Source organism: Alysiella sp. (assembly GCF_030525755.1).
Lineage (GTDB): Bacteria > Pseudomonadota > Gammaproteobacteria > Burkholderiales > Neisseriaceae > Simonsiella.
This window is the reverse complement of record NZ_JAUNEC010000002.1, coordinates 1-115,343: the sequence shown is the minus strand read 5'-3', so window position 1 is coordinate 115,343 and position 115,343 is coordinate 1. Positions and strand designations below refer to the sequence as shown.

Below are 115,343 nucleotides of genomic sequence, written 5' to 3'. Positions count from 1 at the left end.
CGTTGCTGGCTTTGGCTGGGTCATTGGCAATGGCTGCCGCTTGGGTGGCCGTCAATGGGGCTTTGGTGATGTTTTCAGGTGCAGCCGCTACGGTTGTGCCATCTGGGTTGGTGATGACTTTGGTGTTGTCGTTCACGCTGGGCAGATTGGCGGTCAGGTTGCTGATGGTGTTGGTTGGGTTACCTGAAGCGGTTGGCGTGCTGGTAATGGTGATGCCTTTGGCATTATCGCCAACAGTAAGATTACCCTTACCTGTACCGTCATTGACTTTGACGGTGTCAAAGGTTACGTCTTTAGCTGTGCCGACTTTGAAACCGTTGCCAATTTGTTCAATAACGATGTTGTCGCCTTGATTCAGATTGAAGGTTTCGCCGTTTGCCAAGCGTTTGTCCTCTGATGTCAAAGCGGCATCAATCACACCGTCTGTCATCAAACCAAAACCGACATTGGCTGCTGTTTGATTCATGGCTGCCTGAACATCGCCGATGTTGGCGGCGTTGTTCAAGTCTGTGCCTTTGGCTGCGGCAATCGCATCGGCAATTTTGGCTTTGTCGGCATCGCTGCGAGCGGTGGCGGTGGCTGGGTCGCCTGAACCATCTGCTACGCCTGATTTGCCGCGTACACCACTTGCTGCGTTGGTAATTTGCACTGGGCTGCCTGAAGCATCGCCGAACAGTTTGACGGTGTTGGTCGGGGTGCTGGTTTCTGCACCTGCGTTGTTCACATAATTGATTGGGGTATCAATTTTGATGGTGTTGCCTGTGCCTGTGCTGTTAATGATAACTTTTGCACCGCGTCCGTCTTGGAATGCCACGCTGTCGTATGCACGAACAAAGTCTTTATTGGTGGTCGTGCCTGCTGCATCGGTGTGCTGCAAGTTCCAGCCTGCGTTCAGTACATCGCCTACTGTGGCAGCGTTGTTGTTGATGGCAGCAACATTCGTTGGGGCTGCCTGAACGGTGGTTTTGGTCACACCTGTGCTGGCTGTGCCGTGAATGTCGTATTGCGTACCGTTGGAGTTGGTGGGCGCAAGATTGCCTGTCAGCTTGCTGATGGTATTGGTTGGGCTACCTGAAGTGGCTGGTGTGCTGGTTATTTGAATACCGTTTGTCGCATCGCCTACCGTTACTTTGTTGAAATTCACTTCGTCTTGTGTTGCCACTTCAAAACCATCGGCAATTTGTTTGATGCTGATGTTTCTGCCTTTGTTCAGGTTCAGGGTTTCGCCTGTTTTGAGCAAAGCATTTTCGCCTGTGATGCCGTTGGTGTTGTCATTGGTCAGCAGTTTGAAGCCTGAATTATTGATGGCTTCGGCTACGGTTTTGGCATCAACCAGTTTGGTCGCATCTGTGCCTGTCGGTACTTCAATTTTGCCTGTTGGGCTGCCTGAAGATTGTGCAGGGGTTAATGTGCCGTTGGCTACCACGTTTACGGTTACGGCATTGCCTGATACGGCAACGGTGGTGTTGGTGCCGTTTTTGAAGTTCAGCTTGTCGCCTGCATTAATCAATGCATCGCCTGCTGCACCTGTGTCATTGGCAACTACGGTGAAGCCTGCTTTGTTGATGGCGTCAATGGTGTCTGTGGCGGTCAGGAATTGGTCGCCTGTGCCTGTTGGTGCGCCAACTTTGCCGTCTGTACCAACGGTGGGTGCTGTGGCTTTGTTTACGTTAAATTGAACGGTTGCGCCATTTGCATCTGTGGTTACTTTGGCGGTGGTACCTGTGCCATCGACAAAGTTCACGCTGTCGCCTGCGTTAATCAGGTCGTTGGCTGGCGTGCTGCTGGCATTGCCGTTTTGTTTAACGGTAAAGCCTGTTTGGTTAAGTGCATTTGCCAAGTCGCCTGCCTGAACGTATTTGTTGGCAGCTGGTGTTGTGCCTGCTGGCGAACCTGCTGGTGCGGTGGTCTCTGGGGCAATCACTTTACCTGCTGGTGTGCCTGTTGTGCTGCTGTCGGCTACCTGAAGCGTGGTGTTTTCTATGGCAGCAGCTGGGTCAACGTGTACGGTAATGGTGTTCACGCCGCTGCTGTCGGTTGCACCGCTGACTTTGGCTACGCCTGTGCCAACGAATTTGACTTCGCCTGCGTTTTTCACTTGGTTGTTGAAGGGGGTGGCTGTTGGGCTGCCCACTGTTGTGCTTGTGGTCTTATCGGAAGAAACCACAAAGCCCATATTGCGTAAATCGCCTACTGTGGCTACGGTGTTGTCGGTTGGGCTACCTGAAGCGGGGTTCAGATTAACCAAGCCGTTTTTGTTGCCATCGCTTGCACCGTATGTGGGCAAGCCGCTGGTAACGCCTGTAATCACGGTGTCTTTGGTTGTAGGCGTGCCGCCACCTGCCGCTGGCGTGGTGGTCGCAAAGCTGATGCCGTTTGCTGTGGACACAACTTGGGTGCTTGGATTGCTGCCGTCTGTGATGCTGACGGTTTTAAAGGTAACGTCATCTTGAGTTGCCAACGTAACTTTGCCGTTGTTCTCTTGCTTCACGCTCAAGTTTTTGCCTGCAATGATTTCTACGGTGTCGGCAGGATTGATGAGTTCTTCATCAATGCCGCCCGCTTCTTCTGTGCCGCCTGTGCCAGCAGAGGCCGTCAATTTGAAGCCTGAATTGTTAATGGCATCGGCTACGGTTTTGGCATCAACCAGTTTGGTGTCGCTGCCTGCAGTCGCTGGTACGGCAACCGCACCCGTGTCTTTACCGCTGCCGTCTTTGGCTTTTTCAATTGTGCCGTTGGCTACCACGTTTACTTTGATGGTATTGCGCTCACCATCGGTATCGATTGCCACTTCGGTATTGCTGCCATTGGCAAAGTCTACGGTGTCATATGGACGCACAAAGTCTTTGGCTGTACCGTTTTGTTGCAAATTCCAGCCTGCGTTCAGTACATCGCCTACTGTGGCAGCGTTGTTGTTGATGGCAGCAACATTCGTTGGGGCTGCCTGAACGGTGGTTTTGGTCACACCTGTGCTGGCTGTGCCGTGAATGTCGTATTGCGTACCGTTGGAGTTGGTGGGCGCAAGATTGCCTGTCAGCTTGCTGATGGTATTGGTTGGGCTACCTGAAGTGGCTGGTGTGCTGGTTATTTGAATACCGTTTGTCGCATCGCCTACCGTTACTTTGTTGAAATTCACTTCGTCTTGTGTTGCCACTTCAAAACCATCGGCAATTTGTTTGATGCTGATGTTTCTGCCTTTGTTCAGGTTCAGGGTTTCGCCTGTTTTGAGCAAAGCATTTTCGCCTGTGATGCCGTTGGTGTTGTCATTGGTCAGCAGTTTGAAGCCTGAATTATTGATGGCTTCGGCTACGGTTTTGGCATCAACCAGTTTGGTCGCATCTGTGCCTGTCGGTACTTCAATTTTGCCTGTTGGGCTGCCTGAAGATTGTGCAGGGGTTAATGTGCCGTTGGCTACCACGTTTACGGTTACGGTGTTGCCTGATACGGCAACGGTGGTGTTGGTGCCGTTTTTGAAGTTCAGACTGTCGCCTGCGTTGACAACGCCATCTGCGGTTTCTGTACCGTTGGCAGATACTTTGAAGCCTGCGGCATTGATGGCTTCGGCTACGTTTTCAACGGTGGCAACTTTGTTTGCATCGCCTGATTTGGGCGCAACTTTGCCTGCATCTACAGTACTGGTATTTTTAGTATTGCTTGCATTGCCGTCATTGTATTGAATGCTGCCTGTTTCAGCGGCAGGTTTTGCGCTGACATAGGTGTTGCTGATGGTTTCATTGACAACTGTACCTTCTCCATTTGGCTTGGTGTACCATTTGCCATCGCTGTGTTGGTAAACGGTTTGATTTGTGCTGTCTTTGCCTGTGATGAAGGTGGTGCTGTTATCTACGGCTACGTTGTATTGGATTTTGCTTTCTGCGCCGTCTGTGCTGCTGGTTACGGAGGTGCCGTTACCATTGACGAAGTTTACGGTGTCGTATGGGCGCACGAAGTCCAAATCGCGTTTATCGGCGGTTTTCAAATTCCAGCCTGCGTTCAGGACATCGCCCACTGTGGCGGCGTTGTTGTTGATGGCTTTGGCATCAGCAGGTGTGATGCTGGCTGATTTGGTTGGATTGGTAACGGTGCTGGTTGTGCCGTCTTTGCCAATCAAAGTGGTGCTTGATGTGGTGGGCGTAAGATTGCTGCCCACGTTTTTCAATGCCATAGGCGTGGTGGTGCTGCCTGGCGTTACGCCCGAATTCATGCTGGCAATCACGTCTTTTGGCTCTACTGCTGTTGCACCTGTAACAGGCGCACCGTTTACAATATCTGATGGCTTGTAGTATTTGCCGTCGGTATGCTGCACCACTGGATTACCTGAAGCATCGGTGTAAACCACAGGCATGGCTTCACGCAAGCCTTTGGCAACCATGTAAAGTTGCGAACCGTTGATGGCATCGGTGGAAGTGTCGGTAATTTGACCTGCTGCCACGTTTTGGATTTGGCGTTCGCTGCCTACTGTGCCGACAGAAACCACGCGGCTTGGGGTTGCGCTTGTACCTGTGCCTTGTTGCACAGAATTGCCTGCAAAACCGCTGTATGTGATGCCGCCCACAGTGGCCGAATTGGTGCTGACACCTGCACGGGCTTCAGAATATGCACCCAATGCTACGGCGTTAGGTAAATTGGTTGCAACTTTGCTGCCTACACCCAATGCCAAAGCATTGTTTGATTCAACTACTGAATTATGACCCAATGCCACACCGCTGACTGATGTTGTGGCATTGGCATTTGTACCGATGGCAATGGCGTTATTGATGCCATTGCTGCCTGCTTTGGCATTTTGACCCATTGCGATGCTGCTGACACCAGCTGCGTTTGCGCTTGTGCCTGCAGCGATGGCGTGTGTATTGCTGGCTTTCGCTTCACTACCTAATGCCAAAGATTGAGAACCTGATGCATTGGAAGCGTAACCAATGGCAGAGGCACGATTGCCCGCAACAGTGCTTTTAATACCAACGGCAACACCATTGCTACCTGATGCAGTTGATTCGGCTGATTGACCGATTACAGTCGAAGAATTGCCTGCTGCTTTTGCGGTTGAACCAATGGCAGTAGCATAAGTACCTTTGGCTTCTGCGGCTGCACCCATTGCCATGCTGTGGTCGCCATGTGCTTTTGCAACATCGCCAAGTGCAATGGCTTTATCATCAAGTGCTTCAGAGCCTGCGCCAATGGCAATGGCTTTAATTTTGGCACCGCTACTCGTTGCATCCTCATTGCCAAGTGCCGTTTGTGATTTTGCATTCTCACCGATGGCAATACCGCCATTGTTATTGACAGTGGCGTTTGTACCAATCGCCACACCTGTTCTACCAGTAGAAGATGCATTAAAACCTGCTGTCAATGATTTCGCACCTGTCGCACTGCCCACACTTCCTACCGCAGCTTCATTGTTGCTACCTGTTGCATCAGCCTTCTCACCGCTGGGATTGACATGGAAATAGGTTTGACTTTGATTAAGTGCATAATACAACTGTGAGCCATTGATGGCATCGGTTGATGTAGCAGAGATTTCGCCAGCAGCCACATTCATAATGCGGCGTTCTGCGCCTGCCGCGCCTACCGTAACTGCACCTGCCGCCGTTGAGCCTGCAAATGTGCTGTATTTAGCTGGCGTTATTACAGCACCAGTAACAGGGTCTTTTCTCTCGTCAGCAATTTTTACTTTACCATATTCCAATCCGCCAACAGTGGCATTTTCCACTTGCCCTGTCGCGCCAGCAGTAGTAGTTGCGCCTTCAGCATAGCCACCTGTGGGTTGGGCTTCGTCTTTGTAGTTCTTGCCTGCATCAGCACGGGCGGTGCTGTCGTTGCCCAAGTAAACGGAGTTGGCTACAGTGTTGCCAATGGGTTTGCGTGCGCCGTTTTCAACAACGGTATTGATGCCATTACCCAATACCAGTGTGTTTTCGCTGTTGATGTAGTTGTTGCTGCCCACTGCTGCGGAATTGTTGGCAGATGCGGTGTTGGTTAAACCAGAGGCTACCTGAAGCTTGCCGCTGGCATCGTATGTGGCGGTTGCACCAAATTGGTTGTTGCTGCCATAGCCGAATACGTTGCTGGAATTGCTGCCTACGGCGTTGTCGTTACCATAGGTATATGATGCATTACCTTCAACCAATGATGGGTCGCCAATTGCGCCTGCATTGTTGCCTGTTACTTTATTGCCCACACCAATGGCAATGGATTGTTCGCCCGATACTTGGCTGCCTGAACCAATGGCAATGGATTGTTTATTGGTAACATTGGTGTTGGTACCAATGGCGATGGCGTCTTCGGTTTTGCCTTGCACTGCTTCCAATGCAGTTTTTATTCTCTCGCGCCATTGTTCGATACTTTCATCTGCTCTGCGCTCCACATCACTTTGGCGCACAGAATCACCCACACGCGCTTTCACACCCATAGCAATCGCGTTTTTGCCTTCGGTTCGGGTATGTGTTGTCACATCATATTTTTCATCAGAATTGGAATTACCCAAAGCAATGGCACCTTGCCCCAAAGCAGTAGCAGAATGTCCCATAGCAATTGAATAATTGCCCACAGAAGCCGACACCGCACCCAAAGCCAAGCCTGCATCGCCAATCATCGATGCTTGACGACCCATCACAATGCCATTGCGACCATAACCAAATGTGCTTGAACCCAATGCAACAGCACCCGCTTCACTGTATGCATTGGCACCAATCGCAACGCCCAAAGAACGTTCACGCGATGCACGTGCTATTGCTGCATCACCGATAGCAACTTCTCCGCCGCCGCCCGTTTGCGCTCTAGCACCAATAGCAACAGAAGAACTTTTAAGACCACCTTCTGTACCACTATCCCGGCTGACATCATGTAGTTTTTCTTCACCTATCAAAAAGACATGTCTACCCAATACACCATGACCGCCTTCCTTATTCAGACCCGCATTACCCAAACCATTAAAAAGATTGCCATAATGGATATGAAGAGCAGGAGAAGGCCCTCCCTCAAAAGTACCACCATGAATTACCGTACCTCGCGTGGTAACACCTACCTTACTATTATGACCAATAACCACATTGGAAGTTGCAGGCAAAGCGTTTCTATCAGTTTCATAGCCAACACTCGCACCTACCCCCAATAAAAGTGTACTACCTGCTCCATTATTAATGACCTTCCCTGCATGGTTTGCACCATGTCTTGTTACATCCACAGGATCACCTGTCGCCGCATAAGCATTGCCTACCGCCATTACACCCATTACAGCAATTACTGCTGCGGCTTTGGAAGACTGTGATTTTTTACCCCGCGCTTTGGCAATTTCGGCAACGGCTGTGTAGGTGTTGGTGGTTTCGTTGTAAACAACGCGATAGCTATGGTTCATTTTGGTTTTTTCCTGATGTTAAAAGCCCAGTAGACTTTATTTTAAAGTTAAAAATTAGTGAATTCAAAATACAAAAATAAAACGGAACATGTATGTATTGCAAGTCATGCCATTCAATTACTTATTCACGCCAAGCAATTTTTGTTCCAAAACAATAGAATAAATGTTCAATTTCCTTGCTTTTCTTGACTTAACACAAGAATAACAACATTTTCTTATTTTATCTGTATTTATTTGGTGATTTTTGTCTTTTTTTACACTTTCACTTAACAGAGAAATGCCATATGGCTGGGATAAATATTTTATAATCAACATGTTAAATAAATAAAAATTAATGTAAAAATACAACATTTTGCGATTTACGGTGGCTTGGAGCCAAAATATGGCTTTCACAATGCTGACTATTTTTGTTATGGTTGTTTGTGATGTTCAATGATGTGGATTGCAATGACCAATTGAAATCATGAGAAGTTGGGGGAATTTTACCAAGTGTTTTTGTGTTTTAGGTAAAAATGGACACGCTGCATCTTGGCGCAACAATTAAGAGGGGCTTATTGGTTTTGGTAGCATATGAAATTTGCCTACATTTTTGTCCATAGCAGGATTTTGCGTAAGTATGCAACAAACAAGGTATTCCAATAGTCATAGAATTGAAAAAGCACTACGGGGTTATCAACACCCTTATTTGCTCGGTGTACATGACCCTCCTTGTTGCCTTGTATTGATTTTTCACTTCTGCAACGATACAAATCCTAATTTTTAGATGTGAAGTAGGTGCTTGCAACATAACCATCTACACATTTCTTAACTAAATAATTTTACTAAAAAAGATGTATAGATAGTTATTTATGTTGCAAGTACACACTCTACGCCAGTCATTTGTTTTCATGATGTTTTCAACTCTTTATTCCAAACATGCTTTAAAAACCTTTCAGGCAGCCTGATATGTGCTTGATGCAGGTTAAATAGGGCATCATGACACCAACCCACACATTGCTCAACCATAAACCGTTATAATGCCGTTTTGTTTCGTGTGTGTATTGGTGATGTTCCACTTGCGCCCTGCTCTGCCCAATGATGCTTTTGCTTTGGTAGATTTAGATAAATTATGTAATCCTTCGGCATGGTCGCTTTCCCAGTTTCAGGCAGCCATTGACACGCCGCAAGATACGGTTTTGCTTTTGACACAGTCCGACCATTCAATAGCAGGTTTCATTGTGTGGCAACGCGTTTTAGACGAAATGGAATTGCATTTAATCGCCACCGCACCGCATTTGCGCCGCATGGGCTTGGCATCACAATTGATGCACGCGATGTTTCAGGCAGCCTATACGCATGATGTGGGACGGATTTTTTTGGAAGTACGCGTCAGCAATATTGCTGCACAAGGGCTTTATGTGCAACATGGTTTCCAACAAGTTGGCACACGCAAAAATTATTATGCCAATGGGGAAGATGCCTTGATTTTTCAACGTTTATTCAATCAGGAAACGCCATGTTAAACAGTCGCTATGTTCATTTGCACGAAGCATTGGGTTTAGGTGTGATGTGGTTACAACGCAATGCGCGTTTAATCAATGTGTCTGATGATGCAAATACCCAAAGGTTGCCTGAAAAAAATGCGACTGCACACAAGCTACAGCTTAATCCGCCTGAAATGCGTTCTGTGACCAAACAAATCGAGGCAACTTTACCTGCCCGTTTACAAGCCTTGCAACGCGTGGGCAGCAAGTCTGCCACCACAAATGCATCACAATCTGTACTGCTTTCCCAAACGACATCTTCTGAACCCATGCCCATACGAACTGCCCAAGATTGGCAAAACCAGCTTTCAGGCAGCATCAAACGTGCCAAAGTAATGGTGTTAAGCGTTTGCGCTTCGCCCGATGATGTGGCGGCGGGTAAACTGTTTAGCGGTGCAGATGGTGTGTTGCTGGACAAAATGCTCGCTGCCGTGAACTTGCATGAAAACGATGTTTTTCTGAATACTTGGCTTAAAGATTTGCCCGATTTCAATCCCAAACCGCCAAATAAGGTCGTTCAGGCAGCCTTGCCGCGTTTACAAGCCGAATTCGCGCTTGCGGGCAAACCTGTTTTATTGCTGCTGGGCGGTTTTTTTGAACGCGAAGATGTGAAACAAGCGGTGGCACAACTGGGGCAAAATGTGCCAACTTTTCACATTGCCCACCCTTTACGCATCATCAGCGACCCCACACTCAAACGTGACACATGGACAACTTTACAAGCAATGCAAGCTGTTCTTGAACAATAAACTTCCTGTGAAACAAGCCATTTCTTTTCAAACACAATAACCGTACATGATAATTGCCCACGCTCCTACTCCCTCCCAGACTTGGGCAAGTTCTTCGTAGCTTGGATACAGGTATCCAATTTAAGAACAACGATGTATTTTAATTTTGTAGGATAATGAAAGGCGACCTGAAAATGGCGGGGGCTTACACACAACCTACATCAATCATTTATGCTAAACCCAAACCGCCTGAAAACCACAATTCAAGGGGAAATACCTTGCTTTCTTTGCACAATATTCACAAAAAACTGGGACAGAAAACCGCAGCCCATGACATTTCTTTTTCGGCGGTTTCAGGCAGCATCACGGCAATATTGGGCGCAAGTGGCAGCGGTAAGTCCACTTTATTGAACATGATTGCGGGTTTGATAAAACCAGATAGAGGCAGCATCACACTCAATAGCAACATTTTGGATAATGTGCTGCCTGAAAAACGGCGCATTGCCATGATGTTTCAAGATTTTGCCTTGTTGCCGCATTTGAATGTGTGGCAAAACGTGGCTTTCGGTTTGAAATTGCGTGGCACACCGCATCAAGTGGCACGCGAAATCGCCGTAAATTTGTTGCGAGAAGTTGGGTTAGCAGGTATGGCGGAACGGCGGGTGCAAAATTTGTCAGGTGGCGAACAGCAACGCACGGCTTTGGCGCGTGCTTTGGCGGTATCGCCTGAATTGCTGTTATTGGACGAGCCTTTTTCGGGGATAGACTCGGCTTTGCGTGGGCAATTGCAAAATTTGGTGTTGCAAGTGGTGCAAAAACGCGATGTGCCTGCTTTAATGGTTACGCACGACCCTGCGGAAGCTTGTTTAATGGCAAATCAGATTGTATTGCTCTCTGCTGGCAAAGTGCTGCAATCGGGTACACCCGATGAATTGTTGCACCGTCCTGTTTCAGCCGAAGCAGCGCGTTTAATGGGCTGCCTGAATGTGTGCGAAACGCATTATGTGCCACAACACGCAATTCACATTCATCACAAACAAGGCGAAATGTGCCGTCTGATTTCGGTTTTCAGGCAGCCTTTGTTTGAACGCGTGGTATTTTGGCATTCGCAATATGGAGAATTGCTGTATCTCAATTCTGACCAAGATATGTCGTGGCATGAGTCATTTTGCGTATGGATTGACGAAACAGCAATCGTGCGGTTCAAAATACAGTAAATCAAATACAAAATGGAACACACCATATAGAATGGAAATTTTCCAAAAAAATTAATATTTTTAAAAAATAGTGTAACAAGTTGCACCCTACACTTGTCCTATTTTTAAATGGCTTAACCATACACTAAACCAAAATTAAGGCTGCCTGAAAGCCAATCAAATCTTTCAGGCAGCCTGTTTTGACATTGGGGCGATTATGCCGCGTTGTTCAACTCTTTTGCCAAATACAACCACGTTTCAATCACCGTATCGGGGTTGAGCGACACCGTTTCAATGCCCTCTTCCACCAACCACTTGGCAAAATCAGGGTGGTCGGAAGGACCTTGACCGCAAATGCCCACATATTTATTGTGTTTGCGGCAGGCTGAAATCGCCAAATGCAACATCACTTTCACAGCAGGATTGCGCTCGTCAAAGCTGCTGGCAATGCTGCCACCACTGTCTCTGTCCACGCCCAAAGTCAGTTGCGTCATGTCGTTGGAGCCGATGGAGAAACCATCAAAATATTTCAAGAATTGTTCCGCCAACAGCGCGTTGCTTGGCACTTCGCACATCATAATCAGGCGCAAACCGTTTTTGCCGCGTTCCAAACCATTGGCTTTCAGGGCGTGAATCACTTGTTCGGCTTCGTTCAAAGTCCGCACAAAAGGAATCATGATTTCCACATTGGTCAAGCCCATTTCATCGCGCACATATTTCAATGCTTGGCATTCCAAAGCAAAGGCTTCTTTAAATTCTTCCGAAACATAACGTGCCGCACCACGGAAACCCAACATCGGATTTTCTTCATGCGGTTCGTAAATGTTGCCGCCAACCAAACCCATGTATTCATTGGATTTAAAATCAGACATGCGCACAATCACTTTGCGTGGATACACAGACGCTGCCAAAGTTGCCACGCCTTCTGCGATTTTGTCCACATAAAATGCGGTGGGCGATGCGTAACCTGCGATGCGGTCTCGGATTTCGTCTTGCAAATCGCTGTCCAATTTATCAAAATCAATCAAGGCTTTGGGGTGAATGCCGATTTGACGGTTGATGATGAATTCCATACGCGCCAAGCCAATGCCTTCGCTCGGAATATTGGCAAAGCTGAACGCCAATTCGGGGTTGCCCACGTTCATCATGATTTTCACGGGCGATTGTGGCATTTTGTCCAAAGAAATTTCGTCCACGCTCACATTCAACAAACCGTTGTAAATCAAACCTGTATCGCCTTCCGCGCAAGATACGGTAACTTCTTGACCTTCCGCCAAAACTTCCGAAGCGTTGCCGCAACCCACCACAGCAGGAATGCCCAATTCACGCGCAATAATCGCCGCGTGGCAGGTGCGACCGCCACGATTGGTCACGATTGCCGCCGCGCGTTTCATCACGGGTTCCCAATCGGGGTCGGTCATGTCGGTAACGAGAATGTCGCCTGCCTGAACGCTGTCCATTTCGCTCGCATCTTTAACCAAACGCACTTTGCCTTGACCCACTTTTTGACCAATGGCACGACCTTCACACAAAACTTGGCGTTCGCCAGCAATATTGTAGCGGCGCAAGCTGTTGCCTTGTTCTTTTTCTTGTGATTTCACGGTTTCGGGGCGGGCTTGCAAGATGTACAATTTGCCGTCCACGCCATCGCGTCCCCATTCAATGTCCATGGGGCGACCGTAGTGTTCTTCAATGATGAGCGCGTATTTTGCCAATTCGGTAATTTCTTCATTTGAAATGGAAAATTGTTTGCGCTGTTCGGCTGGCACGTCCACCACTTGCACCGATTTGCCAGCCTGTGCTTGTTCGGTAAACGTCATTTTGATGAGTTTTGAACCCATGGTTTTGCGCAAAATGGCGGGTTTGCCTGCGCGTAAAGTGGGTTTATGCACATAAAATTCGTCTGGATTGACTGCGCCTTGCACCACGGTTTCACCCAAACCGTATGATGATGTGACGAAAACCACATCTTCAAAACCGCTTTCGGTGTCAATGGAGAACATCACGCCAGCCGCTCCTGTGTCGGAGCGCACCATGCGTTGCACACCAGCCGACAACGCCACCACATCGTGTGCAAAACCTTTGTGTACGCGATAGGAAATGGCACGGTCGTTGTACAAAGAGGCAAAAACGTGGTGCATGGCTTCTTTAACATTATCCAAGCCATTGATGTTTAAAAATGTTTCTTGCTGACCTGCAAAAGACGCATCGGGCAAATCTTCGGCTGTGGCAGATGAACGCACGGCTACGGAAATTTGGTCGGTGCCTGCATCGGCAACCATTTTGTTCCATGCGGTTTCAATATCGGCATTCAATTCGGCAGGGAAAGGCGTATCCAAAATCCATTGGCGGATTTCTTTGCCCACACGCGCCAGTTCGGTAACATCGTCCACATTTAAGGCAGCCAAAGCGTTGGAAATGCGTTCTGCCAAGCCTTCGTGCGCCAAAAATGCGCGATAGGCGGCGGCGGTGGTGGCAAAGCCACTGGGTACGCGCACGCCTTTTTCGGTGAGCTGGGAAATCATCTCACCCAAAGATGCGTTTTTGCCGCCCACGCTTTCCACATCGGTCATGCGCAAGTTTTCAAACCAGATAACATTTTGAGACATGTTTTGTGTCCTTTGATTAAGGTGGTTTTGGAAAATGTAAAGAAACAATAACGTTACTTTGCTATTCTAGCCAATACAAGCATAAATGTCATGTGCTTTTTGGCATCAAAATGGGAAAAGGCTGCCTGAAAATTAAGCTTAAAGTCGCAATCTTATTGATGTAACAATATGAAATGAAATGATGCGATTTGTCCAGAAAAAAGTTAAATTAAGTTAAGCTATTGGTCTGTTTGTGGCAAATGATGCCATTGAAAAAGAATTTTGATTGAAAATTGGTGGAAACAAGTACAGTTTCAGCCATTTTCTACTTTGATGTAATTCAATGTAATACCACAATTAAAATTAAACCTGAACACAGTTTCAGGCAACAAAACAGACTGAAATTGATGCACAATGATAAAAATACTCAAATTACCGTCATTCCCATGTAGATAGGAATGACAGGCGGTTTCACATAAGGTTTCTAACCCACAAAACGGACATAGGGTGGATATGAAATCCCCTTAACTGTGCATGACAAAAACTTTCAGGCAGCCTAACAACCTGCCTCGCCCACGCTAGCCCCTCGTTGGGGATGGGGCAAGTAGACAAATTGTTGGTAAAACGAAAATTATCGTGTGACAAAAGGCTGCCTGAAAAACATGACGCACCTTACCAGTCAGGGCAGATAATTATCGTATAATTGTAGCCACCTCAATTTCAACGGTTGGTTGCACAATATGAAACTCCATGCACTCAAAACCCCGATTGTGATTTTCATCTACGCCCTGCTGATGACCTGCAGCGAAATGGCGTACCGTGCCGCTTTTGCTTTCCCAAACTTGGAAAAATGGGGTGAAACCTTGGCGATGTATGCCTTGTTTTTGGCTTTATTTGTGTTTGCAAAAAAACGCACCATGCGTTGGTTGATTGGTGGTTTTGTGGCATGGTCTTTGTTGGCAAACAATGTACATTATGCCATTTACCACAGTTGGATAACGGGCATGAATTATTATTTGCTGTTTGCCGAAATCCGTGAAGTGATGACGGCAGGACAAGGTATGTTTGTGCAAATTGTGCCACATATCATTTGGTCAATTGCAGAAAGTATATTATTTTTCAGCATTTTGCATTTTAAAATTAACCACAAATCGCACCCAATTGCCGATTGGTTTTTCGTGTTGGCAATATTGTTTATCTGCGTACGTTCATTTGACACACCACACAAGCAAGGTATTTCGCCCGATAGTGGCTATGGGCGCGTTAAAGCACATTATTTCAGTTTTGGGTATTTTATTGGGAAAATTCTGCCCAACCAATGGTTTAATTTAAGTAAAGTACCACAATACATCAGCACCGAACCACAAATCATCAATCAGCCCAAAATCCGCAACATCATCTTAATCATGGGTGAAAGCGAAAGTGCCACACACATTCAACATTTTGGTTATCCGCGTGAAACATCTCCTTTTTTCAATGAATTGGCAAAAACACACCCTGAAAGCATCATCAAACCGATTTATTCAGCAGGCAAAATGACTTTTGTGTCTTTACCCATGTTTTTCAATATGATAGAACGACCAAATGGTTTGTTACAAATCCAAAAAGGCACAAGCAATTTATTCCGTTTGGCGCAACAACAAGGTTTTCAAACCGCTTTTCATTCCGCTCAACCTGAAACCGAAATGGAACTCATCAATTTGATTGGTGGCAAATGGTTACATTACAGCAGTTATCCCACAGAATTAGGCTATGCCAAAACGGTGGGCATGAATGATTTTTTGTTGTTGCCCTATTTGAAAAAATACCCTTTAAATCAAAAACAACATTTTATTGTGCTGCACCAACGCGGTTCACATGCGCCGTATGCCCATTACTTGTCTCCAGAGGAAATGTTCTTTAAAAACAACACGAACTTGGACAAATATGACAGTAGCATACGCCACACCAATTTATTCATAAAACAAGTATTTGAACATTTAAAACAACAAAAAGAACAAGATTGGTTGCTGATTTACACTTCCGACCACGGTCAATACGTTACCGAAACAATCGCCAATCAAGGCACAAATGAAGATGCACAATACCGTGTACCTTTGCTGATTTACAGTCCCAATGCCGATGTCCAATCACAGGCGCGTCAATTATTTGATGCTTGTGGACACCATTTCCATTATCAGCTAGCCCTTTTTATGGCGCATACAATGGGCTATGACACCAAGCTGCCTGAAAATTGCGTTTCAGGTGTGGTAACCAACAATGCACTATCGGGCGACATAGGTTGGTTGGAAATTGATGAACACAATCAAAAAAAAGAAGTTTTACCACAGTAATGACTGTGTTCAAGGCATAAATCAGGTTTCAGGCTGCCTGAAAGGACATGAATTGTCTTGTTTATATGAAGAGAAATATCATGGAATTAAGATTACTTTGCAAAAAATACTTGACGATTTTTGGAATATCCGTATAATTCACATTTTCTATAACGCGCTTGCGCGAAACGCACCCGTAGCTCAGTTGGATAGAGTATTTGGCTACGAACCAAAGGGTCGGGCGTTCGAATCGCTCCGGGTGCGCCAGAAAATTTATTCCGCGCCCATCGTCTAGCGGTTAGGACATCGCCCTTTCACGGCGGTAACCGGGGTTCGATTCCCCGTGGGCGTGCCAATTTTTAAAAACCTGCTGATTCATCAGCAGGTTTTTTGCTTTTCCGCTCAATCAGACTGCCTGAAAAGTGTTTCAGGCAGCTTTTTTGCGTTATCATGTGGCAAATTAAACCCAAATAGGAAAAATCATGAGTTACACACTCTCCCAAATTACCGCACAATTGGGCGGCGAAGTGCGTGGACAAAATATTGCCATTTCAGCGATTGCCCCAGCCGAACACGCCCAAGCACAGCACATTACTTTTCTTGCCAATCCCAAATATCGTCAAGAAGTACAAAACAGCAAAGCAGGTGCCATTATTGTCTCACCGAAAAATGCCGACCAATTTCCCGAGCGCAATTTGATTGTGGCAACTGACCCTTATCTTTACTTTGCCAAAGTGGCGCGGTTGTTTCACCCCATTCAGGCAGCACGCGCAGGCATACACCCTACTGCCGTAGTTGAAGCGTCAGCCAAAGTGCCTGTCAGTTGTGAAATCGGTGCGAATGTGTACATTGGTGCCAACACCGTTTTGGGTGAACATTGTCGCATTCTTGCCAATAGCGTAATTGAATACGATTGTGTCTTGGGCGACGGGGTGTTTTTGCACCCTAATGTAACCGTTTATCACGGTTGCACACTGGGTAAGCGCGTAGAAATCCATTCAGGCAGCATCATCGGGGCAGACGGTTTTGGTTTGGCATTTACGGGCGAAAGCTGGTTCAAAATTCCGCAAACAGGTGGCGTAACACTTGGCGATGATGTGGAAATCGGTGCCAACACCTGCGTGGACAGGGGGGCGATGAGTGATACCGTAATTGGGCAAGGCAGCAAAATTGACAACCTCATTCAAATTGCCCACAACTGTCAAATTGGCGCACACACCGTGATTGCAGCATGTACAGGTATTTCAGGCAGCGTCAAAATTGGCGATTACTGTGTTTTGGGAGGTGGTGTCGGTACAGTAGGACACATTGAAATTGCCAATCAAACCACCATTGGCGGTGGCACATCGGTTACTCAAAGCATTACCGAAAGCGGTACACATCAAGCAGGCATTTACCCTATGCAAACTTACAAAGAATGGACGCGCAATGCAGTCCATTTGCGCAATCTCAACGAAATGCACAAGCGCATCAAAACCCTAGAAACACAGTTAGCATTAAACAATAAAACAGAATAACGTTTTCAGGCAGCCCAGTATGCTGCCTGAAAACACACTTATCATAACAATTATGTGGCACATTATTTTTATCGGTTACATTTTTGTAACCCTCATGTTTTCCATTGCACAATACCCACAAGGCATTGTACGCGTTTTGATTTATTTGGTTTTTTGGACGATTCTGCCCACCCTGTTTGCATTTTGGGCATTGATGACACGCCGCCGTAATCAACGTTTGAAACGCGAAGCACAACAAATCCAACAAGATAAGCCGAACAATTTGCCAGAACAATGAGTTTGCAATATAATTTCGCGCTCCCCAAATGGGGCTTTCACTAAAACGCCAACAACGTGGCATTAAAGGGTGTTTTCAGGCAGCCTGTTTTTAAGGCTGTCATTTTATTGAAAATTCTGCCCATGTTGTAAGCACTCAATTAACCCTTTATTCAAGGAATAAACAATGTCTTCTCAAATCACCATGCGCCAAATGATTGAAGCTGGCGTACATTTCGGTCACCAAACCCGCTACTGGAACCCAAAAATGGCACAATACATTTTTGGCGCGCGCAACAAAATCCACATCATCAACTTGGAAAAAACCGTTCCCATGTTCCAAGAAGCACAAGAAGTGGTGCGCCGTTTGGTTGCCAACAAAGGCACGATTTTGTTTGTTGGCACAAAACGCCAAGCGCGTGAAATCATCAAAGAAGAAGCACAACGCGCAGGTATGCCTTACGTTGACCATCGCTGGTTGGGCGGCATGCTGACCAACTACAAAACCGTCAAACAATCCATCAAACGCTTGGAAGAAAAAGCCGCTTTGTTGGCAAACGCCGAATCAAGCGGTTACAACAAAAAAGAATTGTTGGACATGACCCGCGAAGTGGAAAAATTGGAACGCTCTTTGGGCGGCATCAAAGACATGAAAGGCTTGCCAGACGCGATTTTCGTGATTGACACAGGCTACCAACACGGTACTTTGGTGGAAGCCGAAAAATTGGGCATTCCCGTGATTGCCGTTGTGGACACCAACAACAGCCCTGACGGTGTGAAACACGTTATCCCTGGTAACGATGACTCTGCCAAAGCCATCCGTTTGTACTGCCGTGGCATCGCTGATGCTGTGCTGGAAGGCAAAAACCAAGCGGTTGCGGAAACCGTAGCTGCTGCACAACAAGCTGCTGAATAAGACTTTTGTCTTTTCAGGCTGCCTGAAAACGGTTTCAGGCAGCCTGTTTTGAATTTCATTTGAATTGATATTTTTGGAGAACAATATGGCAGAAATTACTGCAAAAATGGTTGCCGATTTGCGCGCCGCAACTGGCTTGGGCATGATGGAATGCAAAAAAGCATTGGTAGAAGCCGAAGGCAATTTTGAAAAAGCCGAAGAAATTTTGCGCATTAAATCAGGCGCAAAAGCAGGCAAATTGGCAGGTCGCACGGCTGCCGAAGGCGTGTTGGCTTACGCGATTGAAGGCAAAGTGGGCGCATTGGTTGAAGTAAACTGCGAAACCGACTTTGTGGCAAAAGACGCTGGTTTTGTTGAATTTGCCAATTTTGTTGCCAAAACTGCGGTGGCAAAAAAACCCGCTACCGTTGAAGAATTGGCGGCTTTGGTGGAAGACGAGCGCAAAGCCGTGATTGCCAAATTGGGCGAAAACATGTCTGTACGCCGTTTCCAAGTAATTGAAACTTCTGGCGAATTGGTGGCTTACATTCACGGTGCTTTGGCAACCGAAGGCGTGTTGGTGGAATACACAGGCAGCGAAGACGTGGCGCGTAAAATCGGCATGCACATCGTTGCGGCTAAACCACAATGCGTGCGCGAAGACCAAGTGGACGCGGAAACCGTTGAAAAAGAACGCCACATCTACACCCAACAAGCGATTGAATCTGGCAAACCTGCTGAAATCGCTGCGAAAATGGTTGAAGGTCGCATCAAAAAATTCTTGGCAGAAGTGTCTTTGAACGGTCAAGCGTTTGTGATGAACCCAGACCAAACTGTTGCCCAATACGCCAAAGAAAATGGCACAGAAATCTTGTCATTCGCACGCTACAAAGTGGGCGATGGCATTGAAAAAGCGGTTGTGGACTACGCTGCGGAAGTGGCTGCGGCTGCAAAAGTTTAATCAATTTTTTGATTAAAAAAATGAAAAAGGCTGCCTGAAAACCAAGAAATGGGTTTTCAGGCAGCCTAAAATTTTGTTCAATCCATTTATGGTCGTTTGAAAACTTTGTATCATTGTTTCAAATTATATAGTTAATTCATTTGTCCTATTTCTAAACGAATTGACCATAACACAAACAAGGCAACAACAAGAGCTGTTCAAGACATTGGCAACGCTGTACGATTTGTATTTGAAACAACCCTAAAACTTAGCTGGGACAAATATACCAATCCAAATCATGTGGAAATAAAAGTTGTTCCCGCAAACCGAACTAGGGACTATTAACAATTCATTTCGCAGTTGTTTTTATGCTAAATTTGCCCAATTCTGCATTACGCACCATATAGCATGCATACATTGGCTTGTATTTTTGCCTTGAATTAAACAAACTTGTCTACAAAACCAACTTCACACCCGAATTGTCAATAGCCCCAGGCAAAGGGTTCAGTCTTTCTGTAATTTTTGATTTAAAAGTCCAAATATTTCAATTATTCTTTATTTCGCCCATGCCAAAAATACCGCCACACAAAAGCAGGAAAGGCAAATACCAAAAACAAGCAAAGTACCACCGCATAAAATGCCCAACCTTGATTGTGTACCACTGCCGAGCGACTTTCTAATACATAAGCCATTGCGGCTGTTAAAAGCAAACCCAAAAGCCATTCAAATAAATGATGCCCAAAATGTTTGTGTTGCAAAGGGAACACACCCAAAAGTCGCGTAGTCAAAAAAGGTAAATTTGCCAACACCACAGCCAACAACAATAAAGTGTACATAGCGGCATTCATGACAATCCCCACAAATCAAAGCGCGTATTTTACCATTTTTGCGCTACAATACGCGGTTTTCCATTTCAGGCAGCCTGAAAATGTATCTTTGGCTCAAATTGTTTCACATTTTCTTCATTATTGCATGGTTTGCAGGGCTATTTTATTTACCACGCATTTTTGTAAATTTAGCAATGGTTGAGCAGCACCATGAACGTGAACGGCTGTTGTTAATGGCAGGTAAGCTCTACCGTTTCATGCACCCTTGGGCAATCGGTTCAGTTTTATGCGGTTTATCCATGCCATTGTTTCATATTGGATTTCATGGTTGGGTACACGCCAAAATACTGATTGCCGTATTATTGCTTGTGTACCACTTTTTTTGTGGCAAACTCTTACGCAATTTCCAAAATCAACAAAATACACGCAGCCATAAATGGTATCGAGTTTTTAATGAATTACCCGTTTTTGCGCTGCTTACCGCCTTGTTGATTGTGATTTTTAAACCTTTCTGATTTTTCAGGCAGCCTAAATATGTCCCACATTGAAATAGAACGCCGTTTTTTACTGAAAAACGATAATTGGCGTGCCATTGCCAGTACACCACAAATTCTGTATCAAGGCTATATCAGTGTAGAAAAAGAATGCACCATTCGTGTTCGCATTGTAGAGCAACGCGCTTATTTAACACTCAAAGGCTATCTTTCCGATATCAGCCGCAGCGAATTTGAATACGAAATTCCACTTGCCGATGCCAAAATGATGTTGCAAACATTGTGTCCGTTTCAGGTGGAAAAATACCGTTACCATGTTGAAATAGATGGGTTTATTTTTGAAATAGACGAATTTTCAGGCAGCAATGCCCCTTTGATTGTTGCTGAATTAGAATTACCCAATGAAAACGCAGATTTTCCCTATCCAGATTGGTTGGGTAAAGAAATTACCCACGATGGGCGTTTTACCAATGCTTATTTAAGCAAACACCCTTATGGAAGCTGGGAAAAATAAGCCAATACACATGCTGGCTGCCTGAAACAAATATGCCAATTAAAAAAACCTTTGCCCAACAAAGACAAACCTTGTATAATGTCTCGTTTTCGCAGGCAAATCCGTTTGCTGACAGGATATTTCAAAGGGCAATCCGCCTTGAAATTATGGTAAGTCATTGTAAGGATTGCCCCTTTATGTGCTGAATGAAATCCAAGCACATACCATTATCAACCATTTTAAAATTTTAAGTTTGGAGACCAATCATGGCAAAAGTTTGCAAAATTACTGGCAAACGCCCGATGTCTGGCAACAATGTATCCCATGCCAACAACAAAACCAAACGCCGTTTTTTGCCTAATCTGCAATCACGCCGTTTCTGGGTAGAGAGTGAAAACCGTTGGGTTCGCCTCCGTTTATCTAACGCTGCTTTGCGTACCATTGACAAAAATGGCATTGATGCTGTTTTGGCTGAATTGCGTGCGCGTGGCGAAGCCGTTTAATGAAAGGAAAACATCATGCGCGATAAAATCAAATTGGAATCATCTGCTGGTACAGGTCATTTTTATACCACAACCAAAAATAAACGCACCATGCCTGGCAAAATGGAAATCAAAAAATTTGACCCAGTTGCTCGTAAGCATGTAATTTACAAAGAAACCAAGTTGAAATAATGCGGTTTCAAAAAAGCCTTTGTTGTCGCAAAGGCTTTTTTCTTTTTCATATTGTCTTGAATTCATCATGTCTGTTACGCACACTTTACGCACCCAAATCGCCACATTATTGCCAGCCCACAACATCGTTAGTATTGGCGATGATACCCCTTTCTTATTGGACCAACGCCACCGCTATTACAGCAATAACAGCCTGGTGGTGATGCCAGAAAATACAGAACAAGTTCAATCACTTGTTCGTTTTTGTCAAGAACAACGCTTACCGATTGTACCACAAGGTGGCAACACAGGTTTGGTAGGTGGCAGTTACGCGCAAGATGCCATCATCATCAATTTAAGCAAACTCAATCGCATTCGTCAGTTTCATCATGCTGACCAAGCCATTACGGTAGAAGCAGGTTGTATTTTGCAGCACATTCAGGCAGCAGCCGAGCAAGTAGGTTTTTACTTTCCATTGAGTTTAGCCAGCGAAGGCAGTTGCCAAATTGGTGGCAATATTGCCTGTAATGCAGGTGGTTTAAATGTGGTACGTTATGGCACCATGCGTGATTTGGTATTGGGTTTAGAAGTGGTTTTACCTGATGGGCAACTGATTTCCCAGCTTACGCCTTTGCACAAAAACACCACAGGCTATGATTTGAAACACCTGTTTATCGGTAGCGAAGGCACTTTGGGCATCATTACTGCCGCAACATTGAAACTGTTTGCCCCAACACGCAGCAACGCAACCGCATGGATTGGCATAAGCAGCATTGATGAAGCCATGCGTTTGTTGTCTCTGGTGCGAAACCATTTTGCGGAACGACTCAGCAGTTTTGAACTCATCAGCCATTTTGCGCTGCATTTATCGGCTCAATTCAGCAAGCTGCCTGAGCCCGAAAATGCCGAATGGCATATTCTATTGGAATTAAGCGACAGTTTACCCCAACAACCTTTATCGGAATGCTTGGGCGATTTTTTATATGAACACGGATTTCATCACAGCATTTTGGCGCAATCGGAGCAAGAGCGGCAAAACCTATGGACTTTGCGTGAAAACATTTCTGCCGCACAACGACATTTGGGTGTCAGCATCAAACATGATATTGCCTTACCGATTGCCCAAACAGCCGCTTTTGTGAAGGCGTGTCAAAACGCCTTGATGCAACAGTTTGCAGATGTACAAACTGTGGTATTTGGTCATCTGGGTGATGGTTCCTTGCACTACAATGTTTTTTTGCCCGACACCAGCACCGATGTTTATCAACAAGAGAATGCCGTAAATGAAGTGGTTTATCGGCACGTTTTGGCTCATCATGGCACGATTGCTGCCGAACACGGCATAGGCTGCCTGAAAAATCATTGGCTGCCTGCTGTTCGCAGCAAATCTGAATTAAATCTGATGCGCGCAATTAAAAACCAATTTGACCCACTGAATTTATTCAATCCCAATAAATTGCTGCCTGAAAATGCGTGATTTAAATGTGATAAAGGCTGCCTGAAAGTTTTCAGGCAGCCCAAATGTCCCAGCCAAATTTGCCAATCAATACACACAGCAAAACCATAAAACCCACACGCAAAAAGCGTGTACCACCTTTGATTGCCAGTTGTGAACCGACAAATCCACCACAAAAATTAGCAATCGCCAAAGGTATCGCCCAAGCCCAAATAATGTGTCCATTTGGCACAAAAAAACTCAATGCTGCCAAATTGGTGGTTAAATTAATGACTTTTGCCGAAGCGGTGGCAGTTAAAAAATCGTAGGCAAAAAAGCGCACAAACACAAATGCCAACAAACTGCCTGTTCCGGGTCCAAAAATCCCATCATACAAACCAATTATCGCACCCGCTGCAATGCCTGTAACGTATTCACGCCGTGTTAAGTTGCTTTGACGCACGGATTGTCCCAAGTCTTTTTTCATGAATGTGTAAACACACATCACAATCATGATGAGCAACATCGCAGGTTTCATGTATTGCACAGGCACTTTTGCTGCCAACATCGCCCCAAAATACGATGCCACAAACGCACACAACGCCGCAGGCAGCAACATTTTCCAAGGCAAACGGATTTTGCGTGCAAATTGTGCGGCGGCATTGAGCGTGCCAAAAAATGAAGCGGTTTTATTGATGCCCAAAACCGATGCAATCGGTGTTTGTACAGGTAAAATGCCAAATAAAGCAGGAATTTGCAATAAGCCTCCGCCACCCACAGCCGCGTCCATCAAACCTGCAGCAAAACCTGTGAGCAGCAGCAAAAACAGAGAAAAAGTATCCATGATTTCGGTTATATTGAGGTCATCATCAAAGTGGTAGGCTGCCTGAAACCCGTTTTCAGGCAGCCTGTTGGGTAATCGGTTATTGGTGTTTTACAGTCGCAGAAGCGAAAAAGCAATGTAAGGCGACCATGAGCGTCCCGTACAAATCGTACATAAAGGCATAGACAGTGCCGTAGTACTTTTTCAATTTTGCGACTTTAATAATGTTCAGATTGAGAAATGTCCCATTTCCCTTATTTTATCGTTATGCTTTGCGGTACAATAGCACATTTTGTGTTTCAGGCTGCCTGAAAGACCGCATCATGATTTTGGACATCACGCGCTATCCCTTTTCTAATTTTCTAACAGAAGCCAAGCAGCTTTGGCGGTTGGCTTTGCCCATGATGCTCGCTTCCATTGCAGGCGTGGGCATAGGCGTGGTGGACGCCACAATGGCTGGTGGCGCAGGTAAAGACGATTTAACCGCTGTTGCTTTGGGCAGCGCCCTATTTGCCACCATTTACGTTACGTTTATTGGCATAATGACCGCACTCAATCCCCTTATCGCACAAATGTATGGCGCAGGCAAAACCACAGAAGTGGGCGAAATGGGGAGACAAGGTTTGTGGTTTGGTTTTTTGTTGGGCTTGGTGGGCATGTTGTTGATGCTGGCTGCGGTGTCGCCCTTGAAAAACTATGTGAATTTTACGCCCAAAATTGAAACCATGTTGGGCGATTACATTATTTATACCGCTTTAGCGATGCCTGCTGCCATGCTACACCGTGCGTTACACGCTTATGCGTCCAGTCTCAATCGCCCCAAGCCGATTATGTGGGTCAGTTGGGCAGCTTTGCTCTTGAATGTGCCACTTAATTATGTGTTTGTGTATGGCAAATTCGGACTGCCTGAAATGGGAGGAGCGGGTTGTGGTTTTGCCACTTTGCTGGTGTTTGTGTTTAACGCAGGCGCGTTGGCGGCTTATGTGTTGTCCCACAAAGATTTAAAACCATTTGGCTTGGGCATTCGTTGGTGTCTGCCTGATTGGCACACCCAAAAACAAATTTGGCAACTGGGTTGGCCCATTGGTTTATCGTATTTTCTGGAAGCCAGTTTATTCACGTCCATTGTTTGGCTGATTACACCATTTGGTACAGACACCGTTTCGGCACAACAAATCGTCATCAGTTTAAGCAGCGTGGTGTACATGATTCCGCAATCCTTGGGCGCAGCGGCAACTGTACGCATCGGTTTTTCTTTGGGACGCAGACAATTTGCCCGCGCCCGTTACATTTCAGGCACGGCGGTGGCATTGGGCTTATTGTTCGCTTTATTGACCGTGAGTGTTTTATTGCTGTTGCGCTATCCTTTGATTGGACTTTACACTTCCGACGCAGCGGTTATTGCTTTGGCATCATCGCTACTGTTTTTCTCGGCCGTATTCCAATTCTTTGATTTTACACAATGTATATCGTCTTATGCCCTACGCGGCTACAAAATCACGCGCATACCCATGTTGATTCATGCCATTGCCTTTTGGCTTTTGGGTTTACTACCAGGTTATGTTTTTGCCTTTTACTTGAACATGGGCATTTATGGTTTTTGGACTGCACTCGTTTTGTCCTTGGCTTGCGCCGCCACAGCCTTGCTTTGGTATTTGGAAAAATGCAGCAAATGGGTAGTACATCATCGCGGTTTATGATACAGGCTGCCTGAAAAGTGATGCACGCCCCACCCTACGCAAAACTTGGTGTTCATGGTATTTTCAATTTTCTCATTCTTGAACACACGTTCATACAGATGTTTTAACCATGCTTACTTTACACAAAAACGTTTCCCTCCAAGCCCATACCACTTTCGGCTTGCCCGCCAAAGCTGCTTTTTATGGCGAATTGACCGATGAAACACAGTTGTTTGACATCATCAAGCTGCCTGAATTTCAGCAACATAAAGTTTTGTGGTTGGGCGGTGGCAGCAATGTGGTTTTGTTACGCGATTATCCCCACTTGGTCATTCGTTTAAACAACAAAGGTATACGCGAAATCAGCCGTGCCAATGGCAAAGTTCTGTTGGAAGTACAGGCAGGCGAAGTGTGGCACGAATGGGTGTTGTACACTTTGGCAATTGGCGCGTATGGCTTGGAAAATTTAAGTTTGATTCCTGGCACAGTGGGTGCATCGCCCGTACAAAATATTGGTGCGTATGGTGTGGAAGTAAAAGAACGCATTGAATCTGTACGCTGTTTTGATTTGGAAACACAAGAATTTGTGGTATTTTCCAATGCCGATTGTCAATTCGCCTACCGCGATAGCCTATTTAAACAAACTGGCAAAGGGCGTTACGTCATCACGGCCGTGCGTTTCCTGCTGGACGAAGTGTTCACGCCCAATTTACGTTATGGTGATTTAGAAGCTGTAATTACCCAAATGTGTGGCAATCGCAAACCCACCGCACAAGATGTTTCGGCTGCCGTGTGCCAAATCCGCCGTGAAAAATTGCCCGACCCTGCAGTCCAAGGCAATGTGGGCAGTTTTTACAAAAACCCGATTGTTTCCGCCCAAACTGCAGCCGCATTATTGGCACAATACCCCAATGCACCACATTATCCCCAAGACAATGGCAACATAAAACTGGCAGCTGCTTGGCTGATTGAACAATGCTGCCTGAAAGGATACCGCATCGGCAATGCCGCCGTACACGATAAGCAAGCTTTGGTACTCATCAACTGTGGTGGTGCAACGGCAGATGATGTATTGGCATTGTCATCACACATTTGCCATGCGGTTCAACAACGTTTTGGCATACACTTATCACCTGAACCTGTATGGCTGCCTGAAAACCCATCGTTCATCGTCAAAACTTGATGCAAACAAGTTCTAAAGTCCACTTTTCAGGCAGCCTATTGTCGCTGAAATGAAAACCTAATGAGCATTTTGAAAGTAAAATCATGAATTTTCCCCCACGCCACGCGCCTGTAACCCGAATGCGCCGCATGCGCCGCGATGATTTTTCACGCCGACTGATGCGCGAAACCGTTTTGACCGCCAACGATTTGATTTACCCCGTGTTTGTGTTGGAAGGCAAAAATCAGGAACAAGAAATCGCGTCCATGCCCAAAATCAAACGTCAGAGCATTGATTTATTATTGAAAACGGCGGAACGCGCTTGCGAATTGGGCGTGCCGATGTTGGCATTGTTCCCCGTGGTAACGCAAAACAAAACCGCAGACGCACGTGAAGCCTACAATCCCGAAGGTTTGGTGCAAACTGCTGTCCGCGCCTTACGCAAAGAATTTCCCGAATTGGGGATTATGACCGATGTCGCGCTCGACCCCTACACTTTGAGCGGGCAGGACGGTTTAACAGACGAAACAGGCTATGTGTTGAACGATGAAACGATAGAAGTTTTGGTAAAACAAGCAATTAGCCATGCCGAAGCAGGCGCACAAGTGGTCGCGCCATCGGATATGATGGACGGGCGAATTGGCGCAATCCGCCAAGCCCTTGAAACAAATGGGCATATTCACACGCGCATTATGGCGTATTCGGCAAAATACGCATCTGCATTTTATGGACCTTTCCGCGATGCGGTGGGCAGCGCAGGGAATTTGGGCAAATCCACCAAAGACCAATACCAGCAAGACCCCGCCAACAGCAACGAAGCCCTGCACGAAGTCGCGCTGGACATTGCCGAAGGCGCAGACATGGTGATGGTCAAACCCGGTATGCCCTATTTGGACGTGGTGCGCCGCGTGAAAGATGAATTTGGCGTTCCCACTTTTGCCTATCAGGTGTCGGGCGAATATGCGATGTTGATGGCGGCAATCCAAAACGGCTGGCTGGACGAAAATAAGGTGATTTTGGAGAGTCTGCTGGCATTCAAACGCGCTGGCGCAGACGGCATTTTGACGTATTTTGCGATTCAGGCAGCCGAGCAGTTGCGTGTGCAAAAATAAGCTTTCAGACAGCCTGGAACCACAAAATACGTAAACATTGCTAAAACCAATTTAAAGAAATATTTCAATAGAGTATAATAATACTCAACATGGGCTTTCAACCTTGTATGACAAAGGACAGAACATGAAAACCAATCCATTGGTATCCATTGCTTTATTGGCTTGCTTGTTTTCAGGCAGCCTCAATGCGTACGCACAAGATGATGAAGCACCCAAACGCCAGCCGCGCAATCCCGAAGAGCAACGTGCGGTACGCATTGCCAAAACCGCTACAGGTGGCGGACAGGTGGTATCCACAGACCGCGACTGGAACAATTGGGACGTAGACATTTTGCGTGGTTGCCTACTGTTTGAAGTGGAAGTCGACCATGAAACCAATCAGGTAGTCAGCCGAACCCACGATGACAGCGCATGCCATGACAGAGCAAAATTGATTGAATTGCGCGAAAAAGCCCGCCGTTACTTATTGCGTTGATTTCCAGGCTGCCTGAAACCAAATTAAACACAAGATGAATGTGATACCCGATTATTTAAATACCCAAGCCTTACGTTTGAATGCCGATGAAACAGCGGTGGCATATGCTGCGGCACAAACCGTCATGCAGCAAGGTCAGGCACACATTGAGCGCGCCATTTTGTTTCCCGAATGGCTGCCTGAAACTTTGTTGGCACAGCCCGAAGCCGAAACACAAAGCAAACGCATTTTTATGGCGTTGGATTCGGTATACAGTCGTGAAAAAATGCAAAGTGCAGCTGTTTATGTTTTGCTGCCTGAAAACAATGTGCTGGTGTGTGTGGCGCAGCAAGGCTTACCTTTGGCGCATACTTTGTCCATTGATGACGAAAACGCACAACACCATTTGGCAGCACGCAGCGCGCAAACGGGTTGGGCAAATGTGGTTGATGACACCGCTAAATGGCTGAAAAATGGCGATTTATTTGGTGCAGAAAATGTGCATACAGTGGCACAAATGTCGCTACCTTTGTGTCATGGCGATGGTCGATTGTATGGTGTATTGCATGTGGAACACCATACCCCATTCAGTTTAGCACAACAAGCCGTTTGGGTTGGTTTGGCTTTAGCCTTAACCGAAGCGGTGCAACAATGGTTGCCGCGTCCCAATCCAGATGAACATTAAATTAGAGAACCTGTGTCTTCTAACTAACCGCTAAATACAGGTTTTGAATATGCTGATGAACAAGAAAACATGAACAACAATCCCATTACACACTTAACTTCTTGCCGTTTGCCTACTGAATACGGCGTATTTCGCATGCACGGTTTTGAAGACACACGCACAGGTCAAGAACACATCGCTTTATTAATGGGCGATGTTTCAGGCAGCGAACCCGTTTTGTCGCGTATTCATTCCGAATGTTTAACGGGCGATGCCTTGTTTTCACAAAAATGCGATTGTGGGCCACAGTTACAAGCCGCAATGAAAGCCGTGCAAAATGAAGGTCGTGGCGTAATTGTGTATTTACGCCAAGAAGGGCGCGGCATCGGTCTGATTAACAAAATCCGTGCCTACGCTTTACAAGACCAAGGTATGGACACGGTTGAGGCCAATTTGGCACTGGATTTACCGATTGATGCTCGAGATTTCAGCATTGCCAAATACATTTATGAACATTTGGGGGTAAAAAGTGTCAAACTTTTAACCAATAATCCTGAAAAAATCCAAACTTTGCGTGATTGCGGCATCAATGTGGCAGCGCGTTTGCCCTTACATGTGGGCAATAATCCTGAAAATCAGGCTTATTTGGATACAAAAGCAGAAAAATTGCATCACATGATGTCAGAATAAAGCAGTCAGTATGGATTAACTGTCGTTTCCAATAAATGCAATTGAGACAACAACAACCGCCATGTACACCCTAGTACATAAGGAAGCTCTCAACCGCTGTACTGGTTTAAATTGAATTCACTATAAATGATTTGCATAAATGGTGGGTGCAAGCACCCACCCTACGATACTCAAATCTGGGGTTTAGTAAAAATTACAGGCTGCCTGAAAGCCATTTTGTGTTTTCAGACAGCCTGTTCCACGCCAAAATCACGCATTCTCAGGCAGCAAATCCAATTTTGCCATCAACAAACGGTCGCCATCTTCGGCAGGATTAGGCGAAGTCAAAAGCGTATCACCGTAAAAAATTGAGTTTGCACCAGCCAAAAAACACATCGCTTGCACCGCTTCACTCATGCCTTTTCGCCCTGCACTCAAACGCACATAACTTTGTGGCATGGTAATCCGTGCCACCGCAATCGTTCGGACAAACTCCGTCCAATCCAAATCTTCAGCATTTTCCAATGGCGTGCCTTCAATTTTCACCAACTGATTAATTGGCACACTTTCAGGTTGTGGGTCAAGATTAGCAAGACTGGTAATTAAACCCGCACGTTCAGGGCGTGTTTCATTCATGCCCACAATGCCACCACAACAAATTTTCATGCCTGCTCTGCGCACTTTGCCCAACGTATCCATGCGGTCTTCATGACGGCGTGTGTGAATGATGTCGTTATAGCGGTCGGGGTCGGTGTCCAAATTGTGGTTGTAATAATCCAAACCTGCTTGTTGCAAATCTTCTGCCATGCCCTCTTCCAACAAGCCGAATGTGCCACAAGTTTCCAAACCTTCAGCTTTCACAGCGCGTATCATTTCTGCCACCACTTTGATGTCATTCGGCTTAGGACCACGCCAAGCAGCACCCATACAAAAACGCGATGCACCGCGTTCTTTGGCAATTTTCGCCATTTTGACCACTTCTTCCACTTCCAATAATGCAGACTTTTGTACGCCTGTTTGGTAATGCGCCGATTGTGGACAATATTCGCAATCCTCCGAACAACCGCCTGTTTTTACAGACAGTAAAGTAGAAAGCTGAATGCGTTGAGAGTCAAAATTTTCCCTGTGTACTTGGGCTGCCTGAAAAATCAGGTCAAGAAAAGGCAAATCAAACAGCTCTTCAACTTGGCATTTACGCCAATATTGGGCGGTGGGATGTGGCGCAGGTGTGATTTTGCGGCGCAATGCGATAGGACGTAGTGCAGCAGTAGTCATGTCAAATTCCTTATGTTTTTTGCAGCAACACATTGTTGCTGACAGCAGGGGCATTCCGCATAATGTGGAATGTTGCGAAAAAAGAAAACCAGAAAAATGATTTTCACTTTAATTGAATTGGCTTTCAGGCAGCCTTTAGTAAAGCAATATTTTAACCCATCTGTTTGTCTATTGCGTATTCCAGCAATAAACAAATTATGATACACAAAAATTGCAACTGCCCATAAAAGGCTGCCTGAAAACCAGAAATTACCATGAAATCAAAAATTCAAATATCCCCTTCCGCCTTATCCCCTTCGGCTTCCATCCACGCGCGGCGGCTTGCCGCTTCGCCCTTGCCCATCAGTTTCAGGAACACGGTTTCGGTGTGTGCCGTGTCTTGTGTGGGGATTTGCACTTGCAGCAGCCTGCGTGTGTCGGGGTGCAAAGTGGTGTCTTTCAGTTGGTCGGGATTCATCTCGCCCAAGCCTTTGAATCGGCTGATGGAAAAACCATTTTCGCGGATTTTTTCGCTGCTCAATCTTTCCAAGATGGCTTTCAATTCGTTTTCGTCCAGTGCGTACAATTTGCGAGCGGGTTTGTTTTTGCCTTGCGCGTTCACGTCCACGCGGAAAAGCGGTGGTTGTGCCACATAAATGTTGCCATTTGCCACCAATTTAGGAAAATGACGGTAAAAAAGCGTCAAAAGCAACACTTGAATGTGTGCGCCGTCCACGTCTGCATCGGACAAAATGGCGATTTTGCCGTAACGCAAACCGCTCAAATCCACATCGTCATCGGCACCGTGTGGGTCCACGCCAATGGCGACTGAAATGTCGTGGATTTCGGCATTGCCAAACAGTTGGTCTTTGTGAATTTCAAAGCTGTTCAACACTTTACCGCGCAAGGGCAAAACTGCCTGAAAACGCTTATCTCGCGCCAATTTGGCTGAACCGCCAGCCGAATCGCCTTCTACCAAAAACAATTCGTTTTCGCGTACGTCTTCGCTTTCGCAATCGGTCAATTTGCCTGGTAAAACCGCCACGCCAGAGCCTTTTTTCTTTTCCACTTTTTTCACAGAACGCATACGCGCTTGGGCTTGTTTGATGGCTAGCTCGGCGATTTTTTTGCCCATTTCCACGTTTTGATTGAGCCACAATTCCAATGGGTCGGCACACACGGTGGCAACCAGTTTGAGCGCGTCTCGGTTGGTGAGTTTGTCTTTGGTTTGCCCTTGGAATTGGGGGTCAAGCACGCGCGCGGACAGCACAAACGCCACGCGGCTGAACACGTCATCGCTTTGCAATTTGACGCCACGCGGTAACAGGTTGTGGTGATTGATGAAATTGTTTACGGCATTGAACGTGGCTTGTTTTAAACCTGCTTCGTGCGTGCCGCCCAATGGCGTGGGAATGAGATTGACGTAGCTTTCGTTGGCGCAACTGCCTTCTTCCAGCCATGTGAGGGCAAATGCCGCGCCTTCGCCTTCGCGGAAATCTTCGTGGCTGCCTGAAATGTGGTTTTCGCTGGCGAAAATGGGGGCGATTTCTTGTGCGTTTACCAATAAATCGGCAAGATAGCTGCGTAAACCTTGCGGATAATGCCATGTTTGGGTGTGGGCGGTATTTTCAGGCTGCCCTTTGATGTGGCGCGTTAGCGACACGCTCACGCCTTGTAATAACACGGCTTTGGCGCGGAGCAGGCGTTCTAATTCGGTCAAATTGTAGTTGGCTTGTTCAAAGTATTTGGGGTCGGGGTAAACGCGGATTTCGGTGCCTGTGTCTTTGGGGCTGCATTTGCCGATTTCGTGTAGCGGTTCAAGCACTTCGCCATGCGCGAACACGATGCGTGAGATTTTGCCTTCGCGTTTGACGCTGACTTCCAAGCGCGTGGACAGGGCGTTGGTTACGGACACGCCCACACCGTGCAAACCGCCTGAAAAGGCGTATGCGCCATTGCCGTCTTTTTTGTTGAATTTGCCGCCTGCGTGGAGCTGGGTAAATACCAGTTCAATAACGGGAATTTGCTCAATGGGGTGCAAACCTGTGGGAATGCCGCGCCCGTTGTCGCGCACGGTAATGGAATGGTCGGGGTGGATTTGTACGTCAATTTGTGTGGCGTGTCCGCCCAATGCTTCGTCTGCGGCATTGTCTATCACTTCTTGAATGATGTGGGTGGGCGAATCGGTGCGGGTGTACATACCAGGGCGTTCTTTGACAGGCTCTAAACCTTTGAGAACTTTAATGCTTTCTTCGGAATAAGATGGATTTTTTGCCATTGTGAATGTGGTTTCTGAAACAATTTTAGGGGTATATTGTAAAGGATTTGTGCTTTTCAGGCAGCCCAATAACGGTATAGTCGTGAAAGCAAAAAAGCAATACAAGGCGACCATAATTTCCGTCAACGTGGCTGCCTGAAAATCCTTTATAATTCGCGCATTTTAAATATTGTTGGAAATCCAAAGCATGGCACACATTCACATCATCGGCATAGGCGGCACATTCATGGGCGGACTGGCAGCCATCGCCCAACAAGCAGGTTTCAAAGTAACAGGTTGCGATGCCAAAATGTATCCACCCATGAGTACGCAACTGGAAAACTTGGGCATTGAAATCCACGAAGGCTTTGACGCGGCACAGTTGGACACCTTCCCAGCCGATGTGTATGTGGTCGGCAACGTTGCCAAACGCGGCATGGACGTGATTGAAGCCATTTTAAACAAAGGCTTGCCCTACACATCGGGCCCGCAATGGCTGGCGGAAAACGTGTTGCACAAAATGTGGGTGCTGGGCGTGGCAGGCACGCACGGCAAAACCACCACTGCCTCCATGCTCGCGTGGGTGTTGGAATACGCAGGATATGGCGCAGGCTTTTTGATTGGCGGTGTGCCGCAAAACTTTGATGTTTCAGCGCGTTTGCCACAAAATGGCTCATCGTTTTTCGTGATTGAAGCCGATGAATACGACACCGCATTCTTTGACAAACGCAGCAAATTCGTTCACTACCGCCCCCGCACCGCGATTTTGAACAATTTGGAATACGACCATGCCGACATTTTTCCCGATTTAAACGCCATTCAAACCCAATTTCATCATCTCGTCCGCACCGTGCCAAGCGAAGGCTTAATCGTGGCAAACGGACGCGAAAGCAGCCTGAAAAACGTCTTGGAACGCGGCTGCTGGACACCCACCCAATTTTTTGGCGAACAAAGCGACTGGCAAATCAGCAACTTGCAACAAGACGGCAGCTTTGACGTGCAATTTCACGGCGAAACGGTCGGACACATCGCGTGGGATTTGTTGGGCGAACACAATCGCCAAAACGCCCTTGCCGTGATTGCGGCTGCAAAACACGTTGGCGTGAACGTTCAGGCAGCCTGCGAAGCGTTGAGCCAATTCAAAAACGTAAAAAGACGCATGGAAATCAAAGGCGTGGTCAACAACATAACCGTTTACGATGATTTCGCCCATCACCCCACTGCTATCGCCACCACACTGGACGGTTTGCGCCAAAAAGTGGGCAAAGCGCGAATTGTTGCCGTGTTGGAGCCGCGTTCCAACACCATGAAACTCGGCACGATGAAAGCCGCGCTGCCTGAAAGTTTGCGTGGCGCGGACGCGGTGTTCTGCTATGCTGGCGGTGTGGATTGGGACGTTCAGACAGCCCTCAATCCTTTGGGCGACAAATTGCACATCGGACAAAATTTTGACGATTTTGTGAACGATTTGGCACAATTCGCGCAAAATGGCGACCATATTTTGATTATGTCCAATGGCGGATTTGGTGGCATTCACGATAAACTGTTGGCGAAATTGGGCAGATAAATTTCAGGCTGCCTGAAAACACCAATCACACTAAAATCTCTCCTTATTCAAATCAACATGAAAGACCAAAATGTCCAATCAAAACGAAACCTTATTTGAACGCGCCAAACAAATCATTCCTGCTGGCGTAAACTCGCCTGTTCGCGCTTTTGGCAGCGTGGGCGGCATTCCGCGTTTCATCAGCAAAGCGCAAGGCGCACACGTTTGGGACGCAAACGGCACACAATACATTGATTATGTTGGCTCTTGGGGAACGGCAATTGTCGGACACGCCCACCCCGAAGTGGTGGAGGCAGTTCAGGCTGCCGCGCTGGGCGGTTTGTCGTTTGGCGCACCCACCGAGGGCGAAATTGCCATTGCCGAAGAAATCGCTAAAATCGTGCCAAGCGTACAACGTTTGCGTTTGGTCAGCTCTGGCACGGAGGCGACCATGACGGCAATTCGTTTGGCGCGTGGCTACACGGGGCGCGACAAAATCGTCAAATTTGAAGGCTGCTATCATGGGCATTCCGACAGTTTGCTCGTGAAAGCAGGTTCGGGTTTGCTCACATTCGGCAACCCCAGTTCGGCTGGCGTGCCAAGCGATTTGACCCAACACACCATTGTGTTGCCCTACAACGATGTGTCAGCCTTAAAACAGGCGTTTGACGAATTGGGCGAGCAAATTGCAGGCGTGATTTTGGAGCCGATTGCGGGCAACATGAATTTGGTTCGCGCCACACCCGAGTTTGTCCAAACCCTGCGCCAAGTTACCGAACAAAACGGTGCGGTGCTGATTTACGATGAAGTGATGACGGGTTTTCGCGTGGCATTGGGTGGCGCACAATCCTTGCACGGCATCACGCCCGATTTGACCACCATGGGCAAAGTGATTGGTGGCGGTATGCCTTTGGCGGCATTTGGCGGCAAAAAAGAGATTATGGATTGCATTTCGCCTTTGGGTGGGGTGTATCAGGCAGGCACTTTGTCGGGCAACCCTGTGGCGGTGGCGGCTGGTTTGAAAACTTTGGAGATTATTCAACGCCCTGATTTTTATGAAAACCTGTCTGCCCGAACCCAACAACTGGCGCAAGGTTTAACATCGGCAGCACAAGCATCTGGCGTGGATTTTTGTGCCGATAGCGTGGGCGGTATGTTTGGTTTGTATTTCGCCCAACAATTCCCCCAAACTTATGCCGATATGATGGCGAGCAATGTTGATGGTTTCAAACAATTTTTCCATGCGATGTTGAACAAAAATGTGGCATTTGGACCTTCGGCTTATGAAGCGGGTTTTGTGTCTGCTGCACACACGCCTGAATTGATTGAGGAAACGATTGAGATTGCAAAACATGTGTTTGCACAAATGAAGTAAACAATCCAAACCTTTCAGGCAGCCTAACAGTACACGACAAGTTTTAAAAACACATTTTGCAGGGTGCGTACCACACACCAAAATATTAGGAAATTGTTTGAAATTGTGGCATGTGATACACACCCTACGCATTGAAAATGAATGATGTGAAATGGTGGGTGCCTGCCCCCACCCGATACCCCTCATTAGGTCATGCTCAAAATATAGTAAATCAAATACAAAATGAGACACCATATAGGGTGTAACTTATCCTATTTGTCAATGAATTAACCACATATTGATACACGGCTCTCGTTGTCGCCTAATACTGCTTTTGCACTTTTTCACGACCGTATCCGACATCAAACAGGCTGCCTGAAAACCTTTCAGGCAGCCTGTTTGCATCATCTGGCTGTCAATCAAGCACAAGCATAACGCGCCATACCCAAATCATCGGCTTGAATGTCGGTGGTTTTTCCACCCACACAATCCGCCGTTAATTTTCCCGAACCCAGCGACATCGTCCAACCCAGCGTACCATGTCCTGTATTGGTAAACAGATTATCAAAACGGGTTTTACCAATGATTGGCGTGCTATCAGGTGTCATCGGACGCAAACCGCTCCAATACTCGGCTTGTTCGGTGTATCCACCATGAGGAAACAATTCATTGACCACCATACTCAATGTTTCCTTATGGGTTTCAGGCAGCCTGATTTGATAGCCCGACAATTCCGCCATACCGCCCACGCGAATGCGATTATTAAAGCGCGTAAGTGCCACTTTATAGGTTTCGTCCAACACCGTAGATTGTGGAGCGCGATTTTCATCGGCAATTGGAATCGTCAGCGAATAACCTTTTACAGGATAAACAGGCAAATCCAAACCAATTTGTTGTAACACCGTACGACTGAAACTGCCCAATGCACACACAAAAGCATCAGCGGTAAACATTTGCCCACCTGCATGAACCCCTGTAATCAGGCTGCCTGAAACCTCAAAGCGACTGATTTCGCTATTGAACACAAATTGCACACCGCGTGTTTGCAACAACTGCGCCAATTTTTGCGTGAACAAGCGACAATCACCTGTGCTGTCGTTGGGCAAATGAAATGCACCTGCGATTTGGTGGCGAATATGAGCAAGAGCTGGCTCAAATTGCAACACACCATCAGCATCAAGTTGCTGATATGGCACATTAAAACTGTCTAATACACCCATACTTTGACAATGCTGCCTGAACAAAGTTGCATCACGGAACAAGTGCAAAGTACCTTGATGTCGCTGTTCAAAATCCAGTTTTTCTTCTGCTTCAAATTGGTGCAACAAAGCGCGACTGTATTCCGAAATCCGCATCATGCGCGATTGATTGCGCGAGTAAGCCACACTGTTGCAATTTGCAGTCATTTGCGCCAACCAACGCATTTGAAACAAGCTACCATCAGGGCGAATAATCAAAGGCGAATGTTTTTTACCCAACCACTTCAAAGCTTTCATAGGGATATTTGGCGCAGCCCAAGGCGTGGTATAACCAAAAGAAAGCTGCCCTGCATTGGCGTAACTGGTTTCATCTGCCACACCAGCAGCACGGTCAATCACGGTAACCTGATGCCCAGCCTGGTTCAGATAATAAGCCGTAGCAACGCCAACCACGCCTGCGCCCAAAACGATAACCTGCATAATCCTACTCTCCTCTGAATTGTTGTTTTGCTGCCTGAAAAGCAGGCGAATTATAAACGCTTTTCGGTATTTTGGGCTGCCTGACCAGCACACGCCAAACAACATCTAAAACACCATTGCATTAAAGTGCATGATACACGCCGTTCTGACAAAAAACGTCATCTCATGCTGCCTGAAATGCCACAATCGGCATAAAAAATACACTGACAAAAAATGTCAGAAAACAAAATAATCAATTAAAACAATAAAATAAAAATAAAAATTAACTTGGCATTGCCCCTGCTACCAATCAGGTAAGACAGCAGAATTTGCCGAACACAAAAAACACAGCATCTTTCGGCAACTTCCTTTTTAAATCAAGATGCTGGTAATTATCTTTTGGAGATATTAAAATGAAAACATTGCAAAAAGGTTTCACACTGATTGAGTTGATGATTGTAATCGCTATTATCGGTATTTTGGCTGCTATCGCATTGCCTTTGTACCAAGATTACATTTCTAAATCACAAACCACTCGCGTAGTAGGTGAGTTGGCTGCTGCCAAAACTGCAGTTGACGCAGCTTTGTTTGAAGGTAAACAACCTGTTCTGGGTACGACCAATCCTGGTACTTCTGTTTCACCTATCGGTTTGTCAACTGGTGCTGAAACTACCACTGCAACTTCTGCACAAACCCGTTCTAACTTGATGGGTCAATTAGATTTAACTTGGGATGCAGCTAAACCCAGCGAAGTAACTGTTGCTGCAACTTTGGGTCGCAATGTGAATGGCGACATTAAAGGTACTGTAATTTCTCAAAAACGTGATGCTACTGGCGTATGGACTTGCGTGGTTGATGGTAAAGGTACTGGTTGGAAAGACAAATTCATTCCTACTGGTTGCAAAAAATCAACTTAATAAGCCGTAATTCGGTAATAGAAACCGCTTGCTGATAAGGCAGGCGGTTTTTCTGCTATTTTGGATTTTTTAATGGAATAAATGTCATGTCTATTCGCAATTTTTTAACCAAAGACCATCAATTGCCGCCATTTTCCACTTATCGCAGCCCTTTGTTATGGGCTTTGGTGTGTGTGTTGCTGCCCAATTTGTTTTTTTGGATTGTAGCTGGCTTGGGCAATTTAGCGCGTCCGTTGATTAATTTTGATTATTTTCTACCAGTTTTGTTGATGGCATTGCCTTTGCCATGGCGATTGGGCAAAATTTTGGGCGGCGTGGCATTGGTTTTTGCCATTGCGGTGGACTTAATCATGTTTGCCATGCAGATTTTTCCATTTTTGGATATTGCAGCCATCCGTTATCTTGCGCCGTTTATTCATACCGCACCGCTGCGTTTGTTGCTGCTTTCGGCTGTTGCCATTATCTACGCGCTGTTGTTTCCTTTTTTACAAAATTGGACAATGCGTAAAACTTCATTGAAATGGGTGATTTTGATACTGTGTGTGATTGGTTTACCCAGCTGGTATTTGCAGTATGACAAATATCATGAAACATATGGCTTGCGCTTTGCGCGTGGCAATCATTATTTCGCTCACAGCCAGGTGCAGTTGTATCGCTCAGAAATAGGTGATGATTTTTACCGATTAACGCAAATGGAGCCTGTGATTATGCCTAATCATAAGGAGAATGCTTCGCAACGTTTCAGGCAGCCTTTTGCAGATAAGGTTTTATTGGTGGTGGCTGAATCATGGGGTATGTCGCGTGAGCCAACTGTTCATCGAGCAATTTTGCAGAATATTTATAATCAACAAGAAAATTTGGCATTTATTGAAGAAGGGTTCTTTGATTTTTATGGTGCAACGGTGCAGGGAGAAATTCGTGAATTATGCAATTTCAATACTGAAAATGGCTATGCATTCAGTAAATTGCCTGCCGAAACTTTTGAATCATGTTTGCCAAATGTTTTTAAGAAAGCGGGCTATCAAACTGTGGGTTTGCATGGAGCAAGCAGCTTGTTGTATGACCGCAATGCTTGGTATCCACATGTGGGTTTTCAAAAAACGGTGTTTGGCGAGCATTTGTTGAATTTGAAAAAATGCTATGCTTTTAATGGTGTGTGTGATGAAGAGATGTTGAACATTATTGGCGATGAATTTAAGCAAGCTGGAAAACAAAAGACTTTTGTGTATTGGCTGACCTTAACTGCTCACTTGCCTTATGATGTTGGTGATATGCGTTCCGAACGTTTTGATTGTGATGCTTTAAATGTTACCAAAGGCGATATTTGTAATAATATGCGCTTGCAGTCGCAGTTGTTTGATGACTTGGGTGAACTCATTAAGCGACCTGAAATGAAAGGGGTGGAAGTGATTGTGGTGGGCGACCACATGCCGCCGATTATGGGTGATGTGCCTTTGTATAAAAATCTGCATTTTAATGATGTGGCATGGCTGCATTTTAAAGTGAAAGAATAATTAGGATTTTTTATAAGATTAAGATGAAATCAGGCTGCCTGAAACTATTTCAGGCAGCCTTCCTTGTATATGCACACCCCAAGTTAGGGGAAAGTTGTAACAGTATCTTTGTCATCAATACATCATCTTTTTGATTTATGGAGATGTTTGTATCGTACAATCTGCTGGTGTAAATTTGTCTTTCCAAGAGGTAACAGTTGTGGCACTTGGGTTGATGGTGCAATGCCATTCAGGAGTGCGCGTTAAGGTAAGTTGTAATCCTTGTAAACCTGCGTAGGCTTCTGAACCCAATGTTGCAGTAATCGCCAAATGTTTTTTGTTATGTCTGTAAATTTCAATTTCGGCAATTTTCATGAGATTGGAATTGGGATTGTTTCCATCAATGCCAATGTATTTGTATCTACCACCTTGACCATCGTGTTGCTCATCTTGAGCGGGATTGAGTGTGGGCGTATGTCCATTACCTACTGTAAAATCAATGATGCTGCGTGTACTGCTTAATTCGTAATACACACGGGTAATTTGTGCTTTGGCAATGTAGTCTTGATATACAGGTAAGGCAATCGCCGCCAAAATGCCAATGATGGCAATGGTAATCATCAATTCAATTAGAGCAAAACCGTGTTGTTTACTTTGTATGGTCATTGTGTTTGTTGTCTTTCGTGCAATTGAATGGGATACCTTGTAAATTGGATTAAGCAAGTTTGATGCCATTGGGGATTTCAAAATCAATAAACTTAATTTATAATTCTGTTTTTAAATGGTTTTATGGGTTTTAAGATGAAAAAATCTTATCCATTGGATAAAATGGCTGTAAAAAATAAGTTGAAAGCAGCAGCATGGCATTTTGTGTTTTCGGTGTTGGTGTTTGTGTTGGCTTTGGTGTGGATACGTTGGTTTTTGTATCCCGATTTTCATTTTGATTTAAATGGTGTGTGGTATGGCTTGCGTTTGGTTGCTGGGGTGGATTTGGTTTTAGGACCGTTGATTACGTTTTTGGTTTTTCATCATGCCAAACCTTTGCGTGAGAAAATCATGGATTTTACCTTGATTGGCTTGGTTCAGGCAGCTGCTTTGTTTTATGGTTTGTATACCATGTATCAGGAACATCCGCGTATGCTAACCTTGTATCAATATGGTACGGCGATGACCATCACGCAAAGGGAATATGCAACGGACAAGATGGTTTTGCCTGCTGATTTATCGCAATTTAGTCAAGTGGGTCATGTTCCTGTGGTTTTTTACCAACGTACCAAAGAGCAACAAGCTGTGTTTTCACCTTTAACTTTAGCTGATTTGCAGCTTGCTAATCAAAATGTACGCCACTATATGACTTATGATGACGATAAACATATTTTAGCAGAATTGGACAAACAATACGGAGAAAATAAGGTATATGTGTTTGCCATTATGGGTAAATATCAAGGGGCGTTTGTGGCAATGGATGCACAGCTGAATGTTGTCCGTATTTTTGGACAGCGTGATTTACATTGATATGGTTTTGCAAATATGGTCGCAGAAATGAAAATGCAATACAGGGCAACACGAGAGCCTTGTATTCCCAGACCTGCCAAGTTCTTCGTAGTTCGAATACTTATATCCGATACCTACGCGATATGAAATGTATATAAGGGTGTTGACAACGCCGTAGTGCTGCAACTATACAAAAATGTACTGGTCTACAACGGCTTCAGAAATTGTCGTATGCTGAAAAGGCTGCCTGAAAACAGAAATTGTGTTTTCAGGCAGCCTTTGATTTGTGGGTTGGTAAAAATTAACCTTGTTTGCGTGCTGGCAATTTTTCTTTGATGCGTGCTGCTTTACCTGTTAAACCACGCAAGTAGTACAGTTTAGCACGGCGTACATCGCCACGACGCTTTACTTCAATTTTTTCTACGCGTGGAGAGTACAAGGGGAATGTACGCTCTACGCCTTCACCATTGGAAATTTTGCGTACGATGAAGTTGCTGTTTAAACCACGATTTTTGCGTGAAATCACTACACCTTCATAGGCTTGCAAACGAGTGCGGTTGCCTTCTACTACGCGTGCATACACCACTACGGTGTCGCCAGGTCCAAATTCTGGGATTTCTTTGTTTAAACGAGCAATTTCTTCTTGCTCTAATTGTGCGATTAAGTTCATGTTTTTCCTTAATATAATATGGATTAACCCTTGCTTTTAGCGTGTTCCTTATGGATTTTCGCTAAAAGTTGGCTTTCCTGTGGGAGTAAAGTGCGGTTTTCCAGTAAATCGGGTCGCCGCTCGAGTGTGCGCCGCAGCGATTGTTCCAATCGCCATTGCGCGATTAAGGCGTGATTCCCTGATTTAAGTACATCGGGTACAGCCATGCCTTGAAATTCTGCGGGGCGAGTGTAATGTGGGCAATCCAATAAGCCGTCAGCAAATGAGTCTTGTTGCGCGGATTGTATGTCGCCCAATACACCTGGTATGAAGCGTAATACTGCGTCCATGAGCATCATGGCGGGCAATTCGCCACCTGATACGACAAAATCACCAATGGCAATTTCCTCATCAACTGCGGTTTGCAAGATGCGTTCGTCCACACCTTCGTAACGACCACAAAGCAAAATTAGATTATCCAGTTGCGCCAGTTCCAAGACTTTGGCATGGTTTAAAGGTTTGCCTTGTGGACTTAAATAAACCACTTTTAGGCTGTCTGAAAGGCATTTTTGTTTGGCGACATCAATGGCTTTTGCCAATGGCTCTGCCATCATAATCATGCCTGGCCCGCCGCCAAATGGGCGGTCGTCAATATAACCAAGTTTGTTGTCGGCAAATTGGCGTGGATTAATGGCGTTAAATTGCCACAGTTTTTGCTTTTTGGCGCGCCCTGTTACACCGTGTTCAGTAATGCTGTGAAACATTTCAGGAAACAGGCTTATCGCTTGTATTAACATCAATAATCCAAGCCCCAATCGGCAGTAATGATGCGATTTTCGGTATCAACAGCATCTATGTAGTGCGACACAAAAGGTATCAGTCTTTCGTTATCGCCGCTTTTGACTACCAAAACATCGTGCGCACCTGTTTCCAGCAGTTTGACCACTTTACCTAGTAGAATATCATCGCGATTGCGAACTTGCATACCGATTAGGTCTGCCCAGTAATATTCATCGGTTTCGGTTTGAGCGAAACTTTCACGCGGCACTTCTATGACATAACCGCGTAATAGGGTGGCAGCATCGCGGTCGTTAATGTGGCTGAATTTGATTTGGAGTTCATCGCCAGCAATATGGGCATTTTCTACTTCCACCTGCTGAATGTGGCTGCCTTTAACCAAACGCCATTGTGGATAATCCAAAAGACCATCGGCGTATTCAGTAGAGGTTTGGATTTTAACCCAGCCTTTGATACCAAATGCGCCCTTGATGTGTCCCATTGCAATCCAGTTTTGCGTATCCATAGTGGATTAAGCAGCGACTTTTTGCTCTTTAACCAATTTAGCAACAGCATCGCTTAATTGCGCGCCTTGACCAACCCAATGGTTCAGACGATCAGCAGAGATGCGAACGCGTTCTTGTTTTTCGTTGGCAACAGGATTGTAAAAGCCGATGCGTTCAATGAAACGACCATCACGACGATTGCGGCTGTCGGCTGCAACGATATTGTAAAAAGGGCGTTTTTTAGAGCCGCCACGGGCTAAACGGATAACTACCATGTTTTCATTCCTTAAAATTAAAGGGCGCATGCGTGAATGCGTAATGTGTGAATATGGAAAATCGCGTATTTTAGTGCGTTTTTACCTGTTTGGGCAAGTGTTTATTTGTTTTTTGTTTCAGGCAGCTTAAAAAAAGCCATATGGACAGTTTTTCTGCTACGCACATCGGCATATAATGCGCTTTTTCTGACATTGTCAGGTTGCCTGAAAGGTAAAGTTGAGATGCGTCCTTTAATTTGTGAAATTCGTTTACATCATTTGCGCCATAATTATCAAACGCTGAAAAAGTTGCACGGTGGCAAACTTTTGGCTGTGGTTAAAGCCAATGCTTATGGACACGGTTCGGTACGGTGCGCGCAAGCTCTGCATGATTTGGCGGACGGTTTTGCGGTTGCGTGTTTGGAGGAGGCAATTGAGTTGCGTGAAAATGGTATCACGCGCCCGATTTTGTTGTTGGAGGGTGTGTTTCAGGCAGCCGAATACGATTTGGTAGACAAATTCAATCTTTGGACGGTGGTGCACAATCAAGGACAACTGGAAGCCTTGTTGGCGTACAACTGGCACAATCCCGTAACCGTTTGGCTGAAAATGGACAGCGGTATGCACCGTGCTGGCTTTTTTCCACACAATTATGCGGCGGCTTACACTGCTTTGAAACAAAGTCCGCAAGTTGCTGAAATTGTTAAAATGACACATTTTGCTTGCGCCGATGAAGCGGAACGGGGTATGACTGAAATGCAAATTGAGGCTTTTGATATTGCATGTCAGGATTTAGCAGGCGAGAGCAGTTTGGCAAATTCTGCTGCTTTAATTGCCTATCCCGAAGCGCGGCGTGAGTGGGGGCGTGCAGGCATCTCGCTTTATGGCATCAATCCTGTTGCTGTGCTTTCAGGCTGCCTGAAAAATGGTGAACAAGTGGCATTGAAACCCGTTATGCGCTTAACAAGCAGAATTTTTGCTGAACGTGTATTGCAGCCACATGAACCGATTGGTTATGGCGCAAAGTTTTATACCAAGCGTTCTACGCGAGTGGGCTTGGTGGCATGTGGTTATGCTGATGGCTATCCACGCCATGCACCCAATGATACACCAATTGCAGTAAATGGAGAGCGTACACGTTTGATTGGGCGCGTTTCTATGGATATGCTGACGGTGGATTTGCATGACAGTCATCATGGTGCAGACAGCGAAGTGGAGTTATTTGGTGATGTGGTGAGTGTGAACGAAGTGGCAACCGCAGCAGACACGATTGCTTATGAAATTTTGTGCAATATTAAACGTGCTAATCGAGTTTATGTTGATGATTAAATGGCGTTTACATTGGTTTAATTCATGATGTTTTTGGGGTATGGTCGTTGTGCAAGGTTGGTACGCCCAAAAACTTGCAAGTTCCCGTATTTTTAACCCTGTCAGGTAGAATACAGTTGCTACGCGGTATCTAATTTGAGAACTTGGTAGATATGAGACCCCCTACCCTAACAATATCGGTTGATTTAAATAAAATGGTTAAATTGTTTTATCCCAAATAAAAGGCTGCCTGAAACGTTTTCAGGCAGCCTTTGTTTAGTCTTCAATTATTTATTTTCCAACTTCGGAATCACCGAGCCTTCGCCCAATTGCACCAAACCCGTTTGTGCATAAACACCCAATTTATGACGTGTATCGGCAATGTCCAAATTGCGCATGGTCAGTTGTCCGATGCGGTCAAGTGGTGTGAATGCGGCATTTTCCACTTTTTCCATGCTCAATTTTTCGGGGGCGTAGCTCAAATTGGGGCTTTCGGTGTTCAGGATTGAGTAGTCGTTGCCGCGTCTCAATTCCAGCGTTACTTCGCCCGTAATGGCTTTTGCCACCCAACGTTGGGCGGTTTCGCGCAACATCAGGGCTTGGCTGTCAAACCAGCGTCCTTGATACAGCAATCTGCCCAAGCGTAAACCGTTGATGCGGTATTGTTCAATGGTGTCTTCGTTGTGAATGCCTGTGAGCAAGCGTTCGTAGGCGATGTGGAACAATGCCATTGCGGGGGCTTCGTAAATGCCGCGTGATTTGGCTTCAATGATGCGGTTTTCAATTTGGTCGCTCATGCCCAAGCCGTGTCGTCCACCGATTTTGTTGGCTTCCAAAAACAAATCTACTGGACTAGCAAATTCTGTGCCATTTAATGCCACGGGCACGCCTTCTTCAAAACGCACGGTTACGGTTTCGGCTTTGATGGCGACATTTTCGTCCCAAAACGCCACGCCCATAATGGGTTTGACGATTTTGATGCCTGTGTTCAAAAATTCCAAATCTTTGGCTTCGTGGGTTGCGCCCAACATATTGGAATCGGTGGAATAGGCTTTTTCTACTGACATTTTGTAGTCAAAACCGTTGGCAATCAAAAATTCGGACATTTCTTGGCGACCGCCCAATTCGTCAATGAATTGTTGGTCGAGCCATGGTTTGTAGATTTTCAATGCGGGGTTGGTGAGCAAGCCGTAGCGGTAGAAACGTTCAATGTCGTTGCCTTTGTAGGTTGAGCCATCGCCCCAAATGTGTACATCGTCTTGTTTCATGGCGGCAACCAACATGGTGCCTGTTACAGCGCGACCGAGTGGGGTGGTGTTGAAATAGGGCATACCGCCTGTGGAAACGTGAAACGCGCCGCTTTGAATGGCGGCAATGCCTTCGTGGGCAAGCTGGGCGCGGCAATCAATCAGGCGTGCGACTTCTGCGCCATATTGTTTGGCTTTTTCGGGAATGGCGTTGTAGTCGTCTTCGTCAGGCTGCCCTAAATTGGCGGTGTAGGCGTAGGGGTTTGCGCCTTTGAGTTTCATCCACAATAATGCGGCTGATGTGTCCAATCCGCCTGAAAAGGCGATGCCGACTTTTTGTCCTGTGGGGAGATTTTGTAAAATGGTGGCGTTGCTCATGTCAAATATCCTTTGAAAAATGACCCAAAATAAAAGCAGAATTATGGGTTAAATGCGTCACAGGGTAAAGGTTTCTTTTGTATGGTCACAGAATTAAATAAAGCAGGACACGGCGGACGTTGTCGCCTTGCCCTGCTTTATTTAATTCTGTGACTGTATTTGAGATGTTTTTCAGGCAGCCTAAAATGCATAATCAAAGGCTGCCTGAAAACTCATGACTTGGCTTCCAAATCGCTCAATTCACGTGCTTCGTTTGCCAACATAATGGGAATGCCATCGCGAATGGGAAACGCCAATTTAGCGGCTTTGCTCCACAATTCTTGCTTGTCGGCATGATAAGTAAGTGGCTGCTTGGTCAACGGGCAGACCAATAAATCAAGATATTTTTGTTCCATTATTTATTCGGCTTTCTCGGGGTGTTTTTCGTTTTTAGGGAAGATGATTATTTGCAATTCTTTTTGCCAGCGTGAATTGTGGCGCTGCATGGTGTCTTGTTGTGCTTTGATGAGTAAGGGCATGATGTTTTGCATGAATTCGGGCATCATGGCAGTGGTTTTTTGTCGAAATCCTTGACCTTGTGGGGTGCGGTAAAAAGCAGTAGCAGCTTTCACTTCTGCGGTAGTAAAGTGTTTTCGGGCTTGTTGTTGCCAGATATTTTTAACTTGGGACATGAAAGCGGCATCAAAGGTTTCTTTGAAAACCGTTTGACCCATGTCCAATTGCAGGGCGTGTAAGCGTTGTTTTTGTTCTGCATTTAAATTCTGGAGTTGTTCGGTGCTGATGTGTTGTTGCATCATCTCTACCATGCTGGTAGGCATGGTGTTTTTTAGCTCATCAAGCTGTTTTTCTATCTGCATCGCTTGATACAGGTGGTTTAATTGGGTGTCGCTGGGTGTCTGCGCTCGTGCAATTGGGATTAAATTAAGGGCAATCAGGGTTGCGGCAAGTATAGAGTATTTCATATTTTTTCTCCTAATTGAATGGTCGTTTCAAATACAAATCGTACATCGCTGCTAACGCCATTTATGCACTAGACGTACACGCGGGTGTTGTTGCTTTGTCAAACAATGATGATTTCAATTGTTTGATGACAAAATCGCTTAAATCTGGACTTATTATCGCATAAACAGGCAAAACCCACACGTTTTCAGGTGCAGGGCGTGGCAATTTGACGGCATCTTTTTCGGTAATAAACACATAATCGGCAGAAGGCAAATCGCGCACATCAATTTGGGCATGGTCGGGGAAAACACGTGTTTCGTGTAAGGTAAAACCCATTTCGTGCAGGCTGTTGAAAAAACGTTCGGGACGTGCAATCGCAGCAGCGGCAGCACAGCTTACACCATTTTTCAGGCTGCCTGAACATAAGGTTTCGGTAGGATTGTTGTAACGATAAGGCAAAGCGGTTTGTAAATTGCTGTAGAAAAAAGTGGGTAAGGTAGAAGAGCTTGCTTGTTGGGTTTGGTTTTTTGTCAGGCAGCCTGAAAGTTCGGCAAGCTGTGTACATAAAACCGCATTGCCATTGCTGACAACCACCGCATCGCATTCAGGCAGCCTGGATAAAGGTTCGCGCAAACTACCATTGGGTAACACGTCCAAATCATGTCGTCCCACATCTGCGGCAGGAAACACGCAAATTTCCACATCACGCGCCAAAGCATAGTGCTGCAAACCATCATCAGAAACAATCATTTGCAAATCAGGTTGTGCCGCCAATAAAGCCATGCCTGCTTCGTAGCGGCTGCGGGCAACGGCGGTAGGTGCATCGGTTTGACGAAACAACATCAAAGGTTCATCGCCTGCTTGGGCAGCGGTGCTGCCTGAATGCAAAACATGTGGCGTTTTTAGGCAGCGTCCATAGCCGCGACTGATGATGCCCACTTTGATGCCTTTATTTTGTAAGGATTGCACTAAAGCAGCAGTAATCGGTGTTTTACCCGTGCCACCCACATGAATGTTGCCCACCACAATCACAGGCACTGGCAGTTTTTGTGTGTTCAGGCTGCCTGAAACAAAACGCGCACGGCGGCGTGTAGCGATGCGGGCAAATAAGCGCGAAAATGGACGCAACAAACCGCGCCAAAAGGGTTTGGGGTTTTGCCAATGTCGTTCAAAAAACGTGTGTAAATGCATTTGGGGCTGCCTGAAAAAGGGGAATCAATGTGAAACGTTGGATTTGAGTGAACCCAAATAAATCGCCAACATGGTTAAAACCGCCCCCAACCATTGTATGCCACTGATGGGTTTATTTAAAAAAGCAAAGTCAATCAATAGTGCGGCAACGGGTTCAGAAAGCAGCAATAAACCCGTTAAACTTAAAGACAGAAGTGGAATGGAATAAGCAATCAAACCCCATGCAAAACATTGCATGACCGCACCATAAACCACAATCCAACCGAGTTGAGCCCAAGTTTGTGGGAACAGGTTGCCTGAATTAAACAGCAAAGATGGCACAATCAAAGCCGCCATACCACCCAAACTAATATAAAACATCAAAGGGAAAATCGGTGTCTGCGCGACTTGGTGGGTTTTGCGGACAAAAACCATAGACAAAGCCAGCATCATGCCCGAAATCAGTCCAGACACAAACCCCCATAAAGCATTACCATTGTGTCCAAATTCAGGACTGCCAATCAAAGCCACACCCACCACCGCCATGATTAAACTGATGATTTGCAGTTTCGAGAGTTTTTCTGCAAACCAAATCACGCCAATGGCAGAGAGCCAGAAAATCTGTAAGCTGTTTAATAAAGTGGAAATACCAGGTCCTACGGCATAAATGCTTTCATGCCACAAAGCCAAGTCAAAACCCAGAAATGCGCCTGCGATTAAGGCATTACGCTGCGCAGCACGATTTTTTGGGAATTTTTGCGCAAAAAAACGCGATAAACACACAAAAATAATGGCTGCCACAAACAAACGCCAAAAGGCAATCGCATACGCACCAACGGGAACATGTGCCACAATCACGCTGCCCATGCCAAAGACAATGCAGCCGATGACCAAGCCAATGGCAGCGGATTTTTCTGATTGTAAATTCATGAATGTTGTTCCTTCATCAAATGATGTGTTGGCATTGCGGTTTCAAGCAGCCTGCATCAGCCAATCAAAATTGGCAAATTATACGCGCAAATCATGGTGTTTTGCGGTTTCCTGTGCAGAGATGGTAACTTGACCAAATTGGGTTATTTGGTAAACAAACTGCCTGAATAAACCTACCATAATGTCAAGCTTGTGTTAAAATCCGACCAATTTCTGTTTAGATTTTTTGCCAATGCCGTTTTCAGGCAGCCTGAAAATGACATTATGGCGTGAAAGGCCGTTTATGAACATTACCATATTGGGAACGGGCGCATGGGGTACGGCATTGGGCATACATTTTGCCTTGCATGGACATCGTGTAAACATGTGGACACACAACGCTGAACACGCCCAAACCATGCAAACAAGCCGCTTAAATGAGCGTTATTTGGCTGGATTTAGGCTGCCTGAAAACCTGAATGTGTCTGCCGATTTGGCTTGTGCTTTACAAAATTGCGAACTGGTGTTGGTGGTAACGCCCGTTGTCGGTTTACGCGAAAGTATCATCAAAATTAAAGAATTGGGCGCAGGATATTTACCCATTCTTACCGCTTGCAAGGGGTTTGAATTGGACAGCGGCTTGCTCACTTTTGAAGTCGTGAAACAAGAGCTGCCTGAAAACGACAAAATCGGCGTATTATCAGGTCCCAGCTTCGCGCAAGAATTGGCGAAACAGCTGCCTTGCGCCGTGTGTTTGGCCTCCGAAAACGCCGCGTGGATTGACGATTTAACCCCAAAACTGAACACCCAAGTTATGCGTTTGTATGCCAACCATGACGTGATTGGCGTAGCAGTTGGTGGTGCAGTCAAAAATGTGATGGCGATTGCAACAGGTTTATCCGATGGTTTAGGCTATGGTTTGAACGCACGTGCGGCTTTGGTAACGCGCGGACTAGCTGAAATCACGCGTTTAGCGGTGGCAATGGGCGCACAGCCCAAAACCTTGATGGGCTTGGCGGGCATGGGCGATTTGATTTTAACCTGTACAGGTGCATTGTCGCGCAACCGCAAAGTGGGCTTGGGCTTGGCAGAAGGCAAAACGCTGCATCAAGTTTTATGCGAAATCGGACACGTTGCCGAAGGTGTACCAACCATTGAAGAAGTCCACAACGCCGCTGCCAAACATCAAATTGATATGCCGATTACCGATATGCTCTATCAACTGGTTCGCAATGAATTGGCAGCAAGCGATGTCATGGAACGCCTGATGCAACGCGAACCCAAAAGCGAGTAAACAGAATGGACAATAAAATTAATCCGTCATTGGAACAATTAGAAAGCCGAGTGCGTGGCTTAGTAGATAAAATCAATAAATTACGTGCCGATAATCACCGTCTGCGCGATGAATTAGCATTGAGTAAGCAAGATTTATTCAAACAGAGTCAAGAATTAGAAAAAGCCTTAAATCGTCCTGCACCAACTGTTCATCAAAGTGAATTGGAAAAAACGCTCGCGCATCAACAGCAGGAAATTCAGCTGCTTGAAAAAGAACGTTTGAATTTGCGCGACCAGATTGCTTTTTTACACAATACCATTCAGAACAAAGACAAAGACTGGCGTGAAAAAAACGAAGCTGTACGCACCGAATGGGAAAGCAAAGTTGTAGATGCCGAGCAGCAAATGGCAGCAGCGCAAGAGCGCATCAGTAGTTTGGAATTGAAATTACAAGTTTTGCAAACCGATGTAGAGCAAACCACCTCTTTGTTTAATGATGCCAAAAAACGTGCAGAAGATGCAGAAAATCAGTTGACAGCACAGCTTGCTTCTACGATGGAACTGGAAACAAAGTTGGCAAATGCATTACAGGATTTAAGCCAACAAAAAACCGAAACAGAACAAAAAATTGCCGAGCAACAAAGTCATTTGACAGAACAACAATCACAATTTGAAGCAAAACTGGCGCAAGAAACCGAGCGTTTTCGTATTGAATATGCCATGTTAGGCAAACAGCATGAACAAAGTCTAAATGATTTAACTCAGGCCATGAATGTGCAGAAAGAACGTTTGCGTGAAGAAACGGCAGTTGTGCAGCAGCAAGTAGTCAAATTACAAGCACAAAATCGTGCGTACCGCGCATTATTGGAACAAAATGCCGAAAATATTCGTGTTTTATTAGCGCGTTTACCTGTGCCAGAACATGAAAAGGAAAAGGGTGAAGCATGAGCATTGAACAAATTAGTGTAGAAATATTGGGTCGCCAATTTACGATTGGTACACCCGAAAGTGAACGCGCAACTTTACTCAAAGCGGTTGAATTACTGAACCAAAAAATTCAAGCCATTCAAAACGCAGGTTTGAATATGGAATCAGAAAAAGTGGCAATTATGGCTGCCTTAAACTTAACGCATGATTTATTAAAAACAGCCGATAAAAACAAAACTATTACGCCATTGCCAAATGAAGCGGAGCAACGTAAAATAACCGAATTGCTAGAACTTTGCGATAAAACCTTAAAAGTTGGCTAACTGTCTAAATTCCCTGCGATGCATGTGAAGGCATACATTTCCTTGAACCAATAAGTTTGCTTCGGTTGTCGGGAGCTGTGGTGGGCGCGAGCAATCCCTTTGTCGGAATGCACCCGAAGCCACCCGAGATGACCACCTTGTTAACAAGGTTCAAGCGGATTCAGCTGGAACGGCATTCGCGGGGTTCAGTGTGAAACCACCCATATTATTGGGTGGTTTTCTTTTTAGACCACCTGAAAATGACAATAAACAGACAATAGAACGCAGAATAAACACACAAGTCAAGTAAAGCATTGACAGTCTGCCTGAAAGTGCCTAAAATCATCGGTTTCTATTCGTAATCTAAATTGGACTTATCTCATGAAAACCTTTTCAGCGAAACCGCACGAAGTGCAACGCGAATGGTTTGTGATTGACGCAACCGATAAAGTATTGGGTCGCATTGCAGCCGAAGTTGCCAGCCGTTTGCGTGGCAAACACAAACCTGAATACACCCCACACGTTGATACAGGCGACTACATCATCGTGATTAACGCCGACAAATTGCGCGTAACAGGCAACAAAAACGAAGGCAAAATTTACTATCGCCACTCTGGTTATGCAGGTGGTTTGTACCAACGCACTTTCCGCGAAATGCAAGAGCAATTCCCAGGTCGCGCATTGGAAAAAGCCGTAAAAGGCATGTTGCCAAAAGGTCCTTTGGGTTACGCCATGATTAAAAAATTGAAAGTGTATGCAGGTGCCGAACACCAACACGCAGCACAACAACCCAAAGTTTTGGAATTGAAATAATTGTAAGGACACAAATAAATGAACGGTAAATATTACTACGGTACAGGTCGCCGCAAAAGCTCTGTGGCTCGTGTGTTCTTGCAAAAAGGCACAGGTCAAATCATCGTAAATGGTCGCCCTGTTGATGAATTTTTCGCGCGTGAAACCAGCCGCATGGTGGTACGCCAACCTTTGGCTTTGACCGAAAACTTGGAAGCGTTTGACATCAAAGTAAACGTAACAGGCGGTGGCGAAACAGGTCAATCTGGCGCAATTCGTCATGGCATTACTCGCGCTTTGATTGACTACGATGCCACTTTGAAAGCATCTTTGTCTGCTGCTGGTTTTGTTACTCGTGATGCACGTGAAGTTGAGCGTAAGAAAGCTGGTTTGCGTAAAGCACGTCGCGCGAAACAATTCTCTAAACGTTAATATGTGTTTTATAAAACGCCCCAATTTAATTTGGGGCGTTTTATTTTATTGCACGTTATAATCAATTTTTGAAAAAAAGATTACATTACTTATGGTCATTTAAGATGAACGCAAACAAGATGGCTAACAACGTAACGTCCACTATGTACGAGAAGTGCATCAGGACATTGGAACGCTGTACCGCTTGTATTTTGGACGACTATAAAAGACAATGTGGCATTGTTACTCTATTTCAGGCAGCTTGAAATAGAGTAAAATATCTTTTTTCTTTACATAGATCGTTTGAAATTAATACGGATAAGGCAACAGTAACTGACGTGTACATCTCGCACATAAGGAGCTGGTATGCTGTATTTATTTTTAATTTCAAACGGTCACAAAATAGGCAATTTGCTTTGATGTTTTAAATATAGACAGGAAAATTTATGCAATCTACCGCATTACCGATTGAAGCCAAAGACATTCAAAAACTCATTCCACACCGTTACCCATTTATGTTGTTAGACAGAATTACCGCATTTGAAAGCGGTAAAAGTTTAACCGCTATTAAAAACATCAGCATGAATGAACCACAGTTTCAAGGACATTTCCCTGATTTTCCTGTGATGCCCGGCGTGTTGATTATTGAAGCGATGGCACAAGCTTGTGGCGCATTGGCTATTTTAACCGAAGGGGGTCGCAACCCTGATGAAATCTATTTTTTTGCGGGCATTGACAATGCGCGTTTTAAACGCCAAGTGATACCAGGCGATCGTTTGCAATTTGAGATTGAATTGTTGCAAAGTAAACGTGGCATTGGCAAATTCAAAGCCCTTGCAACGGTTGATGGAGAATTGGCGGTAGAAGCAGAAATCATGTGTGCCAAACGCAAGGTGCAAGCCTGATTTTCAGGCAGCCTTAAAATCAATGGGCTGCCTGAAACATCTCTTTAACTAAGCATAATTAATGCATCTTTAATTATTTTCAGGCAGCCTGAAAGGAAATCCCCATGACTTTAATCCATCCCACCGCCATCATAGACCCCAAAGCCGAATTGGACAGCAGCGTCAAAGTAGGCGCGTATTCCACTATCGGTGCAAACGTGCAAATTGGCGCAAACACCGAAATTGGCGCACACGTTGTGGTTGAAGGACACACGCAAATTGGCGAAAACAATAAAATTTTCCAGTTTGCCAGCTTGGGCGCACAGCCACAAGACAAAAAATATCGCGATGAACCCACGCGCCTGATTATCGGCAACAGCAATACCATACGCGAATTTACCACCTTCAACACAGGCACGGTAACGGGCATAGGCGAAACACGCTTGGGCGATGACAACTGGATAATGGCATACTGTCATTTGGCACACGATTGTGTGGTGGGCAACCACACGATTTTTGCGAACAATGCGAGTTTGGCGGGACACGTTGAAATTGGCGATTATGTAGTATTGGGGGGGTACACGTTGGTGTTTCAATTTTGCCGCATAGGGGCGTATGCAATGACGGCATTTGCGGCAGGGGTACATAAAGATGTGCCGCCGTATTTTATGGCATCGGGTTATCGTGCCGAGCCTGCAGGTTTGAACAGCGAAGGTATGCGCCGCAATGGTTTTACTGCCGAGCAAATTGCGAATGTGAAAAACGCCTACAAAGACATTTACTTGCGTGATTTGTCGCTGGACGAAGCCAAAAAACTGATTGACCAACAAGCCATGCAACACAGCGAATTGCAAATTTTGCGCAACTTTTTGACCGATTCCAAACGTGGGATTATTCGTTAAATATTATCTACATTACTGAAAATAAAGGAATAATACTTTTCAGACAGCATGAAAACAGAAAGGGAAAATGATGCGTTTCATCATGAATATTTTATGGTTTGTACTGGGCGGCTTTTTCATGGCTTTGGGTTGGTGGCTGGCTGGTATCATCATGGCAATTACCATTATTGGTTTACCGTGGGCGCGAGCGTGTTTTGTGATGGGACAATTTGCCCTGTGGCCTTTTGGACGTGAAGCAGTAGACAGAAGATTGCTTACAGGTCAGAAAGACATTGGAACGGGTGCATTGGGTTTATTGGGTAATGTGATTTGGTTTATTTTTGCGGGTATTTGGTTGGCAATTGGTCATCTTTCTTCGGCATTGGCTTGTTTCATAACCATTATTGGCATTCCGTTTGGCATACAACACATTAAATTGGCGATGATTGCGCTGGCACCGATTGGCAAGGCGATTGTGGAAAAACCTTGATAAAACTGGTATTCTTGCGTTTCTTTCTCATTTAAACATTGATTTTGTCTTTTTCAGGCAGCCTGAAAAGCAAGTCATCACATGATATAGGTAACATTTTTGTCTTTAATTCAAACTATTATTGCTTTTTTGGTGGCAATTTTACTTTTGGTTAGTCTACATGAGTTGGGGCATTTGATTGTTGCGCGTTTGTGCGGCATCAAAGTGCTGCGTTTTTCAGTTGGCTTTGGCAAACCGTTTTTGAATAAAACTTGGCGTAATATTGAATGGTGTCTCGCGCCCATTCCATTGGGTGGCTACGTTAAAATGGTGGACACACGAGAAGGCAATGTTGATGAAGCCGATTTACCTTATGCGTTTGATAAACAACATCCACTCAAACGCATCGCCGTAGTTGCCGCAGGTCCATTGACCAATTTGGTATTGGCAGTTTTACTGTATGCATTCAGTTTTGGTGTGGGCGGTGTCAGCGAATTGCGTCCTTATGTGGGTACGGTTTATCCACAAACCATTGCTCAAAAAGCAGGTTTTCAGGCAGGCGATAAAATTTTAACGGTGAATGGTAGGGTTGTAGATAATTTTGCCAATGCCCAAACGCAAATGATTTTGGATTTGGAAGCAGGTCCAATCAATGTGCTAGTGCAAACAGTTGATGGGCAGCAAGCAAAACGCGTTATTGATGCAGCAGGTACACCAGAAGCAGAAGCCATTGCCAAACGCCATTTAGGTTTAGGCATGAGTCCTTATCGCCAAACTGAACATATTGGCATGGTGGTAAAGGGAAAGCCTGCCGAAAAAGCGGGTCTACAAGCAGGTGATAAAATCATTGCCATTAACGGTATAACCACGCCAACTTGGGATGCATGGACGAAAATAGTACGCGAAAATGCGGGACGCAATTTACACATCACTTATTTGCGTAATGGCAAGGAAATGCACACACATATGCTGCCTGAAAGCCGAGAATCGCCTGATAAAAGCAAAATTGTGGGTTATGTGGGTTTGTCGCCAGCAAGCGATGAAATATGGACAAAACACGTTCGGCAACATTTCTACCCTACTTTGGGCGAAGCAGTACAATTGGGTTGGGATAAAATGGTTGGGTACACCGTTTTAACCACGGAATTTTTTGGTAAATTGGTAACAGGACAGGCCTCGTTGAGCCACATTTCAGGTCCTGTTACGATTGCTGATGTAGCAGGACAAACCGCACGCATCGGCTGGCAACCGTATGTGGAATTTCTCGCGTTGGTCAGCATCAGCTTGGGTGTCATGAATCTATTGCCTATTCCCGTATTGGACGGCGGACATTTGGTTTACTATACGATAGAATGGATACGTGGCAAACCATTAAGCAACCGCGTGCAAGAATGGGGCTTGCGTTTCGGGGTATCCGTGATGCTTGCCATGATGATTTTGGCTTTCTTTAACGACATTACGCGTTTATTTGGATAACACCATGAAATTAAAAAAAATCACTTTCAGCATACTAACTTTGGGTTTAACCTTAAACACACCAGTTTGGGCTGCTGATTTTGCCATTGGTTCGGTTCGCATTGAAGGCGAACAACACACTTCCGAGACCACTGTGCGTTCCTTAATGCCAGTTAAAGAAGGCGACCATTTTACAGACGCAGTTGGCGAAAACATCATTCGCAGTTTGCATGCCAGTGGTTTTTATGAGAACGTCCTGCTGGAACAAAATGGTGATATGTTGATTGTTACCGTGCAAGAGCGACCGATTATCAGCGATTTAACCATTACAGGTGCAAAAGTTTTGACCAATGATGCAATTTTGAAGCAAATGTCTGCCATGCGTGGAACAATTGGTCATAATGACAATGATTTAATTGGTGGCAAACGTGCAGAAATCAGCTACGATGAAAAACTGCGCCAATTTGATGCCACTACTGAACAGCGCGCAACAGAAGCTCTAGCAAGTACAGGTTTGGCAAAAGGCGATTTTTTTAATCAAGAAATCTTGGTACGTGCCTTACGTGCTCTAGATGGCGCATACAAAGAACAAGGGAAGCACAATGTGGTCATTACCCCCGAAGTTCAGCAACTGTCGCGCAATCGCGTTGCCATTACCATTAAAGTGGAAGAAGGTGAAACCACCAAAGTCAGAAAAATTGATTTTGAAGGCAATCAAGTTTTTTCGGATTCACGATTGCGCCGTCAAATTAATTTAACAGATGGTGGTTTATTTGCGTGGTTGACCAAAAGCGATGTGTTCTCATGGGAGAAATTTGGGCAAGATAAAGCTCGCTTAGAAACATTTTACCGTGAGCACGGTTATTATGATTTCCGTGTTGATTATGATGATGTACAACGTCAATTTAATGAAAATAAAGACCGAGAAGAAGTTACCATCAAAGTTTACGAAGGTGAAAAGTACCATTGGGGCAAAATGAATATATCAGGCGACCACAAAGAAGTCCCCTTATCCGATTTGCAAAAATTGATGAGTAAACTCAAAACAGGCAAGCTCAGCGATTACGATGCTTTACAAAACGTATTAATGCAAATGCGTTTCAAACTTCAATCTGCGGGCTATGCCCATGCACAAGTAAGTGCCGAAACCACACGCCGCGTTGATGACAAAGGTCGTCATATTTTAGATGTTACCGCGCTATTAGCACCTGGCAATCGTGTGGCGGTTCGCACCATTGCCATTAGTGGCAACACCAAAACCCGTGATGAAGTGATTCGCCGTGAATTACGTCAAATGGAAGCCGCCCAATACGACCAATCCAAGATAGACCGCTCCATTGGACGTTTGCGCCAACTTGGCTACTTTGAAGACGTGGAAATCCAAGCCGCCACTGTTCCCGAAGATGAGCAGCAAATGGATTTGGCAGTTAAAGTGAAAGAACGCAATACAGGCAGTCTAAATGCTTCTGTGGGTTGGTCTCAAGACGATGGTTTGGTATTGGCAGGTAGCGTAGCACAAGACAATTTATTTGGTACAGGCAAATCCACCGCTTTAAGCATCTCGCGCAGTAAAGTACGCCAAAATGCCAATCTTTCTTTTACCGACCCCTATTTTACCCCCGATGGTGTCAGCATGACATACAGTTTACACGGCTCCAAATACGCACCGTATAAACTGTCAAGCAACTCACGCAATTATGGCATGAACCGTTATGGTTTTAGTACCATTATGGGCATACCATTCACCGAATACGACCGCGTGAATTTTGGTTTAGGTGTGGAACATATCGGTGTCAAACTATTGAGCAATCCACCATATCGTTATCAGCGTTTTGTAGATGAAAATGGCAGTCGCAATTGGATTTATAAGGGCATGGTTAGCTGGTATCGCAATACCACCGATGATGCCTACTGGCCCACACAAGGTTATCAAGCCAATGTAACAGGCGAAGTGGCTTTGCCAGGAAGTGGTATTCAGTACTATCAATTTGGTCATCAGCAAACATGGTATTTCCCACTCAGTCGCAATTTCACGTTAATGCTCAATGGGCAACTGGGATACAGCGGCAAATACGGCAAAACCAAAGAAGTGCCTTTCATGTTTAACCAAACAGGAGGCGGTTTAGGTTCTGTACGCGGTTTTGAAAGTGGGTCATTGGGACCCAAAGTATATGATGTGGATGTAGATGGTTCACGCAGTACAGAAAGCTATGGTGGTGCATATGCAGTTAATGTGAATGCTGAATTGCTGTTCCCATTTCCAGGCATTAAAGACAGTCGCAGCGTGCGTTTAAGCCTGTTTGCCGATGCAGGTAGTGTATGGGACGGTAAAACCTACACCCCCAGCAATTACAGCAGAAGCAATCCCCACGGTTCAAGTGGTTACTACCGAAGCAACCACAAATCCACTTTCAGCAATGAACTGCGCTATTCAGCAGGCGCGGCTTTAACATGGATTTCCCCAATGGGTCCCATCAAACTCAGTTACGCTTATCCACTGAAAAAGAAAGACACCGACTTAATTCAACGTTTCCAATTTCAATTGGGTACAATATTCTAAAACCAAGAGGCTGCCTGAAAACCATATAGGCAGTCCAATAAACAAAGGAAAAACATCATGAACACCATATTACGCAAAACCCTAGCCCTGCTGCTCGTTTCAGGCAGCCTTGTTGCACATGCACAAGACGCACAAAAATTCGGTTACGTTAATCCCGTGCGTGTGTACACCGAAACCCAAAAAGCCAAAAGCATAGAAGCCAGTTTACAAAAAGAATTTGGCGCACAACAGAAAAAACTTGCCCAATTACAAACACAAGGCATCAAACTGCAAGAACAATTACAATCAGGCAAATTAACAGGTGACAAAGCCAAAGAAACCGAAGCCAAATTGGTAGACATCAGTCGCCAATACCGTGTTGCTGCCGCGCAACTTGCCGAAGAATACAACTTGCGCCGCAATGAAGAATTTGCTGCCTTACAAAACAATGCCAACCACGTCATCAAAAACATTGCCGAGCAAGAAAAATACGATTTAATTGTGCAAGAAGCCGTGTTTGTCAGTGGCAAATATGACATTACCGACCGCGTTATCCGTTTATTGGACAACATGAAATAAACGCTTGATGAGACAAACTTTTCAGGCAGCCTTAAATGACACAGGCTGCCTGAAACTTTTTTATTTTTGATTGATTGAATTTGAGAAAAAACCATGTCAGCAGAATTATTAGCACACGTTCAAAAACGCCGCACTTTTGCGATTATTTCCCACCCCGACGCGGGCAAAACCACCTTAACCGAAAAATTGCTGCTGTTTTCAGGCGCGATTCAGAGCGCAGGCACGGTAAAAGGCAAAAAAACAGGCAAATTCGCCACTTCCGACTGGATGGAAATTGAGCAACAGCGCGGCATTTCCGTTGCGTCCAGCGTCATGCAATTTGAATACAAAGACCACACCGTCAATCTGCTGGACACCCCTGGACACCAAGACTTTTCCGAAGACACCTACCGCGTACTCACGGCGGTGGACAGCGCACTCATGGTGATTGACGCGGCAAAAGGCGTGGAGGCGCAAACCATTAAATTATTGAATGTTTGTCGCATGCGCAACACGCCCATCGTTACCTTCATGAACAAATACGACCGCGAAGTGCGCGACAGCTTGGAATTGCTGGACGAAGTGGAAAACATTTTGAAAATCCGTTGTGCGCCCGTAACTTGGCCCATCGGCATGGGCAAAAATTTCAAGGGCGTGTACCACATTTTGAACGATGAAATTTACCTGTTTGAAGCAGGTGGCGAAAAATTGCCCCACGAATTTGACATCATCAAAGGCATAGACAATCCCGAGTTGGATAAAAAATTCCCTATGGAAATTCAACAACTTCGTGATGAGATTGAGTTGGTGCAAGCCGCGTCCAACGAGTTTGACTTGGGCGAATTTCTTTCAGGCAGCCTGACCCCTGTGTTTTTCGGTTCAGCGATTAACAATTTTGGCGTGCAAGAAATCCTTAACTCATTGATTGATTGGGCACCCGCGCCCAAACCACGCCATGCCACCGTGCGCGATGTGCAACCCGAAGAGCCGAAATTTTCAGGATTTATCTTTAAAATTCAAGCCAATATGGACCCCAAACACCGCGACCGCATTGCCTTTTTGCGCGTGTGTTCGGGCAAATTTGAACGCGGCATGAAAATCAAACACTTACGCATCAACCGCGAGATTTCAGCCAGCAGCGTGGTAACGTTTATGTCGCACGAACGCGAGTTGGCGGAAGAAGCCTATGCAGGCGACATCATCGGCATTCCCAATCACGGCAACATTCAGATTGGCGACAGTTTTTCCGAAGGCGAAATGTTGGCGTTTACGGGCATTCCGTTTTTCGCGCCCGAATTGTTCCGCAGCGTCCGCATTAAAAATCCGCTTAAAATGAAACAGTTGCAAAAAGGTTTGCAACAGTTGGGCGAAGAAGGCGCGGTGCAGGTGTTCAAACCGCATTCGGGCGCGGATTTGATTTTGGGCGCGGTGGGCGTGTTGCAATTTGAGGTGGTAACGGCACGATTGGCGGCAGAATATGGCGTGGAAGCGGTGTTTGACAATGTGTCGGTGTGGTCGGCGCGTTGGGTGTCGTGTGATGACAAGAAAAAATTGGCGGAATTTGAAAAAGCCAATGCCGCCAATTTGGCGACAGACGCGGGCGGCAATTTGGCGTATCTCGCGCCCAATCGCGTGAATTTGAATTTGACCCAAGAGCGTTGGAAAGACATTGTGTTCCACGAAACGCGCGAGCATTCGGTTAATTTGAATGATTGATTTTTTCAGGCTGCCTTTCATTACCCTACAATTTTTTGTTTGCCACTCACCTATTCCCTCTCCTTTGGGAGAGGGTTAGGGAGAGGGGAAACTGGCGATGCTCAACGATTTTTCCCTCTCCCCAGCCCTCTCCCAAAGGAGAGGGAGCAGATGGTGGTATCTTAACGATTGTGGGCAATGTTTTATTTTTGTAGGGTAACAAAAGGCAGCCTGAAATCCCAAACCCCATTAATTTTAGGAAAAAAACATGCCCCAAACCATACGCCAATTTACCGTTGATGCCTTTACCAATCAAATATTTAAGGGCAATCCTGCGGCGGTGTGTTTATTGGATAATTGGCTGGACGACCGCATTTTGTTGCATATCGCCCAAGAAAACAATTTGTCCGAAACCGCCTTTATTGTGCCGCAAGGCGATGAATTTTTATTGCGCTATTTCACGCCCAAAGCGGAAATTGATTTGTGTGGACACGCCACGCTTGCCAGCGCGTTTGTGTTGCATCACATTTTGGCTAATCCGCCTGAAAATGTGGTTTTCCATACCCAAGCTGGCAAATTAAGCGTGCAAAAACAAGATGATTTGTTTTTAATGGACTTTCCTGTATTTGAGTTGCAAAAGCTGGAAAATGTGGCACAAATTGGCGCGATTTTGGGCGTGATGCCCCAAGAAGTGTATTTGGGACGTGATTTATTGTGCGTTTTTGATGATGAAAATGTGGTCAAAAATTACCAAGCAGACCATGCCAAAATCGCACAATTAGACGGACTTTTGTGTCATTTTACCGCCAAAAGCACGCAATTTGACTGCATTTCACGTTCATTTGCACCCAAATTGGGGATTGGCGAAGACCCTGTGTGTGGCAGTGGGCATTGCCATATTTTGCCGTATTGGGCAAAGGTGTTGGGCAAAAATCGCTTAATCGGCTATCAAGCCAGCGCAAGAAGTGGCATTTTGCATGGCGAAATCAAAGGCGAACGCATGATTTTGGGTGGGCAAGCGGTGTTGTTTGCCAAATCGGAAATTTATGTGAACGTGTGATTTTCAGGCTGCCTGAACGCCATTTTGATGATGAAATTCAATCCATTAAAAAGGAAAAACCATGTTTCGCCATCATGTTTTTGGGAACGACCGCATGCTATTGTGTGTGTTTCTGCTTTGTTTGTTGGGTTTTTTCTGGTTGGGCAAAGCATGGGATATGGCTTTGTTGTTGTATTTACAGGTTTTTGATGTGCCAAGTCATGCCACAACATGGTTGTGGGACGGTTTGTGGTTTGCCATTTGGAGCGTGGCTTTGTGGTGGGTGGTACGCAAATTGTGTCAAATTAAATTGTGGCGTTACGACCCCAATTCGCGTCAATTGATTTTGGGGCAATGGCACATCAACACATGGCATGATTTGGAAATTCATCATATCAATCAATTTGTTGGCATTAAAGCGGAGGCTATTTATTCGGCGCACACCGCACAATATGGGCGCATGATTTTGTTGCACCAAGATGGCGTGAGCGAAACGGAAATTAACCGCATTTTCCCCAATCAAGGGGGCAGCCTGAATCTCCAATCTGAATATCAAAAAATCTCAAAAATCATGCAGTTGCCGATGTTGGGTTTAAGCCACATTGACCACGCGGCACAAGGCGAACGCGCTGCTTACCCCACGCATTTTCGGGCAGCCGCAGCACAAACCGCGCTGGCAGCCCACGTTCAATGCCCCAGTAATGGCATATTGATTTTGCGTGGCATTTGGGCAACGGTGTGGGCGGCGATGGGCGGTGGTTTGTTTTATGCGGCTTTTGGGCTGGCTGAAAATGGGTTTTTGGTGTTGCTTTGGGCAATATTGGGCTGGGCTTTTACGGCTTATGCTTGGTCGGGGGGCTATGCGACTTGGAAAATGTATCAATATAATCAATTAGATAAAATTTTTCCCCAAAAAGATGTGCCACAAATTCATCGCCATTTGGTGCGGCAATCGGCTGAATTTGCGCTGTTTTCACGCAAAAAGTTGTTGATGAACACCGTTTTGCTGGTGTTGGTTGGTGCATTGATTTTATTGCTAAATGTGTTTGGGTCGTCTGGCGAATCGGTTTTTTCGGGTATGCTGTTGGTGTTGCTGATTGTTTCTGCTTTGGTGGACATTTGGCGCAATGCGTTTTTGTCGCGCAAATTGACGTTTGACGCGCCCACCAACCGTTTGACCTACCACAAAATGAACCCTTTTCTGCGTTGGCTGCCTGAAAAAACGCAAGCGATTGATGAATTTATCGGCATATCGTGGGAAGTGAACAATGAAATTTGGTTGATTGGTGTTGCAGGCAGCCACGATGTGTTTTTGGGCAAAAGCGATTCGGCAGAAAAAATCATCAACCAAATCCACCAAAAAACAGGCTTGCCCATTGTGAAACGTGTGCGTTAATGAAGTTTCAGGCAGCCTGAAATCCAAAAAACAAAGGAAAATCAACATGAAACTCTACCAATTTTATTTGGGCATACAAATGCCACACGCCAATTTGGAAATGCACGATGTGCAATTTGCCGTTGCGCCCACGCCCCAAGCGGCTTTTGCCGATTTGAAACGCATTTGGGCGCACACCAATGCGCGTTTGCACATAGACGGTTGGTGCGAAATCAACTGGGTGGCTGGCTACGATATTGTCTTGCAAAATCAAGCCCATGAATTGCCTGAAAAATTGTTTTTTGTGAATGTGGGGGCGTATCAAGATGGCGATTTGGCGGAATTGCACGCCTTTGATTTGTTTGTGGCAAGCGATGAGCAAGACGCGAAACGCCAAGCCCTTGCCACGCTGTTGCCGCACGCCAATCAGCAGCACAAAGACAATTTGAAAGATGTGGACAATATTTTGCAGCTCAATCAATTTCACGATTGGTTTGTCCATTTGCGCCCCAATCCACAGGGTGAAGCAAAAGCGATTGAATTTCAAGGTTATTTACCGATTTAATATCACAAAAACAGTAAAAATAAACAGGAGAAATCAAATTGACATTAAAACAAAAAATGCTTAATTGGCTTGATGTGATTGTTTTAACGATGATTTTCTTTGGCACCGCAATTTATGGTTCTATGGTGGATTTTTTTGCGTTATCTGAAGCCAATCAAGTTGCCCCAGCAGATTTGAGTTTTGGCGCAAGCGAAAACTGGTCGGGCATTTTTATGGAATTGGGGTCATTATTGGTGGCATTTTTGTATTTACAATATCGCCATTTTGATTTTAAGCAGTTGAATTTCAATGCCAATAAATGGACTTTGCCCAAAATCGCCTTATACATTTTATTGGCAGGTTCGGTGGCTACGGCTTATGAAATCGCACAACAAGCCCTGTTGCCGCATTGGTATCCTGCCGATGACAGCGCACATTATTCTGCCACAGACCACATGAATCAATGGTCTTTATCCTTGTTTTTATTTGCATTATTAAATGGTTTTTACGAAGAATTGTTTTTCATCGGCTTGCTGGTTTTGGTGGAAAAAAAGCATTTGTTGTGGGTAGTGCTGTTCAGTTTGGTGGTGCGATTCGCATTTCATACTTATCAAGGGCTGGCTGGGGCAATGGTTGTTACCACTTTGGGCGTGGTGTTTTTGTTGTTGCGCTGGAAATCTGATGAATTGTTGCCGTTTATGTTGGCGCATTCGTTTTTTGATGTGTTTGGATTGGGCTTGCCTTTGTATTTACTGGAGTGATTTTTTTCAGGTTGCCTTACAATACACGACAATTTATAGCTTGATTTTTTGCTGTGTATTGACAGTTTTGTAGGGTGTGTACCACGCACCCTACATTTTCAGTTGGGTTTTCAATTCCACCTAAAAAGGTTTTCATGCTGTCCGAAACCGATTAACTATTTGAAAATTATGGAAAAAATAATTTAAATTCATTTAATGACCGAAGCCGATATTCCGCAAACTTTTGAATTGATGAAGCAACTGGCAATTTTTGAGCATTATATTGATGTGTTTGTGATTACACCCGAAATCGTTAAAGAAAAAGCCATTAATCAACCAGACTTTTATTGTTTGGTTGTGGACGATAAAGAATCAGGCAATATTGCTTTTGGTTTTGCGATTAAAAAAGGTAATGTGGACTTAAAAGCCAAATTGGATAAAGGTTTAACGGCAATTAAAGCCAATGGTACTTACCAAGCCATTATGAAAAATGGCATCAACAGTAATAATGAAACGTTTGAAAAACTCGGTTTGTAGGGAAAGATTTCATAATGGCAATATTAATGTGTACAAGCGCAATGAAATTCCATTGCGCTTCTTATTTGTTTTTTTAGGCTGAAATAACAATCACAATACACCAGAACGAAGCAGTTTATCCGCTTGGGCTAAACGTTCAGGTGTACCCACGTCTAACCAAATTCCCGTGTGGATTTCGCCATAAACCTGTTCGGCTTGCATGGCTTGACGCAACAAGGGAGCAAGTTTGGCAACTTGATGAGCTGGTGTGTTGACAAATAATTCAGGGCGATAAATGCCTACACCACTAAATGTTAACATTGTGGTATCGGGCATATTGTGGGCATGAACTTTGCCTGTGTTTCCCAAAGTGAAATCGCCATTAGGATTGTGTGGTGGATTGGGAACGAGCCACAAATATGCCAATTGGTTTTCAGGCAGCATGGCGGCGCGTTGGCAGGCTGCCTGAAAACCAATATTGCTTAAAATGTCGCCGTTGATGACCAAAAACGGCTTATCGCCCAATAAAGGTAAGGCGGTGGCAATGCCACCTGCAGTTTCCAAGCCTTGTTCTCCTTCGCGTGAATAAGCGATGTTCACACCATAAGCAGCACCATTCCCCAATTCGGTTTCAATTTTGTGTCCCAACCAAGCGTGGTTGATGATGATTTCGGTAATACCAGCTGCTTTAAGTCGGCGTAAGTGCCAGCCGATTAGGGGCTCATCGCCTGCACGTAATAGGGGTTTGGGCGTGTGGTCAGTTAGTGGTCGCATTCTTTCACCGCGACCTGCTGCAAGAATCATGGCTTTCATGGGTTTCCCTTTTAATGTAGGCTGTCTGAAAAGGGACAATGTGTGTTTCAGTCATCTGATTTGTGGTTTTCAGGCAGCCTTTGTGTGTGGTGTAATGGTATTTTTCAAATGAATTGCCACAATAATTGCACAACAATAATGCTCATAATGGCAGCGATGATGTCGTCCAACATAATACCCAAACCGCCTTTGATGCGGTGGTCAAACCAACGAATGGGAGGAGGTTTAACAGCATCAAAAAAACGGAAAGTGATGAATGCGGTGAGCCACCAAGTTAAACCTTGTGGCACACACGCCAAAACCACCATAATGGCAACAATCTCATCCCACACAATACCACCGTAGTCATGTACACCCAAAGCGCGTTCAGTGATGTTGCAAATCCAGATGCCAATGAAAAACAACAGTATGGACATTAACAGTAAACTGGCTTTACTCATGCCCATACCCAGTAATAAAGCGGCAAGGAATACTCCTGCCAATGTGCCAATTGTACCAGGTGCTTTTGGGGATAAACCCGTACCAAAGCCAAAGCCCAGTAAACGAATGGGGTCTTGCAATAGCCAAGTGAATGTAGGGCGAAAAGTGGGAGATGTTTGGGACATGGGTATCTTTCTGTTAATACAATGCTGGTTCAGATGGACGGAGCTGTTTAATGTGTGGATATGGGTTTGTCTTTGCATATGCTTTGATTTTGATGTTGCAGCTTTGCATTGATTACAAAGATTTTTTTACAGGCTACATTTTAACTTAAATCATGTTCTCTTACTTATCGTATCAATATGATTGGCGCAACACCATATTGTTTCAGGCTGCCTGAAAATCATTTTTGCAAACGAGCCACCAAATCCGCAGGTGCAACAAACAAAACCGCATTACCCGATTTTAAAGGTGCGAGCAAATTCAAATCGGCTAATTCTTTCAATAATTTCCGTGCTGTGTTTTCAGAAATTTTAAATTGCGTTGCCAACTCTTTTGCAGAAAATATTCTGCCTTTTTCATGAACTGCCATCTTCAAAATTTCAATTTGCCGTTCATCTAAATCATGTTGTTGAATAAAATGCAAAATTTGAGCGGTAAAATCTTGGCGTTGCCTGTTTTCACGTTCCACATATTTTTCAAAATCATCAATGGCTTGCTTGATTTTATCCAGTTGAAAATAAATGAAATAAGTCATATCCAACTCATCGCGTTCGGTGTAAACATAGGATTTGCCATAGCCCGTACTCGCTTGCAACAACAGGCGGCTGATGGACACAAATTCAAACAAAGCATAGCCATTTTTCAACATAAACCAATAAAATAAAGCCCTTGCGGTGCGTCCATTGCCATCGCCAAAGGGGTGAATGTAGCCAATCAGAAAATGCAAAATAATCGCTTTGACAATCGGGTGGATAAAATCAGGCTGCCTGAAACCGTCGTGTTCGGCATTGGCAAACTCGCATAATGCGTCCATCAATTCGGCGACATCTTCGTGTGGTGGCGGTTGGTGCAGGAGATTGTTTTCGCCATCGTAAATCGCAAAATCATCGCTTTGCCGAAATTCGCCCGAAATGGCGTTGTTTTCAATCACATCGTGGGTGGCGGTGCGGTGTAAATCCAAAATTAAATCAATGCTTAATTTTTCATCTTTTAATTCAATCACTTTTTTCATCAAATGGTAATTGTTGATGACCATTTTTTCGTAATCGTTTTTAGGTTTGTTGGGGCGGCGTGTGATGAGTTCTTTGGCGATTTTGCGCGTGGTGGCTGCGCCTTCCATTTGCGCGGAAGTAATGGCTTCTTCCATGCTTAAAATGTGTTTGTCTTTTTGATTTATCAGTTGGATATTGTAATGGCTGCTGGTTTTGTCAATAAAATGCAGCAGGGCTTGCATGGTGTCGGGTACACAGTAATGAAATTCGTATTGTTCGGTTAAATGGATTGTTCTGCGAATAATTGTGCGTTTGATTTTGGTTGCTAGCCAAATTTTTTCCGCATTTTTGCCGTATTTGTGTTTGATTTTATCCCAATACAGATAGCAACCTTTATCATCAGTTGCTTGATTTTCAAATAATAATTCAAAACAATATTCTACAAATTTGTTTAATTCTGTATCATCATTTAATGTAAATGGCTCATCAGCTTGATGTTGTAAAATTTGCGTGATAACTTGACCTAATAAAATATTGATTTCATTTTCAAATTGATGCTGAAAAATTTGACTTAATTCTGGCGGATTATTGATTTTCATAATAAAAAAACTCACGCAATTTTTAAAATATTGCGTGAGTTTAACATATTTCAGGCTGCCTGAAATTTCATTTACCGCAAGCAAATAGCCATCACTTCTCCACTTGGCTCACATCGCGCACCGCGCCTGTGTCTGCCGAAGTCGTCATCGCGGCATAGGCGCGTAAAGCGGCTGAAACGTGGCGTTCACGGTTTTCGGGTTTCCACGCGCGGCTGCCGCGACTTTCCATTTCAGCGCGTCTTGCCGCCAATTCTTCATCGGAAACGTCAAGATGAATGCTGCGGTTGGGAATGTCAATTTTGACCGTGTCGCCTTCGCGTACCAAGCCGATTGCGCCGCCTTCTGCCGCTTCGGGCGAAGCGTGTCCGATGGACAAACCCGATGTGCCGCCCGAGAAACGTCCGTCTGTGAGCAAGGCGCATTGTTTGCCCAAACCTTTTGATTTTAAATAGGAAGTGGGGTAGAGCATTTCTTGCATACCCGGCCCACCTTTCGGGCCTTCGTAGCGGATAATCACGATGTCGCCTGCCACAATTTGGTTGTCCAAAATCGCGGCAACGGCTGAATCTTGGCTTTCAAACACACGCGCACGACCTGTGAAACGCCAAATGCTTTCGTCCACGCCTGCCGTTTTGACCACGCAACCGCGTTCGGCAATGTTGCCAAACAATACCGCTAAACCGCCATCTTGCGAATAAGCGTGTTCCACGCTGCGGATACAGCCATTTTCTCTATCCAAATCAAGGGTTTTCCATTCGCGTGATTGGGAAAAGGCTTCCACCGTGCGAATGCCAGCAGGAGCGGCTTTAAAGCGTTGAATGGCAACGGTATTTTCAGGGTTGGACACGTCCCATTTCGCCAAAGCGTTTTTCAGGCTGCCTGAATGCACGTTGTACACATCGGTGTGCAATTTACCTGCTTTTGCCAATTCGTTCAAAATCGCCATCACGCCACCTGCGCGATGCACGTCTTCCATATAATAATCTTTGGAATTGGGCGCGACCTTGCACAAACAAGGCACTTGACGGCTGATGCGGTCAATGTCTGCCATTTTGAAATCCACTTCCGCCTCACGCGCGGCGGCGAGCAAATGCAAAACGGTGTTGGTTGAACCGCCCATTGCCACGTCCAAACTCATTGCATTTTCAAAGGCTTGCTTGGTGGCAATGCTGCGTGGCAACACGGTTTCATCGTTTTGTTCGTAATAACGTTTGGTGATGTCCACAATCAGGCGCGCGGCTTCCAAAAACAATTCTTTGCGACCCGAATGCGTTGCCAACAGCGAACCATTGCCCGCCAACGACAAACCCAAAGCCTCGGTCAAGCAATTCATGGAGTTCGCGGTAAACATACCCGAACACGAACCGCAAGTGGGGCAAGCGTTTTGTTCAATTTCTTTGACTTCATCGTTGGAAACTTGGTCGTTGGCGGCTTCCACCATCGCGTCCACCAAATCCAGTTTGCGGTTGTCGGCAATGTGAATCGCACCAATCACTTTGCCAGCCTCCATTGGGCCACCCGACACGAATACGGTGGGAATGTTCAAACGCAAAGCCGCCATCAGCATACCAGGGGTGATTTTGTCGCAGTTGGAAATGCAAACCAGCGCGTCTGCACAATGGGCATTGACCATGTATTCCACGCTGTCGGCAATCAAATCGCGACTGGGCAAGCTATACAACATGCCGCCATGACCCATGGCAATGCCGTCATCAACGGCAATGGTGTTGAATTCTTTGGCGATTGCGCCGTGTTTTTCAATTTCACGCGCCACCAGTTGCCCCATATTGTGCAAATGCACATGACCTGGGACAAATTGGGTAAACGAGTTGGCAATGGCAATAATGGGTTTGCCAAAATCGGATTCTGCCACGCCTGTGGCACGCCAAAGGGCGCGCGCACCAGCCATGTTTCTGCCGTGTGTGGAGGTTTTGGAGCGGTAATCGGGCATTTTGTGTTCCTTTGATTTTTATGGGAAAGGGGTTTCAGGCTGCCTGAAACAAAATAACACATGATTTTATACCAAAAATCGCTTTTCAGGCTGCCTGAAACATGAAAAACAATATTGACTTGCTTGCCGTTCCCGATGCTAACCAAGAATCTGCTTTTTTATTTCTGATACCTGCCAACAGAAAAAATAATGTGCTTATGAAAAACCTTTTTTTGGCTATCTTCAAGCAGAAAACTGAAATAAAATAAATTTTTATACTTTTACATAAAATCAGTATTCGCAAGATTGATGTTCGTTCATGCAAACTTGGGTCTTGATAAAAATACACGCAGTAACACAGGAGAACAACATGAGCCCAACCGAAAAAGTGCCCTATTTGGCACATACGCCTGATGAAAATGGCATCATTGTGTATTCACAAGAAGAAAATCACACTTGGCAAAGGTTGATTGAACGCCAGCAACCTGCACTGCCCAACCGTGCCTGTCAAGAATATTTAGACGGTTTGGCTAAATTGGCTTTGCCACATAACCGCATTCCACAGCTGGGTGATATTGACCGTGTATTGCAGGACTGTACAGGGTGGCGTACTGCGGCTGTACCAGCTTTAATTTCGTTTGGTAAGTTTTTTGGCTTGTTGGCAGATAAGGCATTTCCCGTTGCCACTTTTATTCGTCGTCCCGAAGATTTTGATTACATACAAGAGCCTGATATTTTTCATGAGATTGCGGGACATTGTCCGCTGTTGACACACCCTGCGTTTGCGTTGTTTAACGAAACCTATGGTAAATTGGGCTTGGCTGCTGACAAGACTGAACGCGTGTTTTTAGCGCGTTTGTATTGGTTTACCATTGAATTTGGCTTAGTGGGACACAATCCCGAATCACGGCGCATTTATGGCGGTGGTATTTTGAGTTCGCCTGCTGAAACCGAATATGCTTTGAGCAGCAAGCCTGAATATCGTGCGTTCAATATTCAAGATGTACTGCGTACGCCGTATCGCATTGACCGCATTCAGCCGATTTATTATGTAATAGACAGCGTGGATACGCTATTTGAAGTGGCACAAACCGACATCATGAGTGAAGTGCGCCAAGCCATGCAAAAAGGTTTGTTTGACCCACACCCCAGTTTATTAAATTGATTTTAAACCATAAAGGAACATAATCATGAGTGAGTTAAAACAACAACAATGTGAAGCCTGTCGTGCCGATGCACCCAAAGTAAGCGATGATGAGCTGCCTGAATTGATGCGCCATATTCCTGATTGGCAACCAATTGTGATGGACGGTATTTTGCAACTGCAACGTGAATTTAAGTTTAAAAACTTCAAACAAGCGATGGCATTCAGCAATCGCTTGGCAGATTTGGCGGAAGCAGAAGGGCATCACCCAGGTATTTTGACAGAATGGGGCAAAGTGACCGTAACGTGGTGGTCGCACAGCATCAAAGGTTTGCACCGCAATGATTTCATTATGGCGGCGAAAACCGATGCTTTATTGGATTGAGTGTTTGTTTTTCAGGCAGCCTGAATATTTGTACACAGCAATAAATATGGTTATTTTAAAAAATCAAACCAACCTGAAATCTCTGTAACATTCAGCTTATAGGGTCTGATTTCATATCTACCCTGTTTCTGTTATGGCTAGGGGCTATTGATGATTCAGGGCGTGAGTGGAATTTGTTGGCAAAAACGATCATCAATTCAAGGCAGGTAGCAAAGTAGACTTGCAAAGCCAAAATGTGCATCAGCTTGGACATCTGATAAGCATTTTTAACGCAGAAATTGGCGATTTTTGACACAAATTCAACCATGAAACGAATTGTCCAATAGCCCTTAACTCACTTTAAAAATAATTACAACATTGGCTCGCCTTATACTTGTTCTAAATTGAGCCAACCATAAAAGTTCCATTTTTAAGCGGATATGAAATTTGAACCTAATACCCAGTTAAAAAATGGATTTTGTCAAGGTTCCTAGCCTAATTTGGGATATGGAAAAAATTTCAGGCAGCCTATAATGGCTGCCTGACAACAAATCGGCTTGGATTTCCGATGATTAAAAGGATTATTTGTAACCCACTTGTTTCATCAACATCACGGCTTGACGCTGGTTTTTGCCTGCGAGAGAAACGTTAATCACATCTTGTTTGAAATTGCCCCATTTGGCAACGTTTTCGTCAGGCTTAATGCGTGGATTAGCAGGGTATTCTTTATTCAAGTCGGCATACAGGTTTTGTGCTTCGCTGCCTGAAAGCCATTCAATGAATTTTTGTGCTTGTTCGGGCTGGCGACTGTATTTGGCAACGCCTGCACCTGAAACATTCACATGTGTGCCACGCGCTTTTTGGTCGGCAAAGAAGATACCAATCGGCAATTCAGGTTTGTTGTCTTTGGCACGACTTGCCATTAGGCGACCATAGTAGTAGGTGTTGGCAATGCCCACATCGCAACGTCCTGCACCAATTGCTTCCAACATGGCAGTGTCATTGCCAAATGGGTCAGCAGCTAAATTGGCAACCCAGCCTTCAACCACTTTTTTGGTTTTGACAAGACCTTGATTGGCAATCATGATGCCTACCAAAGATTGGTTATACACACTGTTGGACGTACGCAAACACAAGCGACCGCGCCATTTTGGATCAGCCAAATCAGCATAAGACGACAATTCAGCAGGTTTCACTTTATTGGTGTTGTAGAAAATAGTGCGCGCACGTACAGAAAGACCGAACCATTGATTTTTAGGGTCGCGCAAATGCGGTGGAATGTTGCTGGTCAAAACTTTGGATTGAATGGGTCGCAATAAGCCCATTTCGCTTGCTTGCCACAGATTGCCACCATCAACAGTAATGAACACATCAGCAGGACTGTTGCTGCCTTCTTCTTTCATGCGTTCCATCAATGGACCAGCTTGCCCGCTTACCAATTTCACATTAACGCCTGTTTTCTTGTGGTATTCTTCCACAATCGGTTTGAGCAGATTATCGGCACGCGAGGTATAAACCACCAATTCTTGTGCTACAACAGGTGCAGTCATGCCCAAAGTGGCAAGTGCAAATAATACGGTTTTTTGGATTTGATTCATCAGTATTTTCCTTTAAAACAATGGCATAGTTTTAAAATATGCCGTTTTCAAGTTGGGTTTACTGCAAGGACAACCTGTGTTTAGGCTGTGGTGGACATTGTATGCGAATTTTTATGAAGTAACAAGAAGCAATCTCATTCGCTATACGGATTGTTTTTCGTAGCAAAAACGCCGATAATGTCATTTTGTGTTCGCTGTGTGTTGGCGAACTGTTTTCATATCTTAAAAATCCCAATTTTATGAAATCTGTTTCTCGTTTATTGTTACCACGTTTGTGGTTAATGGTGTGTATGGTGGCGGTATTGCTGCCTTTATCGGTGATTTTGTCAGCTTGGGGCAGTTTTGATGCGGAGTTGTGGGATTTCTTATGGGAATTTCAGCTGCCTTTATTGTTGAAAAACACGTTTTTCTTGGTACTGGGTGTGGGTGCAGGAGTTTTGATTTTGGGCACTTCTGCGGCATGGCTCACAGCTTTGTATCGTTTTCCTTTACAAGGCTTTTTCTTTTGGGCAATGATGTTGCCATTAGCAATGCCCGCTTATGTTTTGGCGTTTACGCAACTGGGTTTGTTTGATTACACAGGACCGATTAGTACATGGTTGCGTGAAACACAAGGCTGGGAGCGTGGGCTGCCTGAAATCCGCAATGGCTGGGGTTTAATTTGGGTAATGAGTTTCACTTTTTACCCTTATGTTTACCTTTTGGCACGTAATGCATTTCAAACGATGGGACAACGCGCATTAGAAGCAGGTGCGGCTTTGGGTTTATCACCGTATCAAGCATTTTGGCGATTGGCGTTGCCGATGGCGCGTCCATGGCTGGCAGGTGGTACGATTTTGGCTTTAATGGAAACATTGGCTGACTTTGGCACAGTGTCCATATTCAGCTACGACACATTTACGACTGCCATTTATCAGGCATGGTTTGATTTCTATTCCATTGAAACTGCCAAACAATTGGCAGCAATGTTGATATGTGCGGTTTTTGTGTTGTTGGCATTGGAGCAATGGTCGCGTGGTGCGCGCCGTTTTAGCCAAACAGGTCGCGGTACAGCTCAATACCGCAAGCAGCTTTCAGGCAGCAAAGCGTATTTGGCAAGTGCTTATTGTGGTGGCATTTTGTTTGTGGCATTTATTTTGCCTGTGATGCAACTGATTGTATGGGCATATCAAACTTTTGATGATGGTTTCAATACTTCACTTTGGCAACAGACATGGCATACCTTTTCGGCTTCCATGATTGTGGCATGGATAACGGCAGCAGTTGCTTTGTTGTTGGCTTTATCTAAACGCGCACACGGCGGACGTTTTGCCCTTATCAGTACGCGTATTGCTACTTTGGGTTACACCGTACCTGGTACGGTTTTGGCGGTGGGTATTTTTGTACCCGTAGCATGGTTGGACAATCAGCTGATTGCTTTTTTAGGGCTACCTGAAGAAGTAACAGGCATCATCAAAGGCACTTTGGTAGTCATGATGTTTGCCTTATTGATCCGTTTTTTGGCGGTGGGGTTTGCGAATGTGGAAGCAGGATTGGAGCGGATTAGTCCCAGTCAAGCAGAAGTGGCACGCACTTTGGGCTGCAATGGCATACAAGTTTTGCGCCGCGTTTATGTTCCCTTACTCAAAGGTGCAACAGGTACTGCCATTTTGATGGTTTTTGTGGAAACCATGAAAGAAATGCCCATTACCTTAATGACACGACCTTATGACTGGGACACTTTGGCAGCACGCATTTATGCGTTTACCACCGAAGGACAATATGCCAATGCCGCCTTACCCGCCTTATTGATTGTCCTAACAGGTCTGCTGCCCGTTATTTTCTTTTCTCGCACGGAGCAACAAAAATGAGTTTATCTTTGCATCACATTCATGTTGCTTTTGGCAACAAAACCGTTTTACATGATTTCAACTTGCATTTAGCACAAGGCGAAAGCGCGTGTTTGTTGGGACAGTCGGGTTGTGGTAAAACCACCGCCTTGCGTGTGATTGCAGGTTTTGAAACACCACAAAGTGGGCAAATCATGACCGATGGACGTGATTTGACAAACATACCCGCGCATTTGCGGCAGATTGGTATGGTATTTCAAGATTACGCCTTGTTTCCACATTTAACTGTGGCAGACAACATTGCTTTTGGACTGCATCATTTGCCACGAAGCGAACGCCAACAACGCACAGTAGAATTGGCAGAATTAACGGGATTAACGGATTTATTGAAACAATATCCACATCAAATTTCAGGTGGACAACAACAGCGTACCGCTTTAGCACGCGCACTTGCGCCACGTCCCAAACTGATTTTATTGGACGAACCGTTTTCCAATTTAGATGCCGATTTGCGTACCCAATTGTCGCAAGATGTCAAAAAACTGTTAAAACAGCAGAACATTACCGCCTTAACAGTAACACACGACCAAGCAGAAGCCTTTGCGGTTGCCGACAAAATCGGTGTGATGCGAAACGGCAAGCTGGTACAATGGGACACGCCACAAAACATTTACCACAATCCTGCTGATGCACAAATTGCTGCTTTCATCGGTTCAGGCAGCCTGATTACAGGACAAGTACGGCAAAATGGTGAAGTACAAACCGCATTAGGCTGCCTGAAAGTCGATACACGCGATTTAACGCCCCAAACTACTGTGCGTGTTTTTGTGCGTCCTGAAAGCCTGATAGTAGCGGACAATGAAACCGTTGGTACACCTGCACAAATATTGGAACAGGAATTTAAAGGCAGCCACTGGGCGCATACATTGGTTCTGTCCGATGGCAGTAAACTCCTGCTACACACCGCACAACCATTTTCAGGCAGCCTATTGGTGCGACATCAAGGTCATGCGGTGGTGTTTGCAGACAATGAATAAATGACTTGCGTAGAGTAGGTGCTGACACCCATCACCTATCACAACGATGATTGATGTTCAGGCTGCCTGAAAAGGATGAATGCCAGCACCCACCCTACACAAGTCATTTATTTTCATGCTATTTTCAATTTTCTTATTCCAAACAAATGTTCATTGGTTTTTCAGGCAGCTTTACAGTACACAGCAATTTGAAAAACACATTTTCTGGATACCGCTGAATTCACATTAAAATACAAAAAATTAAGACAAGACAGTCGCTGCTGTCTTGTCTGTTTTTATTTAAAACGACCGTAATCTTGTGTTTTGCACCGTGCGCCAAGCGCATCATGATTGTGGCGATACCATTCCCATACAAACAATAAACCGCCTACAATCAAGCGATGTCGCCAACGACTGGGCAACATGGCGAGTTTGAGCAAGCGTTTGTTGCTGATGAAACCCGTTGCACGGTGGGCAAAGTGCATCAAGGTTTGTGAAGGTGCAGCATTATTGTGTCGGATTCCGCGTTTTTGGGCATGAACGGCTGCTATTTTCAGTTGCATTAATCGGGCTTGCAATACCAATAATTCACGCTCTTGTTTGCGATTGGAATGACTCATCAGATTGCTCCTGAAATAAGGGGTCAAAATGGGAATGGGTTGTGCCACGTAAATGGGCAAGGTCGTTTTGCATTTCGTTTAGGGTATGGTTTAATGGCTTGCGACTGTTTTGCCAAATGATGGGAATACGATAAATCATCAGTAATAAAGCAAGCAGCGCAATAATGGCAACACCAAAAAATACCCCGATTTTGATGTGTTCAGGCAGCATGGCATTCAACCCCAATAATAATGCCATTAAGAAAATTAAAGTTAAAACAGCAGCAAAAGCGATGCAGGCAACAATTTTGATGATGCCCGCCAGTTGTTCTTCCATATCCAAACGCAGCAGGCGCACGCGCAAGAGCAATAATTCCGAGCCGTGTAGCCATAGGTTTTTGAAATGATTGATTTCTTGGCGAATCCCCATGCTTTTGCTTTCCTTATTCAAAATTCAAAAAGCTGCCTGAAAATGCAGACAGCTTTTGTTTGTCTATTCAATAGAGACGGTTAACGGCGGTTCAGTAAAACCCCTACAACCAAACCCGCCAAAGCTGCGAAACCCATTGCATAATAAGGCTTTTCGTTGACATAGTCATCAGCACGTTTGGCATGGATTTTCACTTGTTCTACTGCACGTTCTTCAAAATCTTGAAGTTTATTTTGTACATCGCGCAACTGACCTTTTAAACGTGCCTTTAATGCGCGGGTTTCCTCTTCCCCTTGTTCTATGCCGTCTTGATACAGGCTCTCTACTTCATTTAATACGCTGCGGATTTCATTTAACAGGGCTTCTTTTTGTTTGTCAAAATCGCGTTTCATGTCATGCTCCTTATGCAGTTACTCATGGTAAGATTAATGTTGCCTTGTTCAGACACTTTTCACTATGCCTGAATAAGTGGCATATTGGCAAGGGAAATTGTGATTTTTAACATAAACTTTCAAGCTGCTTTTTAGAATGGTTGTAGTGCTTTTCAATTCTGAAACTGTACACAACAACTTTTTAAGATGAACGTTAATCTGTTTTCCTGTCTCAAATATCGGGTTTGGCAAGTTCTTCGTAGCAACTGTATTTTTAACCCCGTCAGGTAAAAATACAGTTGCTATGCGGCGGTAGATTTGAGAACTTGGTAAGTTTGGGTTGGATTTCAGACAGCCTTTGCTGCTTGCCCAAATACCTGTTGCCACAATGTTTTAACTACTGCATAGTCTGCCAATAATGTTTCATCAATTTGAACGTGTGCGATGTCGCGCAATTTTGTGTTATGTTGAATGTGTCGGAAACGGCGATACGCATCGGCAGCTTGTTGGGCAATGTCTGCATCAATTAAACTGCGCCGTGCCGCCATACCCAAAAGGGCAATGTTGCCGTAATTTTCCAATAAGGCTGGTTCAGTTGCACTTTTTGCCAACACCAAATATTGCACCATAAATTCTACGTCCACTACGCCACCACGTGCGTATTTAACATCGCTGTCCACAGGCGGATGCGTGGGAAACATTTTTTCGCGCATTTCAATTATCTCTTGATGCAATTTTTGTTCATCACGCGGCTGAGTCAAAATGGCGCGGCGTATGTTTTCAAATTGCTTGCCCACGGTTTCGCTACCACACACAAAACGGGCGCGGGTTAAGGCTTGATGCTCCCAAGTCCATGCTTTTTCGTGTTGATAGTGTTCAAAAGCGGTGATGCTGTGGACGATGAAGCCGTTGTCGCCATCGGGACGCAAACGCAAATCGGTGTCGTAAAGTGTGCCTGCACCTGTGCTGCCTGAAAGCCATGTGTTCAAACGGCGTGCAAGTTTAGCGTAATGGTCGGCGGCTTCGGGGTGTGGGTCATCATACAGGTAAACCAAGTCCAAATCGGAGGTGTAACCCAATTCTTTGCCTCCCAATTTGCCGTAGGCAATGATGGCAAATTGCGGGTCTGGTCTGTGGGTTTTGGGTATGCTTTGCCACGCGTGTTCCAACGTGAGTGTCAGTATGGTATCGGCCAGCAGGGAAAGTTCATCGCTTAATGCCTCTACAGTCCAACACCCTGCCAAATCTTGCATTGCCAAACGGAAAATTTGCGCGTGTTGAAAACGGCGCAGGGTGTCCATTTTGCTTTCTGTGTCTTCACAGGCATTGAGGCTGCCTGAAAGTTCGGTTTTGAGTGTGCGCCAGTCCAAAGGCTGCATCAGTTGTGCAGACAACAGTTCATCTAATAAAATGGGGTGTTGTTGCAAATATTCTGCCAACCATGCACTTTGTGCCATCAAGTTGGCAAGCTGTTTGCGTGCTTGTGGATAGTGGTTGAGAAACGCCAAATAAGCAGAACGGCGGCTGATGGTTTCCAAAAACGACAACAAACGCCATATCGCTTCATCAGGTGCGTGCGTGCTGGCAGCTGCTTCAATCAGACGTGGCACAATCGCATCAAAACGTGGTTGTGCTTGTACGGAAAGTTGGCGATAGCGATTGCTGTTTTTCAATTGCCACAGGCGTTGAGCGAGGCTTTCAGGCTGCCTGAAACCTATATCGGTAAGTGTAGCAACATTGTTGCTGATGTCATCGGCATTTAACCACACGCTGCTATAAGGTGCATCATCGGTATTTTCGGCTTCGGGTTCAGCAAGAATTTGAGCAAACACTTGAGCAACAACTTGGCGATGGGCATTCAGGCTGCCTGAAAAAGCAGCATAATTGGCAAAACCCATGCTTTGCGCCAATAATTGCTGTTGTTCGGCGTTTTCAGGCAGCGTTTGGGTTTGTTGGTCGTCCCAGTATTGCAAGCGGTGTTCCACATCACGCAAAAAACGGTAGGCTGCCAACAAATCTGCTACCGTGTTTTCAGGCAGCATCTGCATTTGCGCCAAACGTTGCAGCGTTTCTTGTGTGCCTTTTAATTGCAAGGTTTTATGCTGACCGCCGCGTATCATCTGGAAAATTTGTGCCACAAATTCCACTTCGCGTATGCCACCTGCACCCAATTTGATGTTGTCTGCGCTGTATTTTTTGGTGGCTTCGGCACGAATTTGACGGTGCAAATCACGCATAGCAGCATAGGCGTTGTAATCCAAATATTTGCGGAATACAAAGGGACGCACGACACCAACAATGTCATTGGCATACGGCGTTACTACGCGCCCTTTGCACCACGCATAACGTTCCCACTCGCGCCCTTGCGTCATCAAATATTGTTCCAAAGCCGTTTCGCTCCACACCAGCGCACCGCTGTCGCCATCAGGTCGCAAGCGCATATCCACACGAAAAACCTGTCCTTCGTCTGTGATATCGTCCAATAAAGCAATGATTTTGCGTCCAACTTTGGTAAAAAACGTTTGATTGTCTTGGCTGCGCCGTCCGTCCGTTTCGCCTGCTTCGCCATAGATGAAAATCAAGTCAATATCGGAAGACACGTTCAACTCAAAACCACCTGCCTTGCCCATTGCCACCACACTCAAATGCTGTGCCACACCCGTATGCCGTCCTTTAGGTGTGCCATACATTTCACGATAATATTGCTCGGCAAACGCTGCCGCCGTGTTCACCGCAAAATCGGCAAATTCGGTAATCGTACGCGTTACTTCCGCCAAATCGGATACGCGGTTTAAATCACGCACCATAATCTGTGCCAGCACATAACGGCGCAAAATCCGCAACTGCCGTGCCAATTCGCTTTCATTCAAGGTCGCCTGAAAGCCTTGCCAATCGGCAAATGCCATAAAATCGGTTTTTTCAAGTGGTTTTGCCAAGATATGTGCCAAATGTACGCCGTCCAATTTATTGTGGTCAAGCTGGCGCGATAACCAAAGGGAATGAGAGCGGGCAAAGGCAAGCATGGCATAGGTATTCATGGACGACTTTCAGTAAAAATGGACTGCCAGCGAAACAAACCATTTCTTTTTAAACAAAATTTCAGTATACGACAATTTCTCAACAATCTATTCCCTTCATCGTTTCTAACGGAGGAAGGAACAAATTACAGGTCGTGTACCGCAAAACAAAATATTGCCGCAGAACTAAGAACCTGTATTCATAAGATTGATGGCTTGATTTTATTGTCCATTCTTGCGAATACAAGGCGGATTTTCATGCCAATATTGAACATATCAGCGTGAAAAGCCAAGGCAGTCGGCGCATGAAGTGGCGATAAAAGCAAACTATTGAGATTGTGAATACAGGTTCTAAAAGCAGTACGGCGTTGCCAACACCCTTATGTACCACTCACGGTGGACGTTGTCGCCTTGTACTGCTTTTTCACTTCTACAACTATGGCAGTATACAATGATTTTCATTCCCTGTTCCTACCCCTGCTTACGGGGCAAATGTACCAAGTTTTCAAATTTGGATACCGCATCAGAGAATTTGGCAAATCTTGGAGCGAGATAAGAATGGCTCATTAAGCAACATATTTTGATGAGATTGGGGTTTTCAGGCAGCCTGATGTCACACCATAAACCACCATCAACCTTAATGAATACAGGTTCTTAAACCACCGTTTCCACTGTTTCCCCATTGTCAAACACCAAAATTTTTTCAGGCCAACGCATCGCTGCCAAACGGTATTGCGAGTCGGTTGGCGCAATATTGCGTTTGCGGTCGCGCCAACGTGCGCCAACTGAAAAATCAATGCAAAACACATTCTTACGCGCACCATGCCAATGATTCGAGGGGAAATCAAACATGCCTTGACGGTGTTTGGGTTGAGGCATATGGGTAAACCATGGTCGCCAATAATGTCCCACTATCACATGTGCGTTATCGCGATAATCGTCCCACCACGCATCACGCACCGAAAATCGCCAACGCCCACCAGCAAAAAACGGTTCTGCTGCCGCTTTTTCTGTACCACAAACCAAAGCCCGCATCGGGTGGCTGCTGTTGCGATAAACATCATGTGCTGCCGTGGCAGGCATCAAAGGCGGCACAATAGACGGATTTTCCAAACCATGTGCGTGCAAACGCTGCTCCGCCAAATAATCATCAAACCAAGGTGCATGTTTGATGCAGCAATTCAATTCATCGTCCCACTCGCCATAATATTCGCTGGGACATTTTTGTTCCACACAGTCCAACAAACGCGACACCGCATTGGGCAACCACGCCGCATGCACAATCCGCAAATCCGCACGCTGCAAAATAATCGGTTGGCGTTTCAATAAATCCCACAAAGCCTGTTTACCATTTTCAGGCAGCCTAGACCAAGGCGCGTAATTGGGTTCATCCAATTGCGCGCGCTGATGAAAAAACCAGCCCGAACCATCTTTCGCTTCGCGGTTCAATAAATTTAATTCATGATTACCCAATACCATCAAGGCATTGCCAGCACGATAAGCCTGCCTGAACCACTCAAACACCGCAGGCGAGTCAGGACCTCTGTCTGCCAAATCGCCCACAAACACCAACTTTCGTCCTTGTGGGTGGCTGCCATCGGGACGATAACCCAAATAGTGCAACAAATTCTGCAAAGCCTCAAACTGACCATGCACATCGCCCACCACGTCCAAGCTGCCCGCAGGCAAATTTTGTATTAAAGACATATGCACCATTTCAAGAATTTAACCATGCCATTATACAGATGCCCCAACCATCTCGCATCTATCTTAATGTCATCAAGCCGCCTTTCAGCACTCGATAAAAATATTCAGACTGCCTGAAATATTTCTTATAAATACCATCTTTCCAGTCAGCCTAAATTGTCAAAAAATTCACACAGTTTGGGCTTGATAAACAATTTGGTGTTTGAATACACCGAAGCAAAACTGTCCCAATCGCTTGCCAGCAGCCGCTCATAATGGACTTGAATATCAGGATTGTATTTCTTGGCAACAACAGCTGGCATATACAATAAACCATTCTGTGAATTTCTGGCAGCCTGAAAAGCGCAAAAATGCGATAATTCCCCTATTTTCCATTGTTCAGGCTGCCTGAAATGTCTGCATTTAATCTTGATGTTTTTCTGAAAACCTTGCCCACATCGGCTGGTGTGTACCGCATGATGTCGGCTGACGATACCGTGCTTTACGTTGGCAAGGCGGTGAATTTGAAACGCCGCGTGTCCAGCTATTTCCAAAAAAACGACCATTCGCCACGCATTCAGTTGATGTTGAAACAGGTTGCCAAAGTGGAAATCACGCTGACCAACAGCGAGGCAGAAGCCTTGATTTTGGAAAACAACCTGATTAAATCTTTGAACCCCAAATACAATATTTTGTTTCGCGATGACAAATCCTATCCCTATTTGATGTTGAGCGGACACGATTTTCCGCGTTTGGCGTATTTTCGCGGCACGCCAAAAAAGCCACATCGTTTTTTTGGTCCTTATCCCAACGGCTATGCGGTGCGCGACAGCATGGAAATTTTGCAAAAAGTTTTCCAATTAAGGACTTGCGAAGACAGCGTGTTTGCCCACCGCGACCGTGCGTGCTTGCTCCACCAAATCAAGCGTTGTTCTGCGCCTTGCGTGGGGGCGATTGATGGGGCGGATTACGCGCAAAGCGTTCAGGCTGCCACCGACTTCCTAAATGGCAAAACGGCTGATTTATTAAAGACTTGGGAACAGAATATGTTACAAGCTGCCGAAAACTTGGATTTTGAACAGGCGGCAAAATGGCGCGACCAGATTCAGGCTTTGAGCGTGGTGCAAGCCAAGCAATTTATTGACAGCCACACGCCCAACAATCAACAAGATATTGATATTATTGTGATTTGTGTAGAACAGGGGCAGGTGTGTGTGCATTGGGCGAGCGTGCGCGGTGGGCGACATGTTGGCGACAAAAATTTCTTTCCCGATACGCGCCACGACCCGAATCCGCAAATTGATGATTATGCCCAAGCCTTTGTTGCACAACATTATTTGGGCAAAAACAAGCCCGATGTGTTGATTGTGAATTTCAGGCTGCCTGAAAGCCTACACACCGCGTTGAATGCGGAACATGGCAAGAAAATCGCCATCGTCCAACCCGAACGCGGCGAGCGCAAAGTGTGGCTGGACAATGCCACACGCAACGCACAACTGGCTTTGTCGCAACACCAGCGCCAAAATGGCAATCAAAAACAGCGTGTTGCGGACTTGGCACACATTTTGGGGCTGCCTGAAAACGAGTTGCACCGTTTGGAATGCTTTGACATCAGCCACACGCAGGGCGAGGCAACCATGGCAAGTTGCGTGGTGTACGATGATTTTGCCATGCAGCCCAAACAATATCGCCGCTACAACATCGCCACCGCCAAAGCTGGCGATGACTATGCCGCCATGCGCGAAGTGCTGACGCGGCGTTATGGCAAAATGGTTCAGGCAGCCGCGCAGGGCGAAACGGTGCGTTTTCCCGATGTGGTGCTGATAGACGGCGGCAAAGGGCAAGTGAACATGGCTTTGCAAGTGTGGGCAGAATTGGGTTTGCAAATGCCGATTGTGGGCATAGCCAAAGGCGTGGAACGCAAAGCGGGTTTGGAAGAATTGATTTTGCCGTTTCAAAACAAAATGTTCAGGCTGCCTGAAAACAGCCCTGCCCTGCATTTATTGCAAACCATACGCGATGAAAGCCACCGTTTCGCCATCACAGGCATGAGAGCCAAGCGCGACAAAACGCGCATCACCTCATCATTGCAAGACATCGCAGGGGTGGGCGCGAAACGCAAAGCGGCATTGTTGTTGAAATTTGGGGGATTGCGTGGCGTTCAGGCAGCCAGCGTGGACGATTTGGCGCAAACCGATGGCATCAGCATGGATTTGGCACGGAAAATTTACGACCATTTTCACGGTGTTTAACGCGAAAATCATGCAAAAAGCTGCCTGAAAGTTTTCAGGCAGTTTTTCTATTTAAGATTACTCACCATTTGCCACGCGGTTTCCACAGCCGTTTTCAGGCTGCCTGAAACGCAATTTCATGGGCTTCATCAAAACTGGGTATTTCCAATTTGCCCAACATTTGCATTAAAACGTGTTCGGGTACGGCGTGTTCGCGTTGTTTGTTTTGTTTCAAGAGCTTGGCATATGGCACTTCCAAATACACGATTTTGATTTTTGCGCCATATGCGGCAAAAATATCCGTCCATTTGCTGCGTAAATCGCGGTTTAAATTGGTGGCGTTGAAGACAAAATCGCGTTTTTCGCGCAAATATTGTTTCGCCAATTCTTTGCCGATTCGCACGGCTTGGGCGGTATCGTGGCTGTTGGCGGGATTAAGTTTGTGGGCGCGGCGTATGTCGTCCAGCGAAAGGGTGGGTAGGTGGGATAAGTGTTTGTGAATAAAGGTGTCTTTTCCTGAACCTGCCAAAGCACACATCATTACGACTTCGCAAGTGAAATCGTCATACGGCACATAATCTGCGCTACCGCCTTGATTTAAATAGTGATAACGTGCTTGGGGCGTGGCGAATGGTCGTGCTTGTCCCCAGCAATTCAAGTCTTTGCACATTTCTTCAAATAAATCAATTCGCAACAATAAATCTGTTTGGTCGGCACAAATGCGTCCCAACACGTCTGCGCGCGCCAACATCGCCAACAGGCGCGTGTCCAGCACCAAACTGGCGGCAATCACCGCGCGTTCGGGGTCGGGTTTGCTGATTGCCCAAAGTGGCAGACCGTGCAGGCGCACCAGTTTGCAAATTTGCTCGCGCACGGTAAAGGGGGTGGCGATGTCGCGGTAGAGAATTTGTCGTGCGGTGTATTCGCCTTTTTGCGCGTGGCGTGGCGAGACGATGCGCGTTTTGCCGTCCACGATTTCTTCGTGGGTGGTGCTGCGTTTTTCCACATCGTGCAACAGGGCGGCTGTGAACAGAATATGTTGATTTTGTGGCGATAATTCGGCAAATTCAGGCAGCCTGAACAATTCGTCCACCACCATTTGCGTGTGGGTCAAAACATCGCCTTCGCCATGCCATTCGGGGTCTTGGGGGACGTGGCGCATTTCGTCCAGCCACGCATAATGTTGGGTCAGTTGCGCCCAATCAATCGGGCGGTGTGGGGTGTAGTGGGGGAATGTCCACATGGTTTATCCTTTTGTTTTTATTTTGGAAAATGGGGTTTCAGGCTGCCTGAAACTGAATGTATGATAAATAATAATTTTTTTATTAAAATCAACCGCTCGCCATATATTGGTAAATAAACAATCAAATTGCCTTGCGGATATTGCTTTTCCCAGCCACAGGGTACGCCGCCTAATTGGTACACTTTGAATTGTTCTGTTAAAAAATGGCTGTATGCGGTTTCATCATTCGCCCATTTTTGATACGAGAAGTAGTGCAAAAAGTTATAGAAATCGTTATAAACAAAGTCAATTGATGTACCTTTTATCAATTTATCCCAGCTTTGTTGCTGGCTGATTTGTTTAATCAAGTCAAATAGTCTGCAGGAGTATGATTCATAAACGGCTTGGATTTTGAGTATATCGGTATGGGATAGGGTTTCGTATGGAGTGGGTGTTTTGATGCGTTCAAGAGGTGGGTCTTCTAATAAATCGAGATAAACCGTGTTGCCGTGTTTATCGCTGTCTTGGTCAGTATAGTAATCATATGCTTGTAAGGCATTGAATATCAAATTATATTCGCCATTGTGAAAATGTGCTAATCTGCCACAGAAGAAAGTTTCTGATGCTAAAACATTGCGTAATGTGTCAAACGTTTTGGCGATTTCATGTTCAATGAGATTGATGTCCATATTTTGCATTTCGTGGTGTATTTTTGAAAATTAAATATTTGTGGCGAAATCAGTGTGCGTGGTGCACCCTACGGGTTTTTCAGGCTGCCTGAAAAACTTAACCCTGCATAAATTGCCAACTTTCCCAATGATATTTTGTGTAATCAATCAGTTGGGCGGGTTGCCATGTTTTTGTCCAATGCACATCGGTTTGGACGTGCTTGGCGCGTACCAATTTAAATAATTGATTAAATTCATTGGCTTGTACGGGTAAATCGCCATTGTTCACAGCAAAATCGGCGCGGTTGCGTATCACAAAACCTTCGCTGCATGGTTCGCCTGTTTTGGGGTCGTAGCCGCCCAGTTGTCCGCCTGTTTGCACATAGTCTGTCCACGCCATGCCCAAGTTGGCGGTCAGCCAGTTTTCCAGTTGCTTGTTTTCATTTAAATTGTTTTGCGTAAACGTGGCGAGTGCTTGTGTGATGGGGATTTCTGGCACGGTCGGAAAATCAAACATCGCGGCATAAAATTGCACCTCGTCCCAACTCAACCATCGCCCATTTTGGCGCACGGCGAACAGGTAAAAATAACTTTCCAGTTGAGAATAGGCAATAGAATGAATGCCATACAGATTTTCGCCAAACAGTTCCAAATCGCCCAAATCGTCTTTAATCAGCCGCCAGCGTTCCAGCAGGGGTTTGTCCCAAGCGTGTTGTGTGGGCGCGGCGTGGGAGCGCGCAAACAGCCCTGCGGCACAAAAACAGTTGTTTTGTCCGTCCAATTTTTCGGTCAGCACCAAATCGGGCAGGGCGGCAAAGTGGCGGACGTAATCGCGTGGCATAAAGCGGTCGTCTGATGTTGTGCCGAGACTGATGTGGGCGTGGAGACTGCGCGGGTATTTTTGCATGATGTTGTCCTTGTGCTTTTAATCACGCCAAATGCTGTTTTGACGTTTCAAATAAATTGCATCATCAAAGGTTTGCAGTAATTCGGGTTTAAATGCCACACAAATGGCCGCACCAATGCCACTTAAAAATGCTTCCCCCCATGTGAGCAAGAAAAAAACTGGGAATGCAGCTTGCCAAACAATGCTGCCTGAAAACACGTCTGCACTATGTAATAAACTGCATACCACCAGTCCTGTGGCAAGCATGCCAAATGCACTTGCTAAAAAAGCATTGACAAAGATGTAGATGAAGACTTGTTTGGGCAAAAATCGTTGTGTCAAATAACGAAATAATGCATTGATAAAACAAGTAGGTAAAATAATTGCCATGCCATTGAGTGCAAATACGGACAAAAAGTCGCTGCCATGTCGCAGTATGCCAAACATCAGTAACCATGCACTGCCTAATAAAAAAGCTGCTGGCAAGCCCAACATAAGTGCCACCAGATTTAGACCAAGCAAGTGATAACTCATACCATGCAGATGCCCTGCATCAATTTGAACTTGCATCAACCATAAAAGAGCAGTAATGCCCATTGCAATGGCATAAGCACGAGATGGAACGGTTTGTGGCGTAACATTAAGGTGCTTTAAAGCAAAAATGGTCAATGTTAAATAGGGTAAATAACTTATCCACATAAACCATGAAGTGAACCAATTTGCAGAAAAAATCATGATGATAAAAATTGCAATAGTATTAAAGAACTGCCAGAAAATAAGTGTGCATAAGCAGCACAAAAATGCATGACTGACACAGCTTGGAATGAGTACAAGGCATACAACAGTAAAGTAAGCCAACAAGGCAACTGTTTTAAAGTATATTAGCTATATAGTGAAGTAAAATAAGAAAGATGCAAGGCGACCACGACCGCCGTGTACAAATAGTACATAAAGGCGTGGGCAACGAAACAGATTTCTTATTTTAATTTACTATATGTTTCAGGCAGCCTGAACACCTAATATGTGGATAATATGGATAGTGTGAAAAATGCAGATACTATCTTTCCAGTCAGCCTAAATTGTCAAAAAACTCACGCAGTTTGGGCTTGATAAACAGCTTGGTGTTTGAGTACACCAAGGCAAAAATGTACCAATCAGCACATACTTGTCCCAATCGCTTACATTTTGGTTTTACCACGCGCTAGCAGCCACTCATAATAGACTTGGATATCAGAATTGTATTTCTTCGGCATATACAGTAAAGCCCACATTTTGCTGTTGCCACGTTTGCTTAACATGACTTTGCTGTCACTTTTGTCGATTTTGTGTACCTTATCCAATGATTTGGCAAAATCAAGGATACACTTGGGATTGACCATGCTTACTTTGATGCCTTTATCATGCAAAAATATGCCAACAACTCGTGGTAAATACCAGTTGCTCCCATAATCACATGAATGGTAGATAAATTAGTGGTGATGTTTTTCTCAATTCATTCTATGAATTTCAGGCAGCCATCGGGATTGTTTATCCAAAATTTTGCTGTGGATACTGCGTTTGTGGGTGTCTTTGAGGTAGGTAATGCCCCATTTTTTTGAGGAACATCAATGCCTACGATATGTTGAATGTTGTCCATCGTAGAGTCTTTCCCTGTGCATGCAGTATCTGCGAACCAAATCGGGCACTTGGATACTATTCAGATTAAACTGCTGGGAAACGGGGTAGGTTCATCTGCATTACAGCGTCTAGGCACTCAGGTTGGGCTCAATTTCCTGCTCTTTTTGGTTTTTGTGTTCATAATGTGTTTTTATCCACACAATTGAAAAGATACAAGGGTGGGTCGCTAACCTAACTCCCCCTCAATATCCCTCCTGCATAAAATAACCCAAACGAGCCGAAACCTGTTTGGGTTATTTTATGCTGATATAGTTGTAGAAGTGAAAATACAAGACAATAACTGCCGCGTATACACAAACAGTACACAAGGGATTGGTAATACCCTAATGTTTTCTTCAATTCTGAAACTATATTACTCAGCGTCTTTTTCCTCAACCAACTCAACCAATGCCAAAGGAGCATTGTCGCCTTTGCGGAAACCATATTTCAGGATACGCACATAGCCACCATTGCGGTTGGCGAAGCGTACGCCCAAATCGTCAAACAATTTCACCACCACATCGCGGTCGCGAGTGCGGTCAAATGCCAAACGGCGGTTTGCCAAAGAAGGTTTTTTACCCAAAGTAATCAAGGGTTCAACCACACGGCGCAACTCTTTTGCTTTGGGCAAAGTGGTTACGATGGTTTCATGGCTCAACAAAGAGTTAGCCATATTGCGCAACATGGCAGCACGGTGGCTGCTGGTGCGGTTTAATTTACGGTTACCATTACGATGACGCATGTCATTATCCTTTAATCTTCAAAGCTTACGGCTTTTCCAAACCAGCAGGTGGCCATGCTTCCAATTTAGAACCCAATGTCAGTCCTTTGGAAGCCAACACTTCTTTGATTTCGTTCAAAGATTTGCGACCCAGATTTGGCGTTTTTAACAACTCGGTTTCAGTACGCTGAATCAAATCGCCGATGTAGTAGATGTCTTCGGCTTTCAGGCAGTTCGCAGAACGAACCGTCAATTCCAAATCATCTACGGGGCGCAGCAGTACAGGGTCAATCGGCGGTGCTTTTTCTTCTTCCACTTCCACAGGCGTGCCTTGCAAATCGGCAAAGATGGACATTTGGTCAATCAAAATACGCGCTGCGGTACGCACCGCTTCTTCGGGGTCAATCGCACCATTGGTTTCAATATCCAAAATCAGGCTGTCCAAGTCGGTGCGTTGTTCCACGCGAGCTGCTTCAACATCAAAACTAACACGGCTGATGGGCGAAAAGCTCGCATCCAGTTGAATGGCACCAATCTTGTTTTGTTCCTTGCCATGACGGCGACCCGAAACCGATTGATAGCCACGACCTTGTTCTACTTTGATTTCCATCTCAATGCTGCCATTTTCAGCCAAGTGGCACAAAACATGGTCAGGATTGATGATTTCCACATCGTGAGGCAATTCAATATCGCTGGCGCGCACAGCACCCGCACCCGATTTTTTCAGTGTTACCAATACATCGGTGCGACCATGCAGCTTGAACACAATGCCTTTGATGTTCAACAAAATGTCCACGACATCTTCCTGAACACCGTCCAAGGTGGAGTATTCATGCAACACGCCAGCAATGCTGACCTCAGTAGGTGCAAAGCCATTCATGGACGACAGTAAGATACGACGCAAAGCATTACCCAATGTATGACCAAAACCACGCTCAAAAGGCTGCATTGACACTTTTGCGCGAGTTGCGGACAGCGTATCCACATCAATTTGGCGGGGTTTCAAAAATTCGGTTGTGCTGTTTTGCATTTAACTGTCCCTCACTGTGCTAGGCATTATTTAGAGTAGAACTCTACCACCAGCTGTTCATTAATATCGCTGTACAATTCAGCGCGGTCAGGTACGTTTTTGAACGTGCCTTCCATTTTGTTGGCATCAACTGAAACCCAGCTTGGCATACCGATTTGGGCAGCCAAACCCAAGGCTTCTTGAATGCGAACTTGTTTTTTTGCTTTTTCGCGTACTGCCACCACATCGCCTGCTTTCACTTGGAAAGAAGGAATGTTTACCACTTGACCGTTTACAGTCAGGGCTTTGTGGGAAACCAGTTGGCGGGCTTCTGCGCGGGTAGAAGCGAAACCCATGCGGTAAACCACGTTGTCCAAACGCGATTCCAATAATTGCAGCAACAATTCGCCAGTTGAACCTTTGCGGCGGTCTGCTTCGGCAAAGTAGCGGCGGAATTGACGCTCTAATACACCGTAGATGCGGCGAATTTTTTGTTTTTCACGCAATTGCAAACCGTAGTCTGACAAGCGTGGTTTTTTCGCACCGTGTTGTCCAGGTGCGGATTCCATTTTGCATTTTGAATCCAAAGAGCGGCGTGCGCTTTTCAGATACAAATCCGTGCCTTCACGGCGAGCCAATTTACATTTTGGACCAAGATAACGTGCCATGCTTTGCTCCTATTAGATACGACGCTTTTTAGGCGGACGGCAACCGTTGTGTGGCAACGGAGTAACATCGGTAATGCTGGTGATTTTGAAACCCAGAGCATTGAGCGCACGCACAGAAGATTCGCGACCCGGTCCTGGACCTTTAATGCGAACTTCCAAATTTTTTACGCCATACTCTTGGGCAACTTTACCAGCGGCTTCTGCTGCAACTTGGGCAGCAAAGGGTGTACTTTTACGAGAACCTTTAAATCCCGCGCCGCCAGAGGTAGCCCAAGACAATGCATTGCCTTGACGGTCGGTGATGGTAATGATGGTATTGTTGAAAGATGCATGAACATGCACAATACCTTCACTCACGGTTTTGCGTACTTTTTTGCGTACACGAGAGGCTGTGTTTGCTTTAGCCATTCTATTTCCTTAAAAATTATTTTTTACCAGCAATCGCTTTGCGTGGACCTTTACGGGTACGCGCATTCGTGCGAGTGCGCTGACCACGGCAAGGCAAACCACGACGATGGCGCATGCCACGATAACAGCCCATGTCAATCAAGCGTTTGATGTTCATGGTTACTTCACGGCGCAAATCACCTTCTACTTCGTATTTGGCAACTTGTTCACGCAAAGCATCTAATTGAGACTCGTCCAAATCTTTGACTTTGGTGCTGGGCACAATGCCAGCCGCTTCGCAAATGTTTTTAGCACGAGTCGCACCGATACCGTAAATGGCTTGCAAGCCAATCACGATATGGGCATTATTGGGGATATTTACCCCTGCAATACGAGCCATATTTTTTCCTTAAAGGGCAAAAGTTTGTATCATAACACAAAAATCACAGCCAAGTGATTGTGTACAAACGCCAAATGCTTTCAGGCAGCCTGAAAGCTTGAATTTAAAAGAAATTTTCTTTATCACCCAATTTGGCGTTGAAACACAACAACATTAACCTTGACGTTGTTTATGACGGGGGTCAGTACAGATGACGCGAACCACGCGATTGCGGCGAATCACTTTGCAGTTGCGGCAAATGGGTTTTACTGAAGGTTGTACACGCATGATGAGTTCCTTGTAACAACGGGGTTTATCGGGCTCGGAAAACAATACGAGCGCGGGTCAAATCATAGGGTGTCATCTCCACGGTAACTTTATCACCGGGGGAAATGCGAATGTAGTGCATGCGCATTTTACCTGAAATGTGTCCCAACACTTCGTGTCCATTTTCGAGTTTTACTTTAAAAGTTGCATTGGGCAAGGTTTCCAAAATCTCGCCTTGCATTTGTATGGTATCTTCTTTTGCCATAATTATCTTTTAGGTAAAATAACTTAATTATCAATACTGCGTTTCATCAAATATTCATATCGCTGTGTCATACTGTATGAATTAATTTGATTATGAAAATCCATCGTTACAACAACCAAAATCAGCAATGATGTACCACCTAAATAAAATGGAATACCTAAAAAAGTTGTTAAAAATTCAGGAATCAAACACACTATTGTAATATAGAATGAACCAAATAATGTTAAACGCAATACTACTTTTTCTAAATATCTTGCCGTTTGTTCGCCTGGTCTGATACTAGGAATAAAAGCACCACTTTTCTTCAAATTTTCCGACATTTCTTTTGGGCTAAATGCTAATGCCGTGTAGAAATAACAGAAAAAAATGATTGCAATAGCAAAAAAAGTAATAAATGCTGGCTGACCATGTTGCAAATGAATCAAAATTTTACTCAATATCCCACTTGAATTACTATTACCCCAAAAGCCTACCAACATTGTAGGTAACATAATGATACTTGAAGCAAAAATCGGTGGAATAACACCAGCCATATTCAATTTAAAAGGCATAAATGTGGCTTGCTGACCTAACTGCTTTTTTGCATAGTGCACAGGTATTTTACGCTGAGCACTCTCAAAATATACAATAGCATAGATAAGCAGACAGACACCAAATGCAATTGCTATTGCAGTTAAAGAACCAATGGAATCTCTTAAAGTCCATAATTGAATTACACCAGATGGAATACCAGCAACAATCCCTGCTGTAATCAATAATGAAATACCATTACCAATACCTCGTTCCGTAATTTGCTCACCTAACCACATTAAAAACATTGTCCCACCAACCAAACAGGTTATAGTAGAAATATAAAATTCAAATGCGGGTATTACAACAATTTGCTGCTGCAATACAAATGCTGCCACACCAAAACTTTGCAAAGTTGCTAATACAACTGTACCAATACGCGTATATTTTGTAATACTCTTACGACCTACTTCTCCTTCTTTCTTTAAAGTTTTCAACGAAGGAATAATTTCAGACGCAAGTTGCATCACAATAGAGGCAGAAATATAGGGCATGATGCCGATAGCAAAAATACTAAAACGCTCAAGAGAGCCTCCTGAAAACATGTTCAACATGCCCAAGATGCCACCTTGTGCGCTTTTGTATAATTCAGCCAAAGCAGCAGCATCAACACCGGGAACAGGAACGTGTGCGCCAATACGAAACACAATCAGCGCACCCAATAAAAACATGAAACGTTTCCGCAATTCGGGATTGTTCCAAAATTTTGTTTTTCCTGACGAAGAGAGTTGAGTAGCCACTACTGCCGCCTTATTCTTCTACTTTGCCACCAGCCGCTTCAATCGCAGCTTTTGCACCCTTGGTGGCTTTAATGCCTTTCAGGGTAACGGCTTTGTTCAGGCTGCCTGAAGCGATGATTTTCACCACTTGGGCATTTGCCGCAACCAAACCAGCTTGTTTCAAAGTCAATACATCAATTTCATCAACCGCAATCGCATTCAATTCGCTCAAACGAACTTCGGCGTTGAATGCAGCAGTCATGGAATTGAAACCGCGTTTGGGCAAACGGCGTTGTAAAGGCATTTGACCGCCTTCAAAGCCTACTTTGTGGTAGCCACCTGCACGGCTTTTTTGACCTTTATGACCGCGACCGCCTGTTTTACCGATACCGCTACCGATACCGCGACCTACGCGGCGAGCCGCATGAGTTGCACCTTCGGCAGGTTGAATTGTATTCAAAAACATTATCTTAACCCTCCACTTTCAACAAGTAGCGAATTTTGTTAATCATGCCACGGTTTGCAGGGGTATCCAGCACTTCAACAGTGTGTTCGCGGCGACGCAAACCCAAGCCACGCGCACAAGCGCGGTGAGATTCAATCGTGCCAATCAAACTTTTTGCCAAAGTTACTTTAATCTTTTTTTGCTCACTCATGGTTTGCTCCCAAAATTTCTTCTACGGTCAAACCACGTTTCGCTGCAATTTCAGCAGGCGTGTACAATTTAGACAAAGCGTCCAAAGTTGCACGAACGATGTTGTAAGGATTGGTTGAACCGTGTACTTTTGCAGAAATATTGTGTACGCCCAAAGCATCAAATACCAAACGCATTGGACCACCCGCTTTCACACCGCTACCTTCTTTGGCAGGCTGCATGAAGACGCGCGTTGCACCATGTTTACCCATTACTTCGTGATGAATGGTACCGTTTTTCAAAGGTACGCGAATCATATTGCGGCGTGCTTGGTCCATGGCTTTTTGTACGGCAACAGGCACTTCACGAGATTTGCCTTTACCCATACCAATGCGACCATCGCCATCACCCACTACGGTTAAAGCGGAGAACGCCATAATGCGACCACCTTTAACCACTTTGGTTACGCGGTTTACGGCAACCATTTTTTCAATTAAGCCGTCGCCGCGTTCTTCTGTTTCATGTTTTGCCATTTTGGTCTCCAAAATCTTTCTTAGAAGCTCAAACCGTTTTCACGGGCAGCCTCAGCCAAAGCTTTCACGCGACCGTGATATTGAAAACCTGAACGGTCAAAAGCCACTTTTTCAATGCCAGCCGCTTTGGCTTTTTCGGCGATGCGTTTGCCCACTACGGCAGCCGCTTCGGTGTTGCCGCCATTTTTCAGGCTGCCACGCACTTCGGCTTCAACGGTAGAAGCAGAAGCCAAAACTTTGTCGCCTTCGGCACTGATGATTTGAGCATAAATATGGCTGTTGGTGCGGAATACGCACAAACGCACCATTTTCAAATCTGCGATACGCGCACGGGTTTTGCGGGCGCGGCGCAATCTTGCGATTTTTTTATTCATGGTTACAGCCTCAATTATTTCTTCTTAGCTTCTTTCATGACAACCACTTCGCCAGCATAGCGAATACCTTTGCCTTTGTAAGGCTCGGGTGCGCGGTAAGCACGAATTTCAGCAGCCACTTGACCCACAGCTTGTTTGTCTGCACCAGTCAAAACGATTTCGGTTTGAGAAGGGGTGGCAACACTCACGCCAGCAGGCATGGTGTGGTTGACAGGGTGAGAGAAACCCAAAGACAGGTTCAACACATTACCCTGAGCCTGTGCGCGGTAACCCACGCCAACCAATTGCAATTTTTTCTCAAAGCCTTCGGAAACGCCTTTAACCATATTGGCAACCAAAGCGCGTACTGTGCCAGACATGGCAGCAGCGTGTTTGCTTTCGTTGGCAGCCTGAAAGGTCAAAGTGCCATCGTTCAACTCAATTTTCACATCGCCTTTCAAAGGCAAGGTCAAAGTACCGTTTTTACCTTTTACGGTAAACACATCTGTTCCAATGTTTACTTCTACGCCAGCAGGAACAGTTACTGGATTTTTCGCTACGCGAGACATCGTTCAACTCTCCTATTAGGCAACAATGCACAGCAATTCACCGCCGATACCAGCAGCGCGCGCTTTACGGTCGGTCATCACACCTTTTGATGTGCTGACAATGGCAACGCCCAAGCCGTTCATCACAGCAGGGATTTCGTCAGAGCCTTTGTAAACACGCAAACCAGGGCGTGAAACGCGTTTAATTTGTTCAATTACGGGGCGACCTGCATAGTATTTCAAAGTGATGTTCAATACAGGTTTTGCATCAGCAGATACAGCAAAATCTTCGATATAACCCTCTTCTTTCAAAACTTTGGCAATTGCGCATTTTAATTTTGAAGAAGGCATCGCCACAGCCACTTTATTAGAGCGTTGGGCATTACGGATACGGGTCAACATATCGGAAATAGGATCATGCATACTCATTTTTTCTACTCCTATTACCAAGAGGCTTTAATCACACCCGGAATGGCGCCACGCATGGCGATTTCACGGATTTTAATACGACCCAAACCGAATTTGCGGAACACACCGCGTGGGCGACCTGTGATGGCGCAACGGCGACGTTGGCGCACAGGAGCAGCATTGCGAGGAATGGATTGCAGTTTCAAACGCGCTTCGAAACGCGCTTCATCGGTTGCGTTTGCATCATTGATGATGGCAAAAATGGCAGCGCGTTTTGCTGCGTATTTTTTCGCCAAAGCAACACGCTTTGCATCACGATTAATAAGTGCTTTCTTAGCCATGATTAACCTTTAAATGGGAATTTAAACAATGACAACAAAGCTTTCGCTTCTTCGTCCGTTTTAGCCGTGGTGGTGATGGTGATGTTCAAACCGCGCAACGCATCAATTTTATCGTACTCAATTTCGGGGAAAATGATTTGTTCGCGCACACCCATGTTGTAGTTACCGCGACCGTCAAATGATTTGCCGCTCACGCCACGGAAGTCGCGTACACGAGGCAATGCAATCGTTACCAAGCGGTCTAAAAATTCAAACATGCGTTCACGGCGCAAAGTTACTTTGCAACCTACGGGGTAGTTATCACGGATTTTAAAGCCTGCAATGGATTTGCGTGCTACGGTAACAACGGGTTTTTGACCTGCGATTTTTTGCAAATCGTTTACGGCGTGTTCCATCACTTTTTTGTCGGCAACTGCTTCGCCCACACCCATATTCAACGTGATTTTTTCAATACGGGGTACTTCCATGATGGATTTGTAACCGAATTGTTTCATCAATTCTGGTACAACGGTGTTTTTATAGTATTCTTGTAAACGTGCCATGTTTATTCACCTTTGCTCGGAGCAGGCACTTCTGCACCATTTGATTTAAATACGCGAACGCGTTTTACTTTGCCTTCGCCTTCAACCAATTTAATACCGACACGGTCTGCTTTTTGGGTTTCTGGATTAAAAATCGCCACATTGGAAATTGCCAAAGGCATTTCTTTGGTGATGATGCCACCTTCAATACCACGCATGGGATTGGGTTTTTGATGGCGTTTTACGATGTTTACGCCTTCTACCACAACTTTGTCGCCCAATACGCGAACAACTTGACCTTGTTTACCTTTGTCTTTACCAGCAATCACGATTACTTGGTCGCCTTTAATGATTTTGTTCATTGTCTAACCTTTCTAATTACTTACAGCACTTCAGGTGCCAATGAAACAATTTTCATAAAACTTTCGCGACCACTACGCAATTCGCGTGTTACCGGTCCGAAAATACGAGTACCCATAGGCTCTAATTTATTGTTCAACAATACGGCTGCGTTGTTGTCAAATTTAATCAACGCGCCATCGGGACGACGAATGCCTCTTGCGGTACGAACCACAACTGCATTATAAACATCACCCTTTTTCACGCGCCCACGAGGAGCAGCATCTTTTACTGCCACTTTAATGATGTCGCCAACGCTAGCGTAGCGACGCTTGGAGCCACCCAATACTTTGATGCACATTACGCGACGCGCACCAGAGTTATCAGCCACATCCAAGATGGTCTGCATTTGAATCATGTTAATAACCTTATTTAAATCCAACTTAATTTACCACTTTCAGCTTGCCCGACACATCTTAAGTTTGACATTCGGACTAGGCTGAAACCTTGCGGTTCTAGTAAACCAGTCTTGGCCCCGAAGGGAAGATGCTCTGCGACAGAGCCGAAAGAAGTTGCGAATTATATAATCAATCTTTTATGTTTGCAAGGACTTATTGTAAATATCTTTCAGGCTGCCTGAAATTTATGGGTGTTGCCATTTTGAGCGTAGGTTTGGCTGTGCAACGCTACGTCTGTGGCTGAGATGAACTGTTTTTTTGTTTTCAGGCTACCTGTACTTTTTTCGGTGTATTTTTCATGCTGTGTGCAAGGGTTTGCGATGTTGAAACGATAAAAAAAGGGCGGATATGAAATCCGCCCCTGCTATTTTAAGTTTTATCCTGCTTTCAGGCTGCCTGAAAATTTAGAAAAAACCCAATGCTTTTGGTGAGTAGCTGACCAACAGGTTTTTGGTTTGTTGGTAGTGTCCGAGCATCATTTTGTGGGTTTCGCGCCCAATGCCTGATTTTTTGTAGCCACCAAATGCTGCATGGGCTGGGTAGATGTGGTAACAGTTTGTCCACACGCGACCCGCTTGAATGGCGCGTCCTGCACGATAGGCGATGCTGCCATCGCGCGACCACACACCTGCGCCCAAACCATACATGGTGTCATTGGCAATGGCGATTGACTCGTCAAAATCTTTGAACGTGGTTACGGACAACACAGGACCAAAAATTTCTTCTTGGAAGATTTCCATTTTGTTATGACCTTTGAAAATGGTCGGTTCAATGTAAAATCCACCGTCAATTTCTTGGCGTGCGCCACCACCTGTCAGGACTTCTGCACCTTCTGCTTTGCCTTTGGCAATGCAACCCAAGATTTTGTCTTGCTGCTCTTGGCTGGCTTGTGCGCCGACCATCGTGTCGGTATCAAGTGGGTGTCCTGTCTTGATTTTTTTCACGCGTTCAACGGCTTTTTTCAAAAATTCCTCTGCGATGGATTCGTGAACCAATGCGCGAGATGGACAGGTGCAAACTTCGCCTTGATTCAGCGCGAACATGGCAAAGCCTTCTAATGCTTTATCCAAAAATTCATCGTCTTTGTCCATTACATCTGCAAAGAAAATGTTGGGGGATTTGCCACCCAATTCCAGCGTAACGGGAATGATGTTTTGCGTGGCGTATTCCATGATTTTTTGACCGATTTCGGTTGAACCCGTAAACGCGATTTTGCCAATGCGCGGATTGGTCGCCAATGGTTCGCCTACTTCTTTGCCAAAGCCGTTTACCACGTTCAACACACCTGCTGGCAGCAAATCTTCAATTAATTCCACCAAAACCAAAATGCTGGACGGGGTTTGTTCGGCAGGTTTCAACACGATGCAATTGCCTGCTGCCAAAGCTGGGGCAATTTTCCACGCTGCCATTAAAATGGGGAAGTTCCAAGGAATGATTTGCCCTACTACGCCAATGGGTTCGTGAAAATGATAGGCGACTGTGTCTTCGTCAATTTGGCTGATGGTGCCTTCTTGGGCGCGAATGCAGCCTGCAAAATAGCGGAAATGGTCAATTGCAAGCGGAATGTCGGCAGCCAGCGTTTCGCGAATGGGCTTGCCGTTTTCCCAAGTTTCGGCAACGGCAAGCGTTTCCAGATTTTGCTCCAAGCGGTCGGCAATTTTCAGCAACAAATTAGAACGCTCGGTGGGCGATGATTTGTTCCACGCAGGGGCTGCGGCATGGGCTGCGTCCAGTGCGAGTTCGATGTCTTTGTGATTGGATTTGGGGACTTGGGTGAAAACTTTGCCGTCCACAGGCGAGATGTTGTCAAAATACACACCGTCCACAGGGGCAATCCATTTGCCACCGATGAAGTTTTCGTATTTTGCTTTGAAATTGACTTTTGCACCGTCAGTATTTGGATTGGCGTAACGCATAGCACGTCCTTTCATGAACTCATCAATTGTTTAAAATAAATGGTAAATCAATGAAACTACAACCAAAACAGCAACCTACCGACCAAACTTTGGGTTCAATCAGCTCGGTTAAGTCATCATAAAAGAATATTTATTCTTTGACAAGGCATAAAATTCAAACGCCGTCCCCACAATATGACGACATCGTGGGAAACGGCATTTTATTAGGCTGCCTGAAAGCACAATTATGCTTGCTTGGCTGCCCATTCTGTGGGTGTGGCAGCAACGCTGATGGATAAGGCATGTAATTCATTGCTGGCAAGTTTGTCTGCCAAACCGTCTTTAATCAGACGATGGCGCGCCAAACGTGGCTTACCCTCAAAAGATGATGAAACGATTACCGCAAAAAAGTGGTGTCCATCGCCCTCCACTTCTATGTATTCACAAGGTGTTACGCGTTCTATCATGTGTTTGACTTGCTCGGTTGTCAGCATTTGTTGTCCTATTTTTGAATGATTGTGGTATTGAGGCTGCCTGAAAAAATTGCGACAAACTCAAAACTTGAACGGGTCAAGATGTATTCGTTAAATTAATAAACGAATGTAGGTTGTTAATTGTGCACCAATGTGCCTTCGTCTTCACCCAAAACAATGCGTTTGAGTGCACCTGCTTTTTGAATACCAAATACGACAATATTGAGATTGCGTTCTTGGCACAAAGTAAACGCAGTGGTATCCATGACTTTAAGTTTTCTCTGAATGGCTTCTTCAAAAGTGACCGATTGATAACGCGTAGCTGTTGCGTCTTTTTTCGGGTCAGCGGTGTAAATACCGTCCACATTGGTCGCTTTCATCATGACTTCACAACCCATTTCTGCCCCACGCAAGGCAGCAGCCGTATCGGTCGTAAAGAATGGATTGCCCGTGCCTGCGGCAAAAATGACCACTTTGCCTTCTTCCAAATATTGAATGGCTTTGGGACGAGCATAAGTTTCGGCAATTTGCTGCATAGAAAGAGCGGATTGCACACGCGCTTTAGTACCCAAACTTTCAAATGCGTCTTTGAGTGCCAAGGCGTTCATCACGGTAGCGAGCATACCCATGTAATCGGCTGTCGCTCTGTCCATACTGCCAGCTTGAGCAGAAACGCCGCGAAAGATGTTGCCACCACCAACCACAATGCCGACTTCCACACCCAAATCTACCACTTCTTTGACTTGCCCCACAATTGCCATAATGGTTTCACGGTTGATGCCAAATGGGTCATTACCCATTAGTGATTCGCCCGACAGTTTTAACAGAATGCGTTTGTATTTGATGCTCATGATTTGACCTTTGCCTGCTGTGGATAAACGGCGCGGATTATACGCTTTTTCGGTCTTTCAGGCAGCCTGAAAATGGCATCATGTTTTAAATAACGTGAATTCTAGATAAAAATAGGAGACGTTTAAAATATAAACGGTATGGGTGTTGCCAACGCCCTGATGTGCGCTTCGTACACGACCCTCATTGTCGCCTTGTATTGCTTTCTCACTTCTACGACTGTATTTTCTTATTCCAACTCTCATTGAAATAAGGCTGCTTGAAACCGTAATGCGGGTTTCAGGCAGCCTTTGAAATAGACTTATTTGCCTTCCTCGCTGTCCAAGAAACTTTTCAGTTTATCGGAGCGCGTGGGGTGGCGCAATTTGCGTAAGGCTTTGGCCTCAATTTGACGAATGCGTTCGCGGGTTACGTCAAATTGTTTGCCCACTTCTTCCAATGTGTGGTCGGTGTTCATATCTATACCAAAACGCATACGCAACACTTTGGCTTCGCGTGGGGTCAGGCTTTCCAAGACATCTGCGGTTACTTCGCGCAAACCTGCATACATTGCTGCATCAGCAGGTGCCACATTGTTCACATCTTCAATGAAATCGCCCAAATGACTGTCATCGTCATCACCGATTGGGGTTTCCATAGAAATGGGTTCTTTGGCGATTTTCATGATTTTACGGATTTTGTCTTCGGGCATTTCCATGAGTTCCGCCAATTTTGCTGAATCGGGTTCTTCACCTGTTTCTTGCAAATATTGACGCGAAATGCGGTTCATTTTGTTAATCGTTTCAATCATGTGGACAGGAATGCGAATGGTACGCGCTTGGTCGGCAATAGAACGCGTAATCGCTTGACGAATCCACCACGTTGCATAGGTGGAGAATTTATAGCCACGTCGGTATTCGAATTTGTCTACCGCTTTCATCAAGCCAATATTGCCTTCTTGAATCAAGTCAAGGAATTGCAAACCGCGATTGGTGTATTTTTTCGCAATGGAAATCACCAAGCGTAAGTTAGCTTGAATCATTTTTTGTTTGGCTGCTGCAGTTTCTTTTTCACTTAACACCATATTTTTACTGATGTCTTTAAGTTCCGCAATGGAAATTCGTGCCTCGTTTTCCAAATTTGCCATAATGGTTTGTTTTTCCAAAATGGCATGGCGAAAACGTGTTAAAGCTTCATTCCATGCGTGATTTTTGACCATTTCTTCTTCAAGCCAGTTCAAATTGGTGGCATTGGGCATAAAATGGGCAAGAAAATAATCACGCTCCATGTTCACGCGTTCCAAACAAATATCACGGATTTCGCGTTCCAATTTGCGAATCTGCTCTACACGTCCACGCAGATTGGCACTCAAATTCTCAATCTGACGTGTGGCAAAGCGCACTTCCAACAGTTTTTGTGCAATAGCATCACGGTGTTCAAGGTATTTATGATGACCGCTGCCGTTTTTGTCCAAAGCACGAATCATCAGATTGTGGCTTTTTTCAATTTGCTTGAAGTGAGCCAAAACCTGTTCTTTAAGCTCGTCCAAATTTTGGCTTTCTATGGCTGCAGTACCTTCCGCTTCTTCGTCTTCTTGGTCATCTGCCATGCTGTCTTCGCTATCATTTTCTTCATCGGCATTTTGCGCTGCAATCGTTTCTAAATGCCCCAAACCCAATTCACCCAATAAGACTTCATTTGGGTCAATAATGGCTTCCACCACTTCATCAACACGAATTTCGTCTTTTTTCACTTTTTCAATCAAAGCCAAAATCTCGGCAATGGAGCTGGGACAAGCACAAATGGCTTGAATCATGTTTTTCAAAGCATGTTCAATTTCTTTGGCGATTTTGATTTCGTCTTCACGCGATAACAATTCCACTTGTCCCATTTCACGCATATACATACGAACAGGGTCTGTGGTACGACCAAATTCAGAATCGGCTTGCGATAAAGCAGCTTCTGCTTCAGCAACCGCATCTTCATCGGTCATGCCTGCGCTGTTATCACTCATCAATAAGGTTTCGGCATCGGGTGCTTCTTCGGTTACTTGAATGCCCAAACCCTGTATCATATTCACGACATTATCAATTTGTTCCGAATCTGACATATCGTCAGGCAAAGCATCATTGATTTCGGCATAAGTAATGTAACCTCGTTCTTTACCCAAAAGTACCAAACGACGCAAACGGTCTCGCTGTTCTTCAAGTGTCAATGGACGACCGTCTTCACCATCATCATTTTGCTCTTGGTCATGGCTGTTTTGTAACATGGAAAAACCCATCATTCATGAATGTTGTTCGGATACTGCTTGATTGAGGCTGCCTGAAACACAGCAGCATTTGTGGGTCAGCAGAGATACAGAATATGCAGGCAGCTTGCACTCAATACAAGCTGCCTGAAAATTTTAATTGTGTTTTTCACAAAAAAAACAATCAACTCGGGCTTCAGGCAGCATAAATCATTATTAATTCAGCTACCTGAATTTCACTTTATGCTTCATCGAGTGTTTCTGTGTTTTCATCTGCTTGTGTATGGCGATTTTCTGCAACAAAGTGGTTGCTGCTTTGTGCTGCCCAAGCTGCACGACGACTGCGGTGGTAACTCAAACCCGTACCTGCTGGGATTAAGCGACCCACAATCACGTTTTCTTTCAAACCGCGCAAATCATCGCGTTTGCCCATGATTGCGGCTTCGGTCAAGACACGCGTGGTTTCTTGGAACGATGCGGCTGAAATGAAGCTGTCTGTACTCAAAGACGCTTTGGTAATGCCCAACAACACGTTTTCAAAACGCGCTGGCTCTTTGCCTTCGGCAATTGCTTGTTCGTTGGCAATCATCACATCGGCACGTTCCACTTGTTCGCCTGTGATGAAGTGCGTGTCGCCTGCATCAATGATGTTCACGCGGCGCAACATTTGGCGAATAATCACTTCAATGTGCTTGTCGGAAATCTTCACGCCTTGCAAGCGGTAAACTTCTTGTACTTCTTGCACAATGTAGCGTGTCAATTCTTCAATGCCTTTCAAGCGCAAAATGTCGTGTGGGTCTACTGCACCGTCCACGATGGTCTCGCCGCGATTCACGACTTGACCATCATGTGCCAAAACCTGTTTTTCTTTGGAAATCAAGGTTTCGTATGCCACACCGTCTAAATCGGTAATCACAAGGCGTTGTTTGCCTTTGGTTTCTTTACCAAACGATACCGTACCTGTGATTTCAGCCAGCATACCTGCATCTTTTGGCACACGCGCCTCAAACAATTCGGCTACGCGTGGCAAACCACCCGTAATGTCGCGGGTTTTGGTTGATGCTTGTGGCACACGCGCCAACACTTCACCCTTACCCACTTCTTGACCATCGCGCACTTGGATAATCGCACCCACTTGGAATGCAATGGACACATCGGTTTCTGTGCCAGGAATTTTTATGGTGTCGCCATTTTCGTCCAACAATTTCACGGTGGGGCGCAACAATTTGCTGCCACTACTGCGGCGTTTACCGTCAATCACAACCATGGTGCTCAAACCCGTGTTTTCATCAGTTTGGCGGGTTACGGTTACGCCATCTTCCACGTTTTCCAATTTCACGCGACCTGCGTATTCCGTGATAACTGGGCTGGTATGAGGGTCCCAAGTTGCCAAAGTTTGACCTGCTTTCAGTTCTTCGCCATCTTTCACGGTCAAGGTTGCGCCGTATGGGATTTTGTGCAATTCACGTTCACGACCCGCATTATCTAAAATCATGATTTCAGACGAGCGACCAATCACAATCAATTCACCTTTTTGATTGGCGATGTAGCGCATTTGTCCGCCAAAGCGTACTGTACCGTTGGATTTGGCTTCTACATGGCTGGCGGCAGCGGCACGCGATGCCGCACCACCGATGTGGAAGGTACGCATCGTCAATTGTGTACCTGGTTCGCCAATGGATTGGGCGGCAATCACGCCCACAGCCTCGCCTGCGTTTACCAATTTACCGCGTGCCAAGTCGCGACCATAACATTTCGCACACAAGCCATAGCGTGTTTGACAAGTGATTGGGGTGCGAACTTTCACTTCGTCCACGCCTGAATTGTCAATCAAATCAACCAATTTTTCATCAAGCAAAGTGCCTGCTTCAATCAAGGTTACGCCGCTATTGGGGTCCACCACATCTTCTGCGGTTACACGACCCAAAATGCGGTCGCGCAATGGTTCAATGATGTCGCCACCTTGCACCACCGCTTTCATGGAGAAACCTTCGCTGGTACCGCAATCGTCTTCCACCACCACCAAGTCTTGGGTAACGTCCACCAAACGGCGCGTCAAGTAACCCGAGTTGGCGGTTTTCAATGCCGTATCTGCCAAACCTTTACGCGCACCGTGTGTCGCAATAAAGTATTGCAATACGGTCAAACCTTCGCGGAAATTGGCAGTAATGGGCGTTTCAATGATGGAGCCGTCTGGTTTTGCCATCAAACCGCGCATACCCGACAACTGTTTGATTTGCGTTGCCGAACCACGCGCACCCGAATCCGCCATCATGTAAATGGAATTGAACGACTCTTCCATTAAAGGTTTGCCGTATTCATCGGTATAAACTTCGCCTGTTTCGGGATTTTTCACAGGTTGTTTGCTCAAATTGTCCATCATGGCTTTGGCAATTTTATCACCTGCCTTACCCCAAATATCCACAACTTTATTGTAGCGTTCGCCGTTGGTTACCAAGCCTTGTGCGTATTGACCCTGAATGTCACGCACTTCTTCTTGCGCTTCTGCCAACAGCGCAGGTTTTTCTTTTGGAATTTCCATGTCGTCCACGCAAATGGAAATACCACCTTTTGCTGCCAATGCAAAACCCGTGTACATCAGGTGGTCGGCAAAAATCACGGTGTCACGCAAACCGCACAAGCGGAACGATGCGTTAATCAGCTTGGAAATTTCTTTCTTTTTCAAAGCCTTGTTCACATATTCAAATGGCAAGCCTTTGGGCAAAATTTCAGACAGCAACGCGCGACCCACCGTGGTTTCGTAGCGATTCAACACGGGTTCAAATTCGCCTGCATCGTTTTTAATCCATTCGCGCAAACGCACGGTGATTTTCGTACCCAATTTCACTTGTTTGGTGTGATAGGCGCGATGCACTTCTTTCACATCGGCAAACAACATGCCTTCGCCTTGGGCTTTTTCTTTGGCGCGGGTCATGTAATACAAGCCCAACACGATGTCTTGCGATGGCACGATAATCGGTTCGCCATTGGCTGGTGCCAACACGTTGTTGGAAGCCAACATCAAAGTACGCGCTTCCATTTGCGCTTCCAAGCTCAATGGAACGTGTACCGCCATTTGGTCGCCGTCAAAGTCCGCGTTGAATGCGGCACACACCAAGGGGTGCAACTGAATGGCTTTGCCTTCAATCAAAATTGGCTCAAACGCTTGAATGCCCAAACGGTGCAAGGTTGGCGCACGGTTCAGCAAAATCGGGTGTTCGCGAATCACTTCTTCCAAAATATCCCAAACTTCTGGCACTTCTTGTTCTACCAATTTTTTGGCTGCCTTAACGGTGGTGGCGAGTTCGCGTTTTTCCAATTTGTGGAAAATAAAGGGTTTGAACAATTCCAACGCCATTTTTTTCGGCAAACCGCATTGGTGCAAACGCAAGTATGGACCCACCGTAATCACGGAACGACCTGAATAGTCCACACGTTTACCCAACAGGTTTTGACGGAAACGACCGCTCTTACCTTTAATCATGTCTGACAAGGATTTGAGTGGGCGTTTGTTTGCGCCTGTCATGGCTTTGCCACGGCGACCGTTGTCCAGCAAGCTGTCTACGGCTTCTTGCAACATGCGTTTTTCGTTGCGAACGATGATGTCGGGCGCGCGCAATTCCAACAGGCGTTTCAAACGGTTGTTTCGGTTAATCACGCGGCGATACAAATCGTTCAAATCGGAAGTGGCAAAGCGTCCGCCGTCCAATGGCACGAGTGGGCGCAAATCGGGCGGCAATACAGGCAGCACGTCCATAATCATCCATTCCAATTTCATGCCTGAACGTTGGAAGGCTTCCAAAATTTTCAGGCGTTTGGCGATTTTTTTGATTTTGGTATCGGAGCTGGTGGATTGCAATTCTTCGCGCAGCATTTCAATTTCGCGCTCAATGTCCAGAGTGCGGAGCAATTCGCGTATGCCTTCGGCACCCATGTGCGCGTCAAATTCTTCGCCAAATTCTTCCAATTTGGTGTAGTAATCTTCTTCGCTCAACAGTTGGCGGCGTTGCAGGCTGGTCAAACCAGGGTCGGTTACGACAAAGGCTTCAAAATACAACACGCGCTCAATGTCGCGCAAAGTCATGTCCAGCACCATGCCCAAGCGTGATGGCAGCGATTTCAAAAACCAAATGTGGGCAACGGGCGCAGCCAATTCAATATGACCCATGCGTTCGCGGCGCACTTTGGTCAGGGTTACTTCCACGCCACATTTTTCGCAGGTTACACCTTTGAATTTCAAGCGTTTGTATTTGCCACACAAGCACTCGTAGTCTTTAACGGGCCCGAAGATTTTGGCGCAAAACAAGCCATCGCGTTCGGGCTTGAAGGTGCGGTAGTTAATCGTTTCGGGTTTTTTCACTTCACCATACGACCACGAGCGAATCGTGTCGGGCGATGCGATGCCGATTTTAATGGCATCAAATTCTTCTGAACCTGCTTGTTGCAGGGGGGCGAATAAATCGGTTAAGTTCATTATTTACTGCTCCTGTTTTTAAGGGCGATTTTTTTGAATTTTTTGGTGGATATTGTTTTCAGGCTGCCTGAAAACATAAGGCAAAGCGGTGGGTGCTTGCACCCACCCTACACAGAAAGTTAATTCTGCTCCAAATCAATATCCAAGCCCAGCGAACGGATTTCTTTCACAATCACGTTAAACGACTCGGGCATGCCCGCATCGATTTTGTGTTCGCCTTTGACGATGTTTTCGTACATCTTCGTGCGACCTGTTACGTCATCGGATTTCACCGTCAGCATTTCTTGCAAGGTGTATGCCGCGCCATATGCCTCCAACGCCCACACCTCCATCTCACCGAAACGCTGACCACCAAATTGTGCTTTACCGCCCAATGGCTGTTGCGTTACCAAGCTGTATGGACCTGTTGAACGTGCGTGCATTTTCTCATCAACCAAGTGGTGCAGTTTCAGATAGTGCATCACACCCACCGTTACAGGGCGGTCAAACGCTTCGCCCGAACGTCCATCGTACAAAGTGATTTGGGTTTTGGTTTTATTAAAGCCCAATTTTTGTACTTCGGGGTCATCGCTGGGGTATGCCAAATCCAGCATGTCGTAAATTTCTTGCTCTTTCGCACCGTCAAACACAGGGGAGGCAAAAGTCGCACCGCGTTTCAGGTTTTCAGCCAGCGTGATGATTTCATCGTCATTCAGGCTGTCCAAATCTTCTTGTTTGCCGCTACCGTTGTAGAGTTTTTCCAAGAAGGCGCGGATTTCGCCCACTTTACGCTGTTCAGCCAGCATTTTTTCAATGCGCTGACCAATGCCTTTCGCCGCCCAACCCAAATGTACTTCCAAAATCTGACCGATGTTCATGCGCGAGGGTACGCCCAATGGGTTCAACACGATGTCCACCGTGCGACCGTCCGCCATGTACGGCATGTCTTCCACAGGCAAAATGCGCGATACCACGCCTTTGTTACCGTGGCGACCCGCCATTTTGTCGCCAGCTTGCAAGCGGCGTTTGATGGCGATGAACACTTTCACCATTTTTTGTACACCAGGGGGCAACTCATCGCCTTGGGTCATTTTTTTCTTTTTGACTTCGTAGAGGGCTTCGGCTTCTTCGCGTTTTTGTTGCAAAGAAAGTTTAATCAATTCAAGCTGTTTGGCAATGTCTTCGTCTGCCATGCGAATGTCAAACCAATCATGACGAGACGGCAAACCGCGCAAATATTCGGTGCTGATGGCGGTGCCTTTTGCCAATTTCATGGGCCCCCCGTTTGCAGGCTGCCCCACAATCATGCGCTCAATGCGGTCAAATGCGTCATTGTCAAAAATGCGGATTTGGTCGTTCAAATCTTGGCGATAGCGTTTCAATTCCGCGTCAATGATGGACTGGGCGCGTTTGTCGCGGGTAATGCCTTCGCGTGTGAACACTTGCACGTCAATCACCGTGCCGCTCATGCCTGTGGGCATACGCAAAGACGTGTCTTTCACATCAGACGCTTTTTCGCCAAAAATCGCGCGGAGCAATTTTTCTTCTGGGGTCAGTTGCGTTTCACCTTTGGGGGTAACTTTGCCGACCAACACATCGCCTGCTTCCACTTCTGCACCGATGTACACAATGCCCGACTCGTCCAAGCGGTTTTGCATTTTTTCAGACAGGTTGGGAATGTCGCGTGTGATGTCTTCCGCGCCCAATTTGGTATCACGCGCCACCACGTTCAATTCTTCAATGTGAATGGAGGTGTAGCGGTCGTCCGCAGCCACTTTTTCGCTAATCAAAATGGAGTCTTCGTAGTTGTAGCCATTCCAAGGCATGAATGCGATGGTCATGTTTTGACCCAAAGCCAATTCGCCCAAATCGGTGGACGCGCCATCGGCAATCAAATCGCCTTTTTGCAACACATCGCCAGCCTTAACCGCAGGGCGTTGGTTGATGTTGGTGGATTGGTTGGAGCGCGTGAATTTCACCAAATTGTAAATGTCCACACCGCCTTGTTCGGCTGTGGCTTCTTCATCGTGTACGCGCACCACAATGCGGTTTGCGTCCACATATTCCACCACGCCGCCGCGTCTTGCTACGATGGCGGTTGCGCTGTCCACGGCTACGGCGCGTTCAATGCCTGTGCCAACCATCGGTTTTTCGGCGCGCAAACATGGCACAGCTTGACGTTGCATGTTGGCACCCATCAAAGCGCGGTTCGCGTCATCGTGTTCCAAAAAGGGAATCAGCGATGCGGCTACCGATACCACTTGACCTGTTGCCACGTCCATGTATTGAACGCGGTCGGGGGTTGCCAAGATGGTTTCGCCTTTTTCGCGGCAAACCACCAATTCATCTTTCAGGCAGCCTGAATCGTCCAATTCCGAGTTGGCTTGGGCAATCACATAGCGACCTTCTTCAATGGCAGACAAATAATCAATTTCATCGGTAACTTTGCCGTCCACCACGCGGCGGTAGGGCGTTTCCAAGAAACCGTAATCGTTGGTACGCGCATACACCGACAATGAGTTAATCAAGCCGATGTTGGGTCCTTCGGGCGTTTCAATCGGGCAAACGCGACCGTAGTGGGTGGGGTGTACGTCTCGCACCTCAAAGCCAGCACGTTCGCGGGTCAAACCACCTGGGCCCAAAGCCGAAACGCGGCGTTTGTGCGTGATTTCAGACAAGGGATTGGTTTGGTCCATAAATTGCGATAATTGGCTTGAACCAAAAAATTCCTTAATCGCGGCAGATACGGGTTTCGCGTTAATCAAATCGGTGGGCATCAAGCCTTCGCTTTCCGCTTGGTTCAAACGCTCTTTCACGGCACGTTCCACACGCGCCAAACCGCTACGGAATTGATTTTCCACCAATTCGCCAACGGAACGCACGCGGCGGTTGCCCAAGTGGTCAATATCGTCCACTTCGCCATGACCGTTACGCAGTTCCACCAAAGTGGCAATCGTAACCACAATATCGGGAATGCTCAAAACGTGCAATTTCGCTTCCGCCTCGCCCACGCCTTCAAAAGTTTGGTTCAGCAAACGACCGTACCAGTTGTTTTCTTGTGCAGGCAGCAATTTTTGTTGATAAGTGCGCGTGTTGAATTTCATGCGACCCACACGCGACAAATCGTAGCTTTCCTCTTGGAAGAACAAACGGTTGAACAAGGCTTCCACCGCCTCATCGGTTGGCGGTTCACCAGGGCGCATCATGCGGTAAATCGCAATGCGGGCAGCCTGTTGGTCGCGCGTGTCATCGGTACGCAAAGTGGCAGAAATGTAGTTGCCCGAATCCGTGTCATTGGTAAACAAAGTTTGGATTTCTTGCACGCCATTGATGTCCAGTTGCGCCAACAATTCTTCTGTGATTTCGCTGTTGCAAGCTGCCAAAACTTCGCCTGTTTCCATTGAAATCACATCTTTTGCCAATACTTTACCCCACAATACTTCGGCATCTACATTTAAACGTGTTAAACCTGCTGCCTGAATATCACGAATGTGTTTAGCATTGATGCGCTTGCCCATTTCCACCAACACTTTGCCATCGTTATCCACAATGTCAAATTTAGCAGTTTCACCACGCAATCTTTCAGGCAGCAAATCAATTTGCACACCATCTTTATTTAAATAATAAGTTTCTGAATCATAGAACATTTCCAACATTTGTTGGTTACTGTAGCCCAATGCACGCAACAAAATACTCACTGGCATTTTGCGGCGACGGTCAATGCGGAAATAAAGCAAGTCTTTGGGGTCAAATTCAAAATCCAACCACGAACCACGATAAGGGATAATCCTAGCTGAAAACAATAACTTACCCGAAGCATGGGTTTTACCACGGTCGTGTTCAAAAAATACACCAGGAGAGCGATGTAATTGCGACACAATGACACGCTCTGTGCCATTAATCACGAACGAACCACTTGGTGTCATCAATGGAATTTCACCCATGTACACATCATTAACACGAATTTCTTTGATTTCACGCTCTTCAAGTTTATTGGAACCTTCTTTGTTAAAAATTGCCAATTTGATTTTGGCACGCAAAGGCGCAGCATAAGTAATACCGCGTAACTGACATTCAACAATATCAAATTCTGGTTCACCTAATGTGTATTGGTCAAATTGCAATTCAGCATAACCATTATTGCTAACAATCGGAAAAATCGACTGAAATGCCGCTTGCAAGCCCTCTTCCACACGCATATTCGGCGCACACTTTTGTTGCAAGAATTGACTGTACGATTCCAATTGTGTCGTCAATAAATATGGCACTTCTAAAACGGTTTTACGTTTAGCAAAACTTTTACGAATGCGCTTTTTTTCGGTAAAAGTATAACTCATATGTCGCTCCCATAACGGTAAATCACAAATTGGCATCAGTTTCAATGTAATGTAATGCTGCCTGAAAATATCCTCAAACAAACCACACATTGATTTCTGCTGTAAACAGCATAAACAGCAACGCCCTTATATTTAATACGAAGTATTTAAAAGTTAAAAATATGCTTAAACTGGTTATCAAACAGCCTGTTTTACACTTTTAGACAACCACAACCCCAATCAATATTGAAATTTAATATAAATTTACAAAAATTTATCAAAAATTCACAGCATAATGGTAAATTTGGGTAAATTTACATTTTTACTTATCTAAAAGCGCAAACAAGGCTGGCAGATAAACTGCCAGCCCATTGCGCTAAAATATGGCAAAATCTTATTTGATTTCCACTTTCGCGCCAGCTTCTTCCAATTGTTTTTTGATGTCGTCAGCTTCAGCTTGAGATACGCCTTCTTTCAAAGTTTTGGGTGCGCCATCAACCAAGTCTTTGGCTTCTTTCAAGCCCAAGCCAGTGATGGTACGAACCACTTTAATCACGCCAACTTTGTTGTCGCCAGCAGAAGCCAAAATCACGTCAAATTCGGTTTTTTCTTCAGCAGCAGCACCGCCAGCAGCAGGACCAGCAGCCACAGCAACCGCAGCAGCAGAAACGCCAAATTTTTCTTCAAACGCTTTAACCAACTCGTTCAATTCCATAACGGTCAAGTTGCTTACCGCTTCCAAAATGTCTTCTTTAGTAATAGCCATGCTATTGAACTCCTAAAAATATTGAATAATAAAAAAATTTAATGAATCAAAACAAAATCACAGAAAGGGCGCAAATTAAGCCGCTTCGCTTTCTTTTTTCTCTGCCAAAGCCGCCAAGCCGCGTGCAAAGCCAGAAACAGGCGCTTGCATAACGAACAGCAATTTGGACAGCAATTCTTCGCGGCTTGGAATAGAAGCCAACTCAGTTACCTGAGCCACATTCAACACTTCGCCGTTGTAAGAACCAGCTTTTAAAACGATTTTGTCATCTTTTTTCGCGAATTGGTGCAGCACTTTTGCGGCGGCTACGGCATCTTCTGATGCAGCGTAAACCAATGGACCAACCATTTGGTCAGCCAAACCAGCAAAAGAAGTTCCTTCAACCGCACGGCGCGCCAATGTGTTTTTCAGAACGCGCAAGTAAACGCCTTCTTTACGCGCATTGGCACGGAGTTCAGTCATGCTGGCAACACTGATACCGCGATATTCAGCAATCACCATAGTTTGCGCGTTGGCAATGCCTGCGCTGATTTCTTCTACGGTTGCTTTCTTGGTTTCAATATTGAGACTCAAGGTCTACCTCCCACTGTTTAAATTCAGGCTAACCAACATGATTAGCCCACCAGCGCGGCAACCTGATTTTAAAGACACTTTGCAAGCGATATTCAAAACATCAACCTACAAAAACTTTTTTCAGGACTACCGTCTGCGTAGGGTTTGAATGATTAAAACTTGCGTTCCCTACGGTCTTGGACATCTACTTAATATTTTAAGTAGCCCCATTTTCAGGCAGCCTGAAAACACATTTTGCCATTTTCAGGCTGCCTGAAAGATTTTTTAAAGATTATTTAGCAGAAACGCTAGATACATCTACGCGCACACCCAAGCCCATGGTGCTGGATACGGCGATTTTTTTCAAGTATTGACCTTTGGCAGCAGCAGGTTTGGCTTTTACCAAAGCGTCCAACAAAGCGTCAAAGTTTTCTTTCAAATCGGCTTCGGCAAAAGATGCGCGACCGATGGTGGCGTGAATGATACCTGCTTTGTCGGTACGGTATTGCACTTGACCTGCTTTGGCATTTTTCACTGCTTCGGCAACATTAGGGGTTACGGTACCCACTTTTGGGTTTGGCATCAAGCCACGAGGACCCAAAATCGTACCCAACTGACCCACGATGCGCATCGCGTCAGGAGACGCAATCACCACATCAAAGTCCATATTGCCTTTTTTGATTTCTTCTGCCAAATCTTCAAAGCCCACGA

108 protein-coding genes, 2 tRNA genes and 1 other RNA gene (1 of these 111 running past the window's edge) are annotated in these 115,343 nt (G+C 45.5%); 51 read left to right on the top strand and 60 right to left on the bottom strand.

Annotated elements, in window-relative coordinates:
• Positions 1–7,351, bottom strand: part of the annotated coding region (locus Q4B82_RS01250; protein ID WP_303064617.1) for an ESPR-type extended signal peptide-containing protein (this coding region is incomplete at its 3' end). The annotated region extends 4,372 nt beyond the left edge of the window; 7,351 of its 11,723 annotated nt are in view.
• A 1,046-nt stretch (positions 7,352–8,397) separates the two neighbouring features.
• Here Q4B82_RS01250 and rimI point away from each other — a divergent pair.
• The 3 genes from rimI to Q4B82_RS01235 all read left to right on the top strand — a co-directional run bounded on the left by rimI (position 8,398) and on the right by Q4B82_RS01235 (position 10,819).
• Complete coding sequence (gene rimI / locus Q4B82_RS01245; protein ID WP_303064616.1) at positions 8,398–8,853, top strand: ribosomal protein S18-alanine N-acetyltransferase; 456 nt, start codon at positions 8,398–8,400, stop codon at positions 8,851–8,853.
• The gene (locus Q4B82_RS01240) at positions 8,847–9,623 is read left to right on the top strand and encodes a uracil-DNA glycosylase family protein (protein ID WP_303064615.1); all 777 of its coding nucleotides are present in this window, start codon (positions 8,847–8,849) and stop codon (positions 9,621–9,623) included. The genes rimI and Q4B82_RS01240 overlap by 7 nt, the downstream gene beginning before the upstream one ends.
• 155 nt (positions 9,624–9,778) lie before the next feature.
• Positions 9,779–10,819, top strand: a complete 1,041-nt coding sequence (locus tag Q4B82_RS01235; protein WP_303064614.1) for an ABC transporter ATP-binding protein — start codon at positions 9,779–9,781, stop codon at positions 10,817–10,819.
• A gap of 194 nt (positions 10,820–11,013) precedes the next feature.
• On the opposite strand, the gene ppsA is transcribed toward Q4B82_RS01235, so the two are convergent.
• The gene (ppsA, locus tag Q4B82_RS01230; RefSeq protein WP_303064613.1) at positions 11,014–13,407 is read right to left on the bottom strand and encodes a phosphoenolpyruvate synthase; all 2,394 of its coding nucleotides are present in this window, start codon (positions 13,405–13,407) and stop codon (positions 11,014–11,016) included.
• 719 nt (positions 13,408–14,126) lie between these two features.
• Between ppsA and Q4B82_RS01225 the strand changes: the two genes are divergently transcribed.
• From Q4B82_RS01225 to tsf, 7 genes are all read left to right on the top strand, one after another.
• Entirely contained in the window at positions 14,127–15,719 is a 1,593-nt protein-coding gene (locus Q4B82_RS01225) for a phosphoethanolamine transferase (protein ID WP_303064612.1), read from the top strand.
• 169 nt (positions 15,720–15,888) lie between these two features.
• A tRNA-Arg gene (locus Q4B82_RS01220) sits at positions 15,889–15,965 on the top strand.
• A gap of 13 nt (positions 15,966–15,978) precedes the next feature.
• A tRNA-Glu gene (locus tag Q4B82_RS01215) sits at positions 15,979–16,053 on the top strand.
• A 127-nt stretch (positions 16,054–16,180) separates the two neighbouring features.
• Positions 16,181–17,215: a UDP-3-O-(3-hydroxymyristoyl)glucosamine N-acyltransferase gene (lpxD, locus tag Q4B82_RS01210; protein WP_303064611.1), complete on the top strand. Its 1,035-nt coding sequence runs from the start codon at positions 16,181–16,183 to the stop codon at positions 17,213–17,215.
• 52 nt (positions 17,216–17,267) lie between these two features.
• Positions 17,268–17,492 carry a hypothetical protein gene (locus tag Q4B82_RS01205; RefSeq protein WP_303064610.1) on the top strand — a complete coding sequence of 75 codons (225 nt, stop codon included), beginning with the start codon at positions 17,268–17,270 and terminating at the stop codon, positions 17,490–17,492.
• Between the two features lie 165 nt (positions 17,493–17,657).
• Positions 17,658–18,386 (top strand): 30S ribosomal protein S2, encoded by a 729-nt coding sequence (gene rpsB / locus Q4B82_RS01200; RefSeq protein ID WP_097114643.1) that lies wholly within the window; start codon positions 17,658–17,660, stop codon positions 18,384–18,386.
• A gap of 85 nt (positions 18,387–18,471) precedes the next feature.
• Positions 18,472–19,326 carry a translation elongation factor Ts gene (tsf, locus tag Q4B82_RS01195; RefSeq protein ID WP_034291261.1) on the top strand — a complete coding sequence of 285 codons (855 nt, stop codon included), beginning with the start codon at positions 18,472–18,474 and terminating at the stop codon, positions 19,324–19,326.
• A gap of 527 nt (positions 19,327–19,853) precedes the next feature.
• On the opposite strand, the gene Q4B82_RS01190 is transcribed toward tsf, so the two are convergent.
• Complete coding sequence (locus tag Q4B82_RS01190; protein ID WP_303064609.1) at positions 19,854–20,153, bottom strand: DUF2818 family protein; 300 nt, start codon at positions 20,151–20,153, stop codon at positions 19,854–19,856.
• 80 nt (positions 20,154–20,233) lie between these two features.
• On the opposite strand from Q4B82_RS01190, the gene Q4B82_RS01185 reads away from it, so the two are divergent.
• From Q4B82_RS01185 to Q4B82_RS01165, 5 genes are all read left to right on the top strand, one after another.
• A complete protein-coding gene (locus Q4B82_RS01185; RefSeq protein WP_303064620.1) occupies positions 20,234–20,647 on the top strand; it encodes a CopD family protein in 414 nt (137 codons plus the stop codon).
• Positions 20,648–20,666: 19 nt separating this feature from the next.
• Entirely contained in the window at positions 20,667–21,140 is a 474-nt protein-coding gene (locus Q4B82_RS01180) for a CYTH domain-containing protein (protein WP_303064608.1), read from the top strand.
• A 245-nt stretch (positions 21,141–21,385) separates the two neighbouring features.
• Entirely contained in the window at positions 21,386–21,622 is a 237-nt protein-coding gene (rpmB, locus tag Q4B82_RS01175; RefSeq protein ID WP_303064607.1) for a 50S ribosomal protein L28, read from the top strand.
• 15 nt (positions 21,623–21,637) lie between these two features.
• The gene (gene rpmG, locus Q4B82_RS01170) at positions 21,638–21,793 is read left to right on the top strand and encodes a 50S ribosomal protein L33 (protein ID WP_002642891.1); all 156 of its coding nucleotides are present in this window, start codon (positions 21,638–21,640) and stop codon (positions 21,791–21,793) included.
• Between the two features lie 67 nt (positions 21,794–21,860).
• Positions 21,861–23,249: an FAD-binding oxidoreductase gene (locus Q4B82_RS01165; RefSeq protein WP_303064606.1), complete on the top strand. Its 1,389-nt coding sequence runs from the start codon at positions 21,861–21,863 to the stop codon at positions 23,247–23,249.
• 31 nt (positions 23,250–23,280) lie between these two features.
• Here the strand turns inward: Q4B82_RS01165 and Q4B82_RS01160 are convergent, their stop codons facing one another.
• Complete coding sequence (locus Q4B82_RS01160) at positions 23,281–24,051, bottom strand: TSUP family transporter (RefSeq protein ID WP_303064605.1); 771 nt, start codon at positions 24,049–24,051, stop codon at positions 23,281–23,283.
• Positions 24,052–24,353: 302 nt separating this feature from the next.
• On the opposite strand from Q4B82_RS01160, the gene Q4B82_RS01155 reads away from it, so the two are divergent.
• The 6 genes from Q4B82_RS01155 (at position 24,354) to ribA (ending at position 29,791) form a co-directional block, all read left to right on the top strand.
• The gene (locus Q4B82_RS01155; protein ID WP_303064619.1) at positions 24,354–25,730 is read left to right on the top strand and encodes an MATE family efflux transporter; all 1,377 of its coding nucleotides are present in this window, start codon (positions 24,354–24,356) and stop codon (positions 25,728–25,730) included.
• A gap of 109 nt (positions 25,731–25,839) precedes the next feature.
• Positions 25,840–26,892, top strand: coding sequence for a UDP-N-acetylmuramate dehydrogenase (gene murB, locus Q4B82_RS01150; protein WP_303064604.1), 1,053 nt, complete (start codon positions 25,840–25,842; stop codon positions 26,890–26,892).
• An 83-nt stretch (positions 26,893–26,975) separates the two neighbouring features.
• The gene (gene hemB, locus Q4B82_RS01145; protein ID WP_303064603.1) at positions 26,976–27,983 is read left to right on the top strand and encodes a porphobilinogen synthase; all 1,008 of its coding nucleotides are present in this window, start codon (positions 26,976–26,978) and stop codon (positions 27,981–27,983) included.
• Positions 27,984–28,107: 124 nt separating this feature from the next.
• Positions 28,108–28,458: a hypothetical protein gene (locus Q4B82_RS01140; protein WP_303064602.1), complete on the top strand. Its 351-nt coding sequence runs from the start codon at positions 28,108–28,110 to the stop codon at positions 28,456–28,458.
• 34 nt (positions 28,459–28,492) lie between these two features.
• On the top strand, positions 28,493–29,122 hold the full coding sequence (locus tag Q4B82_RS01135; RefSeq protein WP_303064601.1) for a GAF domain-containing protein: 630 nt from the start codon (positions 28,493–28,495) through the stop codon (positions 29,120–29,122).
• Positions 29,123–29,191: 69 nt separating this feature from the next.
• Complete coding sequence (ribA, locus tag Q4B82_RS01130; protein ID WP_303064600.1) at positions 29,192–29,791, top strand: GTP cyclohydrolase II; 600 nt, start codon at positions 29,192–29,194, stop codon at positions 29,789–29,791.
• Positions 29,792–30,040: 249 nt separating this feature from the next.
• Here ribA and bioB read toward each other — a convergent pair whose 3' ends face one another.
• Both bioB and Q4B82_RS01120 read right to left on the bottom strand, forming a co-directional pair.
• Positions 30,041–31,045: a biotin synthase BioB gene (bioB, locus tag Q4B82_RS01125; protein ID WP_303064599.1), complete on the bottom strand. Its 1,005-nt coding sequence runs from the start codon at positions 31,043–31,045 to the stop codon at positions 30,041–30,043.
• A 268-nt stretch (positions 31,046–31,313) separates the two neighbouring features.
• Entirely contained in the window at positions 31,314–33,302 is a 1,989-nt protein-coding gene (locus Q4B82_RS01120) for a DNA topoisomerase IV subunit B (protein ID WP_303064598.1), read from the bottom strand.
• 187 nt (positions 33,303–33,489) lie between these two features.
• Between Q4B82_RS01120 and mpl the strand changes: the two genes are divergently transcribed.
• Positions 33,490–34,848 carry a UDP-N-acetylmuramate:L-alanyl-gamma-D-glutamyl-meso-diaminopimelate ligase gene (gene mpl, locus Q4B82_RS01115; RefSeq protein ID WP_303064596.1) on the top strand — a complete coding sequence of 453 codons (1,359 nt, stop codon included), beginning with the start codon at positions 33,490–33,492 and terminating at the stop codon, positions 34,846–34,848.
• A 70-nt stretch (positions 34,849–34,918) separates the two neighbouring features.
• Positions 34,919–36,202: a glutamate-1-semialdehyde 2,1-aminomutase gene (hemL, locus tag Q4B82_RS01110; RefSeq protein WP_303064595.1), complete on the top strand. Its 1,284-nt coding sequence runs from the start codon at positions 34,919–34,921 to the stop codon at positions 36,200–36,202.
• 398 nt (positions 36,203–36,600) lie between these two features.
• Here the strand turns inward: hemL and Q4B82_RS01105 are convergent, their stop codons facing one another.
• Positions 36,601–37,860: a D-amino acid dehydrogenase gene (locus Q4B82_RS01105; protein WP_303064594.1), complete on the bottom strand. Its 1,260-nt coding sequence runs from the start codon at positions 37,858–37,860 to the stop codon at positions 36,601–36,603.
• Between the two features lie 392 nt (positions 37,861–38,252).
• On the opposite strand from Q4B82_RS01105, the gene Q4B82_RS01100 reads away from it, so the two are divergent.
• Complete coding sequence (locus Q4B82_RS01100) at positions 38,253–38,756, top strand: pilin (protein ID WP_303064593.1); 504 nt, start codon at positions 38,253–38,255, stop codon at positions 38,754–38,756.
• Between the two features lie 86 nt (positions 38,757–38,842).
• The gene (locus Q4B82_RS01095) at positions 38,843–40,270 is read left to right on the top strand and encodes a sulfatase-like hydrolase/transferase (RefSeq protein ID WP_303064592.1); all 1,428 of its coding nucleotides are present in this window, start codon (positions 38,843–38,845) and stop codon (positions 40,268–40,270) included.
• Between the two features lie 135 nt (positions 40,271–40,405).
• Here Q4B82_RS01095 and Q4B82_RS01090 read toward each other — a convergent pair whose 3' ends face one another.
• Positions 40,406–40,915, bottom strand: a complete 510-nt coding sequence (locus Q4B82_RS01090; protein WP_303064591.1) for a pilin — start codon at positions 40,913–40,915, stop codon at positions 40,406–40,408.
• Positions 40,916–41,050: 135 nt separating this feature from the next.
• Between Q4B82_RS01090 and Q4B82_RS01085 the strand changes: the two genes are divergently transcribed.
• On the top strand, positions 41,051–41,764 hold the full coding sequence (locus Q4B82_RS01085) for a hypothetical protein (protein WP_303064590.1): 714 nt from the start codon (positions 41,051–41,053) through the stop codon (positions 41,762–41,764).
• Between the two features lie 280 nt (positions 41,765–42,044).
• On the opposite strand, the gene rplS is transcribed toward Q4B82_RS01085, so the two are convergent.
• Genes rplS through rpsP form a run of 4 tightly spaced genes read right to left on the bottom strand, consistent with a single transcriptional unit; the run spans position 42,045 to position 43,950 of the window.
• Entirely contained in the window at positions 42,045–42,413 is a 369-nt protein-coding gene (gene rplS, locus Q4B82_RS01080) for a 50S ribosomal protein L19 (protein WP_303064589.1), read from the bottom strand.
• A gap of 23 nt (positions 42,414–42,436) precedes the next feature.
• Positions 42,437–43,189 carry a tRNA (guanosine(37)-N1)-methyltransferase TrmD gene (gene trmD / locus Q4B82_RS01075; RefSeq protein WP_303064588.1) on the bottom strand — a complete coding sequence of 251 codons (753 nt, stop codon included), beginning with the start codon at positions 43,187–43,189 and terminating at the stop codon, positions 42,437–42,439.
• Complete coding sequence (gene rimM / locus Q4B82_RS01070) at positions 43,189–43,695, bottom strand: ribosome maturation factor RimM (RefSeq protein ID WP_303064587.1); 507 nt, start codon at positions 43,693–43,695, stop codon at positions 43,189–43,191. The genes trmD and rimM overlap by 1 nt, the downstream gene beginning before the upstream one ends.
• A gap of 6 nt (positions 43,696–43,701) precedes the next feature.
• The gene (rpsP, locus tag Q4B82_RS01065) at positions 43,702–43,950 is read right to left on the bottom strand and encodes a 30S ribosomal protein S16 (RefSeq protein WP_303064586.1); all 249 of its coding nucleotides are present in this window, start codon (positions 43,948–43,950) and stop codon (positions 43,702–43,704) included.
• Positions 43,951–44,172: 222 nt separating this feature from the next.
• On the opposite strand from rpsP, the gene alr reads away from it, so the two are divergent.
• Entirely contained in the window at positions 44,173–45,258 is a 1,086-nt protein-coding gene (gene alr, locus Q4B82_RS01060; RefSeq protein ID WP_303064585.1) for an alanine racemase, read from the top strand.
• Positions 45,259–45,524: 266 nt separating this feature from the next.
• Here alr and argG read toward each other — a convergent pair whose 3' ends face one another.
• The 5 genes from argG to Q4B82_RS01035 form a co-directional block, all read right to left on the bottom strand.
• On the bottom strand, positions 45,525–46,862 hold the full coding sequence (gene argG / locus Q4B82_RS01055) for an argininosuccinate synthase (protein ID WP_303064584.1): 1,338 nt from the start codon (positions 46,860–46,862) through the stop codon (positions 45,525–45,527).
• Between the two features lie 212 nt (positions 46,863–47,074).
• A complete protein-coding gene (locus Q4B82_RS01050; protein ID WP_303064583.1) occupies positions 47,075–47,257 on the bottom strand; it encodes a Trm112 family protein in 183 nt (60 codons plus the stop codon).
• Between the two features lie 3 nt (positions 47,258–47,260).
• The gene (locus Q4B82_RS01045) at positions 47,261–47,824 is read right to left on the bottom strand and encodes a DUF2059 domain-containing protein (protein ID WP_303064582.1); all 564 of its coding nucleotides are present in this window, start codon (positions 47,822–47,824) and stop codon (positions 47,261–47,263) included.
• Positions 47,825–47,885: 61 nt separating this feature from the next.
• Complete coding sequence (gene lpxK, locus Q4B82_RS01040) at positions 47,886–48,995, bottom strand: tetraacyldisaccharide 4'-kinase (protein ID WP_303064581.1); 1,110 nt, start codon at positions 48,993–48,995, stop codon at positions 47,886–47,888.
• 24 nt (positions 48,996–49,019) lie between these two features.
• Entirely contained in the window at positions 49,020–49,904 is an 885-nt protein-coding gene (locus Q4B82_RS01035; RefSeq protein WP_303064580.1) for a DMT family transporter, read from the bottom strand.
• Positions 49,905–50,187: 283 nt separating this feature from the next.
• Between Q4B82_RS01035 and Q4B82_RS01030 the strand changes: the two genes are divergently transcribed.
• The 18 genes from Q4B82_RS01030 (at position 50,188) to Q4B82_RS00945 (ending at position 66,306) form a co-directional block, all read left to right on the top strand.
• Positions 50,188–51,177, top strand: coding sequence for an NAD(P)H-dependent glycerol-3-phosphate dehydrogenase (locus Q4B82_RS01030; RefSeq protein WP_303064579.1), 990 nt, complete (start codon positions 50,188–50,190; stop codon positions 51,175–51,177).
• Between the two features lie 5 nt (positions 51,178–51,182).
• On the top strand, positions 51,183–52,106 hold the full coding sequence (locus tag Q4B82_RS01025) for a hypothetical protein (protein ID WP_303064578.1): 924 nt from the start codon (positions 51,183–51,185) through the stop codon (positions 52,104–52,106).
• The gene (locus Q4B82_RS01020; RefSeq protein ID WP_303064577.1) at positions 52,103–52,408 is read left to right on the top strand and encodes a cell division protein ZapA; all 306 of its coding nucleotides are present in this window, start codon (positions 52,103–52,105) and stop codon (positions 52,406–52,408) included. Before Q4B82_RS01025 ends, Q4B82_RS01020 begins: the two co-directional genes overlap by 4 nt.
• A 7-nt stretch (positions 52,409–52,415) precedes the next feature.
• Positions 52,416–52,596, top strand: a non-coding RNA gene (ssrS, locus tag Q4B82_RS01015) — 6S RNA.
• A 172-nt stretch (positions 52,597–52,768) separates the two neighbouring features.
• On the top strand, positions 52,769–53,200 hold the full coding sequence (rplM, locus tag Q4B82_RS01010) for a 50S ribosomal protein L13 (protein ID WP_303064576.1): 432 nt from the start codon (positions 52,769–52,771) through the stop codon (positions 53,198–53,200).
• Between the two features lie 18 nt (positions 53,201–53,218).
• Positions 53,219–53,611 carry a 30S ribosomal protein S9 gene (gene rpsI, locus Q4B82_RS01005; RefSeq protein WP_303064575.1) on the top strand — a complete coding sequence of 131 codons (393 nt, stop codon included), beginning with the start codon at positions 53,219–53,221 and terminating at the stop codon, positions 53,609–53,611.
• Between the two features lie 425 nt (positions 53,612–54,036).
• A complete protein-coding gene (gene fabZ, locus Q4B82_RS01000; RefSeq protein ID WP_303064574.1) occupies positions 54,037–54,495 on the top strand; it encodes a 3-hydroxyacyl-ACP dehydratase FabZ in 459 nt (152 codons plus the stop codon).
• Between the two features lie 104 nt (positions 54,496–54,599).
• Complete coding sequence (lpxA, locus tag Q4B82_RS00995; protein WP_303064573.1) at positions 54,600–55,376, top strand: acyl-ACP--UDP-N-acetylglucosamine O-acyltransferase; 777 nt, start codon at positions 54,600–54,602, stop codon at positions 55,374–55,376.
• 70 nt (positions 55,377–55,446) lie between these two features.
• Positions 55,447–55,845, top strand: a complete 399-nt coding sequence (locus Q4B82_RS00990) for a YccF domain-containing protein (RefSeq protein ID WP_303064572.1) — start codon at positions 55,447–55,449, stop codon at positions 55,843–55,845.
• 108 nt (positions 55,846–55,953) lie between these two features.
• Positions 55,954–57,300, top strand: coding sequence for an RIP metalloprotease RseP (rseP, locus tag Q4B82_RS00985; protein WP_303064618.1), 1,347 nt, complete (start codon positions 55,954–55,956; stop codon positions 57,298–57,300).
• Positions 57,301–57,304: 4 nt separating this feature from the next.
• Positions 57,305–59,839 carry an outer membrane protein assembly factor BamA gene (gene bamA, locus Q4B82_RS00980; protein WP_303064571.1) on the top strand — a complete coding sequence of 845 codons (2,535 nt, stop codon included), beginning with the start codon at positions 57,305–57,307 and terminating at the stop codon, positions 59,837–59,839.
• A gap of 57 nt (positions 59,840–59,896) precedes the next feature.
• Positions 59,897–60,397, top strand: coding sequence for an OmpH family outer membrane protein (locus Q4B82_RS00975; protein WP_303064570.1), 501 nt, complete (start codon positions 59,897–59,899; stop codon positions 60,395–60,397).
• A gap of 93 nt (positions 60,398–60,490) precedes the next feature.
• Complete coding sequence (locus Q4B82_RS00970) at positions 60,491–62,092, top strand: peptide chain release factor 3 (RefSeq protein WP_303064569.1); 1,602 nt, start codon at positions 60,491–60,493, stop codon at positions 62,090–62,092.
• A gap of 247 nt (positions 62,093–62,339) precedes the next feature.
• The gene (locus Q4B82_RS00965; protein ID WP_303064568.1) at positions 62,340–63,131 is read left to right on the top strand and encodes a PhzF family phenazine biosynthesis protein; all 792 of its coding nucleotides are present in this window, start codon (positions 62,340–62,342) and stop codon (positions 63,129–63,131) included.
• 61 nt (positions 63,132–63,192) lie between these two features.
• Complete coding sequence (locus Q4B82_RS00960; RefSeq protein ID WP_303064567.1) at positions 63,193–64,506, top strand: hypothetical protein; 1,314 nt, start codon at positions 63,193–63,195, stop codon at positions 64,504–64,506.
• A gap of 46 nt (positions 64,507–64,552) precedes the next feature.
• Positions 64,553–65,050, top strand: a complete 498-nt coding sequence (locus Q4B82_RS00955) for a DUF1543 domain-containing protein (RefSeq protein WP_303064566.1) — start codon at positions 64,553–64,555, stop codon at positions 65,048–65,050.
• Between the two features lie 38 nt (positions 65,051–65,088).
• Positions 65,089–65,790, top strand: a complete 702-nt coding sequence (locus Q4B82_RS00950) for a CPBP family intramembrane glutamic endopeptidase (protein WP_303064565.1) — start codon at positions 65,089–65,091, stop codon at positions 65,788–65,790.
• Between the two features lie 195 nt (positions 65,791–65,985).
• Entirely contained in the window at positions 65,986–66,306 is a 321-nt protein-coding gene (locus tag Q4B82_RS00945) for a transporter substrate-binding domain-containing protein (protein WP_303064564.1), read from the top strand.
• Positions 66,307–66,396: 90 nt separating this feature from the next.
• On the opposite strand, the gene murU is transcribed toward Q4B82_RS00945, so the two are convergent.
• The 4 genes from murU to ilvD form a co-directional block, all read right to left on the bottom strand.
• On the bottom strand, positions 66,397–67,098 hold the full coding sequence (murU, locus tag Q4B82_RS00940; RefSeq protein ID WP_303064563.1) for an N-acetylmuramate alpha-1-phosphate uridylyltransferase MurU: 702 nt from the start codon (positions 67,096–67,098) through the stop codon (positions 66,397–66,399).
• A gap of 104 nt (positions 67,099–67,202) precedes the next feature.
• Positions 67,203–67,703, bottom strand: a complete 501-nt coding sequence (locus Q4B82_RS00935; protein WP_303064562.1) for a phosphatidylglycerophosphatase A — start codon at positions 67,701–67,703, stop codon at positions 67,203–67,205.
• Positions 67,704–67,921: 218 nt separating this feature from the next.
• The gene (locus Q4B82_RS00930; RefSeq protein WP_303064561.1) at positions 67,922–69,415 is read right to left on the bottom strand and encodes a Fic family protein; all 1,494 of its coding nucleotides are present in this window, start codon (positions 69,413–69,415) and stop codon (positions 67,922–67,924) included.
• A gap of 7 nt (positions 69,416–69,422) precedes the next feature.
• On the bottom strand, positions 69,423–71,282 hold the full coding sequence (gene ilvD, locus Q4B82_RS00925) for a dihydroxy-acid dehydratase (RefSeq protein ID WP_303064560.1): 1,860 nt from the start codon (positions 71,280–71,282) through the stop codon (positions 69,423–69,425).
• 101 nt (positions 71,283–71,383) lie between these two features.
• On the opposite strand from ilvD, the gene Q4B82_RS00920 reads away from it, so the two are divergent.
• The 3 genes from Q4B82_RS00920 (at position 71,384) to Q4B82_RS00910 (ending at position 72,790) form a co-directional block, all read left to right on the top strand.
• Positions 71,384–71,530 (top strand): hypothetical protein, encoded by a 147-nt coding sequence (locus Q4B82_RS00920; protein ID WP_303064559.1) that lies wholly within the window; start codon positions 71,384–71,386, stop codon positions 71,528–71,530.
• A gap of 101 nt (positions 71,531–71,631) precedes the next feature.
• Entirely contained in the window at positions 71,632–72,426 is a 795-nt protein-coding gene (gene phhA / locus Q4B82_RS00915; RefSeq protein ID WP_303064558.1) for a phenylalanine 4-monooxygenase, read from the top strand.
• A 25-nt stretch (positions 72,427–72,451) separates the two neighbouring features.
• A complete protein-coding gene (locus tag Q4B82_RS00910) occupies positions 72,452–72,790 on the top strand; it encodes a 4a-hydroxytetrahydrobiopterin dehydratase (RefSeq protein WP_303064557.1) in 339 nt (112 codons plus the stop codon).
• A 560-nt stretch (positions 72,791–73,350) separates the two neighbouring features.
• On the opposite strand, the gene Q4B82_RS00905 is transcribed toward Q4B82_RS00910, so the two are convergent.
• The gene (locus Q4B82_RS00905; RefSeq protein ID WP_303064555.1) at positions 73,351–74,367 is read right to left on the bottom strand and encodes a Fe(3+) ABC transporter substrate-binding protein; all 1,017 of its coding nucleotides are present in this window, start codon (positions 74,365–74,367) and stop codon (positions 73,351–73,353) included.
• Positions 74,368–74,606: 239 nt separating this feature from the next.
• Here Q4B82_RS00905 and Q4B82_RS00900 point away from each other — a divergent pair, with 239 nt between their 5' ends.
• Together Q4B82_RS00900 and Q4B82_RS00895 are read left to right on the top strand one after the other, a co-directional pair.
• Positions 74,607–76,217, top strand: a complete 1,611-nt coding sequence (locus tag Q4B82_RS00900) for an iron ABC transporter permease (protein WP_303064554.1) — start codon at positions 74,607–74,609, stop codon at positions 76,215–76,217.
• On the top strand, positions 76,214–77,233 hold the full coding sequence (locus Q4B82_RS00895) for an ABC transporter ATP-binding protein (RefSeq protein WP_303064553.1): 1,020 nt from the start codon (positions 76,214–76,216) through the stop codon (positions 77,231–77,233). The genes Q4B82_RS00900 and Q4B82_RS00895 overlap by 4 nt, the downstream gene beginning before the upstream one ends.
• A 275-nt stretch (positions 77,234–77,508) precedes the next feature.
• On the opposite strand, the gene Q4B82_RS00890 is transcribed toward Q4B82_RS00895, so the two are convergent.
• From Q4B82_RS00890 to Q4B82_RS00865, 6 genes are all read right to left on the bottom strand, one after another.
• On the bottom strand, positions 77,509–77,832 hold the full coding sequence (locus Q4B82_RS00890) for a hypothetical protein (RefSeq protein WP_303064552.1): 324 nt from the start codon (positions 77,830–77,832) through the stop codon (positions 77,509–77,511).
• Positions 77,801–78,241, bottom strand: a complete 441-nt coding sequence (locus tag Q4B82_RS00885) for a phage holin family protein (RefSeq protein ID WP_303064551.1) — start codon at positions 78,239–78,241, stop codon at positions 77,801–77,803. The genes Q4B82_RS00890 and Q4B82_RS00885 overlap by 32 nt, the downstream gene beginning before the upstream one ends.
• A gap of 80 nt (positions 78,242–78,321) precedes the next feature.
• Positions 78,322–78,633 (bottom strand): YqjD family protein, encoded by a 312-nt coding sequence (locus Q4B82_RS00880; RefSeq protein ID WP_303064550.1) that lies wholly within the window; start codon positions 78,631–78,633, stop codon positions 78,322–78,324.
• Positions 78,634–78,959: 326 nt separating this feature from the next.
• On the bottom strand, positions 78,960–81,650 hold the full coding sequence (glnE, locus tag Q4B82_RS00875) for a bifunctional [glutamate--ammonia ligase]-adenylyl-L-tyrosine phosphorylase/[glutamate--ammonia-ligase] adenylyltransferase (RefSeq protein WP_303064549.1): 2,691 nt from the start codon (positions 81,648–81,650) through the stop codon (positions 78,960–78,962).
• Positions 81,651–82,283: 633 nt separating this feature from the next.
• Positions 82,284–83,336, bottom strand: coding sequence for a metallophosphoesterase (locus Q4B82_RS00870; RefSeq protein WP_303064548.1), 1,053 nt, complete (start codon positions 83,334–83,336; stop codon positions 82,284–82,286).
• 146 nt (positions 83,337–83,482) lie between these two features.
• The gene (locus Q4B82_RS00865) at positions 83,483–83,638 is read right to left on the bottom strand and encodes a hypothetical protein (RefSeq protein ID WP_303064547.1); all 156 of its coding nucleotides are present in this window, start codon (positions 83,636–83,638) and stop codon (positions 83,483–83,485) included.
• 90 nt (positions 83,639–83,728) lie between these two features.
• Between Q4B82_RS00865 and uvrC the strand changes: the two genes are divergently transcribed.
• Positions 83,729–85,567, top strand: coding sequence for an excinuclease ABC subunit UvrC (gene uvrC / locus Q4B82_RS00860; RefSeq protein ID WP_303064546.1), 1,839 nt, complete (start codon positions 83,729–83,731; stop codon positions 85,565–85,567).
• A gap of 94 nt (positions 85,568–85,661) precedes the next feature.
• On the opposite strand, the gene Q4B82_RS00855 is transcribed toward uvrC, so the two are convergent.
• The 32 genes from Q4B82_RS00855 to rplA all read right to left on the bottom strand — a co-directional run.
• The gene (locus tag Q4B82_RS00855; protein WP_303064545.1) at positions 85,662–86,789 is read right to left on the bottom strand and encodes an AAA family ATPase; all 1,128 of its coding nucleotides are present in this window, start codon (positions 86,787–86,789) and stop codon (positions 85,662–85,664) included.
• Between the two features lie 17 nt (positions 86,790–86,806).
• A complete protein-coding gene (locus Q4B82_RS00850) occupies positions 86,807–87,457 on the bottom strand; it encodes a hypothetical protein (protein ID WP_303064544.1) in 651 nt (216 codons plus the stop codon).
• 97 nt (positions 87,458–87,554) lie between these two features.
• On the bottom strand, positions 87,555–88,343 hold the full coding sequence (locus tag Q4B82_RS00845; RefSeq protein ID WP_303064543.1) for an RNA ligase family protein: 789 nt from the start codon (positions 88,341–88,343) through the stop codon (positions 87,555–87,557).
• A gap of 18 nt (positions 88,344–88,361) precedes the next feature.
• On the bottom strand, positions 88,362–89,057 hold the full coding sequence (locus Q4B82_RS00840; RefSeq protein ID WP_303064542.1) for an energy-coupling factor ABC transporter permease: 696 nt from the start codon (positions 89,055–89,057) through the stop codon (positions 88,362–88,364).
• Positions 89,058–89,500: 443 nt separating this feature from the next.
• Positions 89,501–89,728 (bottom strand): hypothetical protein, encoded by a 228-nt coding sequence (locus Q4B82_RS00835; RefSeq protein ID WP_303064541.1) that lies wholly within the window; start codon positions 89,726–89,728, stop codon positions 89,501–89,503.
• Between the two features lie 623 nt (positions 89,729–90,351).
• Complete coding sequence (gene rplQ, locus Q4B82_RS00830) at positions 90,352–90,720, bottom strand: 50S ribosomal protein L17 (protein WP_303064540.1); 369 nt, start codon at positions 90,718–90,720, stop codon at positions 90,352–90,354.
• Between the two features lie 25 nt (positions 90,721–90,745).
• Entirely contained in the window at positions 90,746–91,729 is a 984-nt protein-coding gene (gene rpoA / locus Q4B82_RS00825) for a DNA-directed RNA polymerase subunit alpha (RefSeq protein WP_034293283.1), read from the bottom strand.
• 26 nt (positions 91,730–91,755) lie between these two features.
• The gene (gene rpsD / locus Q4B82_RS00820; RefSeq protein WP_097114662.1) at positions 91,756–92,376 is read right to left on the bottom strand and encodes a 30S ribosomal protein S4; all 621 of its coding nucleotides are present in this window, start codon (positions 92,374–92,376) and stop codon (positions 91,756–91,758) included.
• Positions 92,377–92,388: 12 nt separating this feature from the next.
• Positions 92,389–92,784, bottom strand: a complete 396-nt coding sequence (rpsK, locus tag Q4B82_RS00815) for a 30S ribosomal protein S11 (protein WP_002216249.1) — start codon at positions 92,782–92,784, stop codon at positions 92,389–92,391.
• A gap of 16 nt (positions 92,785–92,800) precedes the next feature.
• A complete protein-coding gene (gene rpsM / locus Q4B82_RS00810) occupies positions 92,801–93,163 on the bottom strand; it encodes a 30S ribosomal protein S13 (protein ID WP_097114663.1) in 363 nt (120 codons plus the stop codon).
• Between the two features lie 153 nt (positions 93,164–93,316).
• Entirely contained in the window at positions 93,317–93,430 is a 114-nt protein-coding gene (rpmJ, locus tag Q4B82_RS00805) for a 50S ribosomal protein L36 (protein WP_002642304.1), read from the bottom strand.
• 25 nt (positions 93,431–93,455) lie between these two features.
• The gene (gene infA, locus Q4B82_RS00800) at positions 93,456–93,674 is read right to left on the bottom strand and encodes a translation initiation factor IF-1 (RefSeq protein ID WP_003788578.1); all 219 of its coding nucleotides are present in this window, start codon (positions 93,672–93,674) and stop codon (positions 93,456–93,458) included.
• A 23-nt stretch (positions 93,675–93,697) separates the two neighbouring features.
• Positions 93,698–94,984 carry a preprotein translocase subunit SecY gene (secY, locus tag Q4B82_RS00795; protein WP_303064515.1) on the bottom strand — a complete coding sequence of 429 codons (1,287 nt, stop codon included), beginning with the start codon at positions 94,982–94,984 and terminating at the stop codon, positions 93,698–93,700.
• Positions 94,985–94,994: 10 nt separating this feature from the next.
• Positions 94,995–95,429, bottom strand: coding sequence for a 50S ribosomal protein L15 (gene rplO, locus Q4B82_RS00790; RefSeq protein ID WP_097114665.1), 435 nt, complete (start codon positions 95,427–95,429; stop codon positions 94,995–94,997).
• A gap of 4 nt (positions 95,430–95,433) precedes the next feature.
• Entirely contained in the window at positions 95,434–95,619 is a 186-nt protein-coding gene (gene rpmD / locus Q4B82_RS00785; protein WP_097114666.1) for a 50S ribosomal protein L30, read from the bottom strand.
• Complete coding sequence (rpsE, locus tag Q4B82_RS00780) at positions 95,612–96,130, bottom strand: 30S ribosomal protein S5 (protein ID WP_097114667.1); 519 nt, start codon at positions 96,128–96,130, stop codon at positions 95,612–95,614. The genes rpmD and rpsE overlap by 8 nt, the downstream gene beginning before the upstream one ends.
• 20 nt (positions 96,131–96,150) lie before the next feature.
• Positions 96,151–96,504, bottom strand: coding sequence for a 50S ribosomal protein L18 (gene rplR, locus Q4B82_RS00775; RefSeq protein ID WP_097114668.1), 354 nt, complete (start codon positions 96,502–96,504; stop codon positions 96,151–96,153).
• Between the two features lie 14 nt (positions 96,505–96,518).
• The gene (gene rplF, locus Q4B82_RS00770) at positions 96,519–97,052 is read right to left on the bottom strand and encodes a 50S ribosomal protein L6 (RefSeq protein WP_303064514.1); all 534 of its coding nucleotides are present in this window, start codon (positions 97,050–97,052) and stop codon (positions 96,519–96,521) included.
• Between the two features lie 15 nt (positions 97,053–97,067).
• Entirely contained in the window at positions 97,068–97,460 is a 393-nt protein-coding gene (gene rpsH, locus Q4B82_RS00765; RefSeq protein WP_097114670.1) for a 30S ribosomal protein S8, read from the bottom strand.
• Between the two features lie 14 nt (positions 97,461–97,474).
• Positions 97,475–97,780 carry a 30S ribosomal protein S14 gene (gene rpsN, locus Q4B82_RS00760; protein ID WP_097114671.1) on the bottom strand — a complete coding sequence of 102 codons (306 nt, stop codon included), beginning with the start codon at positions 97,778–97,780 and terminating at the stop codon, positions 97,475–97,477.
• Positions 97,781–97,782: 2 nt separating this feature from the next.
• Positions 97,783–98,322 (bottom strand): 50S ribosomal protein L5, encoded by a 540-nt coding sequence (gene rplE, locus Q4B82_RS00755; RefSeq protein ID WP_097114672.1) that lies wholly within the window; start codon positions 98,320–98,322, stop codon positions 97,783–97,785.
• A gap of 2 nt (positions 98,323–98,324) precedes the next feature.
• Complete coding sequence (gene rplX / locus Q4B82_RS00750; RefSeq protein ID WP_303064513.1) at positions 98,325–98,663, bottom strand: 50S ribosomal protein L24; 339 nt, start codon at positions 98,661–98,663, stop codon at positions 98,325–98,327.
• A gap of 20 nt (positions 98,664–98,683) precedes the next feature.
• On the bottom strand, positions 98,684–99,058 hold the full coding sequence (gene rplN, locus Q4B82_RS00745) for a 50S ribosomal protein L14 (protein WP_303064512.1): 375 nt from the start codon (positions 99,056–99,058) through the stop codon (positions 98,684–98,686).
• Positions 99,059–99,502: 444 nt separating this feature from the next.
• Positions 99,503–101,014 carry an aldehyde dehydrogenase family protein gene (locus tag Q4B82_RS00740; RefSeq protein WP_303064511.1) on the bottom strand — a complete coding sequence of 504 codons (1,512 nt, stop codon included), beginning with the start codon at positions 101,012–101,014 and terminating at the stop codon, positions 99,503–99,505.
• Between the two features lie 224 nt (positions 101,015–101,238).
• Positions 101,239–101,487, bottom strand: coding sequence for a BolA family protein (locus tag Q4B82_RS00735; RefSeq protein WP_303064510.1), 249 nt, complete (start codon positions 101,485–101,487; stop codon positions 101,239–101,241).
• Positions 101,488–101,603: 116 nt separating this feature from the next.
• The gene (gene pyrH / locus Q4B82_RS00730; RefSeq protein ID WP_303064509.1) at positions 101,604–102,317 is read right to left on the bottom strand and encodes a UMP kinase; all 714 of its coding nucleotides are present in this window, start codon (positions 102,315–102,317) and stop codon (positions 101,604–101,606) included.
• A 299-nt stretch (positions 102,318–102,616) separates the two neighbouring features.
• On the bottom strand, positions 102,617–104,566 hold the full coding sequence (gene rpoD / locus Q4B82_RS00725) for an RNA polymerase sigma factor RpoD (protein ID WP_303064508.1): 1,950 nt from the start codon (positions 104,564–104,566) through the stop codon (positions 102,617–102,619).
• A gap of 220 nt (positions 104,567–104,786) precedes the next feature.
• A complete protein-coding gene (gene rpoC, locus Q4B82_RS00720; RefSeq protein ID WP_303064507.1) occupies positions 104,787–109,019 on the bottom strand; it encodes a DNA-directed RNA polymerase subunit beta' in 4,233 nt (1,410 codons plus the stop codon).
• Positions 109,020–109,138: 119 nt separating this feature from the next.
• On the bottom strand, positions 109,139–113,335 hold the full coding sequence (gene rpoB, locus Q4B82_RS00715; protein WP_303064506.1) for a DNA-directed RNA polymerase subunit beta: 4,197 nt from the start codon (positions 113,333–113,335) through the stop codon (positions 109,139–109,141).
• A gap of 373 nt (positions 113,336–113,708) precedes the next feature.
• A complete protein-coding gene (gene rplL, locus Q4B82_RS00710) occupies positions 113,709–114,080 on the bottom strand; it encodes a 50S ribosomal protein L7/L12 (protein ID WP_303064505.1) in 372 nt (123 codons plus the stop codon).
• A 75-nt stretch (positions 114,081–114,155) separates the two neighbouring features.
• Complete coding sequence (gene rplJ / locus Q4B82_RS00705; RefSeq protein WP_034294586.1) at positions 114,156–114,653, bottom strand: 50S ribosomal protein L10; 498 nt, start codon at positions 114,651–114,653, stop codon at positions 114,156–114,158.
• A gap of 271 nt (positions 114,654–114,924) precedes the next feature.
• Positions 114,925–115,343 (bottom strand): 50S ribosomal protein L1 (gene rplA, locus Q4B82_RS00700; RefSeq protein WP_303064504.1); only part of this gene is annotated, 419 nt, incomplete at its 5' end.

Bases quoted from the DNA above. Each gene is read 5' to 3' on its own strand.
- rimI (WP_303064616.1), top strand. From the start codon at position 8,398: ATGTTCCACTTGCGCCCTGCTCTGCCCAATGATGCTTTTGCTTTGGTA.
- Q4B82_RS01240 (WP_303064615.1), top strand. From the start codon at position 8,847: ATGTTAAACAGTCGCTATGTTCATTTGCACGAAGCATTGGGTTTAGGT.
- Q4B82_RS01235 (WP_303064614.1), top strand. From the start codon at position 9,779: ATGAAAGGCGACCTGAAAATGGCGGGGGCTTACACACAACCTACATCA.
- ppsA (WP_303064613.1), bottom strand. From the start codon at position 13,407: ATGTCTCAAAATGTTATCTGGTTTGAAAACTTGCGCATGACCGATGTG.
- Q4B82_RS01225 (WP_303064612.1), top strand. From the start codon at position 14,127: ATGAAACTCCATGCACTCAAAACCCCGATTGTGATTTTCATCTACGCC.
- lpxD (WP_303064611.1), top strand. From the start codon at position 16,181: ATGAGTTACACACTCTCCCAAATTACCGCACAATTGGGCGGCGAAGTG.
- Q4B82_RS01205 (WP_303064610.1), top strand. From the start codon at position 17,268: ATGTGGCACATTATTTTTATCGGTTACATTTTTGTAACCCTCATGTTT.
- rpsB (WP_097114643.1), top strand. From the start codon at position 17,658: ATGTCTTCTCAAATCACCATGCGCCAAATGATTGAAGCTGGCGTACAT.
- tsf (WP_034291261.1), top strand. From the start codon at position 18,472: ATGGCAGAAATTACTGCAAAAATGGTTGCCGATTTGCGCGCCGCAACT.
- Q4B82_RS01190 (WP_303064609.1), bottom strand. From the start codon at position 20,153: ATGAATGCCGCTATGTACACTTTATTGTTGTTGGCTGTGGTGTTGGCA.
- Q4B82_RS01185 (WP_303064620.1), top strand. From the start codon at position 20,234: ATGTATCTTTGGCTCAAATTGTTTCACATTTTCTTCATTATTGCATGG.
- Q4B82_RS01180 (WP_303064608.1), top strand. From the start codon at position 20,667: ATGTCCCACATTGAAATAGAACGCCGTTTTTTACTGAAAAACGATAAT.
- rpmB (WP_303064607.1), top strand. From the start codon at position 21,386: ATGGCAAAAGTTTGCAAAATTACTGGCAAACGCCCGATGTCTGGCAAC.
- rpmG (WP_002642891.1), top strand. From the start codon at position 21,638: ATGCGCGATAAAATCAAATTGGAATCATCTGCTGGTACAGGTCATTTT.
- Q4B82_RS01165 (WP_303064606.1), top strand. From the start codon at position 21,861: ATGTCTGTTACGCACACTTTACGCACCCAAATCGCCACATTATTGCCA.
- Q4B82_RS01160 (WP_303064605.1), bottom strand. From the start codon at position 24,051: ATGGATACTTTTTCTCTGTTTTTGCTGCTGCTCACAGGTTTTGCTGCA.
- Q4B82_RS01155 (WP_303064619.1), top strand. From the start codon at position 24,354: ATGATTTTGGACATCACGCGCTATCCCTTTTCTAATTTTCTAACAGAA.
- murB (WP_303064604.1), top strand. From the start codon at position 25,840: ATGCTTACTTTACACAAAAACGTTTCCCTCCAAGCCCATACCACTTTC.
- hemB (WP_303064603.1), top strand. From the start codon at position 26,976: ATGAATTTTCCCCCACGCCACGCGCCTGTAACCCGAATGCGCCGCATG.
- Q4B82_RS01140 (WP_303064602.1), top strand. From the start codon at position 28,108: ATGAAAACCAATCCATTGGTATCCATTGCTTTATTGGCTTGCTTGTTT.
- Q4B82_RS01135 (WP_303064601.1), top strand. From the start codon at position 28,493: ATGAATGTGATACCCGATTATTTAAATACCCAAGCCTTACGTTTGAAT.
- ribA (WP_303064600.1), top strand. From the start codon at position 29,192: ATGAACAACAATCCCATTACACACTTAACTTCTTGCCGTTTGCCTACT.
- bioB (WP_303064599.1), bottom strand. From the start codon at position 31,045: ATGACTACTGCTGCACTACGTCCTATCGCATTGCGCCGCAAAATCACA.
- Q4B82_RS01120 (WP_303064598.1), bottom strand. From the start codon at position 33,302: ATGGCAAAAAATCCATCTTATTCCGAAGAAAGCATTAAAGTTCTCAAA.
- mpl (WP_303064596.1), top strand. From the start codon at position 33,490: ATGGCACACATTCACATCATCGGCATAGGCGGCACATTCATGGGCGGA.
- hemL (WP_303064595.1), top strand. From the start codon at position 34,919: ATGTCCAATCAAAACGAAACCTTATTTGAACGCGCCAAACAAATCATT.
- Q4B82_RS01105 (WP_303064594.1), bottom strand. From the start codon at position 37,860: ATGCAGGTTATCGTTTTGGGCGCAGGCGTGGTTGGCGTTGCTACGGCT.
- Q4B82_RS01100 (WP_303064593.1), top strand. From the start codon at position 38,253: ATGAAAACATTGCAAAAAGGTTTCACACTGATTGAGTTGATGATTGTA.
- Q4B82_RS01095 (WP_303064592.1), top strand. From the start codon at position 38,843: ATGTCTATTCGCAATTTTTTAACCAAAGACCATCAATTGCCGCCATTT.
- Q4B82_RS01090 (WP_303064591.1), bottom strand. From the start codon at position 40,915: ATGACCATACAAAGTAAACAACACGGTTTTGCTCTAATTGAATTGATG.
- Q4B82_RS01085 (WP_303064590.1), top strand. From the start codon at position 41,051: ATGAAAAAATCTTATCCATTGGATAAAATGGCTGTAAAAAATAAGTTG.
- rplS (WP_303064589.1), bottom strand. From the start codon at position 42,413: ATGAACTTAATCGCACAATTAGAGCAAGAAGAAATTGCTCGTTTAAAC.
- trmD (WP_303064588.1), bottom strand. From the start codon at position 43,189: ATGTTAATACAAGCGATAAGCCTGTTTCCTGAAATGTTTCACAGCATT.
- rimM (WP_303064587.1), bottom strand. From the start codon at position 43,695: ATGGATACGCAAAACTGGATTGCAATGGGACACATCAAGGGCGCATTT.
- rpsP (WP_303064586.1), bottom strand. From the start codon at position 43,950: ATGGTAGTTATCCGTTTAGCCCGTGGCGGCTCTAAAAAACGCCCTTTT.
- alr (WP_303064585.1), top strand. From the start codon at position 44,173: ATGCGTCCTTTAATTTGTGAAATTCGTTTACATCATTTGCGCCATAAT.
- argG (WP_303064584.1), bottom strand. From the start codon at position 46,862: ATGAGCAACGCCACCATTTTACAAAATCTCCCCACAGGACAAAAAGTC.
- Q4B82_RS01050 (WP_303064583.1), bottom strand. From the start codon at position 47,257: ATGGAACAAAAATATCTTGATTTATTGGTCTGCCCGTTGACCAAGCAG.
- Q4B82_RS01045 (WP_303064582.1), bottom strand. From the start codon at position 47,824: ATGAAATACTCTATACTTGCCGCAACCCTGATTGCCCTTAATTTAATC.
- lpxK (WP_303064581.1), bottom strand. From the start codon at position 48,995: ATGCATTTACACACGTTTTTTGAACGACATTGGCAAAACCCCAAACCC.
- Q4B82_RS01035 (WP_303064580.1), bottom strand. From the start codon at position 49,904: ATGAATTTACAATCAGAAAAATCCGCTGCCATTGGCTTGGTCATCGGC.
- Q4B82_RS01030 (WP_303064579.1), top strand. From the start codon at position 50,188: ATGAACATTACCATATTGGGAACGGGCGCATGGGGTACGGCATTGGGC.
- Q4B82_RS01025 (WP_303064578.1), top strand. From the start codon at position 51,183: ATGGACAATAAAATTAATCCGTCATTGGAACAATTAGAAAGCCGAGTG.
- Q4B82_RS01020 (WP_303064577.1), top strand. From the start codon at position 52,103: ATGAGCATTGAACAAATTAGTGTAGAAATATTGGGTCGCCAATTTACG.
- rplM (WP_303064576.1), top strand. From the start codon at position 52,769: ATGAAAACCTTTTCAGCGAAACCGCACGAAGTGCAACGCGAATGGTTT.
- rpsI (WP_303064575.1), top strand. From the start codon at position 53,219: ATGAACGGTAAATATTACTACGGTACAGGTCGCCGCAAAAGCTCTGTG.
- fabZ (WP_303064574.1), top strand. From the start codon at position 54,037: ATGCAATCTACCGCATTACCGATTGAAGCCAAAGACATTCAAAAACTC.
- lpxA (WP_303064573.1), top strand. From the start codon at position 54,600: ATGACTTTAATCCATCCCACCGCCATCATAGACCCCAAAGCCGAATTG.
- Q4B82_RS00990 (WP_303064572.1), top strand. From the start codon at position 55,447: ATGCGTTTCATCATGAATATTTTATGGTTTGTACTGGGCGGCTTTTTC.
- bamA (WP_303064571.1), top strand. From the start codon at position 57,305: ATGAAATTAAAAAAAATCACTTTCAGCATACTAACTTTGGGTTTAACC.
- Q4B82_RS00975 (WP_303064570.1), top strand. From the start codon at position 59,897: ATGAACACCATATTACGCAAAACCCTAGCCCTGCTGCTCGTTTCAGGC.
- Q4B82_RS00970 (WP_303064569.1), top strand. From the start codon at position 60,491: ATGTCAGCAGAATTATTAGCACACGTTCAAAAACGCCGCACTTTTGCG.
- Q4B82_RS00965 (WP_303064568.1), top strand. From the start codon at position 62,340: ATGCCCCAAACCATACGCCAATTTACCGTTGATGCCTTTACCAATCAA.
- Q4B82_RS00960 (WP_303064567.1), top strand. From the start codon at position 63,193: ATGTTTCGCCATCATGTTTTTGGGAACGACCGCATGCTATTGTGTGTG.
- Q4B82_RS00955 (WP_303064566.1), top strand. From the start codon at position 64,553: ATGAAACTCTACCAATTTTATTTGGGCATACAAATGCCACACGCCAAT.
- Q4B82_RS00945 (WP_303064564.1), top strand. From the start codon at position 65,986: ATGACCGAAGCCGATATTCCGCAAACTTTTGAATTGATGAAGCAACTG.
- murU (WP_303064563.1), bottom strand. From the start codon at position 67,098: ATGAAAGCCATGATTCTTGCAGCAGGTCGCGGTGAAAGAATGCGACCA.
- Q4B82_RS00935 (WP_303064562.1), bottom strand. From the start codon at position 67,703: ATGTCCCAAACATCTCCCACTTTTCGCCCTACATTCACTTGGCTATTG.
- ilvD (WP_303064560.1), bottom strand. From the start codon at position 71,282: ATGCCCGATTACCGCTCCAAAACCTCCACACACGGCAGAAACATGGCT.
- Q4B82_RS00920 (WP_303064559.1), top strand. From the start codon at position 71,384: ATGAAAAACAATATTGACTTGCTTGCCGTTCCCGATGCTAACCAAGAA.
- phhA (WP_303064558.1), top strand. From the start codon at position 71,632: ATGAGCCCAACCGAAAAAGTGCCCTATTTGGCACATACGCCTGATGAA.
- Q4B82_RS00910 (WP_303064557.1), top strand. From the start codon at position 72,452: ATGAGTGAGTTAAAACAACAACAATGTGAAGCCTGTCGTGCCGATGCA.
- Q4B82_RS00905 (WP_303064555.1), bottom strand. From the start codon at position 74,367: ATGAATCAAATCCAAAAAACCGTATTATTTGCACTTGCCACTTTGGGC.
- Q4B82_RS00900 (WP_303064554.1), top strand. From the start codon at position 74,607: ATGAAATCTGTTTCTCGTTTATTGTTACCACGTTTGTGGTTAATGGTG.
- Q4B82_RS00895 (WP_303064553.1), top strand. From the start codon at position 76,214: ATGAGTTTATCTTTGCATCACATTCATGTTGCTTTTGGCAACAAAACC.
- Q4B82_RS00890 (WP_303064552.1), bottom strand. From the start codon at position 77,832: ATGAGTCATTCCAATCGCAAACAAGAGCGTGAATTATTGGTATTGCAA.
- Q4B82_RS00885 (WP_303064551.1), bottom strand. From the start codon at position 78,241: ATGGGGATTCGCCAAGAAATCAATCATTTCAAAAACCTATGGCTACAC.
- Q4B82_RS00880 (WP_303064550.1), bottom strand. From the start codon at position 78,633: ATGAAACGCGATTTTGACAAACAAAAAGAAGCCCTGTTAAATGAAATC.
- glnE (WP_303064549.1), bottom strand. From the start codon at position 81,650: ATGAATACCTATGCCATGCTTGCCTTTGCCCGCTCTCATTCCCTTTGG.
- Q4B82_RS00870 (WP_303064548.1), bottom strand. From the start codon at position 83,336: ATGTCTTTAATACAAAATTTGCCTGCGGGCAGCTTGGACGTGGTGGGC.
- Q4B82_RS00865 (WP_303064547.1), bottom strand. From the start codon at position 83,638: ATGCCAGCTGTTGTTGCCAAGAAATACAATCCTGATATTCAAGTCCAT.
- uvrC (WP_303064546.1), top strand. From the start codon at position 83,729: ATGTCTGCATTTAATCTTGATGTTTTTCTGAAAACCTTGCCCACATCG.
- Q4B82_RS00855 (WP_303064545.1), bottom strand. From the start codon at position 86,789: ATGTGGACATTCCCCCACTACACCCCACACCGCCCGATTGATTGGGCG.
- Q4B82_RS00850 (WP_303064544.1), bottom strand. From the start codon at position 87,457: ATGGACATCAATCTCATTGAACATGAAATCGCCAAAACGTTTGACACA.
- Q4B82_RS00845 (WP_303064543.1), bottom strand. From the start codon at position 88,343: ATGCAAAAATACCCGCGCAGTCTCCACGCCCACATCAGTCTCGGCACA.
- Q4B82_RS00840 (WP_303064542.1), bottom strand. From the start codon at position 89,057: ATGATTTTTTCTGCAAATTGGTTCACTTCATGGTTTATGTGGATAAGT.
- rplQ (WP_303064540.1), bottom strand. From the start codon at position 90,720: ATGCGTCATCGTAATGGTAACCGTAAATTAAACCGCACCAGCAGCCAC.
- rpoA (WP_034293283.1), bottom strand. From the start codon at position 91,729: ATGCAAAACAGCACAACCGAATTTTTGAAACCCCGCCAAATTGATGTG.
- rpsD (WP_097114662.1), bottom strand. From the start codon at position 92,376: ATGGCACGTTATCTTGGTCCAAAATGTAAATTGGCTCGCCGTGAAGGC.
- rpsK (WP_002216249.1), bottom strand. From the start codon at position 92,784: ATGGCTAAAGCAAACACAGCCTCTCGTGTACGCAAAAAAGTACGCAAA.
- rpsM (WP_097114663.1), bottom strand. From the start codon at position 93,163: ATGGCTCGTATTGCAGGGGTAAATATCCCCAATAATGCCCATATCGTG.
- rpmJ (WP_002642304.1), bottom strand. From the start codon at position 93,430: ATGCGTGTACAACCTTCAGTAAAACCCATTTGCCGCAACTGCAAAGTG.
- infA (WP_003788578.1), bottom strand. From the start codon at position 93,674: ATGGCAAAAGAAGATACCATACAAATGCAAGGCGAGATTTTGGAAACC.
- rplO (WP_097114665.1), bottom strand. From the start codon at position 95,429: ATGTTTTTGAATACAATTCAACCTGCCGAAGGTGCAACTCATGCGGCT.
- rpmD (WP_097114666.1), bottom strand. From the start codon at position 95,619: ATGAGTGAGCAAAAAAAGATTAAAGTAACTTTGGCAAAAAGTTTGATT.
- rpsE (WP_097114667.1), bottom strand. From the start codon at position 96,130: ATGGCAAAACATGAAACAGAAGAACGCGGCGACGGCTTAATTGAAAAA.
- rplR (WP_097114668.1), bottom strand. From the start codon at position 96,504: ATGAATAAAAAAATCGCAAGATTGCGCCGCGCCCGCAAAACCCGTGCG.
- rplF (WP_303064514.1), bottom strand. From the start codon at position 97,052: ATGTCTCGCGTAGCGAAAAATCCAGTAACTGTTCCTGCTGGCGTAGAA.
- rpsH (WP_097114670.1), bottom strand. From the start codon at position 97,460: ATGAGTATGCATGATCCTATTTCCGATATGTTGACCCGTATCCGTAAT.
- rpsN (WP_097114671.1), bottom strand. From the start codon at position 97,780: ATGGCTAAGAAAGCACTTATTAATCGTGATGCAAAGCGTGTTGCTTTG.
- rplE (WP_097114672.1), bottom strand. From the start codon at position 98,322: ATGGCACGTTTACAAGAATACTATAAAAACACCGTTGTACCAGAATTG.
- rplX (WP_303064513.1), bottom strand. From the start codon at position 98,663: ATGAACAAAATCATTAAAGGCGACCAAGTAATCGTGATTGCTGGTAAA.
- rplN (WP_303064512.1), bottom strand. From the start codon at position 99,058: ATGATTCAAATGCAGACCATCTTGGATGTGGCTGATAACTCTGGTGCG.
- Q4B82_RS00740 (WP_303064511.1), bottom strand. From the start codon at position 101,014: ATGCGTTACGCCAATCCAAATACTGACGGTGCAAAAGTCAATTTCAAA.
- Q4B82_RS00735 (WP_303064510.1), bottom strand. From the start codon at position 101,487: ATGCTGACAACCGAGCAAGTCAAACACATGATAGAACGCGTAACACCT.
- pyrH (WP_303064509.1), bottom strand. From the start codon at position 102,317: ATGAGCATCAAATACAAACGCATTCTGTTAAAACTGTCGGGCGAATCA.
- rpoD (WP_303064508.1), bottom strand. From the start codon at position 104,566: ATGTTACAAAACAGCCATGACCAAGAGCAAAATGATGATGGTGAAGAC.
- rpoC (WP_303064507.1), bottom strand. From the start codon at position 109,019: ATGAACTTAACCGATTTATTCGCCCCCCTGCAACAAGCAGGTTCAGAA.
- rpoB (WP_303064506.1), bottom strand. From the start codon at position 113,335: ATGAGTTATACTTTTACCGAAAAAAAGCGCATTCGTAAAAGTTTTGCT.
- rplL (WP_303064505.1), bottom strand. From the start codon at position 114,080: ATGGCTATTACTAAAGAAGACATTTTGGAAGCGGTAAGCAACTTGACC.